Below are 112,989 nucleotides of genomic sequence, written 5' to 3' on the forward strand. Positions count from 1 at the left end.
GAACCGGCCCGACCCGCTGACCATCCCCCAACCGCTGACCCGGATTCACCATGGCATCCGAACCACCAGAACCACCAGACCTGGAAGACTCCCCCGCCGGACCCGGCTTGTCCCCCGGCCCCCGAACCGGCCCGACCCGCTGACCATCCCCCAACCGCTGACCCGGATTCACCATGGCATCCGAACCACCAGAACCACCAGACCTGGAAGACTCCCCCGTCCGACCCGGCTTGTCCCCCGTCGGGCCGGGCTTGTTCCCCTGCGTCCGATGCGGGTTGTTCTGCGGACCACCCACATAATCAACCGAGTCGTCATACCGGTTGGGGCTGCCGGGGTGGTTACCCGGCGGCCGGATGCTGGACGCGACAGACGAATCGGAACCGTGGTTCCTGGGCGGTGTGCCACCGGGCTGGGAGTCCGGGGTGACCCGGGAGTCCGGAGCGACCGGGGGGCCATCGGGGCGCTTCCCGGCGTGCGGGGTGAGGCCGGCCCCGTCCCCGGAGCCGACGGGACGCGTGGTGACCGGCGGCTGGGGGGCAGGGGTGCTGCCGCTGTCGCGTCCGGCCGGACCCGGCTGGGGGGCCGAGCCGGGAGTCTCCGTCGTCCGCGAGTTCCCGCGGCCCGGTAGCGGAGTGGGGAGCGGTGCCGTGGAGGAGCCGTCGGTCTTCGTCGCTTGGGTGGGCATACCGAGGTCGCCCGAACGTCCGTTTCCGGGACCACTGTTGGTGGGGTGGCTGTCCTTGACGGAGACGCCGTCCCTGCCGCCGGACGGAGGGGGAGCCAGCGATCCGTCTCCCCTGCCCAGGCCGTCAGGGGTGGGCAGGGAGAGGTCGCCGTCAGGCGTCCGGGACAGAGGCGGAACCGTCCCATCGCCGCCACCCGGCGTGGGTTTGACGGTGGACGGGGTGACACCGGGAGGCACGGACGCCGGCGGGGCGTCGCCACCAGGAGTGGGCTTGGGGACGAAGGAGCGCCCCGCACCGCCGTAATGCCAGCCCATCAAGCCGCCGCCGTGCGCGCCGAAGCCCGCCCCGACGATCGCACTGATGGCCACGGTCCAGTTCACCTCGAAGTCGGCACCCGCGATCTCGGCGCCCAGCGCGCCGAGACCGAGGTCGAGGCCCACCTCGACCCCGGCACCGACAACGGCGCCCCCGACGGCACCGGCGATCGCGCCCCCCACGGTGCCGAGCCGGCTCCCGATCGCGGTCACGATGGGGATGAGCCTGGCCAGCAGCGAACCGACGAGCGACATCACCCGTGCGAGGAGCGGCCCGAGGCCGATGAGGACGAGCCCGAAGATGACGCCCAGGATATCCGCCCACATGGCGGCGTTGAGCTGCTCTGCGTACTCCTCGGCCGCCTTGTACAACTCGTCGGCGTAGCGGTTGATCGTCTGCCCGATCGTCCACGCCTTCTCGGCGGCGGCGTCGAAGGTCAGGGCGAGCCCTTCCTCCCACGCCCGGCGCGCCTCATCGCCCGCCGCCCCGGTCATGCCGATCCCGTCCACGTGGCCATTGACGGCGACTCGGCGCTCGTGAAGAACGTCACCGAGCTGGATCCAGGCGTTGCCCAGGGCGTACATCTCCTCGACCTTGATGTCGCCGAGTACGGAATCCGCGTCTTCCATGGTGGGGCCGCCCTCCCTGGGCGTGATGTGTTCGACGGTCGCCTGACTGGTGCCGCACCGGGCGGTCTGTGCAGGTGGCTAGGTCCGGGTCACGGGCTGTGTTCGCGTCGTGGGCGGATCTTCGGCGCGGGGTTCGCCGGCCCGCCGATCACCGGCACCGGTGCCGGACGGCGCTGCGGACTCCTCGGCCGGCACGTCCCGCTCGTCCACGGCGACCTGGACGAGGATGGGCTCGTGGCCCCGGCGGACCAGCGTCCCGCGGCCGGGCTGACGGCGGTACGCGCGCTGCTCGTTGATGAGGACCCCTTCGCGGTGGTCGCCGGACAGCAGCAGGCCACCGGAGCCGATCTCCTTGAGCTTGCTCAGCAGCGGGTCCGACAGCAGGGCTCGGGCGGCGCCACCGACCCGGCGGGCCAGTACGAGATGGAAGCCCAGCTCGTCCGCCTGCGGGATGAACTCGGCCAGCGGAGCCAGCGGGCCGCGTCCCATGCTGCCCGCCGCCAGGTCGTAGTCGTCCACGACGACGTACAGTTCGGGGCCCTCCCACCAGCCGCGCTCGGCGAGCTGGGTGGGAGTGATGTCGGCCGGAGGCATCCGGGAGCGCAGGGTCTCGGCGAGGGCCCCGACCTGTCCGGCGACCAAGTCGGAGTTGCCGCCGCGGGCACCGATGTACTCGTCGGCCACCACGCCCAGCAGGCTGTGCCGGTAGTCGACGATCATGAACCGTAGCTCGTGAGCGGTGTGGCGGGCGGCCAGACCGCGCATCCAGGCACGCAGGAACGCGGTCTTGCCGGATCCCGAGTCGCCGAAGACCACGAAGTGCGGGTCGCTCGAGGTCAGATCGAGTCCGACGGGAGCCAGGTCGGACTCGCGCAGCGCGACGGGTACCTCGCGTTCGCCGAGGGCGGCGCCGTGGCCCTCCCAGCGTTCGGCGGGCGTCGGCGCCGCGGCCGCCGACAACTCGCGGACGGTGATCCGGTCGGGCAGTACGCGCAGCGCCGGGGCCGCGGCCCGCTGCCAGCTCTCCGCGATCCTGGACACCAGCCGGCGCTCGCCGTCGGCGATCCCGTCCATGCCGTCCACGCCGTCCAGCCGGGGCAGCGCGATGTGGTGGGTGAGTCCGGGTGAGGCCAGTCCCCTGCCCGGAACGCTCTGGCCCAGGGCACGGGCGGCGGGGCGGCTGATCTCGGACTCGGAGGGGTCGTTGAGCCGCAGTTCGAGACGGCCCGGAATGTTGTCGCGCAGGCCGACGCGGATCTCCGCCCACCGGTTGGCGGTCAGCCACAGGTGGACTCCGACGCCGAGGCCGCGGGCGGCGATGTCGGTGAGGGTGGTGACGGCGTTGTCGTCGGAGGTGTGCAGAGCGGCCCAGTTGTCGACGACCAGCACGATGTCCGCGGCCCGCACGCCCTCGGGCAGGTCGCCCTCGGCGCGGCGGGTGCGCAGTTCGGCCGCCGACTGGATGCGCAGGTCGCGGAACATCCGCTCGCGCGCGGTGACCAGTCGGCTGACCTCGGCCAGCACCCGGCGCACCCGCTCCTCGTCGCGGCGGCCCGCGATGCCGGCGACATGGGGTGCGTCGCTCAGTCCGTGCAGCGAGCCGCCACCCATGTCGATGACGTAGAACTGCAGTTCTTCGGGGGTGTGGGTGAGCATGGCGCTGAGCATCGCGGTGCGCAGGAAGGTCGACTTGCCGCTCTGCGGGGCGCCCACCAGCGCGATGTGCCCTTGCCGTCCCGTCAGATCCGCCGTGAGGGGGATCTGTTCCTGGCGCACGGGCACGTCGATCACGCCGATCGGGAACACCAGCCGGCCCCCGTAGGGCCACAGGGAGCAGCGCAGGCCCAGCTCCGGGTCGACCTCCGGCTCACCGAGCAGCGAGCTGAGGGCGAAGTGCGCGGGCAGCGGGGGCAGCCACACCTGGTGGCCCGGGACGTCCTTGTTCACCAGTCGCTCGACCGCGATCTGCAGCTCGGTCGCGCCCCCGTCCGGGGTCCACTCCGAGCGGGTCGCCTCGCTCTCCTCGGGGGCGAGCGGGGCGAGGTCTCCGTGCACGGCGAAGGGAACCGGTTCGGCGGCCACGGCAGCGGCGTCGGAGTCCTGCTCGCGGTAGGGCGCCGACACGTGCGCGACGCGGAAGCGCTCGTAGACCGACTCGTCGACCTTCAGATAGGCGGAGCCCGGGATGGGGGGCAGCGCGTAGGCGTCGGCGGTGCCGATGACGGCACGGGACTCGGCGGCGCTGAAGGTCCGCAGGCAGATCCGGTAGGACAGGTGGGACTCCAGGCCGCGCAGCCTGCCTTCCTCAAGGCGCTGGGTGGCCAGCAGCAGGTGCATGCCGAGCGAGCGCCCGACCCGGCCGATCTGGACGAACAGGTCGATGAAGTCCGGCCGTTGCGAGAGAAGCTCGCCGAACTCATCGACGATGACGAACAGGTAGGGCAGGGGGTCGAGCGGTTTGCCGTTGACGTCGGTGCCGCCGGCGGCCTGACGGAGCTGGTACTCGCGCACGGAGTCGACGTTCCCGGCCTCCCGCAGCATGCGCTGCCGGCGCTGCTGTTCGCCCTGCAGGGCCTTGCGCATCCGGTCGACCAGTGCGAGGTCGTCGGCGAGGTTGGTGATCAGGCCGGACACGTGCGGCAGTTCGGTGACGCCCGCGAAGGTGGCGCCGCCCTTGAAGTCGACGAGGACGAAGGCCAGGTGCTCCGGCGCGTGCACCATGGCCATACCGGTGACGAGGGTGCGCAGCAGCTCGCTCTTGCCGGACCCGGTGGCGCCGACGACCAGCCCGTGCGGGCCGATGCCGCCCTGCGCCGACTCCTTGAGGTCGAGGCGCAGCGGTTCGCCGGTGCCGGTCACCCCGATGGGGACGCTGAGAAGGTCCTTCGCGTCGGGGCTGCGCCGCCCGGCGGCCGGGTCGAAGGCCGCCATGTCAGCGAAGCCGAGCATCCCCGAGAGGGAGACGTCCTCGGCGAGGACCTGTTCGCGTTCGCCGGACAGCCTCAGCGGGGCCAGCGCACGCGCGGTGGCCGCCAGGACGGCGGGCGCCGGCTCGTCGACGGCACCCCTCTCGATCGCTGCGTACAAGCCCGGCATGCGTCCCTCGAGGACGAGTCCACCGCGTGCGTCCGTACGGGCGCGTACGTCGACCCGGCCCGGTTCGGAGCCCTCCTCCTCCACGAGGCACACCACGTGCACCCCCAGGTCGGGTCCCGCCTGGGTGAACAGGTCGGCCAGGAGTGCGGAACGGGCCCAGGAGGCCCCGGGTTCGTAGTCGTCCAGGAAGACGACCAGGTGGCGGCGCGGGCCGCTGTCACGCTGGGCGATGAGACGTCCGTTGCGTTCGGCGCGGGCCGCGACCGCTTCGTCGAGGGCGGCCCGCAGTTGATCGTGGAGTCCGGCGAAGTCGTCGGCGAGCAGGGGGACGACCTCCTGCTCGCGGCTCTGTGCCCGCGGGTCGGGGTCCTGGGTGTGCGGCAGCCATTTCGCCCAGTCCCAGGCGGAGTTGCCTCCGGTGACGACCGCGACCCGCACGTCGTCGGGGGCGTGCAGCACGGAGAGCTGGAGCAGCAGGGTCTGGGCCAGCTCACGGGTGCGCGGTCGCGGCCCCAGCAGACTGACCACGCCGGACGCCCGCAGGTCCAGCCAGGCGGCCTGGTCGTCCACCGTGCTGTGCGCCTCGACGAGTTCGGCGGCGGCGTGCTGGCACTGGATGTCGACCTCGATGGTCGGATCACTCTGCTCCGGGAGGCGCAGCGCGTCGGCCAGCGGCACCGTGCCGGTGCCGAGCCGCAGCTGGAGGAAGTCGGTGTCACCGGGGCGGCGTTCCCACACCCGGCGCCGCTGGGTGGCTATCGCCCACAGCCGCTCGGGGTGCGGATGCCGCCAGGCGTCGGCGGCCTGCTGGCCGACCCTGCTCAGCTGAGCCCGCTTGCGTACACCGGCCAGGTACTCCAGGTACCGCTCCCGCTGCCGGAACTGGTTGCGGCGCCGACTGCTCCGCAGCTGCATCCGCACACCGATGGTGATGCCCACGGACACCACGACGAAGGCGAACCCCAGAAGGATCATCCATGCCTTGCCGTAGGCCACCATGTACGCGGCCATGCTCACGCTGGACAGCAGCGGCAGGAGCAGCATCAGCCAGCCGGCCGCGCCCTGCGGCTGGGGCCGCTGGGGCGGGGAGGCCAGTTTCGTCATGCCCTCCGGCATCGGTGGGGGCGTCATTCGGACGGGGCGGTGGAACGGGGTTCGACTCACGGTGGCTGCCTAGCTGCCTGTCGGGGTGGGGGACACGGGGAGTGGGAGAAGGCGGTACTCAGTAGGGGAAGGTCATGGTGACCGCTGTCCGGTTGGTGTCGGTGACCTCCCCGGGATCACCGCTGCCCGTCGCGGTCAGGTTGGTGATGAACTCGGTGAAGATCTTGGTGACGCCCTGCTCGGCCACGCTGAAGTTGCCCCAGGCCATGCCGACTCCGTCCGCCAGCGCGGGCAGGACCCCCAGGGACGGGTCCTCCTCGGTGCCGAACAGCTCGGTCATGACCCGCGTCCACTCGTTCTGCACCTTCTCGGCGTCCGAGGCGGCCTGGCCCTGCCACGCCACGCGCAGCCCGTTCAGTGTGGTGTGAATGGTGCCGATGCGCTCGGCGACGGAGTTGGAGAGTTCGACCAGTGACTTGGACGTGACGTTCAGGCCGGCCGGGGACACATCGATGACGGAGATGTCGTAGTTGGCGGCTTCGCTGTCAGCCATGGCTCACCTTCCTCGGGTGATGATCCGGATGATCTGGGATGTATGAGGTGATTCCCTCAAGGGCGTGAGAAACACCGATAATTCATCACATAAACGGTTAGCCTGGCGGTGGTTCTTCGGGGCCGTCGCCCCGCAGGCCGCCCGGCATGCCGCGTCGCCCGCACACCGGGCCGGGAAGTCGACGCGTCAGAGACGAAGGAGACACCGTGACCGAACCGATCGACTCGAAGTACGACGAAACACCGCTTCCCGAGCCGGAGATGGTGGACGATGACGGCGACGGAGCCGCCGATCCCTCGGAGGACAACGGCAAGGACCTCAGCTACCTGGTACCGGACCCAGAGGTCGTCTGGGACGTGCCGCCCTCCTTCAACATCGACCCGAAGGACCTGTCGGGGGGCGGGGACGGACCCCAGTCGGAGGAGATCACCGAACCCTCCGGGGATCTGAGGGTCGACCTCGGCGCGCTGCGCACCGCGGAGAAGTCGATGCTCACCGAGGCACGCGGCGCGGTGGACAAGTATGAGGAGGTCCGCGCCCTGGTCGCAGCCGTCAAGGACACCGTCTTCGGACAGGGCGCCAAGGACACGTATGAGAGAGGGGGAGACAACAGTAATTCGATGTCGTACGACCCGCAGCAGGGCGAGTCCGTTGACAACCCGTTCGCCGAAACCGGCGAGACGTTCGCCGCCGAGATGAACCCGGCCATGGAGCGCGCGCTGCTCGAAGTCGGCTCCACGATCGAGAAACTGGGCGAGTACATCGCGCTGCTCAACCACTCCGGACAGGTCTACGCAGAGGCCGACCGCAAATCCCGCTTTCCCGCTCCTCCGCCAAAGGCCTGAACCGGCGGGCCGCGCCGCCCCGTTCCGCAGGTGCGGAGCGGGGCGGTCGTGCGCCGGGCCGCGCCGGCACGCCGCATGCTGGACGGCGCGCGGCGTCCCGGGCGCACCGCGGCGCCGCTCAGCCATCCGACGGCCCGTCGGTGACGTTGTCGTAGTTCGTGCCCTCCGCGTTGTGGTAATTCGAGTACGTGGTGTTCATCCGGCGGAGGATGTCCTCCATCAGTGCTTCCAGGTCGTGCTGGCAAGTCAGGAACCACGACTTGATGTCGTCGAACGTGGCGTAGGACGGACTGTTCCATGAGGTGCCGATGTCGTTCATCTTGGCGGCGATCGACGCCATGCCGGTCGTGATCTCCGTCGACTCCCGCCCCACAGCGCCGATCGCCTCCTTCAGCGCCGCGAGGTTCGCGAGCCAGTCCTGCGTGCTTTGTTCTGCCATCTGGGAGACACCTGTCTTTCACCCGGTCCGAAGTCCTCTGGCGTCCTGCCGCTCCGTCCTGCTCAGAGAACCTCTTCCGGGGGGAGGTCCACGGGCAGGAGAGTGGTGAGCAGTTCCTCGTCGGCCGATGCGAGATCGACGGCGCTCAGACCGAGTTCGGCCACGCGCTGCGCGTGCCTCTCGGTCATCCGCTGGAAGACCTGCCGGGCGCTGCGTCCGTTGCCGAACTGTTCGCCGCGCGGCAGCATCTCGAAGTAGTCGTGCAGCGCGGCGGTGGTCTGCGGCGCGAAGGTGTACTGGTGGCTGTCGGCCTGGTGCTCGACGATGCGCACCAGCTCGGACGAGGAGTAGTCGTCGAAGTACAGGGTGCGGGTGAAGCGTGAGGCCAGGCCGGCGTTGGACTCCAGCAGCCGGTTCATCTCGTTCGGGTATCCGGCGACGATGACGACCACCTCGTCGCGGTGGTCCTCCATCAGTTTCACCAGCGTCGAGACGGCCTCCGAGCCGAAGTCGGTGAACTGGCCCTGGGGCACCAGGGAGTACGCCTCATCGATGAAGAGCACCCCGCCCAGGGCGCGCCGGAAGACGGCGGTCGTCTTGGGCGCGGTGTGCCCGACGTACTCCCCGACCAGGTCTCCCCGGTCGGCCTCGACCAGGTGACCGCGGCTGAGCAGACCGAGCGCCGCGAGGAGGCCGCCGTAGAGGCGGGCCACGGTGGTCTTGCCGGTGCCGGGATTCCCCGCGAAGACCAGGTGCCTGCTCAGCGGCGGCGGGGCCAGCCCGGCGTCCTGGCGGACCTTGACCATCTGCATCAGCTTCGTGAGCGTGACCACATCGCGTTTGACACCTTCCAGGCCGACCAGCCGGTCGAGCTCCGCGCGGAGGTCATCGAGCTTCGCCGCGACCGCCTCACCAGCCTCGGGGTCCTGCTCGCCCGCGCCCGCGGTGCCGCTGGTGCCCACCGCCCTGCGGACGCCGGGCACCGGGGTGCTCCCCTGCTTCGCCGGCGGGGGCGGCAAGGTCGGCAGCACCGGATCGGCCACATCCTCGACATGACAGTCCTGCGCGTACACCTCGGCCTCCTCGTCCCGCAGCAGGTCCGTCTCGGTGCCGTCCACGGCGCAGCGGCGCAGCACGATCCGGGAGCGGGCACCGGCGTAGACGGCGGGGAAGCGGCTCTTGGTGAAGTGACAGTCGTCGTAGCGGCCTTCGCCGCCGTCCCCGACGTACAGCGCGTTCTTCGCAGCGGACGCCACGGTGAGGCCATGGACCGTGGGACGGGCCCCCGCGTACACGACGACACCGCTGCCCCGGGACTCGCGTACCGCGCCGCCCTCCACGAGGACGGCGCTGTCCTCCTCCAGGAGCAGACCTGTGGTGGCACCGGTGATCGTCACGTTCTCCAGCCGGGCGCCCGTGTCCCGGCCGACCCGGACACCGGTCTCACCGATGGAGGTGACGACGCAGTCCGCCAGCAGCGGCCGGTGGGTGGTGATCAGGCGTACGCCGTCGCGTTCGCCTTCTATCCGGCAGTCGCGCAGGGCCGCGTCGCCGCCCTCCACGCACAGCCCCGTCAGCTCGACGTCGGTCACCTCGCACCGCTCCGCCAGGAGTTCGGCCCGTTCGGTGACACGCGCACCGTACTCGGGGGTGCCACCGATCGCGCAGTCCCGTGCGTTCACCCGCGCCGAGCCGCCCAGATGCACGGCCGTGTAGGCGGTCTCCCGCACGGTGCATCCGGTCAGTGAGACCTCGGCCTCGCCGGTCGCGTACAGCCCGTTGGCACCGGTGCGGGCGAAGGTGGAGTCGCGCGCGGTGGCGTTCCCGGTCGCGCTGACGACCAGCGCGGTGTCCACGCAGTCCACGGCCCGGACGGAGACCAGTTCCGCGACGGCCTCTCCCGTGACCAGCACCGCGGCACCGGTGGTGCGGTGCACGTGGCAGCGGTCCAGCACGATCGCGCTTGCGTCCTCCGCGAGTACACCGGAGCGCCCGGTACGGAAGATCTCACAGTCGCGCAGCAGTACGCCCTGGGTTCGGTCGGCGGAGCGGCCTGCGGCATCGGCCGAGGAGGAGGCTGCCACCGGGATCCGGTCCTCGCCGGAGGGACCAACGTCCCACGGCCGCCGGCCCTGCGGGCCCGGGGAGCGGCCCGCCGTGCCGCGTACCCAGACCCCCTGACCGCTCGCCTCGTACAGGCGGCACTCGCGCAGCGCCGCGGAGGCGTGTCCGTCCACGAGGACGGCGGCGGCGCCGCTGCCGCGTATCTCGCAGCGGGTCAGAGCCGCGTGCGCCCCCGCGGCCACCACGATGCCGCGTCCGGCGACGCCGTCCACGAGCGCGTCGGTCAGTTCGAGGGCCGCCTCGTCCTCAACAACCACTCCGTCCCCGGAGCAGCCGCCGACCGTCAGGGCCTCCAGCGTGGTGCGGCTGGTGCCCGTCAGACGCACCGCCATGCCCTCGGCCTGCCGCACCGAACAGCCGCTCAGCAACGGAGCCGCCGCGGCGGCGACCTCGACGCGACCGCCGGTGATCTCGCAGTCCCGCAGCACCGGTTCACCGCCGCGCAGCAGCACCGCGGCGTCCCGGGGCGCGGGGGAGACGAGGGTGAATCCGCGCAGCTCGGCGCGGCCCGCGTGCACGGTGACGGCCGGGCCGCGCGGCGCGACCAGCCGTACGGTGCCCTTGGCGACCAGGACGATGTCTTTCTCCAGCACCAGGCTCTCGGTGTACGTACCGGCCTGCACGGTGATCACCCCGCCGGGCTTGGCGCCCCTGACGGCCGCACCGATGGAGCGGTGCGCGCCCCAACTGCCCGGTGCCACACGCTGTGCGACCGACTTCACCTCACGCATTCTCGACCGGTCCGCCACTCGATCACAGGTCGCCGCCGAGGTTGGCCAGCCAGCCGAAGAGGCCGAAGACACCGGCGGTCAGCGGCAAGGCGACGACGGCGAGAGCGGTGACGACGGCCCCGGGCCAGCTGGGCCGCTCCGGCTCGATGGGACGAAGGGCCGCGCCGAAGGCGAGAAACAGCCCGCAGGCGACCAGGACGACGCCCGCCGCGAAGCCGGCCAGTGGGCCCGCGGTGCGCGAGTCGAAGAGGTACTCGGGCACCCGTACGGCCAGCGCGAGCAGCCCCAGAACTCCGGCGGACAGCTGCGGGATCACGCCGGACAGCACGCGCACCGAGCCGGCCTGGAGCAGCAGCCCGACGCTGACGCAGGCCACCAGGAAGAGGGCGTACACGTCCCGCGAGGTGGTCAGGGTGAGCAGGGCGGCCGTGAGGACGGTCGCGGTGACGATGCTGAGGAAGGTGAGCAGCCCATTGCCCCGGCGGACGACAGCGGCGACGTCCTCGCTGCCCAGGGCGGGGGCGCCGGTGTCCGGACCGTCGGGCACGAGCACCGCGATCTGGCTGGTGATCCGGGGCAGCAGCCCTGTCAGCACGAACAGCACCAGGGCCACCACCGCCGCCGAGCTGATCAGATTCGCGTCCAACACGGCCAGCGGCACCACGAACAACGCGGTCACCAGTGTCAGAGTCAGGAGTACCACCGTGGCAGGAACCAGGAAGGCGACCACTCCGGCGAGCGCGCCGATCACCGCGGCGCCCATCACCAGGACCGAAGTGGCCACCGGGCCATGGACCGGCGCTCCCAGGCCGGCACAGGCCAGCAGCGGGCAGGCGGCCAGCGCGAACAGCTGGCGCACCGAACGCGGCAGCGGCCAGTTCTTGCGCTCGGAGTACCAGGCGAGCAGCGCCGAGCACAGCGCGGCCAGAGCGAAGAACAGCACGGTCACGCCCGCGATCCGATGCGCGCCGAGCCATGTGGCCGATATCACCATGACCACCAGACCGGCGCCGAGAACGCTCTGGGCACGCCGGCGGGCGCTCCACAGGCCGTCGTCCTCACGGGCGTTCGCGATCTGTTCGTCCAGGTCGGTGACGGTCAGCTCGCTCAGCTCTGCGGCCCGCTGGTCGTGCAGGTACAAGGTGGCACCGTCCACGATGCCTGCCTCCGACAGCGTGTCGCCGGGGGCCATCGGAGAACCTCCCGAGAGCGTGAGTGTCCAGACCGGGGGCATGCCCTCGGACTCGGGCTGGCCGCACAGGGTGGCGAGTCGCGGCACGTATTCGGCGATCGGGACCCGGACTGGGAGCGCCAGGTCGACCTGCCTGCGTTCGCCGACCACGGTGACCCGGCAGCGTTCATCGGGCATGGACGTTTCCTTCGGTGTTCGGACAGCGGAGCCGCAAAGAGAAGGGGGTGAGAAATGAAATGCGGTGCTTCACTGCCGCCAGGTGGACACGTTCGCCCACTCGGCGTCACTGTAGTTGTTCCAGTTGACATTCATGGCCTGGGCAATGCGGCCCAGCACGCCGTCCTCCCCGAATAGGCCGTTGGCCGCCAGGTCCCATTCGTTCTGCATGTCCTGGTAGTAGGTGGCGGCCTCACTCTCCCGCCACGCGTCGACCAGCGGCGACAACTTGTTTTTCAGCAGCTGGAGTTCTGTGGTGATCTCTCCGGCTCTGGCGTTGATGGTGCTGCCCGCGGCCTCAAGCCCTTCGCCTACGTAGATCGGCGTGCCGTCGATGTTGGCCATGAATCGCTCCTCGAACGCGCCCGGTCCTGCGGATGAACGCGCGGATGAATCGGCTGGATACGCGGATGGATCAGCGTGCGGATCAGTTGAAGTTCGTGCCGGTCGGAGGCTTCGGAACGTCTTCGCCCAGCTGGGTGAGGTTGTTCAGGTTCTGCTGCTCGGTGTCCTTGTAGTTCACGTAGTTGCCCTGAAGTCCCTTGGAGATTCCGTCCAGGGCGTCGTTGAGCATGCGGGCGTAAACGTCGTACTTTGCCATCAAGTTCTGGAACTCGGAGTGGGCTATACCCTGCCAGCTCTGCTCAAGGCTGGTCACATAGAGCTTCAGATCAGCCAATTGTCCGGCGATCTCCGTCGCCGTGGTAGCCGTATTGGTGGAGGCATCAGCCAGGTACTCCGGTGTCACCCGGTACGTCACACCACCGACGCTTACGGAAGGCTCGACAGCCATGAGTGGATTCCGCCCTTCTCGACCGTTGTCCGGGTAGTCAAACATCTCCGTGACGATGACCGGACCGAGTGAGCAGCACCTGGGCATCTTCTGAACACAACAGCTGGGACGTGCCCAGTTTGCCGGGCCCCGCGCCTTCGCACGGAGTTCGAGCCCGACCTCGTGGATGTGCTCGTGCAGTCCCTGTGTGCGGCGGTCACGCACGAGTTGGTGCGCACACGAGTGCTCAAGGGCTGGTCGAAAGAGGAGGCTGGCGGCGACGCACGGACGCGGCCCCTGGATGACCTGAACCCAACCGCCCTGGCCCCGTTCAAGCGTCATTCTCGGACCAGCTCGAACTCCTGCGCAGCGAAGCCTTGGCCATGACGGTGAACTCGTCGATGACCACCTCGAACGCGTCGGCCTCGATCCCGTCAAGCGCGGCGTGCGCGACATCGGCGTGGGGCCGTCCCGGGGACGTGCGAGCCGTTTGTCGTCGCGGTGTCGGCCGCTCCCAGGTGTACCGAGGTGACAAGGGTCCGCTGGCCGGCCAGTTCCCGGCGCAGCTCATCGCTTATGCTCCGGACCGCGGCCTTGGAGGGCCCCTGGGCGCTGCCGCCGGGGAAGACGAACCAGGACGCCGAACAGGCTATGTTCAAGATGGCGCCTCCGCCGTTCCTCGCCAGGACCGGGGCGAAGGCCCGGACCATGGACAGGGTGCCCCAGAAGTTCACGTCCATGGCGACACGGACATCGTCGATGTCTCCGAGCAGGGCCGCACCCCCGATGCCGGCATTGTTGACGAGCAGATTGACATCGTCAGCCTTTTTAGCGGCGTCTGCTATGGCGTCAGGGTCGGTGATGTCGAGAGGTAAGACCTCAACACCGTAAATGTTGATGGATTCCGGCCGACGCGCGGTCGCATAGACCTTCGCGCCCCGAGTGACGAGCTGGGCCGCGAGATGGCGGCCGATGCCACGATTGGCTCCGGTGATCAGTGCCGTGGCTTTACTGAGATTCACGGACATACATGAAAATCTGACGTGCGTGAGGCCCAGAGCTCAACTGACGTAGCAGACAGGATGCGCACCGCCGAGGCCGCCTGCGGCGGCACAGTACCGGCGGCAATATTCCCAGCCCTCTGTCGAACGGGTGAGGTCACTCCATTTACCGGGCCACACAGCAAAGCGAACCCGCATATCCTGTCGTTCATGGACACTCTGGTCATGACATGACGGCTTCAGATGAGCGCTAGCGAGTCCGTTCCATCTGCTTGCCCTCTTTGAATCCTCTTCTCGCCCTGCTGCGCTTCGACGCCTTGCGAGCCATATGGATGAGGTCCCGTTCTTCCTGGGTGAGGGTGGACGTCAACTTGACATTATTCATCCACCCGTTGAGCAGAGCATGTGAACCTCCCAGCCGGAGGGAGTAGGACCACGCGCTTTCCCCTCTCCGGTTTCCTTGCCATCCGGCGGCCCACTTCAGCAGGTGAGCGATTTTCTGTGCTTGACTGTAGCGAGTTGAACTCATCGGCCTGAATCGGTCAGTTACGTCACGTCCAGATCTTCTATGGTGCGCCGGCTGAGGCGCTTCACGGCTTCGACGACACGAAGTTCTCGGCGCAGGTCGTCGGAGCCGGTCGCCTGAAGGGCCGGCCCGGGAGGGAGGCGCGTCGGCGGGCAAGGCCCCATCCGGCCCGACGGGTGCCGTCCCAAAGGGACCTGGGAACCGTCGCCGCCGAAGGCACCGGCGGACCACGCCGGGCGCTCGGCTGGAAATCCCAGCCGAGCGCCTGCGTACATTGCCCGCGGCCTGACCGGTACTACCGCGTGTTGCGACGACCGCCTGGGGGCGCCGGCTCCCGCCGGGCCTTGGAGGGGTCACCCGGACCGTGTCAGCCGGCCGGGGTCATTCGATCAGCCGCCAGCGGCTGTCATCCCGCGAATCGCACGAGCCGATCACCAGCCGCTGGTCCGGCTCCTTCATCTCGGCGCCCAGGCCATTGACCTTGAGGCACAGGTGGTTGCTGGCATAATTGCGGATCCTGACGCTGCCGTCCCCGGCCGGTTCGAACCACCACAGCTGGTTGTCACCCATGGTTCCGGTGCAATCTGACTCCTGGAGCCCGGTCCCCGCAGGCTGTCCCCCGCGGGTCAGCAGGTCGATGCACAGACCGTCCTTGAGGTTGGCGAACTGCACGAGATCAGTGCCGCCAGGGCCCGCGTCGGGACGAGGGGACGTCATCCTCCACAGCTGGTTGTCCTTGTCGGTGCCGTCGCAGTAGTACTGGTTGACGTGCTCACCCTTCTTGCCCGCTGTGTAGAATGGGATATCGGCGCACAGCCCGGTGAACACGTTCTTCAGCAGCAGCGTACGAGGGACGGCCGTCAGCTTCTGCAGCTCGGCCTTGGCCACGTCCTCCGTCCGCGTCTCAGGGTGCTTCTTCGTCGGGGAGGCCGACGGGGTGACGACGGGGTCGGGCACCTGCCGCTCGACGGTCGTGCCGGGCTCCTTCTTCGTCTCCTTCTTCGTCTCCTTCTTCGTCATCTTCGGTTCGGAAGACGGTGACGGGGATCTGGTGAGCTTCTTGTGCGCCGCGGCCTGCTCGGCCGCCAGCTCCGCCTTCTGCGCCTCCTCGTCGGCCTGGTAACTGCGCCACGCGCCCACCCCCAGGGTGGCGCCCGCGGCGAGCGCCAGCACGGCCACCGCGCCGGCGACCCGGGTCCCCATTCGGGGGCGCTCCCCCCGCTGCTGGGTACTGGTCGTCAGCGCGTCGACGAACCGCGCCCGTTGCCGCCGTTTCGTTTCGTCTTGGTCGATTTCACTCAATGCCGTTCCCAACTCGCAGAGGCTTCAACAGTGGGTGTGCCGAAGCGTCCGTCCTGACCGCTCCGTTCCCGCCCGGACGTGGCCCTCGGATCCCGGTCCGGGCAGCCGGGCGCCCCGGGGGGGGCGCGCGAGGCCGGTCCCAGGACGCGAAGACCGCCGCCGGAGCACGGGGCGGGCGGACCGGGCGCGATCCGACTCATCACGGCACCGGACCGTACAGCTCGCGCTCCCGCAGCAGTTCCGCCGCCGTCACCAGCGAGGCGGACAGCCGACGTCGGTAGGTGCTGAAGGACAGCGCCGCCCGGTTGGCCGCGGCCTGCTGGCTGCGCGGCCCGCTCAGATAGGTGATCTCCAGGATGTCGGCCAACTGCCGCCGGCCGGGCTGCGCCCGTAACTGCGAAACGGTCTCCGTGAGTACCTGGCGCAGCTCGGCGGGGCCGGCGTCGGACGCCACGAGCCGGGTGCGCAGAAGCGCGCTGCGCGCCAGCTGCTCCGGCTCCGAGAGCTTTTGGTAGGCGTATTTGACGGCACCCACGAACTCCGACCACGGCATAGCGGGTGTCACCGGCTCGGCGGCCGGAGCCGGGGCCGCCGCGGGATCGTCGGCCAGCAGCCGGGTGCTCAGTGCCTCTGCCCAGCGGGCGAACGGCATGCTGCGCCAGTCCCGCACGAACGAGAAGATCGGTTCACCGTCCGCGCGGGTGACCGTCTCCCCGGGCCGCTGGTCGTACAGGCCGAGCAGCCGCGACAGCTCCTCCTGCTCCCGTGCCGCGCAGGTCCAGCTCACCGCGAGACCTGGCGTGGTCGCCCACAGGGTGGTGAGCACGAAGCACGCCGCCACCGCACTGCCGGTGCTCCAACGCCCCAGCAGCAGTCGCCCGGTGCGTCGCAGCGGCGACGACCGGCCAGTCACGTGTTCGAGCGCGGCGTGCGCGACCGGATCGTCGGGCAGGTTCGTGACGCCCCGTTCCAGACAGGGCGCCACGACTGTGCCAACGACGCCACCACGGTCGTCCTCAGCGACGATGAACGCCGAGGGCTGTCGATCCCACCACTGCCGGGCGAGACGGCCGGCCGCGACACCGTGCTCCTCCTCTATGGCGGCCAGCACCGGGTGCAGGTCCTTCGGGCGTGCGGACCGCAGCTGGAAACGGTCCGCGCCGTTCCAGTCCGCCGCCTCGCGGACGACGGAACTCGCCCTCCCGAGGTGGGCAAGACCGGCACCGAACGCCCAACGGCCACCCGTACGCTGGGTCAGCCGTTCGGCCAGGTGCGCGTGCAGCCGGCGGAAGAGGCGCTCGTACTTCTCCGGATCGCGCCAGCGCAGATCGACCAGCAGTGCTTCTCGCACCAACTCATGCGGTATGAGACCGGCGGCTGTGCTATCCACGAACGACAGCCCCTGCAGCCAGGCGAACAGTACCTGGGCCTCGGCCGCCGGCACATCCAGGGTGCGCCGCACCAGTTCCTCGGTGGTGACCCGGGCCAGCGCCAGTACCTGGAGCGCGTCGGTCCTGGCCGGTGCCGGGGTCTCCCGCAGCAGCAGCCTCAGCAGCTCCCGTGCCAGGTCGGGCGAGTCGTACAACTCCCGCCCGCCGCTCGGCCCGGCTGTCCCCGCGGATGCCTCACTGGCGTCGGCGAAGAGCGCCAGAGCGAGTGGGAGTCCATGCGAGGCCCGTACGATGTCGGCCGCCGAGGTCTCCGGCACATCCCGGTTGCGCAGGAGCAGGAACGCCTCGGCTTCGTCCATGCCCGACAGCCGCACGCTGCACAGCGCGTGCCACCACTGCGGGTCGGTGCGCCACTCGGTCTCCGGGGGCCGACGCGAGCCCACCACGACGAGCAGGTGCGTGGGCATACGGGGCAGGAACTGGTCGCGCAGCCACCACTCCAGCGGACCCAGCGACTCCGCGGAATCGATCAGCAGCAACTGCGCCTCTTCCAGCGGTCCCTGTGCCTCCAGCGCGGCCCAGAAGGCATCCGGTGTCGCCTGCGTACAGCGCATGTCGATCGTGCGTACGACAGCGCCCTGCGTCTGCGCCTCGTCTGCGAACCGCAGCAGCAGGGTGCTCTTGCCGACACCCCCCATGCCGTGTAGCCACACCACGAAGCAGCCCCGGGCCTCGTCACGCATCAGCTCCCGCAGCAGTCGCAGTTCGGCGACGCGCCCGGTGAAGGATTTTCTCCGCAGCGCGGCCAACACGTTTCCGTGGGAGTCGACAGACATGGGCGTAGGTACTTCCGTATCTTCCAACTTGTGAACTGCTGTCGATCGGTGACCCTCGCATGGAGCGTGGCCTCACCGCCTGAACCGCTCCGCAGAGCCGGAACGACACCTCGCAGCCGGCTGGCTGTGATGGCGGCCGCGTCATCCACCGGCCCCGACCGCACCGCGTCCGGGGTCGCGGTCTGGGACGTGGCACCCCAGCCCAGTCGAATGCACCCGACATTGCTTCACTTCAAAGGCTGATTTCGCTTTTGGTACAAGAATGCCGCCTGAGCGCCCGGAACCCACCGGTGACGACGGCGACGCCAGCCGATGTGGGGGAATCGGTCATACGTCTCTCCCTTTCGACTCTCCTGCATCCGATCAGCAATTGGTTGGTATGTCAACTACTGGGGAGCACGCACCGAAGCATCGGAGGGTTCGCACGACACCTGGTACTCCAGCAGCACTTCGCTGTCTTCCCTGGTCAGGTGCGGTCGGAGGTGAGCCGTAGTGGGCTGGCGGGATGTCCGGGGTGGTCTTCGCGGACTGCCCCCTCCATCGCGTGCAGCCACCGCTGGTAGTGACACCACACTGGGCAGCCTCCGATGGTGATCGATGAGCGTGCAGCCGAGGCCTGGGACCGTGAACTCGAGGAACTCTTCCTGCGCACTGGCCACAGTTCGGGCGGTTCGAACGGCGTCGGCGGATACGCGACTACGTCCGCGGCCTGCTCGGCCAGGTCGGCCGCCGACGAGGAAGGCGGGGTGCCAGTCCTGGACGACACCGGCTTCGCCAAGAAGGGCATCACCTCCGCCGGCGTGCATCGCCAGTACTCCGGCACCGCCGACCGCACCGACAAACTGCCAGATCGGCGTCTTCGCCGCCTACGTCACCACCCGCGGCCGCGCTCTGGTGGACCGCGAGCTGTATCCGCCCAAGTCCTGGACCGACAACCGCGACCGCTGCCGCGCCGCCCACATTCCCGGCGATCGGATCTTCGCCACCAAGCCCGACCTGGCCAAGGCCATAGCGCTGCGGGACTCGCCTCCCCTCTGCCCCTTGCCTGGGAAACCGCCGATGCCGCCTACAGCCAGAAGCGGCGGCTGCGCCGCATGCTGGAGGAGGCCGGCCTCGGCTACGTGCTCGCAGTCCCCAATCCCAGCAGGTGCCACGTTCTGGACGCATCGACTCACCGATGCAGAACCCGGCGCTGAGAGGGGTGCAGCCAGGATCTCCTGCGCCGCGACCGAGCACCAGGCCCGTTGCCGTAGTCGCGAGGCGGCAGCTTGCCCGGCTGACCACGTCCTCCCTGGACATCACGCCGTCGACGAGAGAGCGCGTCGTGGTGTTCAGCGCGCGGGGATTCCCGCCGGACAGGTAGGCAGCAGAGGGCGCGTCTGCGACGCGAACTCGCCCGACCCGAGAAGATGAAGTTGATGAGTCAACTTAGCCGAGTTAAGGTGATGTCCTGACTGAACGACATGACGACGCGAAGCGTCGCGAGGTCCGCTTCAGTCGAAGGCCCAAGGTCGCGAGCGTCGCTGAATACATCCGCACGACGGGGGTCGCGGCTTTTCGCGGGTTGGATCGCCCGGCATCCCGGGTTCCACGCCTGCTGCACCGGTCCCGCAACTGAGTCAGGTGCTGAACAAGCCAGGCACGGCTGTGACGGAGGCTGATATGGGCGACCGATTCGAGAAGAAGACCTACGAAGGGCGGTCGGACACAGTGGTTTTCGAGGCCGGGCGCTGTTTGCACGCCGCGGAAAACGTCCATCGTCTGCCCGAGGTGTTCGACATGGCCGAGCGGCCCTGGATCCAGGCCGACAACGTCACAGTCGATCGGCTGGCCGAAGTACGCCCCTCGCCATGAGATCCGTGTCATTGGCGTTCGGAGGAACTGCCGTCCCTCTCGCCGTCACCTGGCTGGTATGGGGAACCACCTATCTGGCGATCGCGTTCGGGCTGCGCGGCGCGGAGCCCTTCACGCTCAGCGCAGTCCGATTTCTGACGGCAGGTGCGCTGCTGTGGGGCTTGGCCGAACGCCGCCACGAGCCGCGGCTGACGGCTCTTCGGTGGCGGCGGGCCACGCTCGTCGGGGTGCTGCTCTTCTCCGTGGGCATGAGCGGCGTGGCGTTGGCCGAGGAGTATGTCGACTCGGGCACGACGGCCCTGTTCATCGCCACGGTTCCACTGTGGAGCGTGCTGCTGAACACAGCAGGGGGACGGCCGGCGCGCGGCGGGGAATGGGCGGGGGTCTGGCTCGGCCTGGCGGGCGTCGCCGTACTGTCGGCCGGTCTCGGACGCGGCGGACTGACGGGCGCAGCGATCCTCCTGCCGGCCGCCATGTGTTGGGTACTCGGCTCCCGGCTGGACGACCACTCTGCCGGAGTGCGCGGGCCAGCCGCGCAGATGCTCGCGGGCGGCACGGTTCTGGCGGTGGCGGCCGCTGTCCGGGGCGAGTTCGCGTCACCGCCGCAGCTGGCTTGGGGTGCCGTGCTCGCCCTCGCCTACCTCGTGGTCTTCGGGTCCCTTCTGGCGATGGCCGCCTACCGCCACCTGACCGCCCACACCAGCCCGGCTTTGGCCACGAGCTACGCCTTCGTCACCCCGGTGATCGCCGTCCTGGCCGGTGCCCTCTTTCTGGACGAACCCCTCACTCTCCATGTGCTGGCCGGGACCGCCCTGATCGTCGTCGCCGTTGTCACCACCCTCCTCACCAGATCCCGCCCTGCCGGGCCTACGACGACTGCGCCGGGGCATCCTGAAGCAGTACGTGTGCGGCGGCGTCCGGCGTCACCGACCTCCGGCCCACACGCATCTAGTTGACGCATCAAGTTCTCGTGCTAATGTATGTGACGCATCAACTACTTGGCGGGGCGGACCGCTGCTGACGCCGGAGGCCATTGCTGCACACGGTGGCCGTACTGGTTCATGGAGCGATCAACCGATGCAGAGTGGTGCCCGGCTGGCGCGGTCTCAGGAAGCTCTGCGTGGACGCCCACGGCGCATCGACTGTGATCCGTCTGAGTACACAAATCGCGCACCAGGAGAGAGACCCAGTCCGGGAGCTCTGCACCGTTGTCAGCGATTCTGTACCGCAGTGCGCGTGACGGACAGCGTCATACCACCTTCTGTGCCGGAAAAGCAGGGAGGGAAGAAAGAGCGCAAGAAGCGGCTCGGAAAGGCAGTGCAAGCCGGGTCGCTGGGGAGGCAAGGAGAACATTCTTGTTCCCCGGCGCGATGCGAAGACGGCCACAACGACCGCCCTTGGCAGATTGTTCCGCGTCCACCCTTTTGCGTGAACGGTTCCGGTGTGCGCCATCCCAACCGTCGAATCCGCAGGGACGGAGAATCAAGAAATGGTCGAATTATCTTTTGGGCAACTGCATCCCTCGCTGGACGATCCCGTCCTGCTCTCGATGAACCTGCTGAACGACATCGCCTCGGACCACCCGCAGGCGGTGTCCTTCGCCGCCGGCCGGCCTTACGAGGAGTTCTTCCGGGTCGAGCAACTCTATGGCTACCTGGGCACCTTCGTCACACACCTCACCGACGTGGTGGGGCTGACGGACGCGGAGGCCCGCAGAACCGTGTTCCAGTACGGGCGGACGAAAGGCGTCATCCACGACCTGGTCGCCCGCTACCTTGAGATCGACGAGGACATCTCCGTCGACCCCGACGCGGTAGTAGTGACCGTCGGCAGCCAGGAGGCACTGTTCCTGACGCTGCGGTCCCTGCGCGCCTCCCCGCAGGACGTCGTCCTCGCCGTCGCGCCCACCTATTTCGGACTGACCGGCGCCGCGCGCTTGCTGGACATGCCCGTGCTGGACGTCGGGGACGGAGATGGCGGCCTCGATCTCGTCGACCTGGAGCATCAGGTGACAGCGGCGCGTGCCCGAGGACATCGGCCACGCGCCCTGTACCTCGTTCCCGACTTCTCCAATCCCACCGGGGTGAGCCTGGACCTGGCCACCCGGACCGCCCTGCTCGACCTGGCGGCTGATCTCGATCTACTGATCATCGAGGACAACCCATACGGCCTCTTCCAAGCCGACCCCGGCACCAGGCCACCAAACCTCAAGGCGCTCGACACACGGCATCAGGTCGTACACGTCGGCTCTTTCGCCAAGACCGGCCTACCCGGAGCCCGCGTCGGGTTCGTCGTGGCCGACCAACCCGTCGTCAGGGACGGCCGCCCGGTGGGTACGCTCGCGGACCAGTTGTCGCTGATCAAGAGCAACGTCACACTCAACACCTCACCCGTCGCCCAGGCCGTCATCGGCGGCAAGCTTCTGCGCCACGGGTGCAGCATGGCCGCCGCCAACAAGCGCGAGATCGAGGTTTACCGTGCCAACCTGCGGCGCGTACTGGCCGGCCTGACCGAGCGCTTTGGCGCCACCGGCTCGGTGACGTGGAACACCCCGGCCGGCGGGTTCTTCGTCGTTCTCACGGTGCCGTTCACCGTGGACGACCGTTCGCTGCACAGATCGGCGCGCGATCATGGAGTCATCTGGACCCCCATGCACCATTTCCACACTGGCATGACCTCCTCACACCAGATTCGGCTGTCCTTCAGTCTGCTCGACGACGCGTCGATCGACGAAGGACTCGACCGGTTGACCGCCTTTGTGACAGCCGAGTCCCAGGAATTCGGTCATTCCGCCTGATCGTCGGCCCAGCTCCCACCCCCGGACCGGCTGGAAAGCCACCATGGCAAACAGCCGCCCGTATGCGCGCGAGACCATGTCCGGCAGCTTAAGGCGATAACAGGCGTCGGCAGGTACGAAATCCACCCTGCATCTCTGTGCGAAAACATACCGCTCTGTCGATATCTCCGCGGGCCTGCCCTTGTGCCATCGCACGAGTGATGTGGTGCCCATTCGACTCGAAACGGATGCAAATGATCAGACACATTGTGCTGTTCAAGTTCAAGCCTGGCTTCGGCTGGCAGGATCCCGCGGCCCTCGCGGCCGAGCGGTCCTCGCGGCTCGTCGGCGAGCGGGTGCCCGGCCTTCTGCACTGGCAGGTGGGCCGCAACATCGCCGAACGTCCGATCGCCTACGACTTCGCCGCGATCGGCCTGCTGCCCGACCAAGACACCCTGCACAGCTACCAGGACCACCCCTTCCACCAGGAATCCGCGGCGCTGTGGAGCGCCATCAGCACCTGGGTCGTCGCCGACCTCGAGGAGTGACGCATGACCAACGAGCTGGGCTGGATCGACATCCGACCCGCGCCGGCCGGGCCGCAGGCCATCGGAACGCTCGGTCCCGAGGGCACGAGCAGCGAGCAGGCCGCGCGGCTGCTGGGGACCCGCCTACCCGGCGAGCCACCGATCGTGCTCAGGGCGACCTACGAACAGGCCCTGGAGGACCTGACTGCCGGAACCGTCAGCCATGTGGTCGTCGCCAACGCCTATCGCGATATCCATCCCTTTTACATGGCCGACGACATCGCGCTGGCCAGCATCTTCGTTATGGACACCCCCCTGTACGGCATCGCCCAGCGCGCCGACGGCGGTCCGCTGTCCGACCACCCGAGCGTGGTGACGCACCCCTCGCCACGACCGTTGCTGGACCAACTGCTGCCCCCTACCCACCAGTTATCCGACGTGTCCACCGCGGACTCCACCAGCCAGGCAGCCCAAGCCGTGGCCGAAGGCCGCTACGACCTCGCGCTCACCACCGAACCGGCCGCCACACGGCACGGACTGCGCTTCATCTCCCGGCTGCGGCCAATACGCATGGTCTGGTCGGTATTCATCCGTACCTGAACCGGCACCCCACGACCCGCCGCCTGAACACCTGCAGCTTCTCAGCCTCTGGTTCGCGATCAGACCGTCGACCGAGCCATACGTTCACCGGCCCTCGAGCGGGTGCCGATCGACCTCGGCGGAAGAAATCCCCTCGTCCTCAGGGGTTCTTCCCGCCTGTAGGTGCCGGGAATTATGTCACTCGGGCTGACCTGCTGGTTCGGATCTGCCAGACCTCAGCAGGCCGAGAGCCGTTCTGAGGCAGCATGCCGATCGTGGTGATACGGCTGATCTACCTGCTCGCCTGGACCTTCCGATGGCTTGCCCTGCTCGCCCGCTCGGATGTTTCGAAGGACGCAGAGATCTTGATGCTCCGGCATCAGCTCGCCATAGCACGCCGTGCCCAGCCACGGCCCCGCTTCTCGTGGAGCGACAGGGCCGTCATGGCGGCACTGCTCCGGATCGTCAGCAAGCAGCGGCGTACCCAGGTGGCCTTGCTGGTCTCTCCGCGGTCGGTCCTTCGCTGGCACGCACGGCTCATCGCATAGAAGTGGACCTACCCATCCCGTCGCCCCGGCCGACCACCCAAACCAGAGGCCCTGCGGCAACTGGTCGTGCGTTTGGCGCGGGAGAACCCTGGATGGGGATACCGCCGCGTCCACGGAGAGCTCCTCGGCCTGGGCCGCAAGATCGCCGCCTCCACCGTCTGGTCCATTCTGAAGCAAGCAGGGATCGACCCGTCGCCGCAGCGCGTGGACCGCTCCTGGGCCGCTTTCCTCAAAGCCCAGTCCTCCGCGATCGTAGCCACCGATCTGTTCCACATCGACACGGTCTTCCTGCGGCGTTGGTTCGTGCTGTTCTTCATCAACCACGGCACCCGCCGTGTGCACATCGCCGGCATCACCCGACACCCGACCAGCTTCTGGATCACCCAGCAAGCCCGCAACTACCTCATGGACCTCGGCGACCACGCCAAGTCGATCAAGTTCCTCATCCGGGACCGCGGGGCCTACTTCACCGACAGCTTCGACGCCGTCTTCCAGGCGATCGGCGTGCACGTCCTTCCAACACTGCCCCGAGTACCGCGGATGAACGCCATCGCGGAACGCTGGATCGGCTCATGCCGACGCGAGGCAACCGACCGCATCCTGATCACAGGAGAGCGCCACCTACGCCTCGTCATCAGCGAGTACGCGAAGCACTACAACCAACACCGGCCACACCGATCCCTCGGACAACGGCCGCCGGACCTACTCACCAAACCGGAACCACCCACCACCACCGACAACACTCGCATCCATCGACACGATCGACTCGACGGCCTCATCCACGAATACACGAAGGTCGCATAGGGTGACACGATTTCCGGCACCCACAGGCTGAGCTTCTCGTCCTGCGGCACGAAAACGCTGTGTTACGACGCCAGCTGCAGGGGCGGGTACGGTATGAGCCGGCGGACCGTCTCTGGTTCGCAGCCCTGTCCTCCCTGATCCCCCGCCGCCGCTGGGCCAAGGTCTTCCCGGTCACACCGAGCACGATGCTGGCCTGGCACCGCAGACTCGTCGCCCGCCGATGGGATTACTCCCGACGACGCCGAGGTCCCGGACGGCCGCCCACGCAAGGTGCCATCAAGAAACTCGTACTGCGCCTCGCGCGCGAGAACAGCCGATGGGGCCATCGCCGGATTCAAGGTGGACTGGCCCGGCTCGGACACCCGATCGCCGCCTCGACCGTCTGGCAGATCCTCCACACCGCAGGATTCGATCCCGCACCACGCCGCACCGGTCCAACCTGGCGCGAGTTCCTCTCTACTCAGGCCACCGGCCTGATCGCCTGCGACTTCCTCCACATCGACACCATCAGCCTGCAACGTCTCTACGCCCTGGTCTTCCTCGAGCACCACACCCGGCGCCTGCACATCGCCGGCGTCACCGCACACCCGACCACTGCATGGGCCACCCAGCAGGCCCGCAACCTCGCCGCCGACCTCGGCATACGCATGGACTCACTGCGCTTCCTCATCCGGGACCGCGACAGCAAGTACACCGACGCCTTCGACGCCGTGTTCCAAGCCGAGGATATCGAGATCATCAAAACGCCGATCCGCGCACCGAAGGCCAACGCCCACTGCGAACGAGTGATCGGCACCCTCCGCCGAGAAGTCCTCGACCACATACTCATCCTCGGCGAAGGTCACGCGCGCCAGGTCCTGGCCACGTACCAGAGGCACTACAACGCGCACCGCCCCCACCGGGCCCGATGCCAACTACCTCCCCAAGCTCACGGACAACCACCTCCAGTCCTGAAGCCAGCCAGCCGCAGAATCCTGCGCACTCGCGTCCTCGGCGGCGTGATCAACGAGTACAGATATGCCTCTTGACCAGGAGCGACGATTATTCGAGCCCCACAGGATATTGCGGTCGGTGCGATCTACCAGCGTCGCGCGGCCCGGCAGCGGCTGAGCGAGCTCGCGGGTGAGGGCGGCGCCTTCGGCGAGGCCCGCCCGGCGTGAGCACGTCTTTTCTGATCGACACCAGCGCCTGCAACCGCCTGTTCCGCACCCCCGCCGTGGAACGACACTGGGCGGGCATCCTGGACGAGGGCCGCGTGAGCGTATGCGAGATCACCGAACTCGAACTGGTCCGCGCCACCGGCGGCCGCGACGAGCGGGCCGTACTGGAACGCTACCTCCACGACGCCTTCGGCTGGACCCCCGTACCCGACCGCGCACTCACCCGGGCCCGGCAGGTACAGGACCTCCTCGTCGCCACAAGCTGGCACCAGGGACCAGGAGCAGTCGACCTGATGACCGCCGCCACCGCAGAACTATGCGGACTGACCTTGCTGCACTACGACGCGGACTTCGAAACCATCGCCAAAGTGACCGGACAACCCCACCCGTGGATCGCCCCACGCGGCAGCGTCGACTGACAAGGACAACGGCCACCATGGACCACACCACACACCCGGCCAAGCACACCGACGCGACACCGCCTGACAAGACCACCACCCACATCTGGGGGGCATTCCTGAAAAAGGCCCGGCGCAGCCGAGGAATGAGCCAGCGGGCACTGGCCCGGGAACTGGGAGTCAGCCAGGCCCGGATCGCCCAGATCGAAAACGGAGCCAGCACCCCGCAGATCGACACCATGGCCGCTTACATCACGCCCTCGGCGGCGAGCTGACCCTGCGAGCCGACTTCCACGACCACGCCACCCAGACCACATGGCCCCAACCACACACCACAGAAAGCTGACACCCACACAGGCAGGCTTCACGTGATAGTGGCACTCTCCACACTGACGGCCCTCGCACCCGTCGCCCCATTTGATCGACGATCCAGACAAGTCAGCCCTCGGCATACGACGGCGCCATGCCGCATCCTGCGTACCCAGGCGACGCGGACGCCCACGCACCATCCGATCGATACGCGCCCCGGTCCTGCGCTGGCCGGGGAGAACACCTCATGGGGATATCGACGGATCCGCGGCGAACTCGCAGCGCTGGGAATCAAGATCGCCGCCTCCACGGTCTGGGAGTCTCAATGGCCGTTGAGTGCTGGAGTCGTACGACGAGACGGTGGGGAGCCGGCTACCCTGCGACTGCCGTGCGATCGGGCGCGTTCACGCCAGGAGCGAAGGGAGCCCCGTCGGGGCAGGGTGACCACATGGGTCCCCTGCCCCGACGGAGCTCGGTCGGCCGGGCGGCGGGTTACCGGCGCCCGGCAGAGACCGGTGCCGCGTGCGGCGCTCCCCTGCTCAGCCGAAGTTCACGTCGCTGCACCACATGTAGGCCTGGTCGAGGTGCGAGGCCTGCCAGATCACGAACAGGATGTGGTGTCCGGTGTAGCCGGAGGTGCTGACGTTGAACGTGTAGTCCGTCGCCGGGCCGAAGCGGCCGGTCTGCGTGATGAAGTCGAGGTTGCCCCAGCCCAGGGTCTGGGTCTTGGGGTCGAAGCCCTGCTTGCTCACGTAGGCCGTGAAGTAGTCGGCACCGTGGGACGCCTGGTCGTGCACGTGGACCGAGAAGTTGTTGCCGACGGTGGTCGTCTTCCACTGCCCGGGCTTGTTCAGGCTGGCGTTCCTCGAGAGGTTGTTGCTGCAGAGCGTCCCGTCGGGGGTCTGCGACTGGAACTGGCCACCGAGGCCGTCGCGGAGCGCGCTCATCCAGTTCCACATGGTGTCGGGGTTGGCCTGGAAGGCCTGCCAACACATGGGGTCTTCGGTCTGCATGGCCGGGTTCATGTGGTCGTTACCCCACCTTTCCCAGCAGTGGTACGCGCGGGAGGCAGGGCCGACGACGGAGCCGTGAGCCTGGGCGGGGGCCGACCAGGTCAGTGCGCCGACAACCACGGCGAACAGCATGGCGAGCGCCTGGAGAGGCCGGCGGAGGGCCGACCGGGAACGCCCGGTTAATGGGCTCTGTTTGCGCATGTGGGGGGAACTCCTTCCAGTGGAAAGGCGCCATGGGAGCGCTCCCAACGTACGACTTCTGAGTGAGATGTCAATGAAACAAACGGAGTTGATTACAGGGGTGGGCAGCGAGCAGGGAATCTGCCGTGAGCCGGGAGTCACGGGGGCTTCGGCGACTTCGGTGGCATGACAGCCAGAACCCTGTGGAGCTCGGAAAGTCGTCGCAGCAGGTGACGTCAGGTATTCGGCCTCGGCTGAGAGCATGTCCGCGTGACCGTCTCACTGGTGTACAAGGTCGTGCGCAAGCTACTGTCCATCCTGTGCTTGCCGAGAATGTCATCCGCCCTGGTCGGAGGCCTGTATCGGGACCGGCGGTCGTCGGCCTCGCCGCCCGGGTAGGCGCTCTCGCGTAGTCGGTGGTTCACGCATCATGATGATCGACCGTGCTGCTGCGACTGGCCTACCTGGGCGTGACCAACGCGTTCGCGCTGCTGCGTCTGCTGCCGATGAGCGACCGGGACAAGGATGCGGGGATCCTGGCTCTCCGTCATCAGATCACGGTGCTCGAACGCCAACTCGGCGATGCCCGACTACGGTTCACTCCGAGCGATCGGGCGCTCCTGGCTGCGCTGCTGCACCGGATGCCGTTCCCCGCTCTGCGGCGTCTTCGACTGCTCGTACGTCCTGACACCGTGCTGCGCTGGCACCGCGACCTCGCAAGACGCCAGCATGCCGCCTCATCACGACCCAAGCGACCCGGTCGGCCTCGTACCGTGCGCTCCATCCGGATTCTCGTACTGCGCCTGGCGAGAGAGAATCCGAACTGGGGCTACAGGCGTCTGCACGGCGAACTGCTCGTGCTGGGAGTGAAAGTGGCCGCGTCGACCGTCTGGAAGATCCTCAAGGACGCCGGCGTCGACCCGGCGCCCGGCCGGAGCTCCAGCACGTGGGCCAGCTTCCTGCGCTCCCAAGCCGGCGCCCTCCTGGCCTGTGACTTCTTTGAGACGGTCACCCTGTCCGGCGCGCGGATGTACATATTCGCGGTGATCGAGCACAGCAGTCGCCGCATCCGGGTCCTGGGCGCCACCGCACACCCGACCACCTCCTGGGTAACCCAGGCTGCGAAGAACCTGGTCATGGATCTCGAGGACGTAGGCTGCCGGGCCCGGTTCATGATCAGGGACAGGGATGGGAAGTTCCCCGGACTGTTCGATGACGTCCTCAAAGACGCGGGGATCGAGGTCGTCCTCAGCGGCATCCAGATGCCGCGAATGAACTCGATCATGGAGAGGTGGGTGCAGACCGGCAGACACGAGCTCCTGGACCGGACCTTGATCTGGAACCAGCACCACCTCCTCCACGCCCTGCGAGAGTTCGAGGACTTCTACAACTCCCATCGACCGCACCAGGGCATCGCGAACGCCCGACCGCTACACCCACTGCCGACACCAATCGACGATCCGGACAAGCTAAGCCACCTCGACATACGACGCCACGACCGCCTTGGCGGCATCCTCCACGAATACAGACATGCCGCGTGACCTGCACGGACGAGGTATTCGGCAAGCGCAGGGTTCCCCGAGGGACCGGCGACAGCTGAAAACGAGCCGACCACAATCAGACCCACGTCGAGGCAGCCGTTGACCAGACGCACCCTCGGTTGCACAAAACCGGTCGCGGTTGGCAGCCACCAGCGCGATGCTGTCACGATGCCTGCAGAGACCGCTTACCACGACGAAGTCGGCGATTACTTCGCAAAGAACGCCGACACCAGCCCCTACAACGCGCACACCGACCGGCCTGCGATGCTCGCACTTGCAGGGGATGTTGCCGGGCTGAAGATTCTCGATGTCGGCTGCGGGGCCGGGCACTATGCGGCCGAACTCCTGGCGGGTGGTGCCGAGGTAGTCGGAATCGACGGCAGCGCAACTCTGCTGAGTCACGCGCGGGAGCGATTGGGCGACCGGGCCGAACTGCGCATGCACGACGCGGAGAAGCCGCTTGACTTCATCGACGACGCGTCGTTCGACGGAGTCATGTGCGCATTGATGCTCCACCACATCGCCGATCGGCCGCGTCTCCTCGGCGACCTACGACGCGTCCTGCGTCCCGGGGGATGGCTGCTGGTCTCGACGACCCACCCGACGGCTGACTGGCGGAAATTCGGTGGCTCGTACTACGCCGAGGACTGGGTTGACCTCCCGCTCGCCGGGGGGCCGTTGGCAGTCCACTACCAGCGCATGCCGCTGGAAACGTTCCTGAACGAGCTGCTGGTCGCCGGATTCATGCTTGAAAGACTCATCGAGCCTCGCCCGACGCCCGGCCTGCGAGAACTCGACGAAACGGCCTACAACAAGCTCCACCAGGCTCCGTGCTTCCTTGCTGTCAGGCTTCTGCGGCCCTGACAGCACGCAACCCCTGCCTCCCGGTGAACGCGCACAGTCACTGCCCCGTCTCCCAAGCGCTGAACTGGCGACACTTGAATACGCGAGTCCACCAGTAAGCGGTGCTGACCGGCCTCAGCGGAACGCGGCGACATTGCGGGCGGCCCAGTCGGCGAAGGGGCGCGGGGCGCGGCCGAGGACCCGCTGGACGTCCGGGCTGACGCGCACTTCGGCCGGGCTCGGGGAACCGAGGATGTCCAAGGTGTCGTTGGCGAGCTCCGCTGGCATGCTCTGGGTCATGGCGGCCTTGGCCTCGTCGCGGGTGAGCTCGTGAAACCTCACCGGTGAGCCCAGCGCGGCAGCGATGGCCTGCGCCTGCTGGCGCGGAGTGATCACCTCCGGGCCGGTTAGCTCGTAGACGCCGCCGGTGTGCCGGTCACCCAGCAGGCAGGCCGCCGCGACCGCGGCAATGTCCGCCGGGTCGATGATCGGCACCCCGATGTCGCCGAAGGGCGCGGCGACGACCTGTTGCGTGCGCACGGACTCGGCCCACCACAGGGCGTTGGAGGCGAAGCCGCCCGGCCGCAGGATGGCCCACTCCAGGCCGGACTTGCGCAGCGTGTCCTCGAGCGCGCGCATCGCGATCCGCGTCGGGCCGAAGGGCCGGGTCACCACGCCCAGCGTGGAGAGCAGGACGACCCGGCGGACCCCGCTGGCCGCTGCTTCGCCGATGATGTCCGCAGGGTTGGCTCCAGCGGAGTGCAGGTCGCCGGACAGCAGTAGGAACAGCGCCTTTGCCCCGGCCAGCGCGGGCCTGAGGCCGGCCGGATCGGCCAGGTCGGCCGCCACCTGGCGGACCCCGCCCGGCACCGCCGCCCTATGTCGTGAGACAGCCGTCACCTCCTGGCCCGCGTCGGCCAGCGCCTGCGTCAGCGGTCGGCCGATATTCCCGGTAGCCCCGGTCACCACGATCATGATCAGCTCCTTGTCGGATGTCGTCTGTGGCCACGACGCTAAGAGCGGGGCTAACTTTTGGTAAGGACATACCCCTGGGTAAGCTCATCACATGACGGAAAGCGCGCACCTCACCCAGACCGACCCGCAGAAGCGGTATGACGTGTTTCACACCGACTGCCCCGCGCGCGATGTTGTCGACCACGTGACCAGCCGGTGGGGCATCTGGGTTCTGATCTCCTTGCGGAGCAACGCCCTCCGGTTCTACGAGCTGCGTGAGAGCATCCAGGGCATCAGCGAGAAGATGCTCGCCCAGACCCTGCGCGCACTGGTCCAGGACGGCCTGGTCTGGCGGGAGGTCGAGCCGACGACGCCGCCCCAGGTCACCTACGGACTGACCGAGTTCGGCCAGGACGTCGGCGAACCGCTGACGGAGCTGTTCGGCCGGATCACACGTCGGCTACCGCCGCGCAGCGCGGAATAGCGTGGTAGTGGCTGGTGCACCACGCCAAGGCCCAGCCGGGACGCGCAGAAATGCCGCAGGACGTGCGGCGTCAACCTGTCCGTCCATCCCGGCAGATGAGCCTGGACCGCGTTGTCGAGCCTGTTGCGCAGGGCGTCGTCGCCGACCCGGCAGGCGGAGCCGTCGGTGTTCTTCCGCTCGCTCGGGAACAGCGGGGCGCCGGGGCGAGTGTGATCGTCGTCGAATTGGCCCCACACGTCCTCGATGAACCTGTGCCGTTCGGAAACTCATCGCTGCTGCTCGGAGCGGGTCTGGCGTTCCATCACGGTCTGCTGGAACCCTGTCCGGGTGATCGTCTCTCTGGTGTACCAGGTGGCTCGGAAGCTGCTCGCGTTCCCGGCGTTGCTGTTGCGTCGGGATGCGGCCAAGGATGCGGAACTGCTTGTGCTGCGACACGAGAACGCGGTGCTGCGCAGACAGCTCACGAGGCCTGTGCGGTACGAGCCGGCGGATCGGCTGTGGTTCGCGGCGCTGTCGTCGCTGATCCCCTGGTGCCGGTGGGCGAACGCGTTCCCGGTGACGCCCGCGACGCTGCTCGCATGGCACCGCAGGCTGATCGCTCGGAAATGGGACCACAGCAAGCGCCGGGCCAGGCCCGGGAGACCGCCGACCGCCCGTGTGGTGAAGGCGCTGATGCTACGGCTGGCCAAGGAGAATCCGCGGTGGGGCTGCCGACGGATCCAGGGCGAACTCATCCGGCTCGGACACCCGGTCGGCTCGACGACGGTCTGGGAGATCCTCACAGCGGCGGGCATCGATCCAGCCCCACGCCGGGGAGGCCCGACGTGGCGCGAGTTCCTGACCGCGCAAGCCGAGTCCATCATCGCCTGCGACTTCCTATACGTCGACCTGATCGACCTGCGCCGCGTGTACGCGCTGGTGTTCCTTGAGCACGACACACGCCGACTGCACATCGCCGGCGTGACAGCCCATCCCACCGGGCCCTGGGCGGTGCAACAGGCGAGAGACCTCGCCATCGAGCTGGGTGTGCGGGTGGAGTCGCTGCGCTTCCTGATTCGCGACCGGGACGCGAAGTACACCGAGTCCTTCGACGCAGTCTTCGCGGCCGATGACATCGAGGTCGTACCGACAGCGCCTCGAACGCCCCGGATGAACGCACACTGCGAACGGGTCATCGGAACCCTGCGGCGCGAGGTCCTCGACCACCTGCTCATATGGAACGAAACCCATGCCCGACAGATCCTCGACGCCTACGCCCAGCACTACAACCGTCATCGCCCACACCAAGCCCGGGCACAGCTCCCTCCCCTCGCCCACGAACACCCGAAGCCCATGAGCGCTCCGACTACTCACCGGCTCCGGCACACCCGAATACTCGGCGGCGTAATCAACGAGTACAGATACGCCACCTGACCAGCAGCGACGAGATTCCGAACGGCACAGTGGGCGGTAACGCCGGCGCGGTGAACGCGTCGGGTGCCGTGTTCTATGAAGATGTGTCGAGGTGCAGGAAGTCGGTGGCGATGATGCCGTGGGCCTGGGCGGAGAGGAACTGGCGCCAAGTGGGGCCGGAGCGTTGAGGGGCAGGGTCGATGCCGGCAGCGTTCAGGATCTCCCAGACGGCGCCAGCGAGCGCGAGGGACCAGGCGCGACAGCGCGGCCAGCCAGATCCGGTCGGCTGGCTCGTACCTGACCCGCGCGGTCTGACGGCACAGCACTGCATTCTCATGCCGGAGCGCCAACACCTCCGCGTCCTTGGCCACGCGTCTGCGCAGCACGACGGTGGGCACCATGACCAGGTTCCTGGCCAGCGCGGTGACGATCGACAGCGCCAACGAAGCATCGTCCCAGATGCTGTGCGGGCTCTGACGGAAAAGCTCGCAGGTCACGCCCAGAATCGTGATTCCGAGCGGGACAGGACCCGATACGCTTCTTCAAGGGAAGCCCTTCTTCCCTCGCAGCCAACACGACCCTCAGCAAGTCCTAGCGAGGCTAGGCTTCCATAATCAAGCCAAGTCCTCCGTTGCGAAGTCTCCTGTCGCAACGGACCACCTGACTTCAAACCAAAAGCTATCTTCGCGATATGCCTCGACATCGAGCCGACACACCAGTTCCTCCACTTTACCCGCCGCACACTCCCACTCATCATTGTCAGAATCCCTGGAATAGAACGGGAAGCATTCGATAAACCCTCGAATGCAGGAGGTGAAGCGTTCAAGCGACGTGTTAACGAGATTTACCGAGGCCAGATCTCTGCCCGCTTCCATGACTCGGCCGCTTCGCGGATCGAGGAGAATGCTACCGAACATTCCAGTCGAACCGAACTTCAAAAATTCTCCATGGTCTCCGATAGTAACACTTTCAAGGTATTCCGAGGCTCGGTACACCTCGCCCACAGAGCCCACTGGAACCTCCAAGGAAAATTGAACTGCAGGTTTCGGGGATCCCGGTGAGCCAGTCAATCGAACCAGGGAGAAAGTCGGCTTACCGTCGCCGCTTACATTCTGCATCGGCTTCCTTCGCGTCCAGACCCGACAGTCCGACGCTCGCATGCCATCGAGCGCCGATTGAACATCACAAAGCTAGGGAGAACTAAGTAGTTCACGTATCACAGATGCCAGATTTCTATTAGTCTGCGCGCGAATTGCCTCCGTCGTCGAGCGATCTGCGCCGTTCCATTTGTAGCTCCAAGAGACCTTCAGATCCTTCACCAGGCCAGCGCACTTGTTCGCGCAAGGCTCACGCTCAGTGTAGAGTTCCGCGATTTTTCTGTTTCCCTGTGCCGTTCGGAAACCCGTCGCCCCTGGTCAGGCGGCGTATCTGTACTCGTTGATCACGCCGCCGAGTATTCGGGTGCGCAGAACCCGGTGAGTGGACGGGCCGACCATGGACGTCGGGTGCTCCTGGGCGAGGGGAGGGAGCTGTCCGCGAGCCTGGTGTGGGCGATGACCGTTGTAATGCTGAGTGTAGGCATCGAGGACCTGCCGAGCGTGCGTCTCGTTCCAGATGAGGAGGTGGTCGAGGGCCTCGCGGCGCAGGGTGCCGATGACACGTTCGCAGTGCGCGTTCATCCGTGGGGTCCGCGGTGCGGTCCTCATGACCTGGATGTCGTCGGCTGCGAAGACCGCGTCGAAGGACTCGGTGTACTTCGCGTCCCGGTCGCGGAGCAAGAAACGCAGAGAGTTCAATCGAACCCCCAACTCGACGGCGAGGTTTCTCGCCTGCTGCGCCGTCCAGGGCCCGGTGGGATGGGCGGTCACTCCCGCGATGTGCAGCCGGCGTGTGCCGTGCTCGAGGAACACCAGCGCGTACACCCGGCGCAGATCGACCAGGTCGATGTGGACGAAGTCGCAGGCGATGATGGACTCGGCTTGCGCGGTCAGGAAATCGTGCCATGTCGGACGGCTGCGGCGTGGGGCTGGATCGATGCCCGCCGCGGTAAGGATCTGCCAGATCGTTGTCGAGCCGACCGGGTGTCCGAGCCGGACCAGTTCACCCTGAATTCGTCGACAGCCCCAACGCGGATTCTCCCTGGCGAGCCGCAGCACCAGAGCCTTCACCACACCCGCCGTCGAAGGTCTCCCGGGCCTGCGCCGACGCTTGCTGTAGTCCCACTTCCGGACGATCAGCTGGCGGTGCCACGCCAGCAGCGTCCCCGGCGTCACCGGGAACACCTGCGCCCACCGATGCCGGGGGATCAGCGAGGACAGCGCTACGAACCACAGCCGATCCGCATGCTCGTAGCGCACCGACCTCGTGAGCTGCCTGCGCAGCACCGCGTTCTCGTGCCGCAGCACAAGCAATTCCGCGTTCTTGGCTGTGTCCCGGCGCAGCAGCACCGCCGGGACCGCGAGCAGTTTCCGAGTCACCTGGTATACGAGCGAAACGATCACCCGGACAGGGTTCCAGCAGACTGTGATGACGCGCCAGACCACCCCCGAGCAGCAGCGATGAGTTTCCGAACGGCACAAGTTGCGCAGACGCACGACACTCGCGGCCACCCCCGACACCCCTTTGACGCCTTCGGCGTCTTCGGCGCCTTCCAGGTGTGGTTCGTAACCGCGGGCGGCCAGCATCTCCATGGCCTCCTCAAGACCGCCGCAGGGCGCCGCCGAGCCACGCAGGACCTCACCCCGGCGGCGCGCCGCCGCACACAGCCCGGCATCCAGCCCGGCCTGCTCGGCCGCCTCAGCGAGCAGCACGGCGGCAGTGCGGTAGTCGCGGGCGGGCAGCGACACCGACAGCTCCGCCCGCGCCCGCGTGTACACCTTGGCAGGACGGCCCGCCCCCGGCCCCGAGCGGCCCGACAGACGGCGGCTGCCGCTCTCCAGCAGCCCGACCTCGGCCAGCCTGTCCAGATGGTGCGCAGCGAGCGTGCGCGCAACCCCGGCCGCCTCGGCGGCCTCGTTGCGCCCGACCTCGCGGCCCTGCGCCGCCACGTACTCGTACAGGCGACGCCGCACCGGATCCTGCAGCGCCGCGATCGCGTCAATGTCCTCCACCCGGCCATTCTAGGAACAACACAGGTTGGAGACAGAACGGCGGACCCGACCCCGGCCAGTGTGCCCGACTCACGTGGCATCGCCCCTGAACCGCGGTCAGCCAGCGACAGCGCAGCAGCCTCCCGGCATGATCGGCTCGGTGGCCTCATCCACGAATACGAGCAGGTCGCATAGGGTGACACCGTTTCCGGCCCTCACACGGCTGGGAACCCCGGCTGACCTTGCGGCCACCGCCACCTGACGCACCACGCGGGTACGCCGCTACGGCCGCACCGACACCCTGCTGATGACCGATGCTGTTCTCAAGGTCGTCACCACCGGCGTTCTGATACCGCGGATTAACTCGCCCATGAAGCGCTGCACGAGTGCGAGTCCTGGACAAACGGGCGTCGCTTCACATTTCTCCATGTAGATTGAATGCACTGATTCCGGTAGCTTCTCAAGGGCTGTCATGCTGCTCGCTGTGGAGATATCTGGTAGCCAACTGACCATCGAGGATGTGGTGGCGGTGGCGCGTCACCACGCACCTGTCGAGTTGGGACCTTCGGTCGAGGAGCTGATGCGGTGCACGAGGCGAATCGTGGACGATTCCGTAAAGCGGGGCGACCGCGTTTACGGATTGACCACCAGTGTGGGCGCCAAGACCGGTCTTGAACTTCAGCATCGACATCTCGCGGAATTCAACCGTCGTATACTGCGGACGCACCATGTCGGCCATGGCCCGCTCGCGGGTGAGGACACCGTACGAGCCACCATGGTGATTCTGCTCAATGCCATGGCAAGCGGTTCCCCGGGGGTTCGGCCCGAGCTTGCTCGCGTTCTCGTCGATGCGCTCAACAGCCGTCGAACCGTCGCGGTGCACCTCCGGGGTTCCATGGGGCAAAGCGACATGTCATCGATGTCAGACCTGGCGCTGGGGCTGTTCGAGGACATGGATCTCATGCCGGGAGAGGGCCTGGCGCTGGTCAATTCCAGTGCGTTTTCCACAGCACTGGGCGCTCTGGCGCTCGCCGACCTGATCGCGCTTCTGGATTCGTTCACCTTGGTGAGCGCGCTGAGCATGGAGGGATATGCGGCCAACCCGTCGATCGTGACGGAGGCGGCGCTCACCTCGCGCCCGTTTTCCGGACTCCAGACACACGGTCGGCGCGTCCGGGCATATCTGGAGGGAAGCTATCTGTGGCAGCAGGGCGGACCGCGTCATCTGCAGGACCCGCTCTGCTTTCGCTCGATTCCTCTCATACACGGCGCCGCGGCAGACAGTCTTGCGCACGCCAGGGGGCAAGTCGCCATCGAGCTCAATGCGGCGCAATGTAATCCGGTGGTGTCGCAGCACGAGAACCGTCTGGTGGCGGCCGCCAATTTCGACATGGTGGCACTCACCATGGCGCTCGATTTCGCCAGACTGGCCTTCTCACCCGTGGTGACCAGTTCGACTGAGCGACTTGCGAAGATGACGGACTCATTCTGGTCGGGCCTTTCGGCCGGTCTTGTCGAAGAGGACGGGGTCGGCGCGACGGGTTTCAACGGAGTCGCTCTGTTCCATAAATCGATCACCTCTGAGGCGCGGCTGCTCACGGTTCCGCTTGTCGGTGAACTCTCCAGTTCCAGCCACTCGAACGGAAACATGGACTGGGCGAGCATGGCGGCACTCGGCGGACGGCGTGCCGCCGAACTGGTGGGGCTGTGCCGCTCGATAGCCGCGATGGAGCTCCTTGTCGCGGCACAAGCCGCAGAACTCCGTGGCCGCACCCCACTCGGTGCCGGCACCGGGGCGCTGTTCGAGCTGGTACGCGAGCGTGTGCCCTTCGCGCAGGCCGGTCATCCGCCGCCGCACATCGAGCCGCTGCTGGATTTCGTGACCACGGAACTCCCTCGTTTTGTCACCGAGGCCGCCGAAGCGCACGCATAGCCGACCAGGGCCGACGGCGACATGAAGATCCCTCCGCGCAGTCCGTATGAACTGCGCGGAGGGATCGTGTTCACTGTCTCCCGGCGCCGGCCACATGTCACCGGTCGTCCGGTGCCGCCTTCAGGAAGACGACACCGGTCGGCGCCGTAGCCTGCGCGCGACCATCGGGCCGACCAGGGCAACCGCTGCCAGGCAGAGGATCGCCGCAGAGAGCGGGCGGGTCAGGAGCACCGTCCAGTCCCCCTCGCTGAAGACCAGTGTGCGGCGGAACTGAGTCTCCGCCATCGGGCCCAGCACCGCTCCGAGGATCAGTGGGGCGACGGGATATCCGGTGCGCCGCATTCCAAAGCCCAGGACTCCGAAGAGCACCGCGATCCCGAGGTCGACCGCGTTCTGCGAGAGCGCGTACACGCCCAGTGCGGCGAAGACCAGGATGCCCGCGGTGAGCAGCGGACGGGGCAGCCGCAGGAGCTTCACCCACAGCGGGATCAGCGGCAGGTTGAGCAGGAGCAGCATGAAATTGCCGATGTAGAGGCTGGCGATCAGCGTCCAGACCAGCCCCGGCTGGGTGTCGAACAGTTGCGGGCCCGGCTGGACGTTGTACATCTGGAACGCGATCAGCAGCACGCCGGCCGTTGCGGAGGTGGGGATGCCCAGTGTCAGCAGCGGCATCAGCACCCCGGAGAACGCGGCGTTGTTGGCGGCCTCGGGACCGGCCACCCCCTCAATGGCGCCCTTGCCGAACTGCTTCTTGTGCCGGGACAGCCGCCGTTCGAGGTTGTAGCTGAGGAAAGTGGGGATCTCCGCACCGCCCGCGGGCAGCGCGCCGATCGGCAGGCCGATCGCCGTGCCCCGCAGCCATGGCTTCCAGGACCGCCGCCAGTCCTCGGGGCTCATACCGATCTTGCCGCCCAGCGGGAGCATCTCCTGCTCGGGCTCCCGCCGCATCCTGGCCGCGGTGTACAGGGCCTCCCCGATCGCGAAGAGGCCCACGGCGACGGCCACGATCTGGATCCCGTCGTACAGTTCCGGCACCCCGAAGGTGTAGCGCGCCTGACCGGTGAGGCTGTCGATGCCGACGAGCCCGATGGCAAGGCCGAGGAAGAGGCTGCACAGCCCGCGTGCCGGGGCGTCGGCGACGACCGCGGTGACCGTGGCGAAGGCCAGCACCATCACGGCGAAGTACTCGGCCGGCTGGATCTTCTCGGCGATCTGGGCCATGCCCGGGCCGATGAAGGTGATGGCGACGGTGGAGATGGTGCCGGCCACGAACGAGCCGATGGCGGCCGTCGCGAGCGCGGCCCCGGCCCGCCCGGATTTGGCCATCGGATGGCCCTCCAGGGTCGTGGGGACCGACGCCGTCTCCCCGGGCACGTTCAGCAGAATGGCCGTGGTGGAGCCTCCGTACATGCCGCCGTAGTAGATCCCGGCGAACAGCACCAGCGCTCCGGTGGGGTCGAAGACGAAGGTGAGCGGGAGCAGCAGCGCCACCGTGGTGGCGGGGCCCAGGCCGGGCAGCACGCCGACCAGCGAGCCGAGCGTGCAGCCCGCGAACGCCAGCAGCAGGTGCATCGGGCTGAACGCGTTGGCGAAACCGCCGCCGAGGTCGTTGAGCACACCCATGTCAGAATGCCAATCGGACGATGCCGGGCGGCAGATGTATGCCCAGCAGACGGTCGAAGAGGAAGTACACGGCCAGGGCCAGCACCAGGCCGATCAGGGCGTCGCGCAGGGTCCGGCGGCTGCCGAGCACCCGCGCGACCAGGGTGAAGAGCACGGCGGTCGACTGCCAGTAGCCGCACGGCTCCAGCGCGAACAGATAGCAGACCAGCAGCGCGAGCAGGGCCGCGACCGGGCGCCACTCGGTCAGCCTGGCCTCCTCGCGCGCCTGCTCGGTCTGCGCGGGGTCGGTGTCGCGGAAGGCCTGGACGACGGCGACCACGGCCGATACGCACAGCCCCGCACCGACCAGCAAGGGGAACGCCCGGGGGCCCACGTCCTGCTCGATGCCCGCCTTCGGGATGGCGAAGGCCCAGCCCAGCACGGCCACGCCGGCCGCGAGGAAGAGAAGCGCGGCAATCCTCGGCCCCCACGGCCGCTCGCCGGTCCCGACAAGGTCACCCGTTCCGGTCCCCTGCCGGGTCGCATCGGATACCTCGGGCGCACCGCCGGCCGACTCCGGCCCGCCCGCCGGGTTCCGCGCGCTCATGATCCGAGCCCCACTGCCTTGAGGGCCTGGCCGACCTGGCGCTGCTGCTTCTCGATCAGAGCACCGAACTTGTTCCCCGGCACCCATACACCCTTCCAGTCGTTCTGCTCCAACGTCCGCTTCCAGCACGAGGTCTGCCGCATCCGGTTCACCAGCGATACGATCGCCTGCTGCTCGTCGTCGTTGATCCCCGGCGGGGCCATGATCCCGCCGACGGTCTCCACGCTCTCGTCCGCGTAGCCGAGTTCGGCGAGCGTCGGAGCGTCGATGCCCTTGGGGGCGGCGTCGCCGGTGACCGCGAGGACTCGCAGCTTTCCGGCCTCGATCTGGGGACGGACCTCCGTCAGCGTGGACAGGCCGACCTTCGAGGCCCCGCTCAGCAGCAGGTTGAGGACTTCCCCGCCGCCACCGGTGGGCACATAGGTGACCTTGTTCGCCGGGACGCCCTCGGCCTTGGCGAAGGATGCCACCCTGATGTGGTCCGGGCCGCCCAGCGAGCCGCCCACCCACGAGGTCCCCTTGGGGTCCTTCCGCATGGCGGCCAGCACCGAGGCGAGGTCACGGAACGGCGACTTGGCCGGCACCACGATCGCGCTCGTGCTCACCGTCAGCCCTGCCACGGGAGTGAGCGAGGACAGCTTCACCGGGGAGTGGTTCTGGATGGCGCCACCGGTCATGGTGACGGTGTCCATGGTCATCAGCTGGTACGGATCGCCACCGCGCCCTGCCATCCGGGCGAGCCCGATCGTGCCGCCCGCGCCAGGGGCGTTGGTGACCGTGACGTCCTCGTCGATGATCTTGCAGGAGGTGAGCGCGGAGCTCATACCGCGCGCCCGGGCGTCCCAGCCGCCGCCGACGCTGCCGGGGGCCAGGATCGACAGACCGCGTGAGGGATAGCCGACGGCCGTACCCGAATCGTCCAGGGAACCGATGGTGCAGGCGGTGCTCACGGTGGCCGCCATGGTGACGACCAGAGCCAGGCGTGGGCCGCTTCTGAGAAGTGGGGGCATGAGGGATGCTCCGTTGCCGAGAGGGGACGGGGGACCGAGGGGGGCGGAGGACGGAGGGGGCGGAGGACGGAGGACAGGTGAGCGGGGAGTGAGAAGGGGAACGAGGCTCGGAGCTTCGCGGCCTCGTCCGGCACCCACAAGACGATTGACTCAAAGGCGTCAATGACCGACGCTGCCCGAATGCCCGTCGTGATCGAACTGGGGCCCGCCCCGGAGTTCCGCATCAGCACCCGACTTTCCCCGCTCGCCGAGCTGTGCGCGTGTCTGCACGCACTGGACGGCCCACGCCACCATCCGGCCAGTCGGCGCTGGGTGGGCGCGGTGCTGCAGGGCGCGGACGAGCGGCTGCTCGAGCGGGCCGCGCGGTGGGCGCCGCTGTGGGGCGCGTTCCGCGCCCGCTACCTGCTGCCGCTCACCGCGGGCCCGGAGCGTGACCTGGAGGAGGAATTGGCGGAGGTGACGCGGCTGGATGAGAAGACGTTCACGGAGATGACCGAGCAGGCCCTCGTCGGCAAGAACAGCCATGGCCCGTGGTCCGGCGCCAGACAGGGCACCCGCTCGCCGGAGGGGTTCCTGGCCCGAGTGCGGCAGCTCTCCGAGCGCCGGTTCGCCTTGGGCGTGCGCCTGCTGGCCGATCCGTCCGGATTCCGCGACGCCCTCACCGCCTTCTTGTCCGCCGTGGCCGAGGAGGTCTTCGAAGCGGAATGGACCCGGCTGCGCGGCATCCTGGAAGCTGACGCGCGGGTCCGCTCCCATGAACAGGCCCGGTACGGCGCCCGGGTCCTGGCCGGATTCCCCACGGCCCGACTGGAGCAGGACCCGCCCAGAGTGGTCTTCGACAAGCTGTACAACGCGCGCGCCAGCCTCGCCGAGACCCCCTGCCTGCTGGTGCCTTCGCTGCACATCAACCCGCACCTGGCCGTCAAGCACTACCCCGGATATCCGGTCGTGGTGCAGTACCCGGTGCGCGACGGGGCGGGCGCGGAGCAGCCCGCCCTGGATACGGTGGTGCGCGGACTGCGCGCACTGGACGAGCCGCTGCGTATCCGGCTGTGCCGCGCGCTGCTGCGGCAGTCGATGACGACGACCGAGCTGGCCACCCAGTTCGAGATGACTCCCCCGCAGATGTCACGCCATCTGCGCAAGCTCCGGGAAGCCGGAATGGTGCACACCCACCGGCAGGGCGCGCGGGTGCACTACCAGCTGGACGAGGAGGCTGTGCGCAATCTGGGCGTCGATCTGCTCGCCGCGCTGCATCGCTGACTGTCGGATGCTGCCACGGGAGGACGGCGGATCGACAACTATTGACGCTCGTGCGGCAATCATCTTGAGTCCGTATGCGGCCGTTGCTGATCGTTGCGGAGACCCGCAACGGCAGAAGGAAGCGATACGTGACCCCCCGCGTCAAGACCACCAAGGCGTTCTACCGCACCGGCTCCACCACCGTGTTCGCGTCGCAGCACGACCAGCGGTTCTCATACTGTCTGCACATCCCGTCCGTGCACGAGACCACCAGCACACCGCTGCCCCTGATGGTGATCCAGCACGGCACCGGACGCACCGCGGCCCAGTACCGGGACGCGATGGCCGAGTTTTCTGAAGCACACGGCTGCGCCGTGCTCGCCCCGCTGTTCCCGGCGGGCATCGGGGACCCGGACGACCTGCACAACTTCAAGTTCATCGAGTACCGCGGCATCCGGTACGACGAGGTGCTGCTCGCGATCGTGGCCGAGGCCGGGGAACGGTTCACCATCGACACCGAGCGCTTTCTGCTGCAGGGCTTCTCGGGCGGTGGCCAGTTCGCGCACCGCTTTCTGTATCTGCACCCCGACCGGCTCTGCGCAGTGTCCATCGGCGCCCCGGGCCGAGTCACGCTGATCGATCCCGACCGCGAATGGTGGCTGGGCACGGCGGGCTTCGAGGAGCGCTTCGGCACCCCCGTCCGGCTGGAGGAGATCCGCAAGGTGCCGGTGCACATGGTGGTCGGAGCGGAGGACACCGAGACCTGGGAAATCAACAACCCGGGCGACTCCAACTGGATGGACGGCGCCGACGCCGTCGGCCACACCCGTGTGGAGCGCATCACCGCCCTGCGTGATAACTACACCGAGCTGGGCATCGACGTCACACTCGATATCGTGCCCGGAGTGGCGCACCAAGGCATGGGCGTGCTGGATGCCGTCCGGCAGTTCGCGGCACGTGTCCTTCCGCGCGTCTCCTGAAGCAGCGGCATCACGGATTCACGCTTCGACTCGGCGCGGTGAGAGGACAGCCGGGCTGCGGTGAGGATGGACCTCCGGGAGGGGTTCAGCTCCCGAGCACCTCGGAGCCCCGGAGCAGGCGCCCGACCCGCGGCACCACCCGCGCTTGGCTGCGCCCGTACGGTCACCGTACGCGCGTGTACTGGTTGACTCCGCCGGCGAACGCCACCGTCGCCCGCCCCCGCAGCACCAGAACATCCAGGTGCGCGGCCGTCTCATTGACGGCGAGCATCTGGTTGAAGGCACTCAGCTCGCCGAACGGCACTGCGCGGCGCGTCCATGCGAGCTTGTGCGCCACCTCGTGGGCGTCGAGCGTGTCCTCGCCCAGCGCCGCCAGACTCCTGGCCAGCCGTTCGTCGTGGTGCACAAGCAGCTCGGCGACCCGGGTGTGGGCGCTGTCGGCCACCGGTCCGTGCGCGGGCAGCAGGCGGGCGTCGGCGTAGCGGGTCATCAGCCGCAGCGAGTTCAGATAGTCGGCGAGCGGACGGCCACCGGGCTCGGCCAGTTCGAAGCCGATGGACGGGGTGATGTGCGGCAGGACGTGATCCCCGGAGAACAGCAGCCCCCGCTGCTCGTCCAGGAAGACCACATGGCCCTTGGTGTGTCCGGGAGTGGGTACGACACGCAGCTCGCGGTGGCCGAAGCGGAGGGTCCCGGCGCCGAGCCAGCGATCGGGGGCCTCCCACACCCTTGGGTCGTAGCCGCCGTGGTCCATCGCCTCGATACGGTCGGCGAGCTCCCCGGCTCCCGCCGCACGCAGGGTCCGCAGTGAGCCGACGGGCTGGTCGCTGCGCAGTCGGTCGAGCATCTCCAGGCCCGGGCGTTCCCCCGCGCCGAGGTAGACGCGCGAGCCCAGCGACCGGCGCAGTTCCACCGCATGCGTGTAGTGGTCGCGGTGGATGTGGGTGACCAGGATGTGGCTGATGTCGAGGGGGTCACGGTCGATGGCGCCCAGGGCCTCCTCGAGCGCCTTGCGCGCCTCGGGGATCGCCCAGCCGCCGTCGATCATGACGATGCGGCCGTCGTCGGCCAGGTCTTCCAGGAGGTAGACGTTGACGGCGTGCAGGCCGTCACCCGGAAGCGGCAGGGGCACGCGGTGCACCCCGGGCTGTACCGTCTGGATTCCGGAAGCCGCCCACGGGCCTTGGCCGAACCGCGTTGTCATGATCCTCCTCGTTGGTGTGCCGGCCTGGGTCACGCCGGGTGACATGCCTGGCGGCACCGCCCGCGCATGCGCTGACTCGTCAGGGCCGGTCGGCCCCACGGGCATGCAGCCTGACGGCAAGGTCCCGGGCCCCGCCCCGGTCGAGCTTGCCGACCTTCGTCTGGGGCAGCTCCTCGATGCCGTACACGTACTCCGGCCACTTGGTCCTGGACAGACCGGCGCTCTCCAGGTGGCCGGTCACCTCGGCCAGGTCGATACCGCCGCCGTCTTCGGTGACGACGAGCAGCGCCACGCGTTCGCCGAGGACATCGTCGGGGACCGGCGTGACACAGACCCTGGCCACCCGCGGGTGGCCGGCGACCGCGCGCTCTATCTCGGTGATGTCGATGTTGCGGCCACCTCGGATGATGATGTCCTTCTCGCGGCCCATGATGGTGACGGTGCCGTCCTCGTGGGCCATCAGCAGGTCGCCGGTGGACAGATAGCCGTCCTCGGTCAGCACCGGCGGATCGGCCTTCCCGTCACGGGCATAGCCGAGGAAGAGGGAAGGGCCGCGCACATGTGCCCGGCCGGTCAGACCGGTGCCGGCCACCTGACCGTCGGGGGTGAGCGCGTGCAGGTCCGTCCCCGGAAAGGGGCGGCCGTCTCTGCCGAGCCGGATCTCCTCGGCGTCGTCGGGGCTCGGCGAGGTGTGGCCCAGACACTCGGACATGCCGAAGACACGGAGGATCTTCGTGCCCAGGGACCGCTCGGCGCGGGCCAGGGCTCCGCGGTCCATCGGCCCGCCGCCGACAGTGATCGACCGGACGCCCCGGAGGATGCCGGAGCCGGCCGCCTCCGCGCCCATCTGCAGCGCCATGGTCGGTACGCACATGGTCCATCTGACGCCGGTGTCGGCCATCCGCCGCAGTGCGACCGCCCTGTCCCACTTCCCCGTCATGACGAGCGGCCCGCGCAGCAGGAGGGAGAGGTAGACCCCGAAGCAGTACGCCGCCGTCGACGACAGCGGCACGATCGCGGCAACGGCGTCGCCCGGCGACAGGCCGTTGACGGTGATGGTGGTCGTGGCGGCATAGCGCAGGGCCCGCTCGGACTGTACGACGCCTTTGGCCCGCCCGGTCGACCCGGAGGTCAGGCCGATCAGGACGCCACCCGACCACCGCGACACCTCACGCCTGTGGGGTGTGGACAGGCACGTCCAGCCGTCGAGCACCGTCCGCGCCGGGCCGGGCAGCCGTGTCCGCACCGCCCACTCGTCCATCACCGAGGCCTCGGCGACGACGGCGTCCGGGCGGATGTCCTCCCAGGCGGCAGCGGACTCGGCAGCGGTGGTGTGCCGGTTGATCAGCGCGATGACCCCGCCATCCCCGCCCGCCAGGCCCACGGCAAGGGTGGCGGCCACGGTGCGCCATGAGTTGTCCGCCTGGACCAGAACGGTGCCGACCGCTCCGTCGGCCGTACCGGCGGAGAGCGCTCCGGCCAGCCGCGTGGCCTCGTCGAGCAGCTGCCGGGCCGTATGGCTGCCGAAGTCGTCGATCACGGCGACGAAGTCGGCTTCGTCCGCCCTCTGCTGGAACTCCCGCACTACCTGTCGCATCCTGCCCCTCGCTGCGCTGTGCCGAACTCCGTGTCGGGCGGCCTCAGGCGGTGAACATCTCCGCCTCGTGCCCCATGACCGCGATGCGGCGGCCCTTCATGTCGCCGACCTGGGCGACGGCATCGGCCCACTCGGGGCTCGCGAGGGCCTTCTTCAGGTCCTCAGGGGAGTCGAAGCCGAGCACGGAGATCCCGTCCCAGCCTTCGGAGCGCGGCTCCAGAGCGGCATCGATCTCGGTGTGCCGCCAGGCACGCAGCCCGGGCAGGCGACAGGTCAGCTCCGCGTGGTCGCCACGCCACCACGCGATGAACCGCTCGTGCGTCCACTCCGGGGGCCGGGCCGCCAGCAGGACAAGGTTGTACATGACAGTGCTCCGCACGGGGTCGAGGGAATGTGGGCGATCGGTCCGACGGACCTTCGGTCAGGTGAAGCGGATCTCGGACGAGCGCCCGATCAGCAGGCGCTCCAGCCGTCCTTCGCCGTTCACCCGCCCGGCGGCGACGAAGCTGGCCTCGGGGACACCGGCGCGCCGTACCTCGCCCAGGAAGAGCTCGTCCTGGCCGAGCGTGGTTGCCGACAGCAGATGGTGGGTGCGGGTGCCCCTCTCACGCTGTTCGAGGTAGCCCACCAGGGCGGCGCGGTCCCCGGCGAAGTCGGTGGCGTTGCCGTCGCCGGTCGAGAACAGGATGGACAGCGAGAAGTCGTCGCTGATCAGGTCGAGGATCCGGGAAGGCTCATCGCCGTCGAGGATCTCGAACCACGCGGTGAGGAAGGGGGCCGCGGTCGGGGTGTCCGTCATGCCCGGCTCCTGTCGTCCGGCCGGGCCCAGTCGACCAGCTCGAACGACGTGGTGAAGAAGGACTGGTAGCGCGCCAGCAGCCCGCCGGGCGAGATCACCGCGGCCGAGAGGAAGGAGCCGGTGTACCGTCCGCCCTCCGTCACCACTCCGTACACGGTCTCGACGTCGCCGTCCCGGCTGTGGCGCAGGATCTCGTGCGCCCGGTCCACGGGATTGCGGCCGGCGATGTACGCGGCGAAGTCCTCCCTGGACGTGCCGGTGACCTCACGGCCCGGCAGGGCGATGAGGAATCGGAAGTCGGGTTCCAGCAGGTCCAGCGTCCGTTCCGGATGGCGGCTGTCCATGCCGGCCATATATGCGCGCAACGCCATGAGTGCGCCCTTTCAGTTGGCGGCCTTTCGCCAGGGCCTCAGATCAACCTGAGTCAAGTTCAATTCAGTTTGGATGGTAATCCCGGAGAAACACGGCTGACAAGAGTCCGTGCACCACGACCGGCACCACGACCGCCCATGCCATCGGCGCGGCCTCGAACCCGGGCAGCACAAAGCCCCCGGCGGAGGTCCGGGGGCTGGAAACGGCAGGGTGGCTCAGGGGCCAGGGATCAGGGCTCAGGGCTCAGAGCGTCAGGTGGCGACCATCCGCACACAGGCACCCTCGATCAGTTCGCTGATCTCCGACAGCGGCGTCGGCCCCGACGGCCGGTACCACCGCCAGACGCTGACGATCAGACCGAGCACACCCGCGCCCAGCAGTTGTGCGTCCCGAAGCGGGAACACGCCCATGGACATGCCCCGCACCAGCAGGTTCGTCCAGTCCCGCTCGACGAGCTGGACCAGCCTCCGGGCCTCGACGCGCTCGGCCTCCTCCCGCTTGGACTTGCGCGGGCCGGCGAGCAGGTCCATGTGGTTGTGCAGGATGCGCATCTGCAGGACCTCGTGGTCGGATACGTCGTACGCCGCGCGTACGGCCGCCCGGAGTGCCTCGACCGGGTCCGTGACGTCCGCGGTCGTCTCCGCGAACTTGTCGTGGGAGCGCTTGAGTTCCAGCCGCATGATGGTGAGCAGGCAGTGGGTCTTGGACTCGAAGTAGTGATACAGCGCCGTCTGCCCGATGCCGACCCGCTCCGCCACGCTGGACCACTTGGTGGCCTCGAAGCCCGTCTCGCCGAAGCAGTCGACGGCGGCCGCCAGGATGGCGGCACGCTTGGACCTCGGTCCCGCTTCCGGTTCAACGATCCTCGTCGCCATGTCCTGTCTCCTGGCCGCCGCCCACCTCGTCGATACCCGAGAGTAGACCCAAGCTGAACTCGGTTGCCAATCGGCTCGGGGTGACTCGGGTCAAAGGCGCTCCAAGACGATCGCGTTCGCCATGCCGCCGCCCTCGCACATCGTCTGCAGGCCATGGCGTCCGCCGGTCCTGCGCAGCTGGTGGACGAGCGTGGTCATGAGCCGGGCCCCGGTGGCGCCGAGCGGATGCCCGAGCGCGATGGCGCCGCCGAAGGCGTTGACGCGGTCCAAGGGAGCGCCGATCTCCTTCTGCCAGGCGATGACGACCGAGGCGAAGGCCTCGTTGATCTCGACCAGGTCGATGTCGTCGATCGACAGCCCGGCCTTCTCCAGGACCCTCTCGGTGGCGGGGATCGGACCGGTCAGCATGTGGATCGGATCGGAGCCGACGACGGCCATGGTGTGCACGCGCGCCAGCGGGGTCAGACCGTGCCGACGCACCGCCTCCTCGGAGGCGATCAGCAGGGCCGCGGCGCCGTCGGAGATCTGGCTGGAAACGGCGGCGGTCAGCCGGCCGTCCTCGGTGAGGGTCTTCAGGCCGGCCATCTTCTCCAGGGTGGTGTCGGCGCGGGGGCCCTCATCGGCGGTGAGCCCGAAGGCCGGTGTGATCTCGTCGTCGAAGGCGCCGCCGGCCTGGGCGGCCAGGGCCCGCTGGTGGCTGGTGAGCGCGAACTCCTCCATGTCCGCGCGGGAGATGCCCCATTTCTCGGCGATCAGTTCGGCCCCGCGGAACTGTGAGAACTCCTGATCCCCGAAGCGCTCGCGCCAGCCGTTCCCCGCGTACGGGCTGCCCATACCGACCTGTTCGCCGACGGTCATGGGGGCGGCGATGGGCACCAGGCTCATCACCTCCACGCCGCCGGCGACCACCAGGTCGGCGGTTCCGGAGCCGACCGCCTGGGCTGCGAAGTGCACGGCCTGCTGGGAGGAACCGCACTGGCGGTCGATGGTGGTGCCGGGGACGTGCTGCGGCAGGCCCGCCGACAGCCAGGCGGTGCGTGCGATGTTGCCGGTCTGCGCGCCGATCTGGCTGACGCACCCGAAGTACACATCGTCCACGGCACCCGGGTCGGCGCCGGTGCGCTCCAGCAGGGCGCGCAGCACATGAGCGCCGAGGTCGGCGGGGTGCACGCCGCTGAGGGCGCCCTTGCGGCGGCCCACGGGGGTACGGACGGCTCCGACGATGAACGCTTCGGACATGGTGGCTCCATGGGTTTCGGGGAGGGGTTCAGGGCTTGAGCGCGATGCGCGTGAACTCGGGCGTCCGCTTGCCCAGGAAGGCGGCGACACCCTCACGGCCCACGTCGGAGGCGGCCGCGGCGGCGATCGCACGGGCCTCGCGGTCCAGGTGCGGACCGAGGTCCGCGGTCAGCCCGGCGACGACGAGCCGGCGGGTGGCGCCAAAAGCGGCGGTGGGTCCGCGCCGCAGGGCCTCGGCCGTGCGCGCGGCCTCGGCGGCCAGCCGGTCGGTGGCGACGACCCGGCTCACCAGTCCGATGTCCGCGGCCTCCGCCGCCGGGATGCGGCGGTTGGTCAGCAGCAGGTCCAGGGCCCGCTTGGGGCCGATGAGACGGGGCAGAAACCAGCTGACTCCGGCGTCCGGTGAGTAACCGATGCCGGTGTAGGCGGCGGTGAACGAGGCGTCGGCGGCGGCGAGCGTCACATCGGCGGACGCGGCCAGGCCGATGCCCGCACCGGCGATGGCTCCCTGTACGGCGGCCACCACGGGCGCGTCGCTCGCGGCGAACGTACGCAGGGCGTCGTGGAGCGCGGCGGTCACCGCGGTGAGGTGCTGGCGCAGTGCCTCGCCGGAGAGCCGGGAGAACTCCCTGAGGTCGCCGCCGACGCAGAAGGACTTCCCCTCCCCGGTCAGCAGCACGGCCCGTACGGCCTCGGCGGCGCAGGTCCGTGCCGCGTCCAGCAGTCCGCGCGCCATGTCCAGGTCGATGGCGTTGCCCGCCTCACCTCGGCGCAGGGTGACGCGGGCCAGGCCGCCGTCGTCGATCTCGATGCCGACCCTCATCGCGCGGTCCATCCGCCGTCGACGGTCAGGACCTGCCCGGTGCAGTACGAGGAGGCGTCCGAGGCGAGGAACAGCAGCGCGCCGTCGAGTTCATGCGCTCCGCCGCCGCGCCGCAGCAGGGTGTTGCGCTCGACCCAGCGGCTGGAGCGCTCGTCGCCGAAGAGGTCCGCGGTCATCTCGGTGCGGAACCAGCCCGGGGCCAGCGCGTTGACCCGGGTTCCCTCCGGGCCCCACTGACCGGCCAGCTCCCGGGTCAGCCCGATCAGTCCGGCCTTGGACGCCGCGTAGCTCGCGCCGCCGAGCGGGGCGGCGGTGACCAGGCCGAGGATGGAGGAGACATTGATGACGCTCCGGCTCGGCGCGTGGTCCCCAGCGGGTGACTCCGCCACGAGACGTGCCAGGTGGAAGGGCGCAGTGAGGTTGACGCCGAGGACATCCGCGAAGGCGCCCGGGGATTCGTCCTCGGCGCGGGTCTCGCCTGAGGTGGCCGCGTTGTTGACCAGGATGTCGACGCGGCCGGTGGCGGCCCGCGCGGTCTCGACCAGCCGCGTACGGTCGGCGGCGAGCGAGACGTCGCAGCCGACGGGGTGGATGCGCTCACCTCCGTCGGCGAGTTCCGTCAGCCGGTCGACTCGCCGGGCGGCGGCGAACACGGTGGCGCCGGCCCGCGCGAGGACGGCGGCGAAGCGTGCGCCGAGCCCGGCGGAGGCGCCGGTGACCAGGGCCGTCCTGCCCTGGAGCGAGAACAGCTCCGCGGCGGGTCGTGGCGCGGTCATCCATCCACCCCGATCGGCAGAGCGGTCGCACCGCCGTCGAGCACCAGGGTCTGGCCGGTCATCCATGAGGAGGCGTCGGAGGCCAGGAACAGCGCCGCCTGTGCCACATCCTCCACCGTGCCGAGGCGCCGCAACGGGAGTTTGGCGGTGAGGATCGGCTCGCGGACCTCCCACACCGCCCGCGCCAGTTCGGTCTTGATCAGTCCGGGGGCGATGGCGTTGACGCGGGCGCGTGGCCCGAGTTCGTAGGCGAGCTGCCGGGTCATGTGCAGCATGGCGGCCTTGGTGGCGTTGTAGTAGCCGATATGCGGATCGACGATGAGCCCGCCGACGGAGGCGATGTTGACCACCGCTCCCCCGTGCTCGGCCATCCAGGCCCGCCAGGCGTACCGGGTCCAGGAGATCATGCCGTACTGGTTGACGCGGACGGTCTTCTCCGCGCGCGGCAGGTCCAGGTCGAGCAGATCGCCGTGGTACGGGTTGGTCGCCGCGTTGTTGACGAGGACGTCGACCCGGCCGAAGCGGGACATGGTCTCGTCGACGCAGGCCTCGGCCTGCTCCGGTTCACCGGCGTTCGCCACCACCGTGTGAACGTCGCCGTCGCCCTTGACGCGCAGCAACTCCTCGCACGCCTCGGCCAGTCCGGCCGGCTTACGGGCCGCGAGCACCACATGTGCGCCGGCCGCCCGGTAGGCGGTGGCGATGCCCAGGCCGATGCCGCGGGATCCGCCGGTGATGACGGCGACCTTGCCGTCGAGGCTGTTGGCGCTCACACTGCCCCCGTCTTCGTGTCGGTCTTCGTGCTCGTCTTCGTGTGGGTCTTGTCGTACTTCGCGAGTTCCTGGCGGGCCACCGTCCGCAGATGCACTTCGTCGGGGCCGTCGGCGATTTGCAGCGCCCGTGTGATGGCGTACAGCCGGGCCAGTACGGTGTCGTCGCTGACCCCCGCCGCGCCGTGCGCCTGCACCGCGCGGTCGACCACCTTGTGCGCGACCTCCAGCGCCGCGACCTTGATCGCGGCGACCTCCATGCGGGCGGCGGCGTTGCCGACGGTGTCCATCAGCCAGGCCGACTTGAGGACGAGGAGACGCACCTGCTCGATCTCGATGCGGCTGCGGGCGATCCACTCCCGGACCACCCCCCGGTCGGCGAGGGGCGCGCCGAAGGCGACGCGTTCGGTGACGCGCTCGCACATCAGCCGCAGGGCGCGCTCGGCGAAGCCCACGGCGCGCATCGCGTAGTGCATCCGCCCCGGACCCAGCCGCCCCTGGGCGAGCGCGAAGCCCTCGCCCTCACCGCCGAGGATGTTCTCCACCGGCACGCGGACGTCGTCGAAGAGCACGTCGCCGTGTCCGAGCCGGTCGGTGTAGCCGAACATCGGCAGGTCGCGCAGAACCGTGACGCCCGGGGTGTCCCGGGGGATGAGCAGCATGCTCTGCTGCCGGTAGGTGGGCGCCTTGGGGTCGGTCTTGCCCATCAGGATGATCAGCTTGCAGTCGGGGTCGAGGATCCCGGAGGTGTACCACTTGCGGCCGTTGACGACGTAGACGTCGCCGTCGCGGGTGATGCGGGTGCGGATGTTGCGGGCGTCGGAGCTGGCGACCTCCGGCTCGGTCATGGCGAAGCACGAGCGGATCTCCGCCTCGAGCAGGGGACGCAGCCAGCGCTCCTGCTGCTCGGGCGTACCGTACAGCGCCAGCAACTCCATGTTGCCGGTGTCGGGCGCCGAGCAGTTGAACACCTCGGGGCCGATGACGGAGCGGCCCGCCAGCTCGGCGAGCGGCGCGTACTCCAGGTTGCTGAGCCCCGCGCCCCAGTCGCCGTGCGCCATGAAGAGGTTCCACAGGCCCTCGGCGCGGGCCTTCTCCTTCAGCTCGGCCATCACCGGCGGCAGGGCATGCGGGTCATGCGCCTCGGTGAGCTGCCGGTCGTAGACCGCTTCCGCGGGAAAGACATAGCTGTCCATGAACGACCGCATGCGGCCCTGGAGTTCACTCGCCCGGGGCGAGAATCCGAAATCCACGATTGCTCCTGTTCGGTGGGGCCGGATCAGCCGAGGATGTCGCGTGCCGTGCGGATCATGGCGGCGATGGTGGGCGGCAGGCGCTCCTGGTCCGGGTCGTGGTGCTTGCCCTCGCGGTGCCGGCGCAGGTTGTGGCCCATGATCGCGGCCATCTTCATGCGGCCGAGCGCCCGGAACCAGTCCATCGCGGGCGGCGCGGGCCGGTCGTCACGGTAGGCGTCCAGCAGTTCGGCCTCGCCGGGCAGGCCGGGCACGGCGTGCCCCAGCTCGGGGAAGTTGTGGTGGTCGGCGAAGAGCAGGAACCAGCCGAGGTCGATACGCGGGTCGCCGACGCTCCAGATCTCCCAGTCGATGACGGCCACCGCGCGCTCGCCCGCACACAGCACGTTGCCGAGGCGGAAGTCCCCGTGCAGCAGCGCCGGCGGGAGGCCGCGGGGCACGTCGTCGGCGAGGCGTGCCAGCAGCTCCTGGCCACCGGGGCGCAGTTCGGCGGGGACGGCGTGCAGGGTACGGCTCCAGCGCTCCAGCTCGCCGACGGGGTCGAGCGGTTCGGGCGCGGCGAGCCCGGGCGTGTCGGCATCGGTGTCGTGCAGCCGCCGCAGGACGGATGCGATCTCCAGCATCCGCGCCCGAGCCGTCGCGGCGGGCAGCTCGTTCTCGTCGAGTACCGGCTCGACGGCCTCCCCGGCGACGAAGTCCATGGCGAACCAGGCGGGTGGCCTCTCATCGACGGCCACGACGCCCGGAACCGGCACCGCGGACCCGGCCAGCGCTCGCAGCACCCGTGCCTGGCGCAGTACGTCATTGCGTCCTACGGGCCGTTGCCCCGGGGGCACCGCCTTGACGACATACCGGGCACCCCCCGCCGCCACCGAGTACGTCAGCCCCGAGTGGCCGCCCGGCAACACCGTCAACTCGCCGATCAACGCACCCGGGTGGCGGCGCGCGAGCCGGTCGCGGACCCGGGCGGCCGGCTCCGGTGCCTGGGTGGCCGTGTTCATCGGACGGGCTCCTTGGGCAGGCCGAGTACGCGTTCGGCGAGGATGTTGCGCTGGATCTCGTCGGTGCCGCCCGCGATGCTGTAGCCGGGGGCGCCGAGCAGGTGCTCCGTCCAGGCGTAGCTGCCCCATGCCCCCGTGTCCGCCACGAGGCTCGGGCCCAGCAGCTCGGACACCAGGTCGCTGGTGCGGCGCATGGTCTCGGTGGCGTACAGCTTGCCGACCGAGGCTTCCGCGCCGGGCTGGCGCCCGGCGACGAGGGCCGCGGTCACCCGCAGTCCGATGAGCCGCTGGACGAGGGTGCGGATGTGAAGGTCAGCGGCCCGCTGCTGTTCGCTGCCGGTGAGGAGGCGCGGCAGGTGCCCGGCCAGTTCCAGCGCCCGGTCGGCGTTGTCCAGGCCGAGGCCGCCGGAGTCGAGCCGCTCGGCGGCCAGCACGCTGAGCGTCACCCGCCAGCCCTCGCCGACCGGCCCGAGCCGGTCGGTGTCGGGCACCGTCACGCCGTCGAGGTAGACCTCGTTGAAGCTGGTGCCGCCGGTCATCTGCCGGATGGGCCGTACGGTGACGCCCGGCGCGTCCATGCGGACCAGGAAGACGGTGATGCCGGCGTGTTTGCGTACCTCCGGATCGGTGCGGCACACCGCCACGCCCCAGGTCGCGACGCGGGCTCCGGAGGTCCACACCTTGTGCCCGGTCAGCACCCAGTCGTCACCCTCGCGCACCGCTCTGGTTCGCACCGCGGCGAGGTCGGAGCCGGCTTCGGTCTCCGAGAACAGCTGACAGGCCAGCTCGTCGGTACGCAGCATGGGCCGCAGCCAGCGCCGCTTCTGCTCCTCGGTGCCCCAGATGCCGACCGCGGGGGCGACGAGCGCTTGCGTCACAGGGAAGATCTCGGTGCGGTGCGGCACGTCGAAGGCCGCCTCTTCGGCGCGGTAGAGCTGCTCGTAGTACGCGGGCAGACCCCGCCCTCCGTATGTCTCCTCCCAGTCGAGCGCGGACCACCCCTGGTCGTAGCGGGTGCGTTCCCACTCCTGGACACGGGCGGTGTGCTCGCGCTCCTGCTCCTCGGTCCAGTTCTCGAACACGGCGACGGAGTCGGAGCCGCTGCCCCACTCCCCGTCAGCGGCGCGGGGTCTGGCGACGCCGGCGAGCCACTGCCGGGCTTGGGCGCGGAACTCCTCAGGTCCCGGGATGCCGCTCATCTCTTCTTCCACCTTCGATCGGCGGGACGTTTCAGCGGGAGAGCACCGTGCAGGCGCTCACGCCGGGGGCGCCGTACACATGGGTGAAGCCGACCCGGGGTTCGCCGGGGACCTGGCGTTCGCCCGCCCGTCCGCGCAGTTGCTGGACGACTTCGTAGACCTGGCGCAGTCCCGAGGCGCCGATGGGTTCGCCGTTGGCGATGCAGCCGCCGTCGGTGTTGACGGGCAGCGTCCCACCGATTCCGGTGCCGCCGGAGGCGACCAGCCGCTCCTGCTCGCCGTCCTGGCAGAACCCGCACTCGGCCATGTGCATGACCTCGGCGCCGCTCTCGGTGTCCTGCAACTGGCAGACGTCGACGTCACCGGGGCCGATCCCCGCCTCTTCGAAGGCGGCGGCCGCGGCATCCCGGCTGACACTGGTGGGCTCGCCCCAGGGAATCCAGGGACTGAACACTTCGAAGGAGCCGAAGCGCCGGGTGCGAACGGCCGCCGAGCGCAGGGTGACCGGCGGGCCGTCCATGGTGCGGGCGGCCTCGGGCGAGCAGAGCACCAGCGCGGCAGCACCCGCTCCCGGGGAGCAGAACATGTACCGGGTCAGCGGATCGCTGACCATGCCGGAGTCGAGGATCTCCTCGGCGGACAGCGGTGTGCGGCGCCACGCCTCGGGGGTCAGGCCGCCGTTGCGGTACGCCTTCTCGGCGACCAGGGCGAGGGTCCGCGACGTGATCCCGTGGTCGTGCATATAGCGCTGGATCTTCATGCCGAAGAACTGGGTGGTCACCATCAGCCCGTCACTGCCGTACTCCGGTCCCAGGCCCCAGTCCTCCGGCCTCGGGTCGAAGGCGCCGCGCGGGTGCTTGTCGAAACCGACGGCCAGGACGACGTCCGCCATGCCGGAGCGGATCGCGTTCACGGCACAGACCAGCGCGCTGCCGCCGGTTGCACAGCCGTTCTTGACGTTGACGAACGGCAGTCCGGTCAGGCCGAGTTGGGCCACCAGGGTGTCGGCGAGGCCCGCGCTGTCGCTGCCGCCGAACGCGGCCCGCACCCGCGACCACTCGATCCCGGCGTCCGCCAGCGCCGCGTTCACCGCGCCGACGGCCAGCTGCCGGCCGGTCGCCTCGGACCGGCCGAACGGGGTTCGCCCGGCGCCGCAGATCAGGACGTCGCTGCTCATGAACCCTCCTCGCCCGGGGTCGTGGGCCTGGCCCTCGGGACACCGGCACCCGCGGTCACGGTGAGGGGCATGCCGATGCGGAGGTCTTCGAAGTCGTCGACGTCGAGGACGGCGGCCACCCGCACGCCCTCGGCCAGCTCGACGTAGCCGAGCGCGAACGGCACGAAGCCTCCGGCCGGGGCCCGGTAGGGCGGCGACTTGGGGGCGTACCGCTGCACCGTCCAGGTCCACAGCGTGCCCGTGCCCTGGAGGGCCGCCGGCCGGGCGGGCCCCCCGCAGCGCGGGCACGCGTCGTCCGCGGGGTAGACCGCCACCGAGCAGCCGGAGCAGCGTGAGCCCTGGAGCCCGGCGGCCGGACTCCGCGGATCCGTGGCCATCCGGATCAGCGCCCCTGCCACTTGGGTTCGCGCTTCTCCAGGAACGCCGACACGCCTTCGTTCGCGTCCTCGGAGTTGAGCGCCACGCCCACGGCGAGGTGCTCCATCACCATCAGCGACTGGGTGTCGGCATCCAGGCTGCGGTCGATCGTCATCTTCGTGAGCCACATCGTGAAGGGGCTCTTGTCAGCAAGGTCGCCGATGAAGTCCTCGACCGTCTCGTCCAGCTTGTCGGCCGGGGCCGACTTGTTGATGAGCCCGAACTCGGCGGCCTCGACGCCGGAGAGGAGCTTGCCGGTCAGCATCAGCTCCTTGGTCTTGCGTATGCCGATCATGCGCGGCACCCGGTAGATCGGGCCGGCCCCGCCGAACAGCGCGCGGCGGATGTGGAAGTCCCCGATCTTGGCGTCGTCCGCGGAGATGGCGAAGTCGCAGGAGATCATGATCTCGAAGCCGCCGGCGGTGACGTGGCCCTCCAGGACCGCGACCGAGGGGGTCTTCATCGAGTACAGGCGGTCACACACCTTCGCGGACTTCACCGCGACGTCGATCGCGTTCGACTTGCCGACGTAGTCGGCCTTCAGGCTGTCGAGGTCGAAGCCCGAGCAGAAGGTGCCGCCGCGGCCGCGGACCACCAGGACCCGCAGCCCGGGGTCCTCGTCCACCTCGGTGATGATCTCGTCGAGCCGGTCCAGGATCGGCACGGTGACGCAGTTCTTCTTCCATGGGCGGTTGAGCCACACCCGGGCGACGTGGCCGTCACGCTCGAACTGGATCTCGTCTTCCACTGTCATCTCTCACCCCTGAAACTGAACTGAATTCACTACAACATTGGAACCGCGAAGGGACGCCTGTCAACCCCTTCACCAAGTCGGGCTCACGGATTCAGACTCGCTCTTGATGAGGCCACCTACTTCAGTTCAATATGACGGAGCGCCTCGCGCCGCCACCCCCTGCCGTCCAGATCGCTGAGGAAGGACCTCCATGCCCCGCATTTCCCGTCTCGGTGTCGTCGGCTGCGGCCTCATGGGCTCCGGCATCGCCGAGGTCGCCGCCCTGCGCGGTCTCGATGTGACCGTCGCCGAATCGACCCCGGAGCTGGCCGCCGCCGGCCGCGCACGCATCACCGCCTCCCTCCACCGCGGCCTGCGGCGCGGCAAGCTCACCGAGTCCGACCGGGATCAGGCCCTGGCCCGGCTCTCCTTCACCCACGACCTGGGCGAACTGGCCGACCGGCAGTTCGTCGTCGAGGCCGTCGCCGAGAACCGGGAGGTGAAGCTGGAGGTCTTCCGCCGACTGGACAAGGTGGTCACCGACCCGGAGGCCGTCCTCGCCACCAACACGTCCTCGATACCCGTCGTCGACCTCGCCGTGGCCACCGGCCGGGCCTCCCATGTCGTGGGGCTGCACTTCTTCAACCCCGTACCGGTGCAGCAGCTGGTCGAGGTGGTCCCCGCCCTCACCACCGGCGCCGAAACCCTGGCCCGCACCCGCGAGTTCGCCGCCGAACGGCTGGGCAGGACGGTCATCCAGGCGCCCGACCGATCCGGCTTCGTGGTCAACGCGCTGCTGGTGCCGTACCTGCTCTCCGCGATCCGCATGGTCGAGTCCGGAATGGCGCGCGCGGACGACATCGACAGCGGCATGGAACTCGGCTGCGCCCACCCGATGGGTCCGCTGCGGCTGCTCGACCTGATCGGCCTGGACACGGCCCAGGCCGTCGCCGAGTCGATGTACGAGGAATTCAAGGAGCCGCTGTACGCCGCTCCCCCGCTGCTGCGGCGCATGGTCGCCGCGGGACATCTGGGCCGCAAGAGCGGCCGGGGGTTCTACGTGTACGACGGATGACCCCCTCCGCACCGACGGTCCGGCGGGCGGCCGCCGCCGTTCAGACGGCAGCCCGGGTGGCGAGACCGATGAGTCCGGCGAGGCGGACCCGGTGCCGGTCCGCCGTGCCGAACAGCACTTCGCCGACGCGTGCGCGACGCAGGTACAGATGGGCCGGGTGCTCCCAGGTGAAGCCGATACCGCCGTGCAGTTGGACGTACTCGGCCGTCGCCAGCCGGAAGGTCTCGGAGCAGACCACGGCGGCGGCGCAGGCGGCCACCGGCAGCTGGGGCGAGGCGACCGCGGCGCAGGCAGTCGCGTACGCGGACGCCGAGCGCGCCGCTTCCAGCGCGACCAGCACGTCGGCCAGCCGGTGCTTGACGGCCTGGAAGGAGCCGATGGGGCGCCCGAACTGGTGGCGCTGTGCGGCGAATTCGACCGTGGCGTCCAGCGCGTGCCCGCTGCCGCCGACCTGTTCGGCCGCCAGTGCGGCCCGCCCGGCGTCCAGAGTCGCCGAGACCGTGTCCTCCGCCCCCTCCGCCGTGCCCACGGCGGTGGCCGGGGCGCCTCGGAACTCCACCAGCGCCTGGCGCCGTGTCTCGTCCAGGACACGGCGCGGAGTCCGCCGACAGGCGCCGGAGGTGGGTTCGCAGGCGAACAGCCGAGGTCCGGCGGGTGTTCCGGCCCGCACCACGATGAGATCCGCGCCGGCGCCGTCGAGCACGAAATCCGCCCGCCCACGCAGCACCCAGCCCTTGCCTTCCTGTTCCGCGGCGACACCGGGCTCGTCGGCTCCGAACCCGGCCACGGTCGCGGTGAGCGTGCCGTCCGCGATCCGGGGCAGATAGCGCTCGCATGCCGTACGGTCAGCGCTGTACAGCAGGGCGTGTGCGGCCAGGACCACCGTGGGCAGCAGCGGCGCGCAGTACAGGGCGCGCCCGGATTCCTCCAGGGCCACGGCCAGTTCGGCGAAGGTGAAACCCGACCCGCCGTACTCCTCCGGAACGGCCAGCCCATGGACCCCGATCTCGCCCGCGAGCCGCGCCCAGAGCGCTTCGTCGTATCCGCGCGCGGTGGCCAGATGCTTGCGTACGTCCTCGGCGCCGCTCGCCTCGGTGAAGAGGTCCCGCAGGACGGTACGCAGTTGCCGCTGTTCGTCCGATTCGGACAGCAGCTGAGGGTCGATCTCGGGGTGGCGACGGTGCATGGGGTCTCCATCGTGCTCGTACGACGGGGCGGCATCTGAGAATTGAGCATCTGAGAATTGAACTCAATTCATGACCGTAGACACCGAGCTCCGCGCGGGCAAGGTCTCCGCATGGATCCCTGAACCAACTTCACCTCTGTTACCGTGACGGCCGCGGGACCGACGAGACCTGGGACGGTGAAGATGAGGGCACTGAGGCTGACGGCGTGGGGCGAGCCCCCGGCACCGGCCGAAGTCGAGCGGCCCATGCCCCGTGGCACCGAGGTACTGGTGCAGGTGGAAGCCGCCGGGCTGTGCCGTTCCGACCTGCACGTCATCGACGGGGCCCCTGGGGCGCTCCCCTACCGTCTGCCGTTCACCCTCGGCCACGAGGTCGCCGGGCGGGCCGCGGCCCTGGGTCCCGACGCCGACGGGGTGGCGGTCGGTGAACGCGTGGTGCTCTACGGACCGTGGGGCTGCGGCGCCTGCGACCGTTGCGCCACGGGCCGGGACAACTACTGCGACCGGCGTGACACCCTCACATGGCATGGGGCCGGACTCGGCCGGGACGGCGGAATGGCCGAGTACCTCCTCGTCCCGTCCGCCCGCCATCTGGTGCCGATCGGCGACCTGCCGGCCGATCAGGCGGCCCCGCTCTCCGATGCGGGTCTGACGTCCTACCACGCCGTGGCCGGGCTCCGGCACGCACTCCGTGAGGGCACCTCCACTGTCGTCATCGGTGTCGGCGGGCTCGGTCACCTGGCTGTCCAGATCCTCCGCGCGACCACCACGAGCCGCGTACTGGCGGTCGATGTCCGGGAGGATGCCCTGGCTCTCGCGGACCGCTCCGGCGCGGACTTCGGCACTCTGATGCGGCCGGACACCGCCCGCGTGCTGAGGGCACGGACCGGTGACGCGGGAGCCGACGCCGTGCTCGACTTCGTCGGCACCGCAAAGACCCTGGAACTCGCGACCGGCGTCCTGCGCCCCGGCGGTGAACTCGCCTTCGTCGGAAGCGGAGGCGGCTGCCTGACGGTCTCCAAACCGGGCGTTCTCCCGCCCGGCTTCCGGCTCTCGCTGCCCTTCTGGGGAACCCGCCCCGAGCTCGCCGAGGTCGTCACGCTGGCACGCTCGGGAGCCCTCCACGTCGAATCGGAACGGTTCCCGCTGTCCGCGGCACCGGAAGCGATCGGCAGGCTTCGGCGGGGCCAGGTGCGGGGCCGGACCGTGCTCGTCCCCGACTGACCATACGCACAGACGGCTTGGCGACGTTGACTCATGGACACGGAAGGGAAACCCGCGATGCGCTTCGACAACAAGGTCGCGATCGTCACCGGCGGGGCCCGGGGCATGGGCGCCTCGCATGTACGCGGCCTGGCCGCCGAAGGCGCCCGGGTCGCCGTCTGCGATCTGCTGGACGACGAGGGAGAGGCCCTGGCCGATGAGCTCCCCCACACGCGGTACTGCCACCTCGACGTCACCGACGAAGCGCAGTGGCAATCCGTCGTCCGCACAGTCGAGGACACCTTCGGCCCCGTGGACGTCCTGGTGAACAACGCCGGGATCATTCACTTCGGCGGCGTGGTGGAGCAGTCGCCCGAGCACTTCCGCCGGATCCTCGACGTCAACCTGGTGGGTGCCTTCCTCGGCATGCACACCGTCCTCCCCGGCATGCGCGACCGCGGCCACGGGGCGGTCGTCAACGTCTCCTCGGCCGCCGGGCTCGTGGGTTTCGCCGGCGGCATCGGCTATGTGGCGAGCAAGTGGGGGGTGCGAGGGATGACCAAGGCCGCCGCACTGGACCTGGCGGGCACCGGGGTGCGCATCAACTCCGTACACCCGGGCGTCATCCGTACGCCCATGGGTGAGAACGCCTCACCCGGACTCTTCGCCCATCAGCCGGTGCCCCGCATCGGGGAGCCCGAGGAGGTCACCCGCATGGTGCTCTTTCTCGCCAGTGATGACGCCTCTTACACCACGGGCGGAGAGTTCCTCGTCGACGGCGGCCAGACCATCGGCCACGGCGGCCACTCCCCTACGACAGGGGGTTAGCGCGATGCGGTGACCGGCGGTCACCGCGGTCAGCGCCCTGCACATCCGTGCGGACGGTGAACAGGACACCGATCCCGATCAGGCAGACCGCCATGACGAAGAACGCCGGGGAGAGCAGGTTCCCGGTCCGCTCGACCAGGAAGGCCGCGATATACGGAGCCGTACCGCCCGCGAGCACGGTGCCGATGTTGTACCCGATCGCCATGCCGGTGTAGCGGACCCGGCGTTCGAACAGATGCGGCCACAGACTGGCCGCCGGGACCTGTACGAACGCGCTGCTCAGCATCAGGAGCAGATAGGCCAGGCCGGCCAGGGCCAGGCTGTGTTGGCCCATGAGCATCATCGCGGGGTAGGCGGTCACCAGGAAACCCAGCAGCCCGCCCATCAGGACACGACGGCACCCGAACCGGGCGGCGAGCCAGCCGGCCGGCACCATGAGCAGCACGGTGACGAGCACGACACCGGCGCTCAGCCAGAACACCAGCGTGGGGTCGTAACCCAGGTTGGTGGACAGGTAGATGCCGATGTACGTCAGCCCCAGGAAGATGGCGCCGCCCTGCGCCATGGCCAGGCCGATGGACTGGAGCAGCGCGACGCGGTGGGTGGACAGGACCTCCCGGATCGGAGCCGCCGGGATGTCGGCACGCCGTGCGGCCTCCTCGAATTCCGGGGTGTCCTCGATCCGCAGCCGGGCCCACAGACAGACCAGGGTGAGTGGCACGGCCATCAGGAACGGCAGCCGCCACCCCCAGTCGGCCATCTGTTCCTTGGTGGTGAGGGCGGAGATCGCCCCGGCCGTGGCGGCCGCGAACATGAACCCGAGGTTGGACCCGATGGGCGTGACGGCACCGAGGAAGGCCCTGCGCCGGGGCGGCGCCGACTCGTAGATGTAGGTGTAGGCGCCGACCGACTCGCCCCCCGAGGAGACGCCCTGCACCAGCCGGGTGAGGAACAGGAGCACCGCGGCGACCACGCCGATCTGGCTGTAGGTCGGCAGCAGTCCCGTGATGCTGCTGGCCACTCCCATGCACAGCACGGAGGAGACCAGCGCTTTGCGACGCCCCCATCGGTCGCCGATCCACCCGAAGAAGACACCGCCGACCGGTCGTACCACGAGGCCGGTGGCGAACACGGCAAGCGCCGCCAGCGTCGAGGCCGCCGGATCGTCGCTGGGGAAGAACTGCGGAGCGATCGCCACGGCGAGATAGCCGTAGACGCTGAAGTCGTAGTACTCGATCAGGGTGCCGATGCTTCCGGCGAGCATCGCGCGGCGCACTGTACGCGGAGCGTACGGCGCCGACTCCGCCCCCGGCGGGGCGGGCTGCTGTGTGGTGCTCACGATCCGGCCCTCCTTCCGACGGCACGGTCCTGTAACCCTGCCGACGCCCGGGACGGTACAGAACTGAACTCAGTACAGCTAGCCTTTGAGCAAGGGTTTCCTCGGGGCACGCGACAGATAGCCGGTGGGATAACGTGCGCGCGGCCGAAAGCGGGGCCTACCTCTTGAGGATTTGAATTGGATTCGGTTTACTCACACAGGGGTTCTGGCGAGCCGCCGCGCGGTCGCGCGCCCACGACGCGGAGCGCGATGTCGCCGTACTGGTAGGCGAGTTGATCGACGGTGAACTCGCCACCCTCGTGAAACCAGCTGGCGACGCCGATCCCCATGTCGAGGATCGAGTATGAGGCGATCCTGGCCGACTGCACACGGAAGGCACCCTCGGCGGCACCCCGCTCGATGAGTTCACGGAAGCGGCGCTCGTAGTCGCTGCGGCGGTCGAGGACCCGGCCCTGGGCGGGCTGTTCCAGGCTGCCGATCTCGCGGTTGCCGACGAACGCCTCCAGACGGTGGCGGGCGTGGTAGCGGATATGCGCCTCCACGGAGCGGCGAAGCTGCTCCCGCACGTCGTCCGTGCCGGCAACGGCCGCGATGTTGTCGGCGATGAGCTGCTCCATCGTGCCGATCATGATCTCGGCCAGCAACTCATGCTTGGAGGCCACGTGTTTGTAGAGACTCGGGCCGCGGATGCCGATGGCGGCTCCGATATCGGTCATGGTGGTGGACCGGTAGCCCTGCGCGGCGAACAGCCGCAGCGCGGCCTGCCGGATGGCCGAACGGCGATCGGCCGCGGGCGTGGCCTCCGGCCGCGCCGGCCGATGCGGCCGCTCGTACGCCCCGCCTTGGGCTGAGCTCATACGGACTCCTGAAGCTATCGCCGGTTAGCCTGTTCCGCCTTGCCAAGCTGTTCACTATAGCCCGCTCCCTTGACACGCCCGCCCTTCTGCCCGTGAGATGGCTAATGCCCAGTAGCCAAGCTCGGGAGTGAAGGTGTCCATCGGGTTCGAGATCGACGAGAGGGTCGCGGAGATCGCGCGGCGCACCAGCGAGTTCGTACGGGATGTGGTGATACCCGAGGAGCAGGCGTGCGACGGCGATGTCCATGCCGGACCCGAGCCGCTGCGCCGCCGCCTTCAGGCCGCGGCCCGCGAGGCGGGGGTGTTCGCGCCACATGTCGGCGCCGAGTGGGGCGGACTCGGGCTGGACCTGTGCGGACAGGCAGTGGTGTTCGAAGCGGCCGGGTACTCGCTTCTGGGACCTCTCGCACTCAACTGCGCGGCGCCCGACGAGGGCAATGCCCATCTGCTCGCGGCAGTGGCCACGGAGCAGCAGAAGGAGCGGTACCTGCGCCCGCTGGCTGCCGGTGAGGTGCGCTCGTGCTTCGCGATGACCGAGCCGGCGCCGGGCGCCGGCTCCGACCCGCGTGCGCTCACCACGACCGCGACGAAGACCGACGACGGCTGGCGGATCGACGGCCGCAAGTGGTTCATCAGCGGCGCCGACGGGGCGGCCTTCGCCATCTGCATGGCCCGCACCCGCGGCGGCCCCGGCGACTCGGGCGGCGCGACGATGTTCCTCGTCGACGCCGACAACCCCGGCATGAAGATCGTCCGGAATATCGACACTCTGGACCAGGGGCTCTTCGGCGGGCACAGCGAGATCGTCTTCGAGGGCTGCGAGGTCGAGGACACCGCCGTGCTGGGCGAGGTGGACCAGGGATTCGCGTATGCCCAGGTACGCCTGGGGCCCGCGCGCATGACCCACTGCATGCGCTGGCTCGGAGTGGCTCGACGAGCGCAGGACATCGCCCTGGAGCGCGCGGCGGACCGTTCGGCCTTCGGCAAGCCGCTGGCCGAACTGGGCATGGTGCAGCAGCTGTTGGCCGACTCCGAGATCGACATCGAGACCAGCCGGGCAGTGCTGTGGCGGGCCTGCTGGGAACTGGACCAGGGCCGCCCGGCCGCCCAGCACACCTCGATCGCCAAGACCTATGTCTCCGAGGCGGTGAACCGGGTGGTCGACCGGGCCGTGCAGATCTGCGGTGCGCTCGGCATCTCAGGGGACACCCCGCTGTCGCGGCTGTACCGGGAGGTGCGTCCGTTCCGTATCTACGACGGTCCCTCGGAGACCCACCGCTGGGCCATCGCCAAGCGCGCGGTGCGGGCAGCGCGGGAGCGGAGGGCCATTCGGTGACCACCGCCGAGACGCCGGCGGCCGGAGTCGACGTGGCCGCGCTGCGGCGCTATTTCGAACGCCACGTACCCGAGTGCGCGCATCCGTTGAAGGTGACGCCCCTGCACGGCGGTCGCTCCAATCTCACCTACGAGGTGACCGACGGGACACGCCGGTGGGTGCTGCGCCGACCGCCGTTGGGGGTGCTGACACCGACCGCGCACGACATGGACCGCGAACACCGCGTCGTCGCCGCGCTCGGCGGCACCGGGGTGCCGGTCGCCCGGGCCGTGCTGTCGTGCACGGACCCGGAGGTGATCGGGGCCCCGTTCTGCGTCGTCGGCTTCGTGGAGGGCACGGTGCTGCGCGACGGCGACAAGGCAGCCGCACTGCCGCCCGACGACGCACGGCGCGCCGCCGACGCGCTGGTGGACGCCCTGGTCACGCTGCACTCCGTGGACGCCGCCGCCGTCGGGCTCGGCGAGTTCGGCCGCCCCGACGGCTATCTGGAACGCCAGGTGCGGCGATGGCGCGGGCAGTGGGACAACGTCGCCACGCGGCCCCTGCCCGACCTCGACGAACTGCACGGCAGACTGGCCCGCGCCCTGCCCGAGAGCGGCGCCCCGGCCATCGTGCACGGCGACTACCGCCTGGACAACACCATCCTGGCGCCCGGCGACTTCGGGCGGATCGCCGCGGTCGTCGACTGGGAAATGGCCACGCTCGGCGATCCTCTGGCCGACCTCGGGATGCTGCTCATGTACTGGGATCGGACCTGCGAACCGGTCCTCGGGGCGCGCCACGTCCCGACGGCCAACCCCGGATTTCCCTCGGGCCCCGAGCTGGCCGAGCGATACGCCGAGAAGTCCGGCCGGGACATCGGCCTCCTGCCTTACTACCAGGCGATGGCCTGTTTCAAGCTCGCCGTCATCGCGGAGGGCATCCACGCCCGCTACCGCGCGGGACAGACGGTCGGAACCGGATTCGAGCGGGTCGGCTCCGCGGTGCCCGCGCTGCTGGGCTCGGGGTTGGAGTTGCTGCCATGACCACTGACACACCGAACGCAGGGAAGCCTGTGCGAGACCGACTGTCCGGACAGATCGCCCTGGTCACCGGAGCGACCGGCGGCATTGGCGCCGCCGTCTCGCGCCGGCTGGCCGCCGAGGGTGCCACGGTCGTGGTGACCGACGTGGACGCCGGGCGCTGCGACCGACTGGCGGCAGAGCTGACGGCCGGTGGAGCGCGGGCACTGGGCCTCGCGCTGGACGTGAGTGACGAGGAGGCGTGGCGCGGCGCGGTCGAGCGCGTGGTCTCCGCCTGGGGTGGCCTGTCGGCGCTCGTCAACAACGCGGGTATCGCCGAGATGCGCACGGTGGAGACGGAGACCCAGGAGTCGTGGGACAAGGTCATCGCGGTGACCCAAGGCGGTGTCTGGCTCGGCATGAAGCACGGTGGACCCGCGATCGAACGCTCCGGTGGCGGCTCGATCGTCAACATCGCGTCGATATTCGGCACGGTCGGCGGCTTCGGAAGCCAGTTCTCCTACCACGCGGCGAAGGGCGCGGTCCGGCTGATGACGAAGAACGCCGCCCTGCACTGGGCCACGCGCGGCGTCCGGGTCAACTCGATCCACCCCGGTTTCATCGAGACACCCCTCTCCCGCGAGCTGTGGCGGGGCACGCCCCGCCACACCGCGATGGTCGAGGGCACCCCCATGAGGCGGCTCGGCAGGCCGGAAGAGGTCGCGGGCGCGGTCGCGTTCCTCGCCTCCCAGGACGCGAGCTTCGTCACAGGCTCCGAGTTGTACGTGGACGGCGGCTGGACGGCACGCTGACCGAATAATCGGTGCTGCCGCGCACCGCGGCGAGGCCGACGAAGATCATGGACGACACACCTGCGAGTGCGAAGGCGGTGAAGCCCCAGCCGACGACGGTGGCGCGGTTCTCCGAGGACCGTGCTGCGTTCCCGCGCGGCTGCCTGGCCATGCGGATCAGGGACGAGTTCGGGACGGTGTTTGAAAGCGAGCGGTTCGTGGCGGCGTTCGCGCATCGGGGTGGTCCGTCCGTGTCTCCGGGGATGCCGGCGCTGGTCAGCGTGGGGCAGTATGCAGAGCGGCTGACCGACCGGCAGGCCGCTGATGCGGTGCGCGGCCGGATCGACTGGAAATACGCCCTCGGCCTCCAACTCGCCGACTCCGGGTTCGATTTCTCGGTGCTCAGCGAGTTCCGTGACCGGCTGATCGCCCACGGTCTGGAACAGCAGATCCTGAACGCCATCCTCGCGCAGTGCAGCAAGCGGGGCCTGCTGCGGGCAGGCGGGCGCGCCCGCACCCACTCCACCCTGAAGGGTGTCAATATTCCAATCAGGCTGCTGAGCTGGTCGTTTCCTGTGGATGGTGAGGCAGCCGGGGTGGAATGGTGTGGTACTCGTTGAGCAGTCCGCCAAGTACCTGGCGGCGCCTGACCGTGGCAGCGGGCAGGGGGATGACGTTCGGGTCGTCGTCGGGTGCTCGTAGGCCGAGGTTGCGGTGGGATCGTCCGGCGTTGTAGTGCTCGGCGTAGGTGGTGAGGACCGTGCGCAGGTGTCGTTCGCCGGTGATGAGGAGCCGGTCGGTGCACTCGGTACGGGCTGTGCGTATCCTGTGCCGTTCGGAAACTCATCGCTGCTGCTCGGAGGTGGTCTGGCGCGCCATCACGGTCTGCTGGAACCCTGGCCGGGCGATCGTTTCTCTGGTGTACCAGGTGGCTCGGAAACTGCTCGCGGTCCCGGCGTTGCTGCTGCGGCGGGACGCATCCAAGGAAGCGAAACTGTGGGTACGGCGGCACGAGAACGCGGTGCTGCGCAGGCAACTGTCGGGACCGGTGCAGTACGAGCCAGCAGATCGACTGTGGTTCGCGGCAGCTGTCCTCGCTGATTCCCCGGCGCCGGTGGGCGCCCGGCACAGCCCCAAGGCCACCGCATAAGACCTCCGACGCCGGCGTGCAGGCGGGTGTGGACGTGACTCTTCCCTCGTACGTCGTCAGGAGCGGGACAGGTGACGGCTGCTGCACGCCACGATCCAGCGGTGATCTCGATGCCGTCGGTACCGGCAGGCGGATGCTCATGAGGACAACACCGGGCCGTAGTTCGACGGCTGTGCAGAGCGTCTCGGGGCTGGCCTTCGCCTCTCCGGCCGCGATCAGGGCCGGGTGGGATTCACGAGCGCACGTGGCCGAGCCGCTGTAGTGCCTGGTGGTCGGCGATGAGTACAGCGGCCATGGTGGGCTCCATGTGCGGGAAGTAGGAGAGGTGGCGAAGGCGATGGGTCGGAGGGGAGACCCAGCCGCGGTCTCCTGTGGCGCCAGGGAGTCCGCGGCCGGGTCGTTCACCGCACCGGCCCCGTCCCCACGGGCGGTGCGGACTGGGCACGCACACCGCTGAGCGCGCACTCGGAGTCAGGCACTACTCATGATCTCTGCGTGTTGTCGCCGGACGATCAGAAAGAACCGCGGTTCAGAGCCCATGCAGCCTCCCGACATCACGCCCGGAATCTCAGTAACGGTCAGGAGCTGAGGCGCTCGCCGGTGATGGTCAGGGTCCAGAAGCGGCCGGTGCGGTCGGCCAGCGGCCCGAAGATCAGCCGCAGGCGCAGCGCGGCGGCCTCCCCGGCGTCGGTGACGACGCCGACCACGGCTGCGGAAGCGCCCAAGGACCAACCTCTACTCGGTGCCCACCTGTCCACCGCCACCAGCTCGTCGAGATCCGCGCCTCGGCAGCCACCGTCACCCTGCAGGCCACCATCCCACGCCCGGACAGCAACCCCCTGGCTGGCTGTCCACCCGCGGGCGGTCGGCTGCGGCCGCCCGGGTCGTCGACGAGCGCCACTGGGACGACCTGCCCGACAGTCACACCCACCGGACCACCACAGATGATCCGGTCGTCGCCATCTCCGAGACACTTACTCACTTCGCCTTCGGCGACGAGCTTCAGCGGAACGCTTCGCGAGCCGCAGCATGTAAGCCATTCGGGCGTGCATAGCCATCTGACGACGGGTCTCGAGCGGAAGGACACTTTCAGGATCTACCTGGCGTTCGAATCGTTCAAGAAAGGCCGCCGTTCCCGGCGCAGTGCGAGCGGCTCGGTCGCTGGTGTTCGCCCAAGATGCATGAGCCGCCGCCCTCGCCCGGTAACTCCGCTGCTGAGCGGTCAGCCCCGGCTTGCGCACTCTGCCTCGAGAGCGCTCAGACATGGTCGCCGATTCCCATCCTGAGGTGGGTCTCCTGGGCTCGTTCCGCTGCTGCGCTGGCACCGTAGCGGCGGGGCATATCGTCGGAGGTCCATCCCAGAAGCAGCATCAGGTCTCCGCTGTCGCCGCCAGCACGTTTCCACCCATGGGCGAAGGTGTGTCGCCAGCGGTGGGCATGGACACCGGTCAATCCGGCAGCCTGTCCACGTCGCCTGATCATGATCTTGATGCCATTGGATGCCAGTGGCCGACCACCGCGGTCGGCCAGCCACAGTTCCGGCAGCGTCGCTCCATTGTGCCTGGCACGAGCCCGCAGGTAGCGGCTGATCGCCCGAGCAGTCCGGTGGCCGAAGCGCACGCGACGGTCTTTGCTGCCCTTCCCGTGATAGCGGACAGAGTCGGTGTTCTGATCGATGTCTTCTACCTGGAGGTAGGCGACCTCGGACAGGCGTGCGCCGGTATTGCAGAGCAGCCGGATGATCGCCTCGTCACGCAGCTGCAGGAAGGAGTTCCCCTTGCAGGTATCCAATATCCTGGATGTGTCGTCGTCTTGAATGATCGGGATGAGCTTCTGGGCGGTCCTGGGTTGTTTGACATGTTCCATCGGCGAACGGCTAATCTCCTCCTCGTCGAATGCCAGCCACTTGAAGAACTGTTGCAGAGCCTTGTGCTTGTTCAACGCAGTCGACGCTGACCGGCTCCTGATCATCCAGGCCTGGAATGCCTCGATGTGCGATTTCGTGATTTCGGCCGGGTCCTGCGCTGCCTCTTCTCCGCCCGGCCCGATGTCACCCAGGTATCGGGCCAGCTGGGCCGCAGCCAATAGGTAGTTGTAGCGAGTGGTCTCCGGATAGTTCCCCGCGCGCAGTGAGCGGTCCCAGTCGCGCAGGAACCCGTCCCAGGTCTTGGCCAGCCCTGCGGTGATCTTGTCCAGGTCCAGAATCGGCATCCGCGCTCCTCGGTCGCTGTGTCCCCCGCACACCAAAAGACCGAGATTCCGCGCCTTTTTGGACACAGTGCCGCCAGATCCGTCGTCTTCACACGTCGGTCTCCTCCGCACCGCCGCCGTCCGCACCGGTGGACCGACAGCCCTCAGCAATCTCTTTCTGCCGGTGTGACGCCCGGAACGCCCGGAGGCACGACGAGAGCGAGACGGGCAGTCGGTATATCGCGTCGGCAGTAACCGCGCCACCCATAGTCCCAAGGCGTCAGCAGCCCAAGCCCAGCTCGCAGGCAGTAACTGGCAGCAGCGGCACTGAACCGGTCCGGCCCATCCAGCAACTGCCGACGCAAGGCATCGCGGCAAGCAGCATCAGGAGGCGGCTGCCGCCGAATGTAGTCAGCTATATCCGGGTCCTCCTCCCAAGCCTCAGGAACGTCCAGTCGCCGGAGGAACTCCTGTACGCGCGCTGGCCAGTCCGGCCGAAGCCACCACCTCCTGACGCGTCCAACGGCATGACAGGCCAGAAGCACCAGCACAGACCGCGGGCCGTATGCGGACTCTAAAACAGCCCACCGGCGGCAGTTCACGAAGACGTGCCGTTCGAACTCCTTCCACTTCTCGGAGCCGGGCGCCAAGTCGCGCAGAACGCGGCCATCCGGAAGAACGCGCTGCGGATCGGCCAACACTTGATACAGCGACGCGAAGATCGAGTTCGCAGCTTCGCTCGGCGCTTGAGCATTCTCCGGGCGATGTTTCCCCCATGCTTCAGCACTCAGACGATCACGCACAGCGCGAGTAGCAGCAGCATTCAGGCGCATCATCTCGCACTGCGGGATGCCGTCCCGGGCCGCATGCCAGTCCTCCACCGGACTCTCCCCGCTGAGCTTCCCCCGCTGTGTGGGAGGTGCTGACTAGCTGGTCAGGGCGGGTTTACGGGGTCTCAGGTTCACTGGTTCGGCCGCTGCCTGGTTGGCGTAGTGCTTCTCCTCGAACTCGATGGGGCTGAGGTAGCCGAGTCGTTTCTGGATGCGGCGGGGGTTGTAGAACCCGTCGATGTACTCGAAGAGCGCGAGGTTCGCCTCGGCCCGGGTGGCGAACACCCGGCCGCGGACGCACTCGGTCTTGATCAGCATCCACAGGTTCTCGGCCAGCGCGTTGTCGTAGGAGTCGCCCACCGATCCCATGGATGCCTTAATTCCTGCCCGCACCAGGCGTGTTGTGAGCTTGATGGACGTGTACTGACAGCCGTGGTCCGCATGGTGAATGAGCGTGCCGGGCTCGACCTCACGGGACGCGAGCGCGTACTCCAGCGTGGTCAGGACCAGGTCGGCGTCCGCGCGGGCGGAGGTCTCCCAGGCGACCACCCGGCGGGAGAACGCGTCCCTGATCGCCGAGAGCCACAGCGGTCCTTCCAGCGTGGAGACCATGGTCAGGTCGGTGACCCACAGCCGGTCCGGCTCGCTCGCGGTGAAGTCGCGCCGCACCAGGTCCGGGGCAAGGTCAGCGTCCGGGTCACGGCGGGTGAAGCCCTTGCCGGTGCGGCGGGGGCTGATGCCGGCGAGGCCGGCTTCCCGCATCAGTGCGCGGCCGGTGGAGACGATCGAGGCCGTCCGCGCGCTGCCGGTGCGGGACAATTGACGCGGTGGGGAGAAGTGTGAGCGAGGAGCTTCAGCAGACGGCCGAGGCCCGCGCGGCGTCCGTAGCCGCGCTTGTCCAGGAGCAGGCCGCTGGCTTGCTGCGCATCTACAAGATCTACTACGACTCGCCCGGCTCGGACACCCGCTCCAACACAAGCTTGAACGCCGAGTACGTGCAGGTGAAGAACAGCACCTCGCGCGGCGTCAGCCTCAAGGGCTGGACCGTCTCGGACGCCAGCAACCACCGCTACACCTCGGACCGGCCGCGGAGCCGACACCACCTCCACGAAGTACCAGAATCGCCGCGCCTATGTGTGGAACAACGTCTCCGACACCGCCACCCTGCGAAGGGCGAGCGGCACCAAGGTCGACCCCTGCTCGTAAAGCAGCAGCCGGTACGACTACAAAATGTGCTGACACCGAAAGCGACGCGGTGCCCCCACCCGCAGGCCGGGCACCGCGCGGTCACTTGCGTCACAGATTGTGCCGCGTGTCGCCCGCCGTGGTGTCGAGACATCCGGCCGACGCAGCCGGCACCCCTGAGTGATTGAGCGCATCTCTGTCCTGGCTCACCAATTGCCGCCGCCCGCACCGTCGCTACGGGCTAAAGGCCTTCACCGGTATCGCCGCAGCCTCTATCTCTGTCCTGCGTCCCTCAGCGGAATTCTGGGGGGCAGGTGGTGTGGGCGGCTTCTGGCAGGGTGCGGGTGATCCGCTCGCGCATCGCGCGTACCTCCTTGCCTTGATAGACGTCAGCGATCTGGCCTTCCCGCCGAGGGACGAACAGGAGGAGGTGTTCGCCGACGGCGTATGCCTCGGCTGGGTCCGCGACGGTGGGATCGGCAAGGTCGAACTGTGTCGTGGTGGGTCCCTTGCCGGGCTTGAACCACCGGTCCACGGACATGGTCACCCGTACGCGATCGTGACCGGCTGGGCGAACTGAGGTGAGGTCCCCCTCCACGATATTGGTCGCGCAGGCCAGGGCCTCCGGGAAGGTCTGTCCCCGGCCTGTGGTGTCGGGTTCGGTCCCGGAGTCGCCGCCGACGGTTACGGCAACCGTCGTGGCGATGGCGGCGGCGCAGGCGGTCGCTGCCACGGCGAGCACCGCCCGGATGCGCCGCCGTCGTCGCGGCGGGTGAGCCGGAGTGGCCGTACGGGGCGGCGTGGGGGCCGTGACGGGATCGGGGCGCCCGGCTTCTTCACCAATCAGTGTGAGCGCCCGCCGCAGCCGGGTCTCCTCAGTTTCGGTCGGTTCGGTCATCGTGGATCACCTCCGTTTCGTGGAGCCGGGTGCGCAGTGCGGCCACGGCCGTGTGCAGGCGGCTCTTGACAGTCCCTTCGGGGATGCCGAGCAGTTGTGCGATGTCGCGCACCGGCAGGTCGATGTAGTAGCGCAGTGTCAGTACTTGGCGCTGGTGGCGGGGCAGGGTGCCGAGTCCGTCCGCTACCGCGAGGGCCAGGGTGCGGTCCTCTTGGGTGTGTTCGGCGGCGGGCTGCCGCACCCAGCGGGCAGCGAGGCGGGCACGAAGCCCGTCGTCGCGGGCACCGGCCCGGTGCCAGTCGACAGCGACGCGGGCGGCGACGACGCTGCTCCACGCGGATGCGTCGCGGATGACGGCACGGCTGCGATCGGCGTGTTGTTCCAGCAGCTTGAGCCGCACCTCTTGCACGCCGTCGTCGAGGTCGCCCCACGGCACGCCGCCCAGTGTCAGGATCGCGCGCACACGTGCCACGTCTATGTCGGTCCCATCGAGCGTCTGCGAGCCGGGCGTGTGCCCGTCTGGCTCGTGGGCGTGGGCGGTGTCCGCGTGCCGCCGGGTGCGGCGTGCCGTGCGGCGGCGTTGGGTCATGGGCCGTCCCTCCTTGTCCCTGTTGTGGCGGGCGTCTTGTCCCTCCTACGACGGAGGAGCACGTGGGAACGTTCAGCCGTGAGGAGGGGTGCTTCCGGTCAGTGGTCTGTCCTGCGCCGGGGCGCGGGACAGACCACTGACCGAGCTACCGCATCGGGATCGTCAAATCAGTCGCAGTTGAGGCGCGGCCGTGTAGGGCCGAAGGCTTCCGGCTCGCGTGGCTGAGCCGCTTCCAGTGCTTGGATCAGTGCCTCCTCGCCGCGGCCGGCCAGCTGGTCCTCCAGCCCGGCGTCATCCCCGGCCTCCCGTGTGCTGCGTGCCTGTGCGGCCGTGCGGGGACGTCCTTCCAACTCGCCCTGGCCGATGACACCTCCGTCGAATGGCAGCTCTGAGCCCTCGCCGAGCCCACGCCACTGAGCGGGTTCCGCGGCGTCACCGGGGGAACATGCGGCCTCTTCCCAGGTGATCGCCATGACATAGCGGTGCCCCAGCTCGACCCGGGGCTGGTCGACCAGCGCCATCTTCGTACGTTTCTCGGTGTCTCCGTCCAGGAACTGCCAACCCATGGCGCTGTACTCCCAGACATCCGGCGCCGGGCGACGAGCGTCGGACCGGGACCACAGCACCTTGTCGACCGACAGGGTGACCGTGCGACCGACTGTCCCCTCTCCGCGCTCCACTTCCTGCGCAGCAGGGGCGATCTCTCTCTCGCCGGTGGCCGAGACGACCACGACGTGGTCGGCGTATGTCACCCAGTCGGAGGCCGTCTGGTTCGGCAGGTGATCAGCGCCCTGCCCAAGGACGATGTCCCCGGCGTTTCCCGAGGCCTGGCTGTGGCCGCAGGCCGTCAGGCCTACGCCCAGAGCTACAGCCATGGCCATACCGAGGAGCGTACGGCGGGTGCTGCGTCGCATGCGGCCACTCCCGGGCGTCTCAGTACGCGCCATTGATGTTCTCCCGATTATTGGCGCCCAGCCCGGTGCCGTACGAGACAGGCGTCTGCAAGCAGCCGAGACGGGAGTCGGTTTGGTTGAGCTTCGGGTCGGCCTGCTGACCATGAGTCAGCCCGACGGCGTGTCCCGTCTCGTGGCATGACAGACCCGGGGTGTAGTAACCGTTGCCGCGGATGCGGATGTACTGCTGATCGCAGCGGCGGGCGTCGACAGCGTCATTGCACCAGGTGACACCATCGGAACTGGAGCCGATGTTGGTGGATCCCTCCTGGTAGATGATGTCGGTCTCGGCATCTCCGCTAAACGTCGGCGACGAGTCATAGTGGCGCGCCAGGTCGGTCGGTGCGTAATCGTCCCGGAGCATGTCAGAGACGATCGTCCGGTCCGGGGACTCCAGTTCGTAGGTGCCGCCGCTGTCCATGTAGTAGTAGACCTCGCGGTTGTCTGTCTGGCAGGAGAGAATCCCATCACCGCCGTCAGGATCGTCTCTGCAGGGGCGCGATGCGTTGTACGTCGGATACATGTTGTCGGTGACAGCCGCCCACGCCACCTCGGTGACGACGAACAGGAAGGCCGCCGCCAGCGCGGCCAGCCCTCCAGCCCGTATGCGCACCAACCGTCTTAAGGGCACAGTCATCTCCTTCTCCGCTTCCTGGCGTGCGCGGTGCCGACTGCTGCCGGGAGGGCCAGGGAGCCGCCGTGCCCCGGACGCGTTCCGCGCCGGACCACGCCACTGTCCCCTGCCGCTCGCCCCGCGTCTCAGCCCCCGGTGGGCCGTGCCGGGGTGAAGGGTATGGAGAACACAAGCTTCTACCGAATATGTATTCGACGTAATTGGCTTATTCGTGTGACACTATGGCAAATTCGATTCAGTAAGTACTTATCGGACGTGATCGTCACTACGGCACTCTGCAGTGAACCTGTATCACCGGGCACCGCAGTCCAAAGACTTCCCGGATGAGTTGGGGCCGTACTCGGACGCCCAGTCAAATCCGCTGCTCAGGCCAGCCTGCGGCGGTACCCCGGCGAGGCGGCCTCACGCGCGCGCACCGAAGCGTCGACGCCGTCCGCACCCGCCGCCCGCGGCGCGGCCACGGTGCCGACGGGGGCAGGCGTGGCCGGGCCGGGCGGCAAGAATCGGATCGTGCGGACCACGTCCTGGCCCACCGCCTTGTTGGCGGCCGCAACCAGCGTGCACCGCGCTCAGCCGGGCCTGGACCCCGCAGGCGGAGGAGTCCGGGCGCAGGTCCAGCTGCCCGCTTGCCGCGTCGAACGCGAACGCGGCAACGTGCACGGCTAACTCCGGAGCGATGGTCGGCCACTTCTGGAGCACCGTGCCGCCCGCTGCCGGAATGTCCCAGACGCGGGCGGCGACCAGGCCACCGCCCAGACGCCCGCGGATCGACAGAAGGCATCAAGAAGATCTCCTCGCACAGCACCGTGTGGAAGGATCACTCATCCGCCAGGCCTTCCTCGCCTGCACCGTCGACCTGGCGGTAAGCCTGAGCGATCGAACGGTCGACCCCGCCAGATGATGTCTCGACCGCCAGATGATCGGTCCTCGTCGAACGCACCGCCGCCACCAGCATCCGGGACCTGGCCGCCCCGACGTGCAGTCGCTTCCGTAGCGTCTCAGCTGAGGTCGGCCGTTGATACGTCTCCCAATGCCACGCATCTTCCACCAGTGCACGCTGGAGAAGTGAAGTTTCCCCGTGATCCCGGACACTCTTCTTCTATGCTGCGAGTACTTGGTCGTTGCGGAACCGCTGTAGCGTCTCGTGGGGTGTGAGATACCCGAAGAGAGGGTGCTTGCGTAGTCGGCGCCGGTTATAGAAGGTCTCGATGAAGGCGAAGGCCTCGGCGCGGGCGGTGGCCCGGTCGGGCCAGATCCGGGTACCGATCTCTTCCTTGAGTACAGCCCAGAAGCTCTCGGCGGCAGCGTTGTCAAAGCAGGAACCTGTCCGGCCGGTGCTCTGGCGAAGACCCAACGCGCTTATCTCGGCACGGAATTCAGCCGAGGTGTATTCGCTTCCGCGGTCGCTGTGGGTGATGCAGCCGGGTTCCAGGTTGCCCCGGCCGTGGGCCATCCGCAGAGCGTCGACCACCAGCTCGGCGCGATGGTGATCGGCCATCGCGTAGCCGACGACCTCGCGGGTGGCCAGGTCCAGCCAGCAGGCGAGGTACAGCCAGCCCTCACGCGTGGGCAGGTATGTGATGTCCTCGACCAGCCGTGTTCCTGGCCGGGCGGCAGTGAAATCACGGCCGATCAGGTCTGGGGCCGGCCGGGCCTGCTGGCCGGGGCGGGTCAACGAGCGGCGTCTTCGGCGCGTGACACCGGTGATCTGGCGTTCGCGCATGATCCGCTCCACCCGCTTGCGGTTGACCGGCCAGCCCAGCCGCCGCAGCGCGGCGTGCACGCGCGGGACACCGTAGGCACCCTTCGAGGCCAGGTGGATCACCATGATCTCGTGGGCCAGGGCCTCATCCGCGCGCACGCGTTCCTCTCGGGCCTCCTCAGCCTCCAGCCAGGCATAAAAAGAGGAACGGACTACGCCCAGGACACGGCACAGCAGGGTCACCGGATACGTGGCCTTCTCCGCAGCGATGAACCGGTAGACCTCGTTCACCGGCCGCTGTCCTGAGCGAAGAAGGCCGCGGCTTTTTTCAGGATCTCGATCGTCTTCTGCTGCTCGACGTTCTGCCTGCGCAGTCGCCTGAGCTCTTCGCGCTCCGCACTGGTCAGGTCACCCGCCCCTGAAGGGTGTCAATATCCCGATCAGGCCGCTGAGCTGGGCGTTTCTTGTGGATGGAGAAGTCGTTGGGGTGGCGTGGTGTGGTACTCGTTGAGCAGGCCGCCGAGTAGCTGCCGCCGTCGGACTACGGCAGCAGGCAGGGGGACGACGCTCGGGTGGTCGTCCGGGGCACGTAGATCGAGGCTGCGGTGGGCCCGTCCGGTGTTGTAGTGCTCGGCGTACGTGGTGAGGACAGCACTGAGGTGTCGTTCGCCGGTGATGAGGAGGCGGTCGGTGCACTCTGCGCGGGCTGTGCGTATCCATCGTTCGGCGAACGCGTTAAACCGGGGGCTTTGCGGCGGCGTCGGGATGACGGCTATGCCATTGCCGGCGAAGACGGTGTCGAATGCGGTGGTGAACTTGCTGTCCCGGTCGCGGATGAGGAACCGGAAGCACCCAGCCCTGTCCTCGAGGTCCATGAGCAGGTTGCGGGCGAGTTGGGTGACCCACGCGCCGGTGGGGTGGGCGGTGACGCCCAGGACATGGACGCGCCGGGTGGCGATCTCTATGACGAAGAAGACGTAGAGACGTCTGAGGAAGACGGTCTCCACATGCATGAAGTCGCAGGCGAGCAGCGTGTGGGCCTGAGCGCGGAGGAACGAGCGCCAGGTCTGCTGGGATGCTCGCTGCGGCGCGGGCGGTAGACCGGAGCGGCGCAGAACGCGCCGGACCGTAGCGGCGGCAACCCGATGACCAAGCCGACGCAGCTCACCCTGGATCCTGACATACCCCCAGGTCGGATTCTCCCTTGCCAGGCGCTGAATGAGCGCGACCGTCTCTTCCGGCAACGGTGGCCGACCGGGCCTGACCGGCGCTTGGTGCCACTTCCAGCGCACCAGACGGCGATGCCAGGTCAGCAGTGTGCCCGGGGTGACCAGCCGGTGGCGGCGGAAGGCGGATGGCAGGTGCCGTGCGAGAGCGGAGAGCACGGCACGATCGGCCCATGAGAGCCGCGGGCGCTCGATCTGTCGGCGCAGCAGCGACCTCATGGCGAAGCGTGAGGATCTCAGCGTTGTTCGCGGCGGTCGATCGGCTCAGCAAGAGGAGGCAGCCCAGCAGTCGGCAGAAGATCAGGTAGAGCAGTCGCAGACCCACGATCAGAGATCATGCCCATATTCGGGCCATCGCAAAGCCCCAGGTCAGCCGCCGTACGGCAGTAATGACACCCTTCACGGGTACGCCAGCGCAGACGCAGCCACAGGCCAACCAGCAGACAAACCTTGCCAGAGACAATCGAGACAATGGCCAGGACCACGGTTGCCGTATCCATCCAGTTCCCCTCACGAAAGGCCGGGCCACCACGACCCGGCACAAGTTGAGAGGCCCAACCCACCGTCACCGTGTAACCGCAACACCAGATTTATCGCAATACCCTGGCCAGCAGCTCGTCACTTCGCGCACCACCCTCCAGGCACGGCCCGGCCATCCCGCTGACCTTCCATCCCAAGGACGACCGGGCTGGAGCCTTGCCTCCCCCCTTTCGGAGACCCCTTCGCGGCCAGTCCAGCAGTCGCTTGGCACACTATTTCTGCGCCCCAACGCACCTGCCGACTGTCTCGCTACGGCGCTACAGAGCCCGATAGGGCGCTCACGCCCTGGGAGTGCCCCATCTGCCGGCGAACGCCAAGGGGCATTACCTCGCCTTGACACGGCAGGCACCTTGCGGCCGGGACACCCGAGCAACGGCTGCCTGCGGAAACACACCGACCGAGGCCCTCAGCCCACAGCTTCCCCCCTGTCGCATGGGGAGCACGAGATCGTGCTCCCACCTCGAAAGGGGGTCGAGAGCCGACAAGGGGTTCTTATACCTCTCGATGCAGAGAGCATCCGAATCGATCGGGTGATCTCGGGGGCCTGTGGTTGACGACGGCGCGTGGGGGCGCGGTACTGCGCTGTAGGTCTACCTGATCGGGTGACGGACGAATCGGGCACCGTTGACACGTCTGCGAGTTGGGAGCACGAGGGCTCCCAGAGGGCTCCCACTTGCTCCCAGCCCGGACATGGTTAAGGCCGCCTCCGCTACCCGCGGAAACGGCCTCCGACCTGCGATGATGCTGGTCGGGACGACAGGATTTGAACCTGCGACCCCTTGACCCCCAGTCAAGTGCGCTACCAAACTGCGCCACGTCCCGGTGCTTGTCCGGCTTGGGCTTTGCCCTGGCCGGTCGCGCAAGAGAACAATACCGCACTTCAGGGGGTGGTCGCTGCCACCTTTCAGCGGGGTCAGGCGAGGCGGGGCGGGCGCGCTGGTTACGCTCGGTTGATGGAGGGTGGCAGGGCGTCCGTGGTCCGGTTGCTCGTTCGTTTGGGTGGGGGCGGGCGGGTGGGGTCAGGTGTGGGTGGTCAGCCAGGTCAGCAGGTCTTGCTGGACCTCGTCGCGGTTGGTCTCGTTGAGGATCTCGTGGCGGGCGCCGGGGTAGCCCTTCCAGGTGAGGTCGTGGGTGCCGAGGTAGCGGAAGTCCTCGAGTAGTTCATGGACCAGCGTCATCCGCTGGTTGCACGGGTCCTCGGTGCCCACGGCGATGTGGACCGGCAGCCGGGTCGGGGTGCGGGCCTGGTTGCGGGGGTTGTTGATCTTGCGGACGGCGCGGACCCAGTCGAGGGACAGACCCGCACTGAAGGCGAAGCCGCATCGCTCGTCCGCCGCGTAGGCGGCGACCTCGGCGGGGTCGCGGGAGAGCCATTCGTAGCCGGTGCGGGATTCGTAGGGGTCGTTGAAGGAGGCGAAGAGCTGGGGGGTGAAGCCGGACGGGGCGGTGCGGCCGACTGCGGCGATTTCGGCCTCGAGGCGGGTGATGGCCGCGTCGGTGTCGGTCGCGGGCAGTGAGCGGAAGGTGCCGGAGAGGATCAGGCCGGACAGGTCGTCGCCGTACTCCTGGGCGCAGTCGCGGGCGAGCATCGAGCCCATGCTGTGGCCCAGCAGGAACAGTGGTGCCCCGGGGAGCTCCCTGCGGGCGCGGTCGCCGACGGCCCGCAGGTCGGTGACGATGGCGCGCCAGGCGTCGCCCTGCTCGCCCGCGACGCCGAGGCCGCCCGTGGAGGCGGCGGTCGCGCCGTGGCCGCGGTGGTCCGAGGCGACCACGGCGTAGCCGTGGGTGCACAGATGGCGGGCGAAGCGGTCGTAGCGCTGTGCGTGTTCCGCGGCGCCATGGGCGATCTGGACGATCGCGCGCGGGCTGCCGGTCTCCGGGAGCCAGGTGTAGGTGGCCAGACGTACGCCGTCCGGGGTGGGGAGGTGGTCGCTGCGGTGGGTCACGCCGTCCCTCGGCATGTCGTCTCCTCTCCCGCGCCAGGCGGTTCCTGTGCCAGGCGATCGTTCTCTTCTCTTGCCTCGCACCTGTGTGCCTCAAGCGTTGGCGCCTTGAGTCACGAGTGTTGACCCGGGGCCGTTGGGCTGTGAAACGATCAAGCGCTGCACGCACCACTGCTTACTCCTGCTCTGCACAACTCTCGTGTTCCAGGAGGACCGTTGGACACCGCAGACACTCCCGTCACAGCCGAGCCCCTCTCCCGTCGCCGGTTCCTACAGGCCGCCGCGGGCACCGCCGCCGTGGCCGGGGCGGCGGCCGGGCTGCCCGCGCAGGCCGCTGTCGCCCAGGGGCGGCAGGCCGCGCTCACCTTGTCGTTCACCGGGGCCACCAACGGCGCCGCGACGCTCTCCCCCTCCGGCGACCGCCTGGTCGCCGAGGTTCAGAACGTGCTGTGGTCCCTCCCCCGGAAGGGCGGCGCCGCCACCGCCCTCACCCCGCCGGATCTGGAGCCGACCCGGCCCGTGTTCTCCCCCGACGGGAAGCTGCTGGCCGTCTGCGCGTACCGGGGTGGTGGCTTCCATCTGTGGACGCTGCGCCCGGACGGCTCGGATGTGCGTCAGCGCACGGACGGGCCCTGGGACGACCGGGGCCCGGCCTGGTCGCCGGACGGTACGCGGATCGCGTTCGCCTCCGAGCGCGGCGGCGATCCGGTGGCGGGCAGCCCGTACCGGGTGTGGGTGCTGGAGGTGGCGTCCGGGGAGCTCACCCGGCTGACCGGGGTGCCGGGCCAGGACGGGCCGCTTCAGGACGGCGCCTGGGAGGACTTCGACCCCGCCTGGTCCCCCGACGGGGAGCAGGTGATCTTCGTGCGCGGACGGCTCGCCGGGACCGCGCTGGACGCCCGTACGGTGGCCTCGGTGCGCGCCGACGGCACCGGGCCGGTGGCGGTGGAGCACACCGAGACGGCCGCCGGCGTCCAGTTGCTCGCGCCCTCGGTGTCCCCCGGCGGCGCCCTGGCCTATCTGCGCACCACCCCCGCGCCCGACGCCTCGTGCACGCTGGTCGTGGACGGCGTGGCCGTGCCGGTGGCCGGCGATGTGCAGCCGGTGCCGCCGCGCTGGACCGCCGACGAGGAGCTGCTGCTCACCGTGGGCGGGCGGTTCCGGCTGGTGCGGCCCGAGGCTCCCGGCGCGGGCGAGGAGATACCGTTCGAGGCCGCCATGTCCGTCGACCGGCCGCGCTATCGGGTCAAGCGGTACGACTTCGACAGCGGCGGCGGGGCGCGGCCGGTGCGCGGGGTGCATCTGCCCGCGCTGTCCCCCGACGGGCGCAAGGTGGCCTTCGCCGCGCTGAACTCCCTGTGGGTCGCGGACACCGCCGGCGGCCGCCCGCCGCGCCGGATCGTGCGTGCCTCGCCCACCCGCTATCTGCTGGCGCCGACATGGACGCCCGACGGGCGGGCGCTGGTCTACGCGGACGACCGCGACGGGCTGCTCGCCGTACGCCGCCGGGAGCTGGCCACCGGCGAGGAGACCGAGCTGGCCTCCGGGGGCCGGGTGCACCCCGCGTTGTCCCCCGCGGGCGACCGCCTCGCCTGTGTCGACATGTCGGGAAACCTGGTCGTGCGGGATCTGGCCACGGGCACCGAGCGCACGCTGGCCGCGCCGCTCGGCGGCGGCGGGCTGCCCGGCAGACCGAGCTGGTCGCCCGATGGTCGCTTTGTCGCCTATTGCGACCGCAACCGGCTGAACCAGCGGTTCCGCGAGGGCTACAACCTCATCCGGGTGGTGGACGCGGGCAGCGGCGCGGCCAGGCTGTACGCCCTGGCGCCGCACACCTCGCTCTCCGACCGCTATGACTCCGGCCCCGTATGGTCCCCCGACGGCCGCCATCTCGCCGTGATCGCCGAGTCCGCCCTGTGGCTGCTGCCCGTACGGCCCGACGGCACCCCGGACGGCGAGCCGCGCCGGCTGACCGAGGAGAGCGCCGACCACCCCTCCTGGTCGGGCGATTCGCGCTCCATCCTGTACCTGTCCGCGGGCAAGCTGCGGCTGCTGGACGTGGCCGCCGGCACGGCCCGTACCGTGCGTGTCCCGCTCGACCACCGGCGCCCGCGCCCCGCCGACACCGTCGTCCACGCCGGGAGGTTCTGGGACGGCACCGGGGACGACTCCACGGTCCGCGAGGACGTCGACATCGTGGTGCGCGGCGGGCGCGTCACCGCCGTCGAGCCGCACCGTGCCGGGCGGCCGGCGAAGCGCCGCGTGGACGCCTCCGGCCGCACCGTCCTGCCCGGTCTCTGGGATGCCCATACGCATCCCTGGCAGTACACCTACGGTGCCCGGCAGACCATGCTCCAGCTCGCCTACGGCATCACCACCGCCGTCTCCCTCGGCGGCTTCGCGTACGAGCAGGCGCGGCTGCGCGAGGCCATCGCGGCGGGCGCGCTGGCCGGGCCCCGGCTGCTGGCGACCGGGGAGCTGCTGGACGGGCCGCGCGTCGCGTACAGCATGGGCCGGGCGCACCGCACCCGGGAGGGGCTGCGCCGCTCGCTGGAGCGCGGCGCGGCGCTCGACTGGGACTTCGTCAAGACGTACGTGCGAGCGCCCGGCTGGATCATGGAAGAGGCCGCCCGGTTCGCCCACGACCGGCTCGGGGTGCGCAGCGGCAGCCATCTGTGCTCGCCCGGCGTGCAGCTCGGGCAGGATCTGACCACCCATCTCCAGGCCACGCAGCGCCTGGAGTACGGGCACGCCACGACGGCGACCGGGCGGTCCTTCCAGGACGTGACGGAGATATACACCGCCACGGACTTCCGGCTGATCGCCACGCCGTTCACCGCCTCGCCGCTGGTGGGGGCCGACCCCTCGCTGGCCGAGGACGAGCGGGTCACCCGGCTCATGCCGCCGTGGGACACCGCCATGGTGCGGCAGCTCGCCGGGACCCCGCCCACCGCAACCCAGCTCGCCACCCTCCGCACCGAGATCGGCGTCTACCGGCAGATCCTCGCCGGAGGCGGTCTCGTCGCCCTGGGCACGGACGCGCCGCTGGTGGCGGTCGGACTCCATCTGCACCTGGGGCTGCGGGCGCTGCACCGGTACGGGCTCTCGGCCGCGGAGGCGCTGCGCACCGCGACCCTGCTGCCCGCGCGGGCGTTCGGCGCGGACCGGGACCTCGGCACCCTGGAGGTGGGGAAGCTGGCGGACCTGACGGTCGTGGACGGCGATCCCTTCACCGACTTCGACTCCCTGGTGCGCACGGTGTCGGTGCTGCGCGGCGGGGTGCCGTACGAGCGGGACGACCTCGTCCGGGCCTTCCCGGAGGGAGGCCGGGCGCGGCACGGGAAGTCGGCCGAGCACTGGCTGGAAGTGGGGCGGCTGCTGCGGCGGGACACCTGCTGCGACGCGGAGGGGTGAGGGCGCGTACGGGCGGGGTCCTCGGGGTGCGCTCCGGCGCGTAGGGGCCCGCCTGTGCGCCGTCCGAAAGACCGCCGCCGCGGCCGGAGCGAAGCGCTCCGGCCGCGGCGGCGGTTAATGCTTCCGGCTGCTGCCGGTGGGCTGTCAGGAGCTCACCGGGGCCATCTTGTCGACGATGCCGGGGTTGGCGTCGATCCACTTCTGGACGCCCTGCTCGGTGTTGCCCTTGCCGGCGTCCTGAACGGCCTGCTCCAGGCTCGCCAGCTCCTGCTCGGTCATGTGCCAGTTCTTCAGCCACCCGTAGAACTCGGGGTACTTCTTCGGGAAGGACTTGTGGCCCAGCGAGCGGATCTCGTTGTTGGCCCCGAACGCCTGCTTCGGGTCGGCCAGCTTGGTCAGCTGGTACTTGCTGTACGCCCAGTGCGGGGTCCACAGCACGACGGCGACGGGCTCCTTCTTGGCGTACGAGCGCTGAAGCTGGGCGAGCATGGCCGGGGAGGCGTTGTTGGTGACCTCGTACTCCTTGTCCAGGCCGTACTCCTTGAGCACCTTGCTCTTGAGCAGCTGCATCTCGCCGGTGCCCGGCTCTATGCCGATGATCTTGCCCTTGAACATCCCGGACTTGCCCTTGAGGTCCGCCAGGGACTTGACGTCCTTGACGTACGAGGGCACCGCGATCTCGAGCGAGGTCTTGTCGTACCACGCCCCGATGTCGACGAGGTCCTTCTTGTACCGGTCCCAGTACTGCTTCTGGGCGATCGGCAGCCAGCCGTCGAATTCGACGTCGATCTGCCCGGCGCTCATGCCGGTGAACATGGAGCCCACGTCGTACTGCTTGATCGACGGCTTGTAGCCGCGCTTCTCCAGGACGTTCTTCCACAGGTAGGTGGTGGCGACGTCCTCGTCCCAGGGGAAGTAGCCGATCTGCGGCGCGGCGCCGGCCTGCTTGCCCTTCTTGGCGGCGCCGGTGTCGCCCGCGGGGGCGAGCTTGTCGACGACGCCGGGGTTCTTCTTCAGCCAGGCGCGTACGCCGTCCTGCTGCTTGCCCTTGCCCGCGTCCCGGATGGCCGCCTCGAGGCTCGTGAGCTGCTTCTCGGAGAGCTTGAAGTCCTTCATCCACTGGGCGATCTGCGGCTCCTTCTGGGAGAAGCCCTTGCGCCCGATGGCGTGGATGCCGTCGCCCTTGCCGAAGGCGCCCTTGGGGTCCGCGAGCTTGGTGAGCTTGTACTTGCTGTACGCCCAGTGCGGGGACCACAGGGTGACCGCCACCGGCTCCTTCTTGGCGTAGGAGCGCTCCAGCTGGGAGAGCATGGCGTTGGTGGAGGCCTTGACCAGCGTGTACTCGCCGTTCAGGTCGTAGCCCGGGAGGACATCGTTCTTCATGATCTTCATCTCGCCGGCGCCCGGCTCAATGCCGATGATCTTGCCCTTGAAGGTGCCGGCCTTGCCCTTGAGGTCATCCAGGGTCTTGACGCCCTTGACGTACGAGGGCACCGCGACCTCCAGGGAGGTCTTGTCGTACCAGGTGCCGAGGTCCTCCAGCTGATCCTTGTACTGCTTCCAGTACGAGGCGTGGGTGGCGGGCAGCCAGGCGTCGGTCTGCATGTCCACGTCACCGGCGGCCATGCCGGTGAACAGCGTGCCGATGTCATACGTCTGAAGCTGCGGCTTGAAACCTCGCTGCTCCAGGATTTCCTTCCACAGGTAAGTGGAGGCGACGCCCTCGTCCCAGTTGATGTAGCCGAGCTTGACCGTGCGGCCCTTGCCGATGTCGGCGGTGACCTTCTGGCCGCTGTCGTCGCCGCCGAAGATGTTCAGCCCGCCCGCGACGAGCGCGAGGACGACAACGCCGACCATCGCGACCGAGGTCGCGGGGCGCCACTGGAGCACCTTCAGGCCGCCCACGGCGTTTGCGGCCTGCTTGGCCAGGGCCCGCCGGCCGAGCGGCGAGACGCGCTGGTTGAGGGCGCCCGTCATCCGGTCCAGATACATGGCGAGGATGACCACCGCGATGCCACCCTCGAAGCCGAGGGCCACGTCGACCGAGCTGATCGCCTCGAAGACGGAGGAGCCGAGGCCGCCGCCGCCGACCATGCCCGCGATGACGACCATGGACAGCGCGAGCATGATGGCCTGGTTGACGCCCGCCATGATCGTGGGCAGGGCGAGCGGCAGCTGCACCCGGAGCAGGGTGCGGCGCGGGGTGGTGCCGAAGGCCTCGGCGGCCTCGACGAGCTCCGCGTCGACCTGGCGGATGCCCAGCTCGGTCATCCGTACGCCCGGCGGCATGGAGAAGACGATGGTCGCGATGATGCCCGGGACCACGCCGACACCGAAGAAGAAGATGCCGGGGATGAGGTAGACGAAGGCGGGCATCGTCTGCATGAAGTCCAGCACCGGACGGAGCACGGCGCTCACCGCGCGGTTGCGCGAGGCCCAGATGCCCAGCGGTACCGCGAGCACGACCGTGATCACACCGGCGACCAGCACCAGCGACAGCGTCTCCATCGCCTCGTCCCACTGCTGGATCGAGTCGATGAGCGCGAAGCCGGCGAAGGCGAGGACGGCGGGCACCAGGCCGCGCAGCCACCAGGCGAGCACCGCGAGGATGCCCGCGAGGAGCAGGGGGGCGGGGGCGGCGAGCACATCGTGCACGCCGTCGTACATCCCCTGGACGACCTTGGCGATGAAGTCGAAGAGCCAGGCGAAGTTGTCGCGGAGGAAGTCGACGCCGGACTGGATCCAGCTTCCGAGTTCGAGCCTAGGCACCGGCGATCACCTTGCCCTCGGGGGCCTCGGGGGAGCCGGAAGACTTCGACACCCCGGCGGCCAGGATCTTCGGCGCGTCACCGGCGTCGGTCGCCCCGTCCGTCCCGGTGTCGTCCGGTCCGCTCTCCGGCTCGCCGAGCACGGCGAGCAGCCGGGCGCGGGGGACGACGCCGATGAGCGAGCCGTCGTCCTCGTCGGTCACCGCGACCGCGACACCGCTGCGCGAGCAGGGGGTGAACAGCTCGACGATCGGGGTGTCCGGGGTGACGATCGCCGGGGCGGCCTCCAGGACGTCGCTCTCGGTGCGCAGCACCGCGCCGTCCGGGGTCGTGGTGCCCAGCGCCTCCTCGGGGTCGGCCATGATCGCGCCGGCGGTGAGCACCCGGGCGCGGTCGACATCCTGGGTGAAGGAGGCGACATAGTCGTTGGCCGGGGTGACCAGGATGTCCTCGGCTGTGCCGATCTGGACGATCCGGCCGTCGCGCATGACGGCGATGCGGTCGCCGAGGCGCATGGCCTCGTTGAGGTCGTGGGTGATGAAGATGATGGTCTTCTTCAGCCGCTTCTGGAGCTCCAGCAGCTGGTCCTGCATATCGCGGCGGATCAGCGGGTCGAGCGCGCTGAAGGACTCGTCCATCAGCAGCAGGTCGGCGTCGGTGGCCAGGGCGCGGGCCAGGCCCACGCGCTGCTGCATACCGCCGGAGAGCTCGTCGGGCCAGGACTTCTCCCAGCCGGCGAGGCCGACGAGGCCGAGCGCCTCGGCGGCGCGCCGCTCGCGCTCGGCGCGCGCGATGCCCTGCACCTCCAGGCCGTACGCGGCGTTCTCCAGGACGCTGCGGTGCGGGAAGAGGGCGAAGTGCTGGAAGACCATGCTGATCTTGTGAGAGCGCACCTCGCGGAGCTCGCGCGGGGCCAGGGCCGTCAGGTCCTGGTCGTCGTAGAGGACGCGTCCGGCGGTCGGCTCCAGCAGTCCGTTGAGCATGCGCAGCAGCGTGGACTTGCCGGATCCGGACAGACCCATGACGACGAATATCTGGCCCGCCTCGACAGCGAAGGACGCGTCGATGACCGCCGCGGTCGTGCCGTTCGCACGCAGCTCGTCACGGTCCGTTCCGCCCTCGAGCTTCGCCACCGCCTCATCGGGTCGTCTGCCGAACACCTTGAACAGGTGCTCGGCTTGCAGCCTGGACACATATACCTCTCGGGGTCGTACCAAGAACGACCCGCCACCCCCGCGGACAGGTCGTGGAGCGGGCGGCATCTGACCGCTTGCCCGTTGCAATAGTTTCCTTACCTAACGGGTCCGCTCCGGCAGCGCGCCTGCCCTGAACCGTTTGGCGTAAACCAATCGGTGACCCACGTCACATATCCGGGGTGGGAGTGTCGGTGGGGTGCGGCATCATCGAGGCGTGACCCGACGCCTGATGCTCCTCGACACCTCGTCCCTGTACTTTCGCGCCTTTTTCGGGGTGCCGGACTCCGTCCGGGCCCCCGACGGCACCCCGGTGAACGCCGTGCGCGGGCTGCTCGACTTCATCGCCCGGCTGGTCCAGGACCACCACCCCGACGACCTCGTGGCCTGCATGGACTTCGACTGGCGCCCGCAGTGGCGGGTCGACCTGATCCCCTCGTACAAGGCGCACCGGGTGGCCGAGGAGGCCCCGGAGGGGGGCGGGGTGGACCAGGAGGAGGTGCCCGACACCCTCTCGCCGCAGGTCCCGGTGATCGACGAGGTGCTGGACGCGGTGGGGATCGCCCGGGTGGGCGCCGCGGGCTACGAGGCCGACGACGTCATCGGCACGCTCGCGGGCCGGGCGACGGGCCCGGTCGACATCGTCACCGGCGACCGGGATCTGTTCCAGCTCGTCGACGACGGGCGCGCGGCGCGGGTGCTCTACCCGGTCAAGGGGGTGGGCACGCTCCAGGTCTTCGACGAGGCGGCGCTGCGCGAGAAGTACGGCGTGGGCGGCGCGGGGTACGCGGATCTGGCGCTGCTGCGCGGCGACACCAGCGACGGGCTGCCGGGCGTCCCGGGGATCGGCGAGAAGACCGCGGCCAAGCTCCTCGCCGCATACGGCGACCTGGCCGGGATCATGGCCGCGGCCGCCGACCCCGCGTCCAAGATCACCCCGGCGCAGCGCAGGCGGCTGGCGGAGGCGCGGGAGTACGTGGCGGTCGCGCCGAAGGTGGTGCGGGTGGCCTCGGACGTCCCGCTGCCGGCCTTCGACCCGGCGCTGCCGCGGGCGCCGCGGGACGAGCGGGCGCTGGAGGCGCTGGCGGAGCGGTGGGGGCTCGGCGGATCGCTGCGCCGGCTGCTCTCCACTCTTGAAGGGTGAGGTGTTAGGTTAGGTCACCCTAACTCGTTTGTGGATCAGGGAGGTGGCCGTGGCAGAGCGTCCTGCCCGCAAGACCCCGCAGCTCAACCGGGCGCGGGTGGCCCGCACCGAGCGGCTGACGCCCCACATGACGCGGGTGGTGCTGAGCGGCGGCAGCCTGGCCGGCTTCGCCGCCGGCGAGTGCACCGACCACTACGTCAAGCTGCTCTTCCCGGCCGAGGGCGTCACTTACCCCGAGCCGTTCGACCTGGCGCGGGTCCGCGCCGAGTTCCCGCGCGACCAGTGGCCGCGCACCCGTACGTACACCGTGCGCGCCTGGGACCCCGCGGCCCAGGAGCTGACCCTGGACTTTGTGATCCACGGGGACGAGGGCCTGGCCGGGCCGTGGGCCGCGCGCGCCGAGCCGGGCGAGGAGGTCCTCTTCCTCGGCCCCGGCGGGGCGTACGCGCCGAGCCCGGAGGCCGACTGGCATCTGCTCGTGGGCGACGAGAGCGCGCTGCCCGCGATCGCCGTCGCGCTGGAGCGGCTCGCCGACGGGCCGGCGGGCGCGCTGGTGCACGCCCTGATCGAGGTGGCCGGGCCGGAGGAGGAGCTCAAGCTGAGCGTGCCGGACGGGGCGCGGGTCAGCTGGCTGCACCGGGGCGGCGGGCGGGGCGGTGAGTCGCTGGTGGCGGCCGTCCGCGCGCTGGACTTCCCGTCCGGCCGGCTGCACGCGTTCGTCCACGGCGAGGCGGGATTCGTGAAGGAGGTCCGCCGCTATCTGCGGATCGAGCGGGAGATCCCGCGCGAGTGGCTGTCGATCTCCGGCTACTGGCGCCGCGGCCATGACGAGGACGGCTGGCAGGCGTCGAAGCGGGAGTGGAACCAGCGGATAGAGGCGGAAGAAGGCGCCGCGGACGCCGCGGGAGCCACCGGCGCCGCGGCGGCCTGAGCCCCGGAGCCGGACGACCTACCGGGACGACGAGCGCCGGGCGGCCCCGGCGGTGGAGTGCCACCGCCGGGGCCGCCGCGCGCACGGCTGCGGTCAGACCGACCGCTGGTACGACCGGAAGGTGCGGGTCGACAGCCAGACCGCGGCCAGCGCGAGCGCCAGCAGCGCCCCGCCGCGGCTCGCCACATCACCCCAGTCCGGGTCGCCCGCCATGGCCGAACGGCCTGCCACCAGCGCCCAGTTGACCGGGTTGAAGTCGGCGATGTGCCGCATCCACCCCGGCATCAGGGAGGGCGCCATGAAGGCCTCGGAGAGGAAGGTCAGCGGCAGCAGCAGGAAGGTGTTGATGCCGATGATCGACTCCCGCTCCCGGACCAGCATGCCCAGGGCGTTGGAGAGCGCGCCGAAGACCGTGCCGAGCAGCACGGACGCCACGATCAGCAGGGCCGTCCCGGTGATGCCGCCCGGGTAGTCGGCGCCGCCGAGCTTGCCGAGCGCCACGATGATGACGGACTGCACGGCGGTGCTGAGTCCCTGGGAGACCACATTGCCGTTCATCAGCGCGCCGCGGGAGACCGGCGTGGTCAGGAAGCGGTTGAGGGTGCCCCGCTCGATCTCCTCCAGGGTTCCCATGCCCGCCCACATGTTGGAGGACAGGGCGCTCATCACCACGATGCCCGGGACCAGGTAGTCCAGGTACGAGCCGGTGCCGAAGCCGCCGAGGTCGGTGACCTTGCGGAAGAGGGAGCCGAAGAGGAACAGCCAGATGACCGGCTGGACCAGATTGATCAGCAGAAAGACGGGCTGGCGCCAGTAGGCCATCAGCTGGCGCTGCGTCATGTACCAGGTCTGGGCGAGGGCCGCGCTCATCGGGCACCTCCGGCGGCACCGGCCGGCACGGGCGCCCCGGCCGCGGCCTCCGCCTCGGTGAAGCTGCGGCCCGCGTAGCGCAGATAGACGTCGTCGAGGGAGGGGCGGGCGACGGTCGCGGTCGCCACGGCGGCGCCCGACCGCTCCAGGGCGGCCAGCAGCGTGGGCACGGCGGCGGCGCCGTCGTCGGCGCGGACGCTGACCCGCCGTCCGTCCACGGCCGCCTCGTGCACGCCCGGCAGCGCGGTGAGCGCGTCGCGCAGCGGGGGCTCGGCGCCGTCCGCGACGGTCTCGCGCAGCTCCAGGTGGACGGCGTCGCCGCGGAGTTCGCCCTTGAGCTCGTCCGGGGTGCCCTCGACCACGACCCGGCCGCGGTCGACGATGGCGATGCGCTCGGCGAGGCGGTCGGCCTCTTCGAGGTAGTGCGTGGTGAGCAGGATCGTCAGCCCCTCCTCGCCCGCGAGCCGGGCGATCTCGTCCCACATGGCGGCGCGGGCCTCGGGGTCGAGCCCGGTCGTGGGCTCGTCGAGGAAGAGCACCTCGGGGCGGTGTACGAGCCCGAGCGCGACGTCGAGCCTGCGGCGCATGCCGCCGGAGTAGCCCTTGACCGGGCGGTTCGCGGCGTCGGCGAGGTCGAAGCGGTCCAGGAGTTCGTCGGCGCGGCGGGCGGCGGCGGTGCCCCGCAGCCCGTACAGCCTCCCCTGGAGCAGCAGGTTCTCCCGCCCGGTGGCCACCGGGTCGGCGCCGGACTTCTGGGCCACGACGCCGATGGCGGCGCGCACCCGGCCGGGGTGGCGGAGCACATCGTGTCCGGCGACCGCCGCGGTGCCCGCGTCGGGGCGGGCCAGGGTGGTGAGGATCTTGACGGTGGTGGACTTCCCGGCCCCGTTGGGTCCGAGCAGGCCGAAGACGATGCCCGCCTCGACGGCCAGCTCCATGCCGTCCAGGGCCTTCACCCCGCCGGGGTAGGTCTTGACCAGTTGGTCGGTTTCCACTGCGAGCGCGCGGGTGCGCGTGTGATGCGGGGTGCGTCCCCCGGTTGTTGGCGCCATGGCGGCGTGTCTCCACTCTGATCTGTCGTACGACGTCGATTCGTCGCGTGCGAAATCCGCCGTACCGATCCGCGGGTGGAGAGCCGGGCTATCCTGGGTGTGCCGCACCTCGATCGCCTGGCCTGCCATCGCCGCAGGTCCGGTCCGGGGTCAGGGCCCTGGCGTGCGCTGTTGGCGCAGCGCGCGCCGGGGCCTTCTTCACTGCTCCGGTTTCACTTCTCCGGGTTGGTTCTCTCCTCTATCTCGACCCATTCCGCCGGCATCTCGCCGGTCCGGCTCAGCGTCCGCCATGCGGCCGCTCCGGTGAGGCTGCCCGCCGCGAGCTCCGCGCGCAGGGACCGGACCCACTCCATCTCGGCGCGGATCATGTGCAGTTCGTACTCCGTCTCCAGCAGGAACACCCTCGGCAGGTCCTTTTCCAGCGCGTCGATCGAGCCGTCGAGGGCCTCGGCCCGGGCCTCCAGCGTCTCGGCCCGCTGCCGCAGCAGCCGATCGGCCTCGTCGATGGGCAGCACCAGGATCAGCGAGAGCGCGGCCGAGAAGGCGGGGTACTCCCGGGCGGGGACGGACACCAGCTCCGCCAGCCACTCGTGCAGTTCGCGGCGGCCGTCCTCGGTCAGTCCGTACACCGTGCGCTCGGGGCGGAGCCCCTGCCGCTGGGTACCGGCGACCTCGACGAAGCCGTGCTTCTCCAGGTTCTGGACGACGGTGTAGAGCGACCCGTAGTTGATCTTGATGCTGTGTTCCTTGCCCCGTCGCCGGAGCACCTGCGCGATCTCGTACGGATGCATCGGCCGCTCGCTCAGGAGCGCCATCACCGCGAGCGCCAAGGGGTTGCTCAGCTTGCGCCGCTTCGCCGACACCGTCATCACCTCGCCCCCGTATATCCGTCGCCGAACATATCGCGACTCGGCAGAGGCGTCAACCGCGATGTATCGCGATTGCGCCGACTCCACGGCCACGCACGGACAGCGGGAAGCGGCATACGAAACGGGCCGGGTCCGGCCGGGAACTCGCCCCGGCCGGACCCGGCCCGTGAAGAACGCCGCGCGGTGGAGTCAGCCCACCGAGGAGTACGCCACCACGCCGCGCAGCAGCCCGTCGACCGCCCGGCGGGCGCTGCGCGCCACCGTGCCGTCCGGCGGGGCGGCCACGGCGATCTGGCCCAGCACATCGATCACCTGCTTGCACCAGCGCACGAAGTCGCCCGCCGGCATCTCGATCTCGCGCAGCAACTCGTCCAGCCCGTGTCCGGAGGCCCAGCGGTACGCGGCCCAGGCGAAGCCCAGGTCGGGCTCGCGCTGACCGACCCCCTCCGCCTGCTTGATCTTGTGGTCGTCCTCCAGGGCGTCCAGCCGGCCCCAGATCCGGACCATCTCGCCCAGCGCCTCCTTGACCCGGCCCGCGGGCAGCTTGGGCGGCAGCGCGTCGTCCGCCGCCCGCGCCTCGTAGACCAGCGCCGAGGCGCAGGCCGCGAGCTCCTCGGGCTTCAGCCCCTCCCAGACGCCGTCGCGCAGACACTCGCTGGCGAGCAGGTCCAGCTCGCCATAGAGCCGGGCGAGCCGCTTGCCGTCGTCGGTGACCTCCTCGCCGCTGAGATAGCCCAGCTCGCTCAGCAGGGCGCAGATCCGGTCGAAGGTGCGCGCGATGGTGTTCGTGCGCCCCTCGATGCGCCGCTCCAACTGGCGGGTGTCGCGCAGCAGCCGGTGGTACCGCTCGGCCCAGCGGGCGTGGTCCTCGCGCTCGTCGCAGCCGTGGCAGGGGTGGGCCCGGATGGCGGCGCGCAGCCGGGCGATCTCGGTGTCGTCCGCCGCGGCCGAGCGCTGCTTGCGATGGCGGTGCACATCGTGGTGGCCCGCCTTGCTGCGCAGCGCGGACGCCAGGTCCCGGCGGGACTGCGGGCTGCGCGGATTGAAGGACTTGGGGATCCGCATCCGCTCCAGCGGCTCCACCGGCACCGGGAAGTCGATCGCGGCCAGCCGCTTGACCTGGCGCTCGGCGGTGAGCACGAGCGGGCGCGGCCCGTCGTGGTACTCCAGGCCGCGGTGGCCGCCCGTACGCCCGGCCGGCAGCCCGGGGTCGAGCACCAGCGCGAGCCCGGCGTACTTCCCGGTCGGGACGTGGATGACATCGCCGGGGCGGAGCTTCTCCAGCGCGTCCGCCGCGGCCGCGCGCCGCTGCGCCACGCCCTGCCGGGCCAGCTCGGTCTCGCGGTCCTTCAACTCGCGGCGCAGCAGCGCGTACTCGTCGAAGTCGCCGAGGTGGCAGGTCATGGAGGCGCGGTAGCCGCGCAGGCCCTCCTCGTTGCGCTGCACCTGCCGGGAGATGCCGACGACCGCCTTGTCGGCCTGGAACTGCGCGAAGGAGGTCTCCAGCAGCTCGCGGGAGCGGTGTCGCCCGAACTGCGAGACCAGATTGACCGCCATGTTGTACGAGGGCTTGAAGGACGAGCGCAGCGGGTACGTGCGCGTGCCGGCCAGGCCGGCGAGGGCGCCCGGGTCCATCGCGCGCTGCCACAGCACCACGGCGTGGCCCTCGACGTCGATGCCGCGCCGGCCCGCCCGGCCGGTCAGCTGGGTGTACTCGCCGGGGGTGATGTCGGCGTGCTGCTCGCCGTTCCACTTGACGAGCTTCTCCAACACCACGGAACGCGCGGGCATGTTGATGCCGAGCGCCAGGGTCTCGGTGGCGAACACCGCCTTGACCAGCCCGCGGACGAACAGCTCCTCCACCACCTCCTTGAACGTCGGCAGCATTCCGGCGTGGTGGGCGGCGATGCCCCGCTCCAGGCCTTCCAGCCACTCGAAGTAGCCCAGCACATGCAGGTCTTCGTCGGGAATGCCGGCCGTGCGCTCCTCGACCAGGGAGCGCACCCGGGCGCGCGCCGCCTCGTCGTTGAGCCGCAACCCGGCGTACAGGCACTGCTGTACGGCCGCCTCGCAGCCGGCCCGGCTGAAGATGAAGGTGATCGCGGGCAGCAGCCCCTCGGCGTCGAGCCGCTCGATGACCTCGGGCCTGCCGGGGGTCCAGATCCGGCTGCGCTGACGGCGCTCGCGCTCGCGGTCGGCCTCGCGCATGTTGTTCCGGCCGCGGCGCTTGTCGCGGCCGAAGCTCGGCCGGGTGCTCTCCATGCGGGCCACCCGGACCAGGTCGGGGTTGACCTCCCGGCGGCCGCTCTGGCCGTCCCCCGGTGTGCTCTTCTCCTCGAAGAGGTCGTACATCCGCCGCCCGGCCAGCACGTGCTGCCACAGCGGGACGGGGCGGTGCTCGGAGACGATCACCTCGGTGTCGCCGCGGACGGTGTCGAGCCAGTCGCCGAACTCCTCCGCGTTGGAGACGGTCGCGGACAGGGACACCAGCGTCACCGAGTCGGGGAGGTGGATGATGACCTCTTCCCAGACGGCGCCGCGGAACCGGTCGGAGAGGTAGTGGACTTCGTCCATCACCACATAGCCGAGCCCCAGCAGCGACTGGGAGCCCGCGTACAGCATGTTGCGCAGCACCTCGGTGGTCATCACGACCACCGGGGCGTCGGAGTTGATGCTGTTGTCACCGGTGAGCAGACCGACCCGGTCGGCGCCGTAGCGCTTGACGAGGTCGGTGTACTTCTGGTTCGACAGCGCCTTGATGGGCGTGGTGTAGAAACACTTGCGGCCCTGGGTGAGTGCCAGGTGGACGGCGAACTCGCCCACGATGGTCTTGCCCGAGCCGGTGGGGGCGGCGACCAGCACGCCCTTCCCGGTCTCCAGGGCCTTGCACGCCTCGATCTGGAACGGGTCCAGTTCGAAGTCGTACATCTCGCGGAAGGGGGCCAGCGCGGTGGCCTCCTCGGCCGCCCGCAGACGGGCCGCGGTGTAGCGCTCGGCGGGAGTCAGCTCGTCGGTCATCGTACGTACGAGACTACCGGCCGCCTCCGACAACGCACGCGATCTTTCTCGCCCCTCGGGACGGAGCGGGGGACGCGGCCGGGATCAGGGGCCCGCGAGCCGCCCCGGCGCTCCCAGCAGGCGCAGGGCGCCGGGCACGGTGGCGGCGGTGAGCGGCAGCGGTCCCAGCCGCTCCCCGTCCGCGTACGCGGTCAGGCCCTCGGCGGCCAGGGACACCGAGGCGGCCCGGTGGCTGGTGACCACCCGGTGGCCGAGGTGGGTGCCGCGGTAGACGCGCGGGAAGACCGTCAGCAGCGTGGTGCGGCTGCACGGGCCGACGACCGTGATGTCGAAGAGCCCGTCGTCGAGGACCGCGTCCGCGCAGATCCGCATGCCACCGCCGTACGAGGCGGCGTTGCCGACGGCTATCAAGGTGGCCTCCACCTCCCGCTCCGGCCCGCCGTCCAGGCTCATCCGGTAGCGGACGGGCCGCAGGGCAGCCAGCTCGGCGAGCATGGCCAGGTCGTAGCGGAGCCGGCCGCTCGGCCGGCGCATCCGGTTGCCGCGCTCGTTGACCCGGGAGTCGAACCCGGAGGCGAGGACGGTGCCGAACCAGACGTCTCCCGCCCGCCCCAGGTCGACCGCGCGGCCGCCGTCGCCCTTGAGCGAGGCGGCGATGGAGCGGGCCGCGGCCACCGGGTCGTGTATCGGCAGCCCGGTGGCCCGGGCGAAGTCGTCGCCGCCACCGACGGCGATCACCCCGAGCGGGGTGCCGGTCCCGGCGACCGCCTGGAGGGCGAGCGAGACCATGCCGTCGCCCCCGACGGCCACCAGCGCCCCGGTGCCGCCGGCCACCGCCTCACGGGCCCGCCCCAGGGCCTCGGCGGCGTCGGCGCCCACCACGGTCCGGACGCCGAATCCGGCGTCCCGCAGGGCCCGGGCCGCGGGCCGGGCGGCGCGGGCGCCGCGCCCGCGGCCCGCCGTCGGGTTGACGAAGAGGGTGATGTCGCAGGTCACGCGCGGACCCTATCGGCCGGGCCGGTTCAGGTCACCGGCCCGGCCGACTCGGGTCAGGTGACGTCGTCGTAGCCGTTCCGCCGGGTCGGGCCCGGGTCCTCCGGATCGTCGGGGCGGGACACCGGCTCGACGTCGCCGACGGGCGCGGGAGTCAGGTCGAGGTCGGAGGCCTCGTCGTCGTCGAGCCCCGCGTCCGGGTTGCCGCGCCGGCGCCGGCGGTCGTTGAAGAGGCAGATGCCGGTGGCGCCGAAGTACAGCACCACGATGGGCGCCGCGAGCAGCGACATGGTCAGCGGGTCGCCGGTGGGGGTGGCGACCGCGGCGAAGACGGTGATGCCGACGACCATGCCCCGCCACCAGCCCAGCATCCGCCGACCGGTGATCACCCCGCCGAAGTTCAGCAGCACCAGCAGGAGCGGGAGTTCGAAGGCGAGGCCGAAGACGATCACCATGCGCGTGACGATGTCGAAGAACTCGTCCGCGGGGAACAGGTTGTCCCAGTCCGAGGGGGTGAGGCCGACCAGCGCCCCGGCGGTGGTCGGCAGCACGGCGTACGCGAGCCAGGCGCCGGCCAGGAACAGCGGCACACCGGCGGCCACGAAGCCGAGCGCGTACTTCTTCTCGTGGTTGTGCAGGCCGGGCGCGAGGAACGCCCAGAGCTGATAGAGCCAGATCGGGCTGGAGACGACGACGCCCGTCATCAGGCCCACCTTCAGCATGATCGTGAAGGGGGCGAGAAGGCCGTTGGCGGTGATCTGCGCACAGGGCTCGGGATGCCCGCCGCCGATGCCCTCGCCCTTCTTGCAGCCGACGCTGTCGATCACCGGTCCGGTCAGGAACTCCGCGATCTGCTTGTAGTAGATCAGCGCGACGACCGTGACCACGATGATCGCGACGACCGCCTTCAGCAGTCGGTTGCGCAGCTCTCGCAGATGCTCCGCGAGCGGCATCCGCCCCTCGGGATCCCTCTGCTGTTTGCGGGCAGACTTGAGCAACCCACGTCCTCGTCTCGTGCGAAGGCCGTCGTCGGCTCAGCGAGCCACGGCGGCACTCTCGGCTTGCGTCGGCTCCGTCAGCCCTGGGCGGTGCGGTTCGGCTCGGTGACCGGGCGGGAGCTGGTCACATCGCCGGGAGCCGCCTGGATGGTCCGCGGCGCGGGCTGCTGCGCGGCCGGGTCGGCAGGCGCCGCCTGGGCGGCCTCGGTGGTCTTCGCCGCTTCGTCGTCCTTCTTCATGGCCTTGGCCTCGCTCTTGAGGATGCGGGCCGACTTGCCGAGGGACCGAGCCATGTCCGGAAGCTTCTTGGCACCGAAGAGCAGCAGGATGACAACGAGAATGAGAATGATCTCGGTGGGCCTGAGATTGCCGAGCATGTGCGACTACCTTCTCGCCGGGGCGGCGTAACTTTCATGCCTGCCGTTTGGGTATCGGACTGGCGTGCTAGTGCTGGCAGCGATCGTAACCCGCTGGGGTAAACCCTGGGCAATCCCCGTGCATACTCCCTATTGCGACCACACCGCCGCGGTCACGACTGCGCCAAGCAGCCTACCCCGCCGACCTGTCCGTCAGTCCCTGGCTTCAGTCGGCCGCCGGGTCCGACGAAAGCCCGGTGTGCGGCCCCCGGCGCAGCGCGTCCACCTGGCCGCCGAGCGGGGCCGTGGCCCGCTCCAGGTCCTCGGCGGCCCGGGTGATCTGCCGCGAGCTCTCCCCCACCTGCCGCGCCAGCCCGCGCACTTCGACGAAGACCCGTACGGCGAGCACGGCGAGAACGGCGATCCCGGTGAAGGCGAGAGCGAGGGCGAGCATCGGCCAGAACATGGACCAGAGCCTATCGGGGGCCCGGGCCGCCGATCCTCACCCCTCGGCTTCGAACTCCACCCGTCGGGGCGCGCCCAAGCCCTGTGGGCTCAGACCTTGGAGTGCAGCCGCAGGGTTCTCACCCCGCCGCCCGTGAGCAGCTCCACGATCCGCTCCCCCGCCGGTTTGCGCACCGCCGACCCGCAGTCGGGGCAGGTGAAGGAGTAGAACGTGGTGCGGTCACTCCCCCCGATCGCCAGCCGCAGGGCGGTGGCCGCCAGTTCGAATCGGCCGCGGCAGTCCGGACAGGCTGCCTTGAAGATCACCGAGGTGGGATTCCCCCCAGCGGTCACTGTGCGTGTCCCTTCACTCACCATAGGCCGCGAGCGCCCGCTGCGCCGCGTCCCGCGCGCTGTCCGCCAGCCCCTGCGGCGAGACGATCCTGCCGTCCCTGCCCAGCCGCAGCGCCAGGCGGCGCAGCGAGCCGGGGTCGGGGGTGCGCAGCGTGATCCTGAGGCCGCCGTCGGGCAGCTCCTCCGCGCTGTCGTGCGGGTAGTACTCGGCGACCCAGCGCCCGCCGGGGCCGACCTCGACGACCACCTCGGGGTCCTCGGCACCGGTTTGCACCAGCCCGGCCGACAGGTCCGACAGATCGCGCAGCTCGATCGGCGGCGGGTCGGCGGGCGCGTCGAGCAGCTTGATCTCCGCGACCCGGTCAAGACGGAAGGTGCGCCGCGCCTCGGAGAGCCGGCACCACGCCTCCATATAGGTGTGGCCGACGGCGAACAGCCGGATCGGGTCCACCTCGCGCTCGGTGAGCTCGTCCCGCGCGGGCGAGTAGTAGCGCAGCCACAGGCGGCGACGCTCGGCGATGGCACGGTCGACGTCGGCGAACACCCCGCCCTCGGACTCGAAGGTGACCGACAGTCGGGAACTGGCACCTGCCGCCTCACCGGCCGCGGCCTCCAGCTTGGCCGTGGCGCGCAGCAGCGCGTCCCGGTCGCCCTCGCGCAGCCCGGGGAGCGTGGCGACGGCGCGGGCGGCGACCAGCAGCGCGGTGGCCTCGTCGGCGGCGAGCCGCAGCGGCTCGGCGACATCGTCCGGGTTGTGCCACCAGATGCACTCGCCGTCGGTGTCGATGTCCAGCAGGTCGCCGCCGCGGAAGCTGGTGCCGCACAGCGGCAGCACATCCAGGTCCGAGATCAGCTCGTCCTCGCTGATACCGAAGGCGCGGGCGACATCGGCCACACGGGCGCCGGGGCGCTCGCGCAGATACGTCACCAGCGACAGCATCCGGCGGGTCTGGTCAATCGCGTTTCCGGCCATGCGTTGCGGCCCCCCTCAGCCCTTGGCGACGGCGCGCAGCCGCTCGACGACATCGGCCCGCAGCTCATCGGGCGCCAGCACGACCACGTCCGGGCCGAACTCCACCAGCCAGGCGTCGAGCCCGTGTCCGTACGGGATCTCCAGCTCGTCCCAGCCGTCGCCCAGCGGGCTGGTCCGCAGCGCCCTGGCCCGCAGCGGGTAACCGTGGCCGGAGCGCAGTCTGATCCGGGCGGTGCCGGTGGCGGTCTCCCCCGACCAGCGCTCCACCGTCTCGCGCACGGTGACATGATCGGGCACCTCGGCGGTGTACGCGCCGGCCCGCAGACGCACCTTGCCGGTGATCCTGGAGAGCCGGAAGACGCGCTCGGCCGCCCGTTCGCGGTCCCATCCCGCCAGATACCAGTGGCCGCGCCAGCACTCCAGAGCCCACGGCTCCACCTGGCGCTGCCCGGGCTGGGCGGCGTTCGCCTTGCGATAGTCGAACAGGACGGGGCGGCGGTCACGGCAGGCGACCATCAGAGGCTCGAAGGCCGCCTCGTGCACCGGGATCCGCGGCTCCAGGGCGCCGGCCGGCTGGGTGTCGTACGGGTCCTCGGCCAGCGGCATCCCGGCGGCACGCAGCTTCTGGAGCGCGCCGCTGGCGGCGCCCGCGAGCCGGGCCTGCTGCCAGACCTTCGCGGCCAGGCCTAGGGCCGCGGCCTCCTCGGCGTCCAGGGTGATCGGGGGGAGGCGGTTGCTGTCGCGGCGGGCCAGGTAGCCGATCTCGCCGTCGACGCTCTCCACGGTCTCGATGACCAGGCCCAACTCGCGCAGATCGTCCTTGTCCCGCTCGAACATGCGGTTGAAGGCATCGTCGCTCCCGCCGGAGCCGGAGCCCGCGCCGGCCGCCGACGCGGAAGCCGAAGTCGCCGAAGCCGCGGAAGCCTCGATGTATGCCTCTATGGACTCCCGCAGTTCACGCTTGGTCAACGGGCGCCGGGTCCCCAGCAGGCACAGCGCCAGGTTCATCAGCCGCTCAGCCTTGGCAATCGCCATCGACGCCCTTTCCTCGTGACCTTACGACCGTGACCGTACCGCTACGGGGACGCGGGACAAAAGCCGAGGGCCCCTGCCGGGCGGCAGGGGCCCTCGACGGACGCTTCGGCCACGGCCCGGAGGCTCACCCTCCGGCCGTCGACGAGGCAGACCTCAGACAGCGACCAGGTCGCACACGAAGATCAGCGTCTCACCCGGCTTGATCTTGCCGCCGCCGGCGCCACGGTCCCCGTAGGCCCGGTGCGGCGGAATGGTCAGCTGGCGGCGGCCGCCGACCTTCATGCCCTGGAGACCCTGGTCCCAGCCGGAAATGACCTGGCCGGCCCCGAGCTGGAACTCCAGCGGGGTGCCGCGGTTCCAGCTCGCGTCGAACTCCTCGCCGGTGCTGAAGGCGACGCCGACGTAGTGGACCTTGACGGTGGCTCCGGCCTTGGCGACGGGACCGTCGCCCTCCCAGATGTCCTTGATCTCCAGGTCCTTCGGCGGCTCGCCGCCCGGGAAGTCGACCTCGGGCTTGTCGATGCTCACGAAATTGCTCCTCTTACGTGGTGGGCAACCTGCCCAGTCTTACAGAACCGCCAGGATGTCGACCGAGAAGACCAGCGTGGAGTTGGCCGGGATGCCCTGCTGGGCCTTCTTCCCGTAGCCGAGGTCCGGCGGGATGACGATCAGCACACGGCTGCCGGCCTTCTTGCCGGTCAGCCCCTCCGCCCAGCCCTGGACGACCTGCTGAAGCGAGAACTGCGCCAGCTGGCCCTTCTTGTACGTGGAGTCGAACTCCTTGCCGCCGTCCCACAGCACGCCCTTGTACTGGACGAGCACGGTGTCAGTGGCCTTCACCTTCGGCCCGTCGCCCTCGATGACATAGGCCGAGACGAGCTTCTTCGGCGCGGCCTTCTTCGGGACCTCGATGGCGGGCGCCTTGCCGTCGGTCTCAGTGCCCACCTTGGGCAGGTCGGCGTTGGTCTGCGCCACCACGCGGCCCTTGGCCGAACTCTTGCCGTTGAAGGCGTTCACGATGTCGACGACAAACACCATGGTGTCGGTGCCCTTGATCCCGGCCTGCGGCTGGCCCTGCTTGCCGTATCCCAAGGCCGGCGGAATGGCCAGCTCCACACGGCTGCCGACCTTCTTGTCCACCAGCCCCTGGTCCCAGCCCGGGATGACCTGGCCGACGCCGATCTGGAAGACGGCCGGCTTCCCCCGGTCGTAGGAGTTGTCGAAGACCTTCGCGGTGTTCCAGATCTGACCGAGATAGTCCACCTGGAGGTAGTCACCCTTGGCCACCTTGGCCCCGTCGCCCTTGATGACCGTCTTGACCGCCAGCGACGAGGACGGCTGCCCCGAGCCCTTCGCGACCTCGGGCTTCTCGCCGAACTTCGTGCCACCCGTGATGGCCGGCACCGGCCCGCTCACAATCTTGCCCGTCGGCTCCGCCGAAGGGCTGCCGGCCTCCGGCGAGGGCGAGGTCTTGGAGGACTTCTCGGATCCTGCTTTCTCACTGCCGCAGCCCGCGGCGGTGAGCAGGCCTGCGGGCACGGCAAGAAGTACGGAGCGTCGGCGCACGGAAGTCCTCGTCGGTAGAGCCTGCGGGGGGCAACGCGCGCCACTCTACGACGTGCCGCGGGCCCCGTACGCGAAACGTACGGGGCCCCGCGCCGGACATGGGCCGTCCGGGCGCCGCGGTCACATTCCGGCGATGAGCTTCTCCACCCGGTCGTCCACCGAGCGGAACGGGTCCTTGCACAGCACCGTGCGCTGCGCCTGATCATTGAGTTTGAGGTGCACCCAGTCGACGGTGAAGTCGCGGCGCTGTTCCTGGGCACGGCGGATGAAGTCGCCGCGCAGCCGTGCGCGGGTCGTCTGCGGGGGCACCGACTTGCCTTCGAAAATCTTCAAGTCGTTGCACACCCGGGCCGCCTGACCGCGCTTCTCCAGAAGGTAGTACAGCCCCCGGCGGCGGTGGATGTCGTGGTAGGCGAGGTCTATCTGGGCGATCCGCGGATGCGACATGGTGATGTTGTTCTTGGCCCGGTACCGCTCGATCAGCCGGTATTTCATCACCCAGTCGATCTCGGTGTCGATCCGGTCGAGCTCCTCGGTGCGGATCGCCTCCAGCGTGCGGCCCCACAGTTCCAGGACGCGCTCGACGGTGCCCGTGCGGATGCCCCGCCGCTCGCAGAAGTCGAGCGCCTTTTCGTAGTACTCCTGCTGCACTTCGAGGGCCGACGCCTCACGCCCGCTGGCCAGGCGCACCTTGCGCTGCCCGGTGATGTCGTGGCTGACCTCGCGGATGGCCCGGATGGGGTTCTCCAGCGTCAGATCACGCATCACCGTGCCCGCCTCGATCATGCGCAGCACCAGGTCGGTGGCGCCGACCTTGAGCAGCATGGTCGTCTCGGACATGTTGGAGTCGCCCACGATGACATGCAGCCGGCGGTAACGCTCGGCGTCGGCGTGCGGCTCGTCACGGGTGTTGATGATCGGCCGGGAGCGCGTGGTCGCGGAGCTGACGCCCTCCCAGATGTGCTCGGCACGCTGGCTGACGCAGTAGACCGCGCCGCGCGGCGTCTGTAGCACCTTGCCCGCCCCGCACAGCAGCTGCCGGGTCACCAGGAACGGGATGAGAATGTCGGCGAGACGGGAGAACTCACCATGCCGGGCCACCAGATAGTTCTCGTGGCAGCCGTACGAGTTCCCGGCGGAGTCGGTGTTGTTCTTGAAGAGATAGACGTCGCCCGCGATTCCCTCCTCGTGCAGGCGGCGCTCGGCGTCCACGAGCAGACCTTCGAGAATGCGCTCGCCTGCCTTGTCGTGGGTGACCAGCTCGGTCACGTTGTCGCACTCGGGAGTTGCGTATTCCGGGTGCGAACCCACGTCGAGATAGAGGCGGGCGCCGTTGCGCAGGAAGACATTGCTGCTGCGGCCCCAGGAGACGACACGGCGGAAGAGGTAGCGCGCCACTTCGTCAGGAGACAACCGGCGCTGTCCCCTGAAAGTGCACGTGACGCCGTACTCGTTCTCCAGCCCGAAAATGCGGCGGTCCATGCCTGAACATTACGCCTGACGGCCTGCTCTGAAACCGGGTTCGACGGCACGGTTGCGATCATTTTCCGCCCGAGACACATCCGGGTCGCCCGGTGCCCCGCCCGGCGCGCCGGTGAGGAAGCGCGCCGTGGCCAGCAGCACGACCAGGGCCACCAGCCCGGCCGCCCCCGGCACCGCGAAGCCCGCCGCGACCCCGCCGAGCTCCATCACCGGCCCCGCGGCGGCCGTTCCCGCGGCGTTGCCGACCACGAACGTGGTCACCAGCCAGGAGAACGCCTCGGTGACGGTACCGCGCGGGGCGTGCCGGTCGACGACCACGAAGACACAGGCGAGCGCGGGGGCCAGGAAGACACCTGACAGGCCCGCCAGCGCCGTCATCGCGACCACCCCGGGCACCAGGACCAGCGGCAGGTAGCCGAGCGCCAGAGCGGCCACCAGGACCCGCAGCCGCCGCTCCGGCGGGCCGGCCCAGGGCCGGGCGCCGTACGCCAGGCCGCCGACCAGCGCGCCGACCCCGAGCGCGGAGAGCAGATAGCTGGACACCATCCCGCCGCCGTGCTCGTCCGCGTATCCGACGGCCGCCACACCGATCGAACCGAGGGCGACACCCACGAAGAAGAAGGTGCCGAGGAGCACCAGCAGGCCCCGCGAGCGCAGCGCGCCCAGCCAGTGCGCCTCGCGCGGGGCCGAGCGCCAGCGCCGGGAGGGCGGCGACAGCACGACCGACAGCGCGCCCGCGACCCCGATGGCGTTGATGACCAGCAGCGCGGCCGCCTCCGACCAGAAGGCGACCAGGGCGGTCACCAGCAGCGGACCGACGGAGAAGATCACCTCCTGCGCGACGGCGTCCAGGGCGTACGCCGCGTGCACCCGGTCCTCCCGGCCGAGCACCCCGGGCCACAGCGCCCGCAGCCCGCCCTCCAGGGGCGGGGTGAACAGACCCGCGGCGAGCATCGCGGCGTACGCGACGGGCAGCGGGTCGAGCCCGACCACGGCGAACACGGCCATGGCGAGCGCGGAGAGCACGGCCGCGGGCAGCATCACCCGCGGCTGTCCGTGGCGGTCAACGGCCCGGCCGAGCAGCGGCTGCCCCAGGGCGTTGCCCACGCCGTAGACGGCGGAGAGCGCGCCCGCCAGGGCGTAGCTGCCGCCCTCGGCGCGGGTGAAGAGCACGACGGCGAGGGCGGCGGTGGCATTCGGCAGCCGGCCGACGAGCGTGCCGACGAGAAGCCGGGTCGCGTGCTTGGTGCGCAGCAGATCCCCGTAGCCAGCCGCCATGCTCTGCCCCTTCGTTTCCTGTTCTCCCCCGGGCGCGTCCGGGTGAAGTTTTACGTATAACGTCCGCCGTTATACGTATCATGGCTGGCGACCCGGGTCCACCTCACGGTGGGCGACCGAGATGACCACGACGAGGGGAGGGCGAAGTGGCGAGCGTGCAAGGAGACCGCACGCCGGGAGCGCGCGCTCCCGGCGGACCGGGGGCGCGAGCAACCAGCCGGGATGTGGCACGCCACGCCGGTGTGTCGCAGGCGACCGTGTCGCTGGTCCTGGGCGACAAGTGGACAGGGCGGGTCTCACCGCGCACCGTGGAAGCCGTACGCACCGCCGCGCGCGAACTCGGATACCGCCCGAACCTCGCGGCGCGCAGCCTCCGCCTCGGCCGGACCAGGACCGCGCTGCTCGTCGTCCCCGCACTGACCACGGAATTCTTCGCCCGCGTCTACACCGGCGCGGCACGCGTGGCCGCCGAAGGCGGCTTCGGCGTGGTGCTCTACCCGTCACCGGAAGGGGTCGGCCCGGCACGCGACCCCTTCGACTCCGCCCGCGCCTCGCTCGACGGCGTGATCGCCTCCTCGATGGCGGCCGACGCGCTGGCCGCGGTACGCGGCGGCGGGCTACCGCTGGTGATGCTCGACAGCGCACCCGACGACAAAGTCGCCGCGGCCACCGTCAACCTCGACATCGCCGACGGGATGCGCCAGACCGCGGAACACCTCCTGGGCCTTGGACACCGCCGCATCGCCCATGTGGCGGCCGGCGTGGACACCTGGACCTTCCGGGTACGCGCGCGGGCCCTGACAGCCACGATGGGCACGGTCCCGGGCGCCACCGTGCACACCGAGACCGCCCCGCTGACGGTCGACGAGGGGCAGCGCGCGGCCGAACGGGCACTCACCCGGCCCGGCCCCCGCCCCACGGCGCTCGTATGCGACGACGACATCCTGGCGGCGGGCGCCTGCAAGGCCGCCCGCCGGCTCGGACTGCGAGTACCGGACGACGTCTCCGTCACCGGCTTCGACGACCTGGCACTGGCCACAGCGGTCGACCCGGAACTGACCACGGTACGACTGCCCGCCGAGGCGGTCGGCGCAGCCGGGATGCGGGCGCTGATGGCGGTGCTGGACGGCGAGACGGCGCACGGCGACACGACACTGCCGGTCGAGCTCGTCCCCCGGGGGTCCAGCGGCCCGCCGCCGCGCTAGGCCCCGTCCGGCGACGGATGCCCTCCCGCGCAGCGGGCGCGGAGACAAAAACGCGCGGCGCGCCCCGGCCGGGGCCAGGGCGCGCCGCGCGTTGTGAGGTGGTGAGGTCAGTCCTCGGTCTCGGAGGTGTCCTCGGCCGGGGACTCGGACTCCGAATCCGACTCTGCGGCGGCGCTCTCCGCCCCCAGGAGGCGGGCCAGCTGACCGCCCATCACCCGCTTGAACTTCCGCTGCTGGGGCCGCGTCCGGTCCAGCACCGCGACCTCGAGCTGCTCGGCGGTGAGACTGCGCTCTCCGCCGTTGCTGTCCCGGGCGAGGGACTCGACAGCCAGCTTGAGCGCCTCGGCCAGGGTCATGCCGTCCTGGTGGCGCTGGTCGAGGTAGCTGCTGATCTGGTCGGCGTTACCGCCCACCGCGACCGAGCCGTGCTCGTCGACAATGGAACCGTCGTGCGGCAGCCGGTAGATCTGGTCGTCCTCGGGGCCGTCCCCGACCTCGGCGACGATCAGCTCGACCTCATAAGGCTTCTCCGCCGCGCTGGAGAAGATGGTGCCGAGGGTCTGGGCGTAGACATTGGCGAGGCCGCGGGCGGTCACATCGTCGCGGTCGTAGGTGTAACCGCGCAGATCGGCGTAGCGGACACCACCGATGCGCAGATTCTCGAACTCGTTGTACTTCCCGACCGCCGCGAAGGCGATCCGGTCGTAGATCTCACTGACCTTGTGCAGCGCGCGGGACGGGTTCTCCGCGACGAACAGGATGCCGTCGGCATACTGCAACACGACCACGCTGCGGCCGCGCGCGATGCCCTTGCGGGCGTACTCGGCGCGGTCGGCCATGGCCTGCTGAGGCGATACATAGAACGGCGTAGTCACCGGCTATCCGTCCCTTTCTGTCATTGGCGAATGCATTCCGGGTCGACCGTCCCTCAGAGCAGCGAGGCCCGCGGGCCGTCCGGCTCCTCGAGCCGCCGCTCGTGGATGGCACGGGCGATCTCGGACACCTCCGCCTCGGCGAGCCTCTTGAAGCCGTCCTCGGTGATCACCGTGATGATGGGGTAGATGCGCCGGGCGAGGTCGGGACCGCCGGTCGCGGAGTCCTCGTCGGCGGCGTCGTACAGCGCCTGGACGACGGCGGTGGCCGTCTGGGATTCGGTCAGGTCCTCGCGGTACAGCTTCTTGAGCGCGCCACGGGCGAACAGCGAGCCGGAACCGGTGGCGGCGAAGCCGAACTCCTCGGAGCGCCCGCCGGTCACGTCGTAGGAGAAGATGCGGCCCTTCTGGCGGTCGACGTCCCAGCCCGCGAAGACGGGGACGACGGCCAGGCCCTGCATGGCCATGCCGAGATTGCCGCGGATCATGGTCGACAGCCGGTTTGCCTTGCCCTCCAGGGAGAGGATGGTGCCTTCGACCTTCTCGAAGTGCTCCAGCTCCAGCTGGAAGAGCTTGACCATCTCCACGGCGAAGCCGAGCGTGCCCGCGATGCCGACGGCCGAGTACTCGTCGGCGGGGAAGACCTTCTCGACGTCGCGCTGGGAGATGAGGTTGCCCATCGTCGCGCGGCGGTCGCCGGCGAGCACCACCCCGCCGGGGAAGGTGGCCGCGACGATCGTCGTGCCGTGGGGGGCCTCGATCGCGCCCTGCACCGGGGGGAGCGGACGGTTCCCCGGGAGCAGCTCGGGCGAGTGGGCACCGAGGAAGTCCATGAAGGACGAGGAACCAGGCGTCAGGAAGGCAGCTGGTAGACGCCCGGTGCTACGAGTGTTGGCTTCCACGCGATTCCTTCCAGGTAGGCGACAGCTCGACGACCAATGTCGGGATCGTCTCCCAACTTGCCGATGGCCGAGTTGCAGTTAAAGCACAGTACGCCACGGACCTTACCCGTCTTGTGGCAGTGATCCACATGTGCAGCCGGAGCCTTCAGACAGATCACGCAAAGCCCCATCTGAGAGGCGACCATCTCGTCACGCTCGGCTTCGGTGATGCCGTACTGGCGCTTCAGATGTCCTGCTCGCCCCTTTATCGCCTTGCACGCCTTGCAGAGGGTTGCCAAGCCGTCAGACGCAGCGGCGTTGCGATGCCACTCGTTGTGCCGCTTGATCTCACCGCAGATACGGCAGTACTTGTGTCCGCTGGGCACATCCACCCTAGGGCGGATGTTGCGCCCCTTGGCTAGCTGCCGCTGCTGGTGGTAGGCGGCCGCACACTCCCGGCAGTAGGCCTGTAAGCCGTCAAGTATCGACTTGTTCCGCGCGAACGCTGCTCGCGGCTTGTGTTGCTTACACCGCGAGCAGCGCTTCACAGTCTCTTCGCTTGCCAACCCCAGCTCCCCCTTGCCTTCGATTCGAAGGCTACTCGCCGCCTTTCTGAACGAAGCTTCGAACGAAGTCCTCGGCGTTAGCCTCGAGTACATCGTCGATCTCGTCCAGAACGTCGTCCACGTCATCCGACAGCTTCTCGTGCCGTTCCTTGAGGTCTTCGGCCGCCTGCGCGTCCTGCGCCTGCTCCTCGACCTCCTCGGTCGTGCGCGACGCCTTCTGCTGTCCGCCGCCGGTGTCCTTTGTCGCCATATCCCTCACCCCGCTCTTTTCGCCCCAGCTTGATTGGATCGGTCAAGATCAGACCCTACAAGCCGGGTCCGACATCGGCCTCGCAGTTGTTACAACGCTCCGAGGCCATCACGATGATTCCCGGCCGCGGCCCATTTCAGCCCCCCGAGAGCACCCGGACCAGGTCTTCGGCCGTGCGGCAGCGGTCCAGCAGCTCCTTGACGTGGTTCCTGGTGCCGCGCAGCGGCTCCAGGGTGGGGACCCGTTGCAGGGAGTCACGGCCCGGCAGGTCGAAGATCACCGAGTCCCAGGAGGCCGCGGCCACGTCGTCGGCGTACTGCTCCAGACAGCGGCCACGGAAGTAGGCCCTGGTGTCCTCCGGCGGCTTGCTGCGGGCCCGGGACACATCGGACTCGTCCAGCAGTCGCTTCATCTTGCCGCGGGCCACCAGACGGTTGTACAGGCCCTTCTCGGCGCGCACGTCGGCGTACTGGAGGTCCACCAGGTGCAGCCGGGCCGCGTCCCACTCCAGGCCGTCACGGCGCCGGTAGCCCTCCATGAGTTCGCGCTTGGCGACCCAGTCCAGCTCGCCGGACAGGCTCATCGGATCCCGCTCCAGGCGGTTCAGGACGTCCTCCCAGCGGGTGAGCACATCCCGGGTCTGGTCGTCGGCGTCCGCGCCGAAGCGGTCCTCGACGTACTTGCGGGCCAGCTCGAAGTACTCCATCTGGAGCTGGACCGCGGTGAGTGTGCGGCCGCTGCGCAGCGTGACCAGGCGGCGCAGCGTCGGGTCGTGGGAGACCTGGTGCAGGGTGCGCACGGGCTGGTCCACGGCGAGGTCCACGGCGATGAAGCCGTCCTCGATCATCGAGAGCACCAGGGAGGTGGTGCCGAGTTTGAGGTAGGTCGAGATCTCGGAGAGGTTGGCGTCGCCGATGATCACATGCAGCCGCCGGTATTTCTCGGCGTCGGCGTGCGGCTCGTCGCGGGTGTTGATGATGGGGCGCTTGAGGGTGGTCTCGAGGCCCACCTCGACCTCGAAGTAGTCGGCCCGCTGACTGATCTGGAAGCCGTGTTCGTGGCCGTCCTGGCCCAGGCCGACGCGGCCGGCGCCGGTGACGACCTGCCGGGAGACGAAGAAGGGGGTCAGGTGGCGCACGATGTCCGAGAAGGCGGTCTCCCGCTTCATCAGGTAGTTCTCGTGCGTGCCGTAGGAGGCGCCCTTGTTGTCGGTGTTGTTCTTGTAGAGGAGGATCGGCTGGGCTCCGGGCAGCTGGCCGGCGCGCAGGGCGGCCTCGGCCATGATGCGCTCGCCGGCCTTGTCCCAGAGCACCGCGTCCCTGGGGTTGGTCACCTCGGGGGCGGAGTACTCGGGGTGTGCGTGGTCGACGTAGAGCCGCGCGCCGTTGGTGAGGATGACATTGGCCAGGCCGATGTCCTCGTCCGTGAGCTGGCTGGCGTCGGCGGACTCGCGCGCGAGGTCGAAGCCGCGGGCGTCCCGCAGCGGGTTCTCCTCCTCGAAGTCCCAGCGGGCGCGGCGCGCCCGGTGCATCGCCGCGGCGTACGCGTTGACGACCTGGGATGAGGTGAGCATGGCATTGGCGTTCGGGTGGCCCGGGACGGAGATCCCGTACTCCGTCTCGATCCCCATTACTCGCCGTACGGTCATGCGGCCCTCCTTGCCCGGCGCCGCCCCTGGGCGGGGTCGGCGCTCAAGTACCGCGGTGCTTCCGGTCCGTGCGCGGCCCCCGATCCCCCGCACCGCGCTGCCGCGGTACCGCAGAGCCTAGAACCGCCACGCGGCTCTGAGGCGATCATTTCAGTCATTGCTCCGGTCCGGCTCGTAGGTGCCCGCTCGCTGTGCTGACAGGTCCGTCATACGCGTCCGAATTCGCGGTCCGAAAAGCGCATCCGGCTGCGGATGCCCCGTCCAGGACATCCGCAGCCGGACAGCGGTGTTACAGGTACTGACCGGTGTTCGCCACCGTGTCGATGGAGCGTCCCGTGTCCGCGCCCTGCTTTCCGGTGACCAGGGTGCGGATGTAGACGATCCGCTCGCCCTTCTTGCCGGAGATGCGGGCCCAGTCGTCGGGGTTCGTGGTGTTCGGCAGGTCCTCGTTCTCCTTGAACTCGTCCACGCAGGCGGCGAGCAGGTGGGAGACGCGGAGGCCCTTCTGGTTGTGGTCGAGGAAGTCCTTGATGGCCATCTTCTTGGCCCGGTCCACGATGTTCTGGATCATGGCGCCGGAGTTGAAGTCCTTGAAGTAGAGGACTTCCTTGTCGCCGTTGGCGTAGGTGACCTCGAGGAAGCGGTTCTCCTCGGACTCGGTGTACATCTGCTCGACGACCGACTGGATCATGCCGCCGACCGCTGCCTTCGGGGAGCCGCCGTGCTCGGCGAGGTCGTCCGAGTGGATGGGCAGGGTCTGTGTCAGGTACTTCGAGAAGATGTCCTTGGCGGCCTCGGCGTCCGGACGCTCGATCTTGATCTTCACATCGAGGCGGCCGGGGCGCAGGATCGCGGGGTCGATCATGTCCTCGCGGTTGGAGGCGCCGATGACGATCACATTTTCCAGGCCCTCGACACCGTCGATCTCGGAGAGCAGCTGGGGGACGATGGTGTTCTCCACGTCCGAGCTGACGCCGGAGCCGCGGGTCCGGAAGAGGGAGTCCATCTCGTCGAAGAAGACGATGACCGGCGTGCCCTCGCTGGCCTTCTCCCGCGCCCGCTGGAAGACGAGCCGGATGTGCCGCTCCGTCTCGCCGACGTACTTGTTCAGCAGCTCGGGGCCCTTGATGTTGAGGAAGAAGCTCTTCCCCGCGGACTTCCCGGTCACCTCGGCGACCTTCTTGGCAAGGGAGTTGGCCACGGCCTTGGCGATCAGGGTCTTGCCGCAGCCGGGCGGGCCGTACAGCAGCACACCCTTGGGCGGCCGCAGTTCGTGCTCCTTGAACAGGTCGGGGTAGAGGTACGGGAGCTCGACCGCGTCCCTGATCAGCTCGATCTGGTTGCCCAGGCCGCCGATCTTGGTGTAGTCGATGTCCGGGACCTCTTCGAGGACGAGCTCTTCGACCTCGCTCTTGGGCACGACCTCGTAGACGTAGCCGGAGCGGGGCTCGAGCAGCAGGGCGTCACCGGAGCGGATGGTGGTGGCCAGCAGCGGCTCGGCGAGCCGCACCACGCGCTCCTCGTCGGTGTGCCCGATCACCAGGGCGCGCTCGCC

At 69.4% G+C, this 112,989-nt stretch carries 100 protein-coding genes, 1 tRNA gene and 7 pseudogenes (1 of these 108 only partly in view); 33 read left to right on the forward strand and 75 right to left on the reverse strand.

What is annotated here, in order from left to right; all coding sequences use genetic code 11:
* From ACZ4WQ_RS14360 to ACZ4WQ_RS14370, 3 genes and pseudogenes are all read right to left on the reverse strand, one after another.
* A pseudogene (locus tag ACZ4WQ_RS14360) lies at positions 1–1,630 on the reverse strand (hypothetical protein); the annotation flags it as partial.
* 78 nt (positions 1,631–1,708) lie between these two features.
* A complete protein-coding gene (eccCa, locus tag ACZ4WQ_RS14365) occupies positions 1,709–5,830 on the reverse strand; it encodes a type VII secretion protein EccCa (protein WP_398372032.1) in 4,122 nt (1,373 codons plus the stop codon).
* Between the two features lie 118 nt (positions 5,831–5,948).
* Positions 5,949–6,383 carry a WXG100 family type VII secretion target gene (locus tag ACZ4WQ_RS14370; RefSeq protein ID WP_398372030.1) on the reverse strand — a complete coding sequence of 145 codons (435 nt, stop codon included), beginning with the start codon at positions 6,381–6,383 and terminating at the stop codon, positions 5,949–5,951.
* 206 nt (positions 6,384–6,589) lie between these two features.
* Here ACZ4WQ_RS14370 and ACZ4WQ_RS14375 point away from each other — a divergent pair, with 206 nt between their 5' ends.
* Positions 6,590–7,228 (forward strand): hypothetical protein, encoded by a 639-nt coding sequence (locus tag ACZ4WQ_RS14375; protein WP_398372028.1) that lies wholly within the window; start codon positions 6,590–6,592, stop codon positions 7,226–7,228.
* Between the two features lie 118 nt (positions 7,229–7,346).
* On the opposite strand, the gene ACZ4WQ_RS14380 is transcribed toward ACZ4WQ_RS14375, so the two are convergent.
* The 8 genes from ACZ4WQ_RS14380 to ACZ4WQ_RS14415 form a co-directional block, all read right to left on the reverse strand.
* Positions 7,347–7,667, reverse strand: coding sequence for a WXG100 family type VII secretion target (locus tag ACZ4WQ_RS14380; RefSeq protein ID WP_311729915.1), 321 nt, complete (start codon positions 7,665–7,667; stop codon positions 7,347–7,349).
* A 62-nt stretch (positions 7,668–7,729) separates the two neighbouring features.
* The gene (locus tag ACZ4WQ_RS14385) at positions 7,730–10,522 is read right to left on the reverse strand and encodes a right-handed parallel beta-helix repeat-containing protein (RefSeq protein ID WP_398372026.1); all 2,793 of its coding nucleotides are present in this window, start codon (positions 10,520–10,522) and stop codon (positions 7,730–7,732) included.
* A gap of 22 nt (positions 10,523–10,544) precedes the next feature.
* Entirely contained in the window at positions 10,545–11,891 is a 1,347-nt protein-coding gene (gene eccD, locus ACZ4WQ_RS14390; protein WP_398372024.1) for a type VII secretion integral membrane protein EccD, read from the reverse strand.
* A 69-nt stretch (positions 11,892–11,960) separates the two neighbouring features.
* Positions 11,961–12,275 carry a WXG100 family type VII secretion target gene (locus ACZ4WQ_RS14395; RefSeq protein WP_311729912.1) on the reverse strand — a complete coding sequence of 105 codons (315 nt, stop codon included), beginning with the start codon at positions 12,273–12,275 and terminating at the stop codon, positions 11,961–11,963.
* A gap of 82 nt (positions 12,276–12,357) precedes the next feature.
* The gene (locus ACZ4WQ_RS14400) at positions 12,358–12,768 is read right to left on the reverse strand and encodes a WXG100 family type VII secretion target (protein ID WP_311729911.1); all 411 of its coding nucleotides are present in this window, start codon (positions 12,766–12,768) and stop codon (positions 12,358–12,360) included.
* 368 nt (positions 12,769–13,136) lie between these two features.
* Positions 13,137–13,730: an SDR family NAD(P)-dependent oxidoreductase gene (locus ACZ4WQ_RS14405; RefSeq protein ID WP_311729910.1), complete on the reverse strand. Its 594-nt coding sequence runs from the start codon at positions 13,728–13,730 to the stop codon at positions 13,137–13,139.
* 880 nt (positions 13,731–14,610) lie between these two features.
* Positions 14,611–15,432: an RICIN domain-containing protein gene (locus ACZ4WQ_RS14410; protein ID WP_398372021.1), complete on the reverse strand. Its 822-nt coding sequence runs from the start codon at positions 15,430–15,432 to the stop codon at positions 14,611–14,613.
* Between the two features lie 298 nt (positions 15,433–15,730).
* On the reverse strand, positions 15,731–17,758 hold the full coding sequence (locus ACZ4WQ_RS14415; protein WP_311729908.1) for an ATP-binding protein: 2,028 nt from the start codon (positions 17,756–17,758) through the stop codon (positions 15,731–15,733).
* Between the two features lie 587 nt (positions 17,759–18,345).
* Between ACZ4WQ_RS14415 and ACZ4WQ_RS14420 the strand changes: the two are divergent.
* The 12 genes and pseudogenes from ACZ4WQ_RS14420 to ACZ4WQ_RS14475 all read left to right on the forward strand — a co-directional run.
* Positions 18,346–18,761 (forward strand): annotated as a pseudogene (locus ACZ4WQ_RS14420) (transposase); the annotation flags it as partial.
* 659 nt (positions 18,762–19,420) lie between these two features.
* Positions 19,421–19,612, forward strand: a complete 192-nt coding sequence (locus ACZ4WQ_RS14425) for a (4Fe-4S)-binding protein (protein ID WP_311729907.1) — start codon at positions 19,421–19,423, stop codon at positions 19,610–19,612.
* A complete protein-coding gene (locus ACZ4WQ_RS14430; RefSeq protein WP_398372018.1) occupies positions 19,609–20,568 on the forward strand; it encodes an EamA family transporter in 960 nt (319 codons plus the stop codon). The genes ACZ4WQ_RS14425 and ACZ4WQ_RS14430 overlap by 4 nt, the downstream gene beginning before the upstream one ends.
* 485 nt (positions 20,569–21,053) lie before the next feature.
* Positions 21,054–22,409, forward strand: coding sequence for an aminotransferase class I/II-fold pyridoxal phosphate-dependent enzyme (locus ACZ4WQ_RS14435; RefSeq protein ID WP_398372016.1), 1,356 nt, complete (start codon positions 21,054–21,056; stop codon positions 22,407–22,409).
* A 233-nt stretch (positions 22,410–22,642) separates the two neighbouring features.
* Positions 22,643–22,936, forward strand: a complete 294-nt coding sequence (locus ACZ4WQ_RS14440) for a Dabb family protein (RefSeq protein WP_311729904.1) — start codon at positions 22,643–22,645, stop codon at positions 22,934–22,936.
* Between the two features lie 3 nt (positions 22,937–22,939).
* Entirely contained in the window at positions 22,940–23,515 is a 576-nt protein-coding gene (locus ACZ4WQ_RS14445; protein WP_398372014.1) for a hypothetical protein, read from the forward strand.
* A 245-nt stretch (positions 23,516–23,760) separates the two neighbouring features.
* Positions 23,761–24,042 (forward strand): integrase, encoded by a 282-nt coding sequence (locus tag ACZ4WQ_RS14450; protein WP_398372012.1) that lies wholly within the window; start codon positions 23,761–23,763, stop codon positions 24,040–24,042.
* 66 nt (positions 24,043–24,108) lie between these two features.
* Positions 24,109–24,846 (forward strand): integrase core domain-containing protein, encoded by a 738-nt coding sequence (locus ACZ4WQ_RS14455; protein WP_398372010.1) that lies wholly within the window; start codon positions 24,109–24,111, stop codon positions 24,844–24,846.
* 185 nt (positions 24,847–25,031) lie between these two features.
* Complete coding sequence (locus ACZ4WQ_RS14460; protein ID WP_398372008.1) at positions 25,032–25,874, forward strand: integrase core domain-containing protein; 843 nt, start codon at positions 25,032–25,034, stop codon at positions 25,872–25,874.
* Positions 25,875–26,002: 128 nt separating this feature from the next.
* On the forward strand, positions 26,003–26,425 hold the full coding sequence (locus tag ACZ4WQ_RS14465) for a PIN domain nuclease (RefSeq protein WP_311729900.1): 423 nt from the start codon (positions 26,003–26,005) through the stop codon (positions 26,423–26,425).
* 17 nt (positions 26,426–26,442) lie between these two features.
* Positions 26,443–26,679, forward strand: coding sequence for a helix-turn-helix domain-containing protein (locus tag ACZ4WQ_RS14470; protein WP_398372005.1), 237 nt, complete (start codon positions 26,443–26,445; stop codon positions 26,677–26,679).
* A 175-nt stretch (positions 26,680–26,854) separates the two neighbouring features.
* Positions 26,855–27,096 (forward strand): annotated as a pseudogene (locus tag ACZ4WQ_RS14475) (integrase); the annotation flags it as partial.
* Positions 27,097–27,252: 156 nt separating this feature from the next.
* Here the strand turns inward: ACZ4WQ_RS14475 and ACZ4WQ_RS14480 are convergent.
* Positions 27,253–27,927, reverse strand: a complete 675-nt coding sequence (locus ACZ4WQ_RS14480) for a lytic polysaccharide monooxygenase auxiliary activity family 9 protein (RefSeq protein WP_468022210.1) — start codon at positions 27,925–27,927, stop codon at positions 27,253–27,255.
* Between the two features lie 422 nt (positions 27,928–28,349).
* Between ACZ4WQ_RS14480 and ACZ4WQ_RS14485 the strand changes: the two genes are divergently transcribed.
* Together ACZ4WQ_RS14485 and ACZ4WQ_RS14490 are read left to right on the forward strand one after the other, a co-directional pair.
* The gene (locus tag ACZ4WQ_RS14485) at positions 28,350–29,447 is read left to right on the forward strand and encodes an integrase core domain-containing protein (protein WP_398372003.1); all 1,098 of its coding nucleotides are present in this window, start codon (positions 28,350–28,352) and stop codon (positions 29,445–29,447) included.
* 168 nt (positions 29,448–29,615) lie between these two features.
* On the forward strand, positions 29,616–30,311 hold the full coding sequence (locus ACZ4WQ_RS14490) for a class I SAM-dependent methyltransferase (RefSeq protein WP_311729897.1): 696 nt from the start codon (positions 29,616–29,618) through the stop codon (positions 30,309–30,311).
* A gap of 114 nt (positions 30,312–30,425) precedes the next feature.
* Here the strand turns inward: ACZ4WQ_RS14490 and ACZ4WQ_RS14495 are convergent, their stop codons facing one another.
* Complete coding sequence (locus tag ACZ4WQ_RS14495) at positions 30,426–31,265, reverse strand: SDR family oxidoreductase (protein WP_311729896.1); 840 nt, start codon at positions 31,263–31,265, stop codon at positions 30,426–30,428.
* Between the two features lie 91 nt (positions 31,266–31,356).
* Here ACZ4WQ_RS14495 and ACZ4WQ_RS14500 point away from each other — a divergent pair, with 91 nt between their 5' ends.
* Both ACZ4WQ_RS14500 and ACZ4WQ_RS14505 read left to right on the forward strand, forming a co-directional pair.
* Positions 31,357–31,728: a winged helix-turn-helix transcriptional regulator gene (locus ACZ4WQ_RS14500; protein ID WP_311729895.1), complete on the forward strand. Its 372-nt coding sequence runs from the start codon at positions 31,357–31,359 to the stop codon at positions 31,726–31,728.
* A gap of 327 nt (positions 31,729–32,055) precedes the next feature.
* Positions 32,056–33,141 carry an integrase core domain-containing protein gene (locus ACZ4WQ_RS14505; protein ID WP_398372000.1) on the forward strand — a complete coding sequence of 362 codons (1,086 nt, stop codon included), beginning with the start codon at positions 32,056–32,058 and terminating at the stop codon, positions 33,139–33,141.
* 29 nt (positions 33,142–33,170) lie between these two features.
* Here the strand turns inward: ACZ4WQ_RS14505 and ACZ4WQ_RS14510 are convergent.
* The 4 genes and pseudogenes from ACZ4WQ_RS14510 to ACZ4WQ_RS14525 form a co-directional block, all read right to left on the reverse strand.
* Positions 33,171–33,521, reverse strand: a pseudogene (locus ACZ4WQ_RS14510) (integrase core domain-containing protein); the annotation flags it as partial.
* A 213-nt stretch (positions 33,522–33,734) separates the two neighbouring features.
* Positions 33,735–34,238 (reverse strand): SUKH-4 family immunity protein, encoded by a 504-nt coding sequence (locus ACZ4WQ_RS14515; protein WP_398371998.1) that lies wholly within the window; start codon positions 34,236–34,238, stop codon positions 33,735–33,737.
* A 72-nt stretch (positions 34,239–34,310) separates the two neighbouring features.
* A complete protein-coding gene (locus ACZ4WQ_RS14520; RefSeq protein WP_398372973.1) occupies positions 34,311–34,493 on the reverse strand; it encodes a nucleic acid/nucleotide deaminase domain-containing protein in 183 nt (60 codons plus the stop codon).
* Positions 34,494–34,535: 42 nt separating this feature from the next.
* A complete protein-coding gene (locus tag ACZ4WQ_RS14525) occupies positions 34,536–35,621 on the reverse strand; it encodes an integrase core domain-containing protein (protein WP_398372971.1) in 1,086 nt (361 codons plus the stop codon).
* Between the two features lie 1,060 nt (positions 35,622–36,681).
* On the opposite strand from ACZ4WQ_RS14525, the gene ACZ4WQ_RS14530 reads away from it, so the two are divergent.
* A complete protein-coding gene (locus tag ACZ4WQ_RS14530; protein WP_398371996.1) occupies positions 36,682–38,142 on the forward strand; it encodes an aromatic amino acid lyase in 1,461 nt (486 codons plus the stop codon).
* Positions 38,143–38,262: 120 nt separating this feature from the next.
* Here ACZ4WQ_RS14530 and ACZ4WQ_RS14535 read toward each other — a convergent pair whose 3' ends face one another.
* From ACZ4WQ_RS14535 to ACZ4WQ_RS14545, 3 genes are read right to left on the reverse strand one after another with little or no spacing between them, the layout of a single operon-like run.
* Positions 38,263–39,765 carry a tripartite tricarboxylate transporter permease gene (locus ACZ4WQ_RS14535; RefSeq protein WP_398371994.1) on the reverse strand — a complete coding sequence of 501 codons (1,503 nt, stop codon included), beginning with the start codon at positions 39,763–39,765 and terminating at the stop codon, positions 38,263–38,265.
* A gap of 1 nt (position 39,766) precedes the next feature.
* Positions 39,767–40,351 (reverse strand): tripartite tricarboxylate transporter TctB family protein, encoded by a 585-nt coding sequence (locus ACZ4WQ_RS14540; RefSeq protein ID WP_398371992.1) that lies wholly within the window; start codon positions 40,349–40,351, stop codon positions 39,767–39,769.
* Complete coding sequence (locus tag ACZ4WQ_RS14545) at positions 40,348–41,361, reverse strand: Bug family tripartite tricarboxylate transporter substrate binding protein (RefSeq protein WP_398371990.1); 1,014 nt, start codon at positions 41,359–41,361, stop codon at positions 40,348–40,350. The genes ACZ4WQ_RS14540 and ACZ4WQ_RS14545 overlap by 4 nt, the downstream gene beginning before the upstream one ends.
* A 180-nt stretch (positions 41,362–41,541) precedes the next feature.
* Between ACZ4WQ_RS14545 and ACZ4WQ_RS14550 the strand changes: the two genes are divergently transcribed.
* Complete coding sequence (locus tag ACZ4WQ_RS14550) at positions 41,542–42,624, forward strand: ArsR/SmtB family transcription factor (RefSeq protein WP_398371988.1); 1,083 nt, start codon at positions 41,542–41,544, stop codon at positions 42,622–42,624.
* Between the two features lie 128 nt (positions 42,625–42,752).
* Positions 42,753–43,583 carry an alpha/beta hydrolase gene (locus ACZ4WQ_RS14555; protein WP_385346516.1) on the forward strand — a complete coding sequence of 277 codons (831 nt, stop codon included), beginning with the start codon at positions 42,753–42,755 and terminating at the stop codon, positions 43,581–43,583.
* A gap of 163 nt (positions 43,584–43,746) precedes the next feature.
* Here ACZ4WQ_RS14555 and ACZ4WQ_RS14560 read toward each other — a convergent pair whose 3' ends face one another.
* The 16 genes from ACZ4WQ_RS14560 to ACZ4WQ_RS14635 form a co-directional block, all read right to left on the reverse strand.
* Positions 43,747–44,787 carry an MBL fold metallo-hydrolase gene (locus tag ACZ4WQ_RS14560; RefSeq protein ID WP_398371985.1) on the reverse strand — a complete coding sequence of 347 codons (1,041 nt, stop codon included), beginning with the start codon at positions 44,785–44,787 and terminating at the stop codon, positions 43,747–43,749.
* Positions 44,788–44,866: 79 nt separating this feature from the next.
* Positions 44,867–46,384, reverse strand: coding sequence for a class I adenylate-forming enzyme family protein (locus tag ACZ4WQ_RS14565; RefSeq protein WP_385346512.1), 1,518 nt, complete (start codon positions 46,382–46,384; stop codon positions 44,867–44,869).
* A 43-nt stretch (positions 46,385–46,427) separates the two neighbouring features.
* Complete coding sequence (locus ACZ4WQ_RS14570; protein WP_358645245.1) at positions 46,428–46,748, reverse strand: EthD family reductase; 321 nt, start codon at positions 46,746–46,748, stop codon at positions 46,428–46,430.
* Positions 46,749–46,805: 57 nt separating this feature from the next.
* The gene (locus ACZ4WQ_RS14575; RefSeq protein WP_358645246.1) at positions 46,806–47,183 is read right to left on the reverse strand and encodes a hypothetical protein; all 378 of its coding nucleotides are present in this window, start codon (positions 47,181–47,183) and stop codon (positions 46,806–46,808) included.
* Positions 47,180–47,554, reverse strand: a complete 375-nt coding sequence (locus ACZ4WQ_RS14580) for a nuclear transport factor 2 family protein (protein WP_385346509.1) — start codon at positions 47,552–47,554, stop codon at positions 47,180–47,182. The genes ACZ4WQ_RS14575 and ACZ4WQ_RS14580 overlap by 4 nt, the downstream gene beginning before the upstream one ends.
* A gap of 252 nt (positions 47,555–47,806) precedes the next feature.
* Complete coding sequence (locus ACZ4WQ_RS14585) at positions 47,807–48,430, reverse strand: TetR/AcrR family transcriptional regulator (protein ID WP_385346507.1); 624 nt, start codon at positions 48,428–48,430, stop codon at positions 47,807–47,809.
* 90 nt (positions 48,431–48,520) lie between these two features.
* Positions 48,521–49,669, reverse strand: coding sequence for an acetyl-CoA C-acetyltransferase (locus ACZ4WQ_RS14590; RefSeq protein ID WP_385346505.1), 1,149 nt, complete (start codon positions 49,667–49,669; stop codon positions 48,521–48,523).
* A gap of 28 nt (positions 49,670–49,697) precedes the next feature.
* Positions 49,698–50,492, reverse strand: a complete 795-nt coding sequence (locus ACZ4WQ_RS14595; RefSeq protein ID WP_385346503.1) for an enoyl-CoA hydratase/isomerase family protein — start codon at positions 50,490–50,492, stop codon at positions 49,698–49,700.
* Positions 50,489–51,268 (reverse strand): SDR family NAD(P)-dependent oxidoreductase, encoded by a 780-nt coding sequence (locus tag ACZ4WQ_RS14600; RefSeq protein WP_398371981.1) that lies wholly within the window; start codon positions 51,266–51,268, stop codon positions 50,489–50,491. The genes ACZ4WQ_RS14595 and ACZ4WQ_RS14600 overlap by 4 nt, the downstream gene beginning before the upstream one ends.
* Positions 51,265–52,041 (reverse strand): SDR family oxidoreductase, encoded by a 777-nt coding sequence (locus ACZ4WQ_RS14605; protein WP_014182406.1) that lies wholly within the window; start codon positions 52,039–52,041, stop codon positions 51,265–51,267. The genes ACZ4WQ_RS14600 and ACZ4WQ_RS14605 overlap by 4 nt, the downstream gene beginning before the upstream one ends.
* Positions 52,038–53,291, reverse strand: a complete 1,254-nt coding sequence (locus tag ACZ4WQ_RS14610; RefSeq protein ID WP_385346499.1) for an acyl-CoA dehydrogenase family protein — start codon at positions 53,289–53,291, stop codon at positions 52,038–52,040. Before ACZ4WQ_RS14610 ends, ACZ4WQ_RS14605 begins: the two co-directional genes overlap by 4 nt.
* Before the next feature lie 26 nt (positions 53,292–53,317).
* Complete coding sequence (locus tag ACZ4WQ_RS14615) at positions 53,318–54,292, reverse strand: phosphotransferase family protein (RefSeq protein ID WP_385346497.1); 975 nt, start codon at positions 54,290–54,292, stop codon at positions 53,318–53,320.
* Positions 54,289–55,491 (reverse strand): acyl-CoA dehydrogenase family protein, encoded by a 1,203-nt coding sequence (locus ACZ4WQ_RS14620; RefSeq protein WP_398371977.1) that lies wholly within the window; start codon positions 55,489–55,491, stop codon positions 54,289–54,291. The genes ACZ4WQ_RS14615 and ACZ4WQ_RS14620 overlap by 4 nt, the downstream gene beginning before the upstream one ends.
* A gap of 31 nt (positions 55,492–55,522) precedes the next feature.
* Positions 55,523–56,668, reverse strand: coding sequence for a thiolase family protein (locus tag ACZ4WQ_RS14625; RefSeq protein ID WP_398371975.1), 1,146 nt, complete (start codon positions 56,666–56,668; stop codon positions 55,523–55,525).
* Complete coding sequence (locus tag ACZ4WQ_RS14630) at positions 56,665–57,045, reverse strand: Zn-ribbon domain-containing OB-fold protein (protein WP_043492845.1); 381 nt, start codon at positions 57,043–57,045, stop codon at positions 56,665–56,667. The genes ACZ4WQ_RS14625 and ACZ4WQ_RS14630 overlap by 4 nt, the downstream gene beginning before the upstream one ends.
* Before the next feature lie 5 nt (positions 57,046–57,050).
* On the reverse strand, positions 57,051–57,839 hold the full coding sequence (locus ACZ4WQ_RS14635) for an enoyl-CoA hydratase/isomerase family protein (RefSeq protein ID WP_043488367.1): 789 nt from the start codon (positions 57,837–57,839) through the stop codon (positions 57,051–57,053).
* Between the two features lie 190 nt (positions 57,840–58,029).
* On the opposite strand from ACZ4WQ_RS14635, the gene ACZ4WQ_RS14640 reads away from it, so the two are divergent.
* Positions 58,030–58,893: a 3-hydroxybutyryl-CoA dehydrogenase gene (locus ACZ4WQ_RS14640; protein ID WP_398371972.1), complete on the forward strand. Its 864-nt coding sequence runs from the start codon at positions 58,030–58,032 to the stop codon at positions 58,891–58,893.
* Positions 58,894–58,933: 40 nt separating this feature from the next.
* Here ACZ4WQ_RS14640 and ACZ4WQ_RS14645 read toward each other — a convergent pair whose 3' ends face one another.
* Positions 58,934–60,079, reverse strand: a complete 1,146-nt coding sequence (locus tag ACZ4WQ_RS14645) for an acyl-CoA dehydrogenase family protein (RefSeq protein ID WP_398371970.1) — start codon at positions 60,077–60,079, stop codon at positions 58,934–58,936.
* Between the two features lie 183 nt (positions 60,080–60,262).
* Here ACZ4WQ_RS14645 and ACZ4WQ_RS14650 point away from each other — a divergent pair, with 183 nt between their 5' ends.
* Together ACZ4WQ_RS14650 and ACZ4WQ_RS14655 are read left to right on the forward strand one after the other, a co-directional pair.
* Positions 60,263–61,303 carry an NAD(P)-dependent alcohol dehydrogenase gene (locus tag ACZ4WQ_RS14650; RefSeq protein WP_385346485.1) on the forward strand — a complete coding sequence of 347 codons (1,041 nt, stop codon included), beginning with the start codon at positions 60,263–60,265 and terminating at the stop codon, positions 61,301–61,303.
* Positions 61,304–61,360: 57 nt separating this feature from the next.
* Positions 61,361–62,110: an SDR family oxidoreductase gene (locus ACZ4WQ_RS14655; RefSeq protein WP_398371968.1), complete on the forward strand. Its 750-nt coding sequence runs from the start codon at positions 61,361–61,363 to the stop codon at positions 62,108–62,110.
* Here ACZ4WQ_RS14655 and ACZ4WQ_RS14660 read toward each other — a convergent pair.
* Together ACZ4WQ_RS14660 and ACZ4WQ_RS14665 are read right to left on the reverse strand one after the other, a co-directional pair.
* Positions 62,094–63,449, reverse strand: a complete 1,356-nt coding sequence (locus ACZ4WQ_RS14660; protein ID WP_398371966.1) for an MFS transporter — start codon at positions 63,447–63,449, stop codon at positions 62,094–62,096. The genes ACZ4WQ_RS14655 and ACZ4WQ_RS14660 overlap by 17 nt on opposite strands.
* Before the next feature lie 188 nt (positions 63,450–63,637).
* A complete protein-coding gene (locus ACZ4WQ_RS14665) occupies positions 63,638–64,306 on the reverse strand; it encodes a TetR/AcrR family transcriptional regulator (protein ID WP_385346479.1) in 669 nt (222 codons plus the stop codon).
* A 133-nt stretch (positions 64,307–64,439) separates the two neighbouring features.
* Here ACZ4WQ_RS14665 and ACZ4WQ_RS14670 point away from each other — a divergent pair, with 133 nt between their 5' ends.
* The 5 genes from ACZ4WQ_RS14670 to ACZ4WQ_RS14690 all read left to right on the forward strand — a co-directional run bounded on the left by ACZ4WQ_RS14670 (position 64,440) and on the right by ACZ4WQ_RS14690 (position 68,584).
* On the forward strand, positions 64,440–65,642 hold the full coding sequence (locus ACZ4WQ_RS14670; protein WP_385346477.1) for an acyl-CoA dehydrogenase family protein: 1,203 nt from the start codon (positions 64,440–64,442) through the stop codon (positions 65,640–65,642).
* On the forward strand, positions 65,639–66,667 hold the full coding sequence (locus ACZ4WQ_RS14675) for a phosphotransferase family protein (protein WP_398371963.1): 1,029 nt from the start codon (positions 65,639–65,641) through the stop codon (positions 66,665–66,667). Before ACZ4WQ_RS14670 ends, ACZ4WQ_RS14675 begins: the two co-directional genes overlap by 4 nt.
* A 29-nt stretch (positions 66,668–66,696) precedes the next feature.
* Entirely contained in the window at positions 66,697–67,455 is a 759-nt protein-coding gene (locus ACZ4WQ_RS14680) for an SDR family NAD(P)-dependent oxidoreductase (protein ID WP_398371961.1), read from the forward strand.
* An 11-nt stretch (positions 67,456–67,466) separates the two neighbouring features.
* A complete protein-coding gene (locus tag ACZ4WQ_RS14685; protein ID WP_385346471.1) occupies positions 67,467–68,054 on the forward strand; it encodes a transposase in 588 nt (195 codons plus the stop codon).
* A 299-nt stretch (positions 68,055–68,353) separates the two neighbouring features.
* Entirely contained in the window at positions 68,354–68,584 is a 231-nt protein-coding gene (locus tag ACZ4WQ_RS14690; protein WP_385346469.1) for a hypothetical protein, read from the forward strand.
* A gap of 578 nt (positions 68,585–69,162) precedes the next feature.
* Here ACZ4WQ_RS14690 and ACZ4WQ_RS14695 read toward each other — a convergent pair.
* The 3 genes from ACZ4WQ_RS14695 to ACZ4WQ_RS14705 form a co-directional block, all read right to left on the reverse strand.
* Entirely contained in the window at positions 69,163–69,309 is a 147-nt protein-coding gene (locus ACZ4WQ_RS14695) for a hypothetical protein (RefSeq protein WP_311729893.1), read from the reverse strand.
* 532 nt (positions 69,310–69,841) lie between these two features.
* Positions 69,842–70,795 carry a tyrosine-type recombinase/integrase gene (locus ACZ4WQ_RS14700; protein ID WP_311729892.1) on the reverse strand — a complete coding sequence of 318 codons (954 nt, stop codon included), beginning with the start codon at positions 70,793–70,795 and terminating at the stop codon, positions 69,842–69,844.
* Positions 70,796–71,700: 905 nt separating this feature from the next.
* On the reverse strand, positions 71,701–72,423 hold the full coding sequence (locus ACZ4WQ_RS14705) for an IS3 family transposase (RefSeq protein WP_311729891.1): 723 nt from the start codon (positions 72,421–72,423) through the stop codon (positions 71,701–71,703).
* A 98-nt stretch (positions 72,424–72,521) separates the two neighbouring features.
* Between ACZ4WQ_RS14705 and ACZ4WQ_RS14710 the strand changes: the two are divergent.
* Positions 72,522–72,810: pseudogene (locus ACZ4WQ_RS14710) on the forward strand (lamin tail domain-containing protein).
* Positions 72,811–73,081: 271 nt separating this feature from the next.
* On the opposite strand, the gene ACZ4WQ_RS14715 reads toward ACZ4WQ_RS14710, so the two are convergent.
* From ACZ4WQ_RS14715 to ACZ4WQ_RS14760, 10 genes and pseudogenes are all read right to left on the reverse strand, one after another.
* Positions 73,082–73,687: a hypothetical protein gene (locus ACZ4WQ_RS14715; protein ID WP_311729890.1), complete on the reverse strand. Its 606-nt coding sequence runs from the start codon at positions 73,685–73,687 to the stop codon at positions 73,082–73,084.
* Positions 73,665–74,276, reverse strand: coding sequence for an RNA polymerase sigma factor (locus tag ACZ4WQ_RS14720; RefSeq protein ID WP_311729889.1), 612 nt, complete (start codon positions 74,274–74,276; stop codon positions 73,665–73,667). The genes ACZ4WQ_RS14715 and ACZ4WQ_RS14720 overlap by 23 nt, the downstream gene beginning before the upstream one ends.
* A 167-nt stretch (positions 74,277–74,443) precedes the next feature.
* Entirely contained in the window at positions 74,444–75,190 is a 747-nt protein-coding gene (locus tag ACZ4WQ_RS14725) for a hypothetical protein (RefSeq protein WP_311729888.1), read from the reverse strand.
* Between the two features lie 19 nt (positions 75,191–75,209).
* Positions 75,210–75,866 (reverse strand): hypothetical protein, encoded by a 657-nt coding sequence (locus ACZ4WQ_RS14730; RefSeq protein ID WP_311729887.1) that lies wholly within the window; start codon positions 75,864–75,866, stop codon positions 75,210–75,212.
* A 362-nt stretch (positions 75,867–76,228) separates the two neighbouring features.
* Entirely contained in the window at positions 76,229–76,363 is a 135-nt protein-coding gene (locus tag ACZ4WQ_RS14735) for a hypothetical protein (RefSeq protein ID WP_398371954.1), read from the reverse strand.
* A gap of 599 nt (positions 76,364–76,962) precedes the next feature.
* A pseudogene (locus ACZ4WQ_RS14740) lies at positions 76,963–77,880 on the reverse strand (IS3 family transposase); the annotation flags it as partial.
* A 125-nt stretch (positions 77,881–78,005) separates the two neighbouring features.
* Positions 78,006–79,116: pseudogene (locus ACZ4WQ_RS14745) on the reverse strand (integrase core domain-containing protein).
* A complete protein-coding gene (locus ACZ4WQ_RS14750; RefSeq protein ID WP_311729884.1) occupies positions 79,028–79,291 on the reverse strand; it encodes a hypothetical protein in 264 nt (87 codons plus the stop codon). Before ACZ4WQ_RS14750 ends, ACZ4WQ_RS14745 begins: the two are co-directional and overlap by 89 nt.
* A 785-nt stretch (positions 79,292–80,076) precedes the next feature.
* Positions 80,077–80,153: transfer RNA gene (locus ACZ4WQ_RS14755), tRNA-Pro, on the reverse strand.
* A gap of 197 nt (positions 80,154–80,350) precedes the next feature.
* Complete coding sequence (locus tag ACZ4WQ_RS14760; RefSeq protein ID WP_361189556.1) at positions 80,351–81,292, reverse strand: alpha/beta hydrolase; 942 nt, start codon at positions 81,290–81,292, stop codon at positions 80,351–80,353.
* 198 nt (positions 81,293–81,490) lie between these two features.
* Between ACZ4WQ_RS14760 and ACZ4WQ_RS14765 the strand changes: the two genes are divergently transcribed.
* Positions 81,491–84,688 carry an amidohydrolase family protein gene (locus ACZ4WQ_RS14765; RefSeq protein ID WP_398371951.1) on the forward strand — a complete coding sequence of 1,066 codons (3,198 nt, stop codon included), beginning with the start codon at positions 81,491–81,493 and terminating at the stop codon, positions 84,686–84,688.
* Between the two features lie 144 nt (positions 84,689–84,832).
* On the opposite strand, the gene ACZ4WQ_RS14770 is transcribed toward ACZ4WQ_RS14765, so the two are convergent.
* Together ACZ4WQ_RS14770 and ACZ4WQ_RS14775 are read right to left on the reverse strand one after the other, a co-directional pair.
* Positions 84,833–87,457, reverse strand: a complete 2,625-nt coding sequence (locus ACZ4WQ_RS14770) for an ABC transporter permease/substrate binding protein (RefSeq protein ID WP_398371949.1) — start codon at positions 87,455–87,457, stop codon at positions 84,833–84,835.
* Positions 87,450–88,649 carry a quaternary amine ABC transporter ATP-binding protein gene (locus ACZ4WQ_RS14775; RefSeq protein ID WP_385351863.1) on the reverse strand — a complete coding sequence of 400 codons (1,200 nt, stop codon included), beginning with the start codon at positions 88,647–88,649 and terminating at the stop codon, positions 87,450–87,452. The genes ACZ4WQ_RS14770 and ACZ4WQ_RS14775 overlap by 8 nt, the downstream gene beginning before the upstream one ends.
* 232 nt (positions 88,650–88,881) lie before the next feature.
* Between ACZ4WQ_RS14775 and ACZ4WQ_RS14780 the strand changes: the two genes are divergently transcribed.
* Both ACZ4WQ_RS14780 and ACZ4WQ_RS14785 read left to right on the forward strand, forming a co-directional pair.
* Positions 88,882–89,793, forward strand: coding sequence for a 5'-3' exonuclease (locus tag ACZ4WQ_RS14780; protein WP_358845565.1), 912 nt, complete (start codon positions 88,882–88,884; stop codon positions 89,791–89,793).
* Positions 89,794–89,842: 49 nt separating this feature from the next.
* Positions 89,843–90,724 (forward strand): siderophore-interacting protein, encoded by an 882-nt coding sequence (locus tag ACZ4WQ_RS14785; protein WP_311725317.1) that lies wholly within the window; start codon positions 89,843–89,845, stop codon positions 90,722–90,724.
* Between the two features lie 93 nt (positions 90,725–90,817).
* Here the strand turns inward: ACZ4WQ_RS14785 and ACZ4WQ_RS14790 are convergent, their stop codons facing one another.
* From ACZ4WQ_RS14790 to ACZ4WQ_RS14860, 15 genes are all read right to left on the reverse strand, one after another.
* Positions 90,818–91,594 (reverse strand): ABC transporter permease, encoded by a 777-nt coding sequence (locus ACZ4WQ_RS14790; protein WP_385351794.1) that lies wholly within the window; start codon positions 91,592–91,594, stop codon positions 90,818–90,820.
* The gene (locus ACZ4WQ_RS14795; protein WP_352133391.1) at positions 91,591–92,646 is read right to left on the reverse strand and encodes an ATP-binding cassette domain-containing protein; all 1,056 of its coding nucleotides are present in this window, start codon (positions 92,644–92,646) and stop codon (positions 91,591–91,593) included. The genes ACZ4WQ_RS14790 and ACZ4WQ_RS14795 overlap by 4 nt, the downstream gene beginning before the upstream one ends.
* Positions 92,647–92,858: 212 nt before the next feature.
* Entirely contained in the window at positions 92,859–93,515 is a 657-nt protein-coding gene (locus tag ACZ4WQ_RS14800) for a PadR family transcriptional regulator (protein ID WP_358845543.1), read from the reverse strand.
* Between the two features lie 189 nt (positions 93,516–93,704).
* A complete protein-coding gene (locus ACZ4WQ_RS14805) occupies positions 93,705–96,533 on the reverse strand; it encodes a DEAD/DEAH box helicase (RefSeq protein WP_398371945.1) in 2,829 nt (942 codons plus the stop codon).
* Positions 96,534–96,617: 84 nt separating this feature from the next.
* Entirely contained in the window at positions 96,618–97,529 is a 912-nt protein-coding gene (locus ACZ4WQ_RS14810; RefSeq protein WP_398371943.1) for a diacylglycerol kinase, read from the reverse strand.
* Between the two features lie 53 nt (positions 97,530–97,582).
* A complete protein-coding gene (gene tatC, locus ACZ4WQ_RS14815; protein ID WP_311725311.1) occupies positions 97,583–98,524 on the reverse strand; it encodes a twin-arginine translocase subunit TatC in 942 nt (313 codons plus the stop codon).
* Positions 98,525–98,601: 77 nt separating this feature from the next.
* Positions 98,602–98,901: a Sec-independent protein translocase subunit TatA gene (gene tatA / locus ACZ4WQ_RS14820; protein WP_311725310.1), complete on the reverse strand. Its 300-nt coding sequence runs from the start codon at positions 98,899–98,901 to the stop codon at positions 98,602–98,604.
* 205 nt (positions 98,902–99,106) lie between these two features.
* Positions 99,107–99,346: a hypothetical protein gene (locus ACZ4WQ_RS14825; protein ID WP_311725309.1), complete on the reverse strand. Its 240-nt coding sequence runs from the start codon at positions 99,344–99,346 to the stop codon at positions 99,107–99,109.
* A gap of 89 nt (positions 99,347–99,435) precedes the next feature.
* Positions 99,436–99,702, reverse strand: coding sequence for a hypothetical protein (locus tag ACZ4WQ_RS14830; protein ID WP_311725308.1), 267 nt, complete (start codon positions 99,700–99,702; stop codon positions 99,436–99,438).
* On the reverse strand, positions 99,692–100,651 hold the full coding sequence (locus ACZ4WQ_RS14835) for a helix-turn-helix transcriptional regulator (RefSeq protein WP_311725307.1): 960 nt from the start codon (positions 100,649–100,651) through the stop codon (positions 99,692–99,694). Before ACZ4WQ_RS14835 ends, ACZ4WQ_RS14830 begins: the two co-directional genes overlap by 11 nt.
* A gap of 15 nt (positions 100,652–100,666) precedes the next feature.
* Complete coding sequence (locus ACZ4WQ_RS14840; protein WP_311725305.1) at positions 100,667–101,686, reverse strand: helix-turn-helix transcriptional regulator; 1,020 nt, start codon at positions 101,684–101,686, stop codon at positions 100,667–100,669.
* A gap of 153 nt (positions 101,687–101,839) precedes the next feature.
* The gene (locus tag ACZ4WQ_RS14845; RefSeq protein WP_311725304.1) at positions 101,840–102,214 is read right to left on the reverse strand and encodes an FKBP-type peptidyl-prolyl cis-trans isomerase; all 375 of its coding nucleotides are present in this window, start codon (positions 102,212–102,214) and stop codon (positions 101,840–101,842) included.
* A 39-nt stretch (positions 102,215–102,253) separates the two neighbouring features.
* A complete protein-coding gene (locus ACZ4WQ_RS14850; RefSeq protein ID WP_358845548.1) occupies positions 102,254–103,252 on the reverse strand; it encodes an FKBP-type peptidyl-prolyl cis-trans isomerase in 999 nt (332 codons plus the stop codon).
* 120 nt (positions 103,253–103,372) lie between these two features.
* Positions 103,373–104,734, reverse strand: coding sequence for a Pup--protein ligase (gene pafA / locus ACZ4WQ_RS14855; protein WP_311725302.1), 1,362 nt, complete (start codon positions 104,732–104,734; stop codon positions 103,373–103,375).
* Positions 104,735–104,743: 9 nt separating this feature from the next.
* Complete coding sequence (locus ACZ4WQ_RS14860; protein WP_398371937.1) at positions 104,744–106,012, reverse strand: MFS transporter; 1,269 nt, start codon at positions 106,010–106,012, stop codon at positions 104,744–104,746.
* A gap of 224 nt (positions 106,013–106,236) precedes the next feature.
* Between ACZ4WQ_RS14860 and ACZ4WQ_RS14865 the strand changes: the two genes are divergently transcribed.
* Positions 106,237–107,217: a LacI family DNA-binding transcriptional regulator gene (locus tag ACZ4WQ_RS14865; RefSeq protein WP_398371935.1), complete on the forward strand. Its 981-nt coding sequence runs from the start codon at positions 106,237–106,239 to the stop codon at positions 107,215–107,217.
* A gap of 107 nt (positions 107,218–107,324) precedes the next feature.
* On the opposite strand, the gene prcA is transcribed toward ACZ4WQ_RS14865, so the two are convergent.
* From prcA to arc, 6 genes are all read right to left on the reverse strand, one after another.
* Entirely contained in the window at positions 107,325–108,092 is a 768-nt protein-coding gene (gene prcA / locus ACZ4WQ_RS14870; protein WP_398371933.1) for a proteasome subunit alpha, read from the reverse strand.
* 53 nt (positions 108,093–108,145) lie between these two features.
* Positions 108,146–108,991 (reverse strand): proteasome subunit beta, encoded by an 846-nt coding sequence (prcB, locus tag ACZ4WQ_RS14875; RefSeq protein WP_398371931.1) that lies wholly within the window; start codon positions 108,989–108,991, stop codon positions 108,146–108,148.
* Positions 108,943–109,536, reverse strand: coding sequence for an endonuclease VII domain-containing protein (locus ACZ4WQ_RS14880; RefSeq protein WP_398371929.1), 594 nt, complete (start codon positions 109,534–109,536; stop codon positions 108,943–108,945). Before ACZ4WQ_RS14880 ends, prcB begins: the two co-directional genes overlap by 49 nt.
* Positions 109,537–109,567: 31 nt before the next feature.
* On the reverse strand, positions 109,568–109,786 hold the full coding sequence (locus tag ACZ4WQ_RS14885; RefSeq protein WP_311725296.1) for a ubiquitin-like protein Pup: 219 nt from the start codon (positions 109,784–109,786) through the stop codon (positions 109,568–109,570).
* A gap of 136 nt (positions 109,787–109,922) precedes the next feature.
* The gene (gene dop, locus ACZ4WQ_RS14890) at positions 109,923–111,434 is read right to left on the reverse strand and encodes a depupylase/deamidase Dop (RefSeq protein WP_352133376.1); all 1,512 of its coding nucleotides are present in this window, start codon (positions 111,432–111,434) and stop codon (positions 109,923–109,925) included.
* A gap of 289 nt (positions 111,435–111,723) precedes the next feature.
* Positions 111,724–112,989, reverse strand: the 3' portion of a protein-coding gene (arc, locus tag ACZ4WQ_RS14895; RefSeq protein WP_311725295.1) for a proteasome ATPase. The gene runs 501 nt beyond the window's last position; only the last 1,266 of its 1,767 coding nucleotides appear in the window; the start codon falls outside the window, past its right edge; the stop codon is at positions 111,724–111,726.

This window comes from Streptomyces sp. NPDC028305, assembly GCF_055569495.1.

What these genes read in the sequence shown, in the direction of transcription:
- ACZ4WQ_RS14580 (WP_385346509.1), bottom strand. Translation starts at nt 47,554, where the DNA reads ATGGCGTTGCGCGCATATATGGCCGGCATGGACAGCCGCCATCCGGAA.
- ACZ4WQ_RS14595 (WP_385346503.1), bottom strand. Translation starts at nt 50,492, where the DNA reads ATGAGGGTCGGCATCGAGATCGACGACGGCGGCCTGGCCCGCGTCACC.
- ACZ4WQ_RS14550 (WP_398371988.1), top strand. Translation starts at nt 41,542, where the DNA reads ATGCCCGTCGTGATCGAACTGGGGCCCGCCCCGGAGTTCCGCATCAGC.
- ACZ4WQ_RS14800 (WP_358845543.1), bottom strand. Translation starts at nt 93,515, where the DNA reads ATGACGGTGTCGGCGAAGCGGCGCAAGCTGAGCAACCCCTTGGCGCTC.
- ACZ4WQ_RS14385 (WP_398372026.1), bottom strand. Translation starts at nt 10,522, where the DNA reads ATGCGTGAGGTGAAGTCGGTCGCACAGCGTGTGGCACCGGGCAGTTGG.
- ACZ4WQ_RS14615 (WP_385346497.1), bottom strand. Translation starts at nt 54,292, where the DNA reads ATGAACACGGCCACCCAGGCACCGGAGCCGGCCGCCCGGGTCCGCGAC.
- ACZ4WQ_RS14560 (WP_398371985.1), bottom strand. Translation starts at nt 44,787, where the DNA reads ATGACAACGCGGTTCGGCCAAGGCCCGTGGGCGGCTTCCGGAATCCAG.
- ACZ4WQ_RS14650 (WP_385346485.1), top strand. Translation starts at nt 60,263, where the DNA reads ATGAGGGCACTGAGGCTGACGGCGTGGGGCGAGCCCCCGGCACCGGCC.
- ACZ4WQ_RS14655 (WP_398371968.1), top strand. Translation starts at nt 61,361, where the DNA reads ATGCGCTTCGACAACAAGGTCGCGATCGTCACCGGCGGGGCCCGGGGC.
- ACZ4WQ_RS14840 (WP_311725305.1), bottom strand. Translation starts at nt 101,686, where the DNA reads ATGGCGATTGCCAAGGCTGAGCGGCTGATGAACCTGGCGCTGTGCCTG.
- ACZ4WQ_RS14405 (WP_311729910.1), bottom strand. Translation starts at nt 13,730, where the DNA reads ATGTCCGTGAATCTCAGTAAAGCCACGGCACTGATCACCGGAGCCAAT.
- ACZ4WQ_RS14530 (WP_398371996.1), top strand. Translation starts at nt 36,682, where the DNA reads ATGCTGCTCGCTGTGGAGATATCTGGTAGCCAACTGACCATCGAGGAT.
- ACZ4WQ_RS14780 (WP_358845565.1), top strand. Translation starts at nt 88,882, where the DNA reads ATGCTCCTCGACACCTCGTCCCTGTACTTTCGCGCCTTTTTCGGGGTG.
- ACZ4WQ_RS14490 (WP_311729897.1), top strand. Translation starts at nt 29,616, where the DNA reads ATGCCTGCAGAGACCGCTTACCACGACGAAGTCGGCGATTACTTCGCA.
- ACZ4WQ_RS14515 (WP_398371998.1), bottom strand. Translation starts at nt 34,238, where the DNA reads ATGCAGAATGTAAGCGGCGACGGTAAGCCGACTTTCTCCCTGGTTCGA.
- ACZ4WQ_RS14415 (WP_311729908.1), bottom strand. Translation starts at nt 17,758, where the DNA reads ATGTCTGTCGACTCCCACGGAAACGTGTTGGCCGCGCTGCGGAGAAAA.
- ACZ4WQ_RS14630 (WP_043492845.1), bottom strand. Translation starts at nt 57,045, where the DNA reads ATGGCCACGGATCCGCGGAGTCCGGCCGCCGGGCTCCAGGGCTCACGC.
- ACZ4WQ_RS14640 (WP_398371972.1), top strand. Translation starts at nt 58,030, where the DNA reads ATGCCCCGCATTTCCCGTCTCGGTGTCGTCGGCTGCGGCCTCATGGGC.
- ACZ4WQ_RS14600 (WP_398371981.1), bottom strand. Translation starts at nt 51,268, where the DNA reads ATGACCGCGCCACGACCCGCCGCGGAGCTGTTCTCGCTCCAGGGCAGG.
- ACZ4WQ_RS14665 (WP_385346479.1), bottom strand. Translation starts at nt 64,306, where the DNA reads ATGAGCTCAGCCCAAGGCGGGGCGTACGAGCGGCCGCATCGGCCGGCG.
- ACZ4WQ_RS14860 (WP_398371937.1), bottom strand. Translation starts at nt 106,012, where the DNA reads ATGGCGGCTGGCTACGGGGATCTGCTGCGCACCAAGCACGCGACCCGG.
- pafA (WP_311725302.1), bottom strand. Translation starts at nt 104,734, where the DNA reads ATGGACCGCCGCATTTTCGGGCTGGAGAACGAGTACGGCGTCACGTGC.
- ACZ4WQ_RS14460 (WP_398372008.1), top strand. Translation starts at nt 25,032, where the DNA reads ATGCTGGCCTGGCACCGCAGACTCGTCGCCCGCCGATGGGATTACTCC.
- ACZ4WQ_RS14395 (WP_311729912.1), bottom strand. Translation starts at nt 12,275, where the DNA reads ATGGCCAACATCGACGGCACGCCGATCTACGTAGGCGAAGGGCTTGAG.
- ACZ4WQ_RS14575 (WP_358645246.1), bottom strand. Translation starts at nt 47,183, where the DNA reads ATGACGGACACCCCGACCGCGGCCCCCTTCCTCACCGCGTGGTTCGAG.
- ACZ4WQ_RS14795 (WP_352133391.1), bottom strand. Translation starts at nt 92,646, where the DNA reads ATGGCGCCAACAACCGGGGGACGCACCCCGCATCACACGCGCACCCGC.
- ACZ4WQ_RS14470 (WP_398372005.1), top strand. Translation starts at nt 26,443, where the DNA reads ATGGACCACACCACACACCCGGCCAAGCACACCGACGCGACACCGCCT.
- tatA (WP_311725310.1), bottom strand. Translation starts at nt 98,901, where the DNA reads ATGCTCGGCAATCTCAGGCCCACCGAGATCATTCTCATTCTCGTTGTC.
- ACZ4WQ_RS14545 (WP_398371990.1), bottom strand. Translation starts at nt 41,361, where the DNA reads ATGCCCCCACTTCTCAGAAGCGGCCCACGCCTGGCTCTGGTCGTCACC.
- ACZ4WQ_RS14625 (WP_398371975.1), bottom strand. Translation starts at nt 56,668, where the DNA reads ATGAGCAGCGACGTCCTGATCTGCGGCGCCGGGCGAACCCCGTTCGGC.
- eccD (WP_398372024.1), bottom strand. Translation starts at nt 11,891, where the DNA reads ATGCCCGATGAACGCTGCCGGGTCACCGTGGTCGGCGAACGCAGGCAG.
- ACZ4WQ_RS14885 (WP_311725296.1), bottom strand. Translation starts at nt 109,786, where the DNA reads ATGGCGACAAAGGACACCGGCGGCGGACAGCAGAAGGCGTCGCGCACG.
- ACZ4WQ_RS14370 (WP_398372030.1), bottom strand. Translation starts at nt 6,383, where the DNA reads ATGGCTGACAGCGAAGCCGCCAACTACGACATCTCCGTCATCGATGTG.
- ACZ4WQ_RS14535 (WP_398371994.1), bottom strand. Translation starts at nt 39,765, where the DNA reads ATGGGTGTGCTCAACGACCTCGGCGGCGGTTTCGCCAACGCGTTCAGC.
- ACZ4WQ_RS14450 (WP_398372012.1), top strand. Translation starts at nt 23,761, where the DNA reads ATGCCGATCGTGGTGATACGGCTGATCTACCTGCTCGCCTGGACCTTC.
- dop (WP_352133376.1), bottom strand. Translation starts at nt 111,434, where the DNA reads ATGACCGTACGGCGAGTAATGGGGATCGAGACGGAGTACGGGATCTCC.
- ACZ4WQ_RS14805 (WP_398371945.1), bottom strand. Translation starts at nt 96,533, where the DNA reads ATGACCGACGAGCTGACTCCCGCCGAGCGCTACACCGCGGCCCGTCTG.
- ACZ4WQ_RS14760 (WP_361189556.1), bottom strand. Translation starts at nt 81,292, where the DNA reads ATGCCGAGGGACGGCGTGACCCACCGCAGCGACCACCTCCCCACCCCG.
- ACZ4WQ_RS14700 (WP_311729892.1), bottom strand. Translation starts at nt 70,795, where the DNA reads ATGCCGATTCTGGACCTGGACAAGATCACCGCAGGGCTGGCCAAGACC.
- ACZ4WQ_RS14825 (WP_311725309.1), bottom strand. Translation starts at nt 99,346, where the DNA reads ATGTTCTGGCCGATGCTCGCCCTCGCTCTCGCCTTCACCGGGATCGCC.
- ACZ4WQ_RS14425 (WP_311729907.1), top strand. Translation starts at nt 19,421, where the DNA reads ATGGGCGACCGATTCGAGAAGAAGACCTACGAAGGGCGGTCGGACACA.
- ACZ4WQ_RS14445 (WP_398372014.1), top strand. Translation starts at nt 22,940, where the DNA reads ATGACCAACGAGCTGGGCTGGATCGACATCCGACCCGCGCCGGCCGGG.
- ACZ4WQ_RS14725 (WP_311729888.1), bottom strand. Translation starts at nt 75,190, where the DNA reads ATGCGACGCAGCACCCGCCGTACGCTCCTCGGTATGGCCATGGCTGTA.
- ACZ4WQ_RS14730 (WP_311729887.1), bottom strand. Translation starts at nt 75,866, where the DNA reads ATGACTGTGCCCTTAAGACGGTTGGTGCGCATACGGGCTGGAGGGCTG.
- ACZ4WQ_RS14750 (WP_311729884.1), bottom strand. Translation starts at nt 79,291, where the DNA reads ATGGATACGGCAACCGTGGTCCTGGCCATTGTCTCGATTGTCTCTGGC.
- ACZ4WQ_RS14400 (WP_311729911.1), bottom strand. Translation starts at nt 12,768, where the DNA reads ATGTTTGACTACCCGGACAACGGTCGAGAAGGGCGGAATCCACTCATG.
- ACZ4WQ_RS14585 (WP_385346507.1), bottom strand. Translation starts at nt 48,430, where the DNA reads ATGGCGACGAGGATCGTTGAACCGGAAGCGGGACCGAGGTCCAAGCGT.
- ACZ4WQ_RS14380 (WP_311729915.1), bottom strand. Translation starts at nt 7,667, where the DNA reads ATGGCAGAACAAAGCACGCAGGACTGGCTCGCGAACCTCGCGGCGCTG.
- ACZ4WQ_RS14590 (WP_385346505.1), bottom strand. Translation starts at nt 49,669, where the DNA reads ATGTCCGAAGCGTTCATCGTCGGAGCCGTCCGTACCCCCGTGGGCCGC.
- ACZ4WQ_RS14635 (WP_043488367.1), bottom strand. Translation starts at nt 57,839, where the DNA reads ATGACAGTGGAAGACGAGATCCAGTTCGAGCGTGACGGCCACGTCGCC.
- ACZ4WQ_RS14570 (WP_358645245.1), bottom strand. Translation starts at nt 46,748, where the DNA reads ATGTACAACCTTGTCCTGCTGGCGGCCCGGCCCCCGGAGTGGACGCAC.
- ACZ4WQ_RS14720 (WP_311729889.1), bottom strand. Translation starts at nt 74,276, where the DNA reads ATGACCCAACGCCGCCGCACGGCACGCCGCACCCGGCGGCACGCGGAC.
- ACZ4WQ_RS14645 (WP_398371970.1), bottom strand. Translation starts at nt 60,079, where the DNA reads ATGCACCGTCGCCACCCCGAGATCGACCCTCAGCTGCTGTCCGAATCG.
- eccCa (WP_398372032.1), bottom strand. Translation starts at nt 5,830, where the DNA reads ATGACGAAACTGGCCTCCCCGCCCCAGCGGCCCCAGCCGCAGGGCGCG.
- ACZ4WQ_RS14480 (WP_468022210.1), bottom strand. Translation starts at nt 27,927, where the DNA reads ATGCGCAAACAGAGCCCATTAACCGGGCGTTCCCGGTCGGCCCTCCGC.
- ACZ4WQ_RS14620 (WP_398371977.1), bottom strand. Translation starts at nt 55,491, where the DNA reads ATGAGCGGCATCCCGGGACCTGAGGAGTTCCGCGCCCAAGCCCGGCAG.
- ACZ4WQ_RS14500 (WP_311729895.1), top strand. Translation starts at nt 31,357, where the DNA reads ATGACGGAAAGCGCGCACCTCACCCAGACCGACCCGCAGAAGCGGTAT.
- ACZ4WQ_RS14790 (WP_385351794.1), bottom strand. Translation starts at nt 91,594, where the DNA reads ATGAGCGCGGCCCTCGCCCAGACCTGGTACATGACGCAGCGCCAGCTG.
- ACZ4WQ_RS14495 (WP_311729896.1), bottom strand. Translation starts at nt 31,265, where the DNA reads ATGATCGTGGTGACCGGGGCTACCGGGAATATCGGCCGACCGCTGACG.
- ACZ4WQ_RS14440 (WP_311729904.1), top strand. Translation starts at nt 22,643, where the DNA reads ATGATCAGACACATTGTGCTGTTCAAGTTCAAGCCTGGCTTCGGCTGG.
- ACZ4WQ_RS14835 (WP_311725307.1), bottom strand. Translation starts at nt 100,651, where the DNA reads ATGGCCGGAAACGCGATTGACCAGACCCGCCGGATGCTGTCGCTGGTG.
- ACZ4WQ_RS14715 (WP_311729890.1), bottom strand. Translation starts at nt 73,687, where the DNA reads ATGACCGAACCGACCGAAACTGAGGAGACCCGGCTGCGGCGGGCGCTC.
- ACZ4WQ_RS14430 (WP_398372018.1), top strand. Translation starts at nt 19,609, where the DNA reads ATGAGATCCGTGTCATTGGCGTTCGGAGGAACTGCCGTCCCTCTCGCC.
- ACZ4WQ_RS14410 (WP_398372021.1), bottom strand. Translation starts at nt 15,432, where the DNA reads ATGGGGACCCGGGTCGCCGGCGCGGTGGCCGTGCTGGCGCTCGCCGCG.
- ACZ4WQ_RS14540 (WP_398371992.1), bottom strand. Translation starts at nt 40,351, where the DNA reads ATGAGCGCGCGGAACCCGGCGGGCGGGCCGGAGTCGGCCGGCGGTGCG.
- ACZ4WQ_RS14830 (WP_311725308.1), bottom strand. Translation starts at nt 99,702, where the DNA reads ATGGTGAGTGAAGGGACACGCACAGTGACCGCTGGGGGGAATCCCACC.
- ACZ4WQ_RS14565 (WP_385346512.1), bottom strand. Translation starts at nt 46,384, where the DNA reads ATGCGACAGGTAGTGCGGGAGTTCCAGCAGAGGGCGGACGAAGCCGAC.